The 112081-nt window shown below is 71.7% G+C and carries 109 protein-coding genes, 1 tRNA gene and 1 riboswitch (1 of these 111 cut by a window edge); of the genes, 44 read left to right on the top strand and 66 right to left on the bottom strand.

The features are described 5' to 3' along the window. From HC362_RS18410 to HC362_RS18400, 3 genes are all read right to left on the bottom strand, one after another. A protein-coding gene (locus HC362_RS18410; protein ID WP_243085018.1) for a hypothetical protein crosses the window boundary here: on the bottom strand, positions 1-564 show its 5' portion. It extends 564 nt beyond the left edge of the window; the window shows 564 of its 1128 coding nt (coding positions 1-564); the start codon lies at positions 562-564; the stop codon falls past the left edge of the window. A gap of 93 nt (positions 565-657) precedes the next feature. Then, positions 658-1554: a hypothetical protein gene (locus HC362_RS18405; RefSeq protein WP_243085017.1), complete on the bottom strand. Its 897-nt coding sequence runs from the start codon at positions 1552-1554 to the stop codon at positions 658-660. A gap of 33 nt (positions 1555-1587) precedes the next feature. After that, entirely contained in the window at positions 1588-2121 is a 534-nt protein-coding gene (locus HC362_RS18400; RefSeq protein WP_243085016.1) for a YbhB/YbcL family Raf kinase inhibitor-like protein, read from the bottom strand. 129 nt (positions 2122-2250) lie between these two features. Here HC362_RS18400 and HC362_RS18395 point away from each other — a divergent pair, with 129 nt between their 5' ends. After that, complete coding sequence (locus HC362_RS18395) at positions 2251-2943, top strand: GntR family transcriptional regulator (protein WP_243085015.1); 693 nt, start codon at positions 2251-2253, stop codon at positions 2941-2943. Positions 2944-3090: 147 nt separating this feature from the next. Continuing rightward, positions 3091-5778 carry a helicase-associated domain-containing protein gene (locus HC362_RS18390; protein ID WP_243085014.1) on the top strand — a complete coding sequence of 896 codons (2688 nt, stop codon included), beginning with the start codon at positions 3091-3093 and terminating at the stop codon, positions 5776-5778. A 115-nt stretch (positions 5779-5893) separates the two neighbouring features. On the opposite strand, the gene HC362_RS18385 is transcribed toward HC362_RS18390, so the two are convergent. Together HC362_RS18385 and HC362_RS18380 are read right to left on the bottom strand one after the other, a co-directional pair. After that, complete coding sequence (locus HC362_RS18385) at positions 5894-6538, bottom strand: RloB family protein (protein ID WP_243085013.1); 645 nt, start codon at positions 6536-6538, stop codon at positions 5894-5896. Next, positions 6483-7853: an ATP-binding protein gene (locus HC362_RS18380; protein ID WP_243085012.1), complete on the bottom strand. Its 1371-nt coding sequence runs from the start codon at positions 7851-7853 to the stop codon at positions 6483-6485. The genes HC362_RS18385 and HC362_RS18380 overlap by 56 nt, the downstream gene beginning before the upstream one ends. Before the next feature lie 219 nt (positions 7854-8072). Between HC362_RS18380 and HC362_RS18375 the strand changes: the two genes are divergently transcribed. Further along, complete coding sequence (locus HC362_RS18375) at positions 8073-9752, top strand: DNA repair helicase XPB (RefSeq protein WP_243085011.1); 1680 nt, start codon at positions 8073-8075, stop codon at positions 9750-9752. Between the two features lie 18 nt (positions 9753-9770). On the opposite strand, the gene HC362_RS18370 is transcribed toward HC362_RS18375, so the two are convergent. Further along, positions 9771-11087, bottom strand: a complete 1317-nt coding sequence (locus HC362_RS18370) for an AMP-binding protein (protein WP_243085010.1) — start codon at positions 11085-11087, stop codon at positions 9771-9773. A gap of 876 nt (positions 11088-11963) precedes the next feature. Here HC362_RS18370 and HC362_RS18365 point away from each other — a divergent pair. From HC362_RS18365 to HC362_RS18350, 4 genes are all read left to right on the top strand, one after another. Continuing rightward, positions 11964-14207 carry an AAA family ATPase gene (locus tag HC362_RS18365; RefSeq protein WP_243088680.1) on the top strand — a complete coding sequence of 748 codons (2244 nt, stop codon included), beginning with the start codon at positions 11964-11966 and terminating at the stop codon, positions 14205-14207. A gap of 63 nt (positions 14208-14270) precedes the next feature. Next, positions 14271-15269 carry a serine/threonine dehydratase gene (locus tag HC362_RS18360; RefSeq protein WP_243085009.1) on the top strand — a complete coding sequence of 333 codons (999 nt, stop codon included), beginning with the start codon at positions 14271-14273 and terminating at the stop codon, positions 15267-15269. A 186-nt stretch (positions 15270-15455) separates the two neighbouring features. Then, the gene (locus HC362_RS18355) at positions 15456-16151 is read left to right on the top strand and encodes an alpha/beta hydrolase (RefSeq protein ID WP_243085008.1); all 696 of its coding nucleotides are present in this window, start codon (positions 15456-15458) and stop codon (positions 16149-16151) included. A 26-nt stretch (positions 16152-16177) separates the two neighbouring features. Next, the gene (locus HC362_RS18350) at positions 16178-16525 is read left to right on the top strand and encodes a hypothetical protein (protein WP_243085007.1); all 348 of its coding nucleotides are present in this window, start codon (positions 16178-16180) and stop codon (positions 16523-16525) included. A 16-nt stretch (positions 16526-16541) separates the two neighbouring features. Here the strand turns inward: HC362_RS18350 and HC362_RS18345 are convergent, their stop codons facing one another. Both HC362_RS18345 and HC362_RS18340 read right to left on the bottom strand, forming a co-directional pair. Next, entirely contained in the window at positions 16542-18593 is a 2052-nt protein-coding gene (locus tag HC362_RS18345; protein ID WP_243085006.1) for a bifunctional aldolase/short-chain dehydrogenase, read from the bottom strand. 144 nt (positions 18594-18737) lie between these two features. Then, positions 18738-19121: an ArsR family transcriptional regulator gene (locus HC362_RS18340; RefSeq protein ID WP_243085005.1), complete on the bottom strand. Its 384-nt coding sequence runs from the start codon at positions 19119-19121 to the stop codon at positions 18738-18740. Positions 19122-19267: 146 nt separating this feature from the next. Here HC362_RS18340 and HC362_RS18335 point away from each other — a divergent pair, with 146 nt between their 5' ends. After that, a complete protein-coding gene (locus HC362_RS18335; protein ID WP_243085004.1) occupies positions 19268-20566 on the top strand; it encodes an MFS transporter in 1299 nt (432 codons plus the stop codon). Positions 20567-20750: 184 nt separating this feature from the next. Here HC362_RS18335 and HC362_RS18330 read toward each other — a convergent pair whose 3' ends face one another. Continuing rightward, on the bottom strand, positions 20751-21455 hold the full coding sequence (locus HC362_RS18330; protein WP_243085003.1) for a copper homeostasis protein CutC: 705 nt from the start codon (positions 21453-21455) through the stop codon (positions 20751-20753). Positions 21456-21522: 67 nt separating this feature from the next. Here HC362_RS18330 and HC362_RS18325 point away from each other — a divergent pair, with 67 nt between their 5' ends. Both HC362_RS18325 and HC362_RS18320 read left to right on the top strand, forming a co-directional pair. Then, positions 21523-22308 carry a hypothetical protein gene (locus tag HC362_RS18325; RefSeq protein WP_243085002.1) on the top strand — a complete coding sequence of 262 codons (786 nt, stop codon included), beginning with the start codon at positions 21523-21525 and terminating at the stop codon, positions 22306-22308. A gap of 81 nt (positions 22309-22389) precedes the next feature. Next, positions 22390-23718: a Cmx/CmrA family chloramphenicol efflux MFS transporter gene (locus HC362_RS18320; protein ID WP_243085001.1), complete on the top strand. Its 1329-nt coding sequence runs from the start codon at positions 22390-22392 to the stop codon at positions 23716-23718. 49 nt (positions 23719-23767) lie between these two features. On the opposite strand, the gene HC362_RS18315 is transcribed toward HC362_RS18320, so the two are convergent. Together HC362_RS18315 and HC362_RS18310 are read right to left on the bottom strand one after the other, a co-directional pair. Beyond that, entirely contained in the window at positions 23768-24028 is a 261-nt protein-coding gene (locus tag HC362_RS18315; RefSeq protein WP_243085000.1) for a DUF4031 domain-containing protein, read from the bottom strand. A gap of 28 nt (positions 24029-24056) precedes the next feature. Next, the gene (locus tag HC362_RS18310) at positions 24057-24464 is read right to left on the bottom strand and encodes a hypothetical protein (RefSeq protein WP_243084999.1); all 408 of its coding nucleotides are present in this window, start codon (positions 24462-24464) and stop codon (positions 24057-24059) included. Between the two features lie 109 nt (positions 24465-24573). Here HC362_RS18310 and HC362_RS18305 point away from each other — a divergent pair, with 109 nt between their 5' ends. From HC362_RS18305 to HC362_RS18295, 3 genes are all read left to right on the top strand, one after another. Continuing rightward, complete coding sequence (locus HC362_RS18305) at positions 24574-25587, top strand: MurR/RpiR family transcriptional regulator (protein WP_243084998.1); 1014 nt, start codon at positions 24574-24576, stop codon at positions 25585-25587. Positions 25588-25714: 127 nt separating this feature from the next. After that, on the top strand, positions 25715-26890 hold the full coding sequence (murQ, locus tag HC362_RS18300) for an N-acetylmuramic acid 6-phosphate etherase (protein WP_243084997.1): 1176 nt from the start codon (positions 25715-25717) through the stop codon (positions 26888-26890). 114 nt (positions 26891-27004) lie between these two features. Next, on the top strand, positions 27005-28675 hold the full coding sequence (locus HC362_RS18295; RefSeq protein ID WP_243084996.1) for a PTS transporter subunit EIIC: 1671 nt from the start codon (positions 27005-27007) through the stop codon (positions 28673-28675). Positions 28676-28717: 42 nt separating this feature from the next. Here the strand turns inward: HC362_RS18295 and HC362_RS18290 are convergent, their stop codons facing one another. The 8 genes from HC362_RS18290 to HC362_RS18255 form a co-directional block, all read right to left on the bottom strand. After that, complete coding sequence (locus HC362_RS18290; RefSeq protein WP_243084995.1) at positions 28718-30010, bottom strand: MFS transporter; 1293 nt, start codon at positions 30008-30010, stop codon at positions 28718-28720. Positions 30011-30191: 181 nt separating this feature from the next. Next, a complete protein-coding gene (locus tag HC362_RS18285; protein ID WP_243084994.1) occupies positions 30192-30788 on the bottom strand; it encodes a TetR/AcrR family transcriptional regulator in 597 nt (198 codons plus the stop codon). 19 nt (positions 30789-30807) lie between these two features. Continuing rightward, positions 30808-32514, bottom strand: a complete 1707-nt coding sequence (locus HC362_RS18280) for an isocitrate lyase/phosphoenolpyruvate mutase family protein (protein WP_243084993.1) — start codon at positions 32512-32514, stop codon at positions 30808-30810. Between the two features lie 75 nt (positions 32515-32589). Then, positions 32590-33390, bottom strand: a complete 801-nt coding sequence (locus HC362_RS18275; RefSeq protein WP_243084992.1) for a VOC family protein — start codon at positions 33388-33390, stop codon at positions 32590-32592. A gap of 198 nt (positions 33391-33588) precedes the next feature. Beyond that, complete coding sequence (locus HC362_RS18270) at positions 33589-34191, bottom strand: sensor domain-containing protein (RefSeq protein WP_243084991.1); 603 nt, start codon at positions 34189-34191, stop codon at positions 33589-33591. A 274-nt stretch (positions 34192-34465) separates the two neighbouring features. Further along, positions 34466-34894 (bottom strand): hypothetical protein, encoded by a 429-nt coding sequence (locus HC362_RS18265; RefSeq protein WP_243084990.1) that lies wholly within the window; start codon positions 34892-34894, stop codon positions 34466-34468. A gap of 183 nt (positions 34895-35077) precedes the next feature. Then, a complete protein-coding gene (locus HC362_RS18260) occupies positions 35078-35656 on the bottom strand; it encodes a transglycosylase SLT domain-containing protein (RefSeq protein ID WP_243084989.1) in 579 nt (192 codons plus the stop codon). Between the two features lie 258 nt (positions 35657-35914). Then, the gene (locus HC362_RS18255; protein ID WP_243084988.1) at positions 35915-37045 is read right to left on the bottom strand and encodes an FAD-dependent monooxygenase; all 1131 of its coding nucleotides are present in this window, start codon (positions 37043-37045) and stop codon (positions 35915-35917) included. Between the two features lie 204 nt (positions 37046-37249). Here HC362_RS18255 and HC362_RS18250 point away from each other — a divergent pair, with 204 nt between their 5' ends. From HC362_RS18250 to HC362_RS18240, 3 genes are all read left to right on the top strand, one after another. Further along, entirely contained in the window at positions 37250-38284 is a 1035-nt protein-coding gene (locus HC362_RS18250) for a TetR/AcrR family transcriptional regulator C-terminal domain-containing protein (RefSeq protein WP_243084987.1), read from the top strand. Positions 38285-38334: 50 nt separating this feature from the next. After that, the gene (locus tag HC362_RS18245; protein ID WP_243084986.1) at positions 38335-38988 is read left to right on the top strand and encodes a GNAT family protein; all 654 of its coding nucleotides are present in this window, start codon (positions 38335-38337) and stop codon (positions 38986-38988) included. A gap of 100 nt (positions 38989-39088) precedes the next feature. After that, on the top strand, positions 39089-39424 hold the full coding sequence (locus tag HC362_RS18240) for a DUF427 domain-containing protein (RefSeq protein ID WP_243084985.1): 336 nt from the start codon (positions 39089-39091) through the stop codon (positions 39422-39424). A 103-nt stretch (positions 39425-39527) separates the two neighbouring features. Here HC362_RS18240 and groL read toward each other — a convergent pair whose 3' ends face one another. The 4 genes from groL to thrC form a co-directional block, all read right to left on the bottom strand. Beyond that, positions 39528-41156, bottom strand: a complete 1629-nt coding sequence (groL, locus tag HC362_RS18235; protein WP_243084984.1) for a chaperonin GroEL — start codon at positions 41154-41156, stop codon at positions 39528-39530. A 435-nt stretch (positions 41157-41591) separates the two neighbouring features. After that, on the bottom strand, positions 41592-41795 hold the full coding sequence (locus tag HC362_RS18230) for a cold-shock protein (RefSeq protein ID WP_016472377.1): 204 nt from the start codon (positions 41793-41795) through the stop codon (positions 41592-41594). A gap of 523 nt (positions 41796-42318) precedes the next feature. Beyond that, the gene (locus HC362_RS18225) at positions 42319-42594 is read right to left on the bottom strand and encodes a MoaD/ThiS family protein (protein ID WP_209241468.1); all 276 of its coding nucleotides are present in this window, start codon (positions 42592-42594) and stop codon (positions 42319-42321) included. Between the two features lie 142 nt (positions 42595-42736). Beyond that, on the bottom strand, positions 42737-44071 hold the full coding sequence (thrC, locus tag HC362_RS18220) for a threonine synthase (protein ID WP_243084983.1): 1335 nt from the start codon (positions 44069-44071) through the stop codon (positions 42737-42739). A 17-nt stretch (positions 44072-44088) separates the two neighbouring features. Then, a riboswitch (SAM riboswitch) is annotated at positions 44089-44255 on the bottom strand. A gap of 186 nt (positions 44256-44441) precedes the next feature. Between thrC and HC362_RS18215 the strand changes: the two genes are divergently transcribed. Next, on the top strand, positions 44442-45443 hold the full coding sequence (locus HC362_RS18215; RefSeq protein ID WP_243084982.1) for a glucosyl-3-phosphoglycerate synthase: 1002 nt from the start codon (positions 44442-44444) through the stop codon (positions 45441-45443). Positions 45444-45486: 43 nt separating this feature from the next. Next, entirely contained in the window at positions 45487-46992 is a 1506-nt protein-coding gene (locus tag HC362_RS18210) for a trehalose-6-phosphate synthase (protein ID WP_243084981.1), read from the top strand. A gap of 31 nt (positions 46993-47023) precedes the next feature. Here the strand turns inward: HC362_RS18210 and otsB are convergent, their stop codons facing one another. The 3 genes from otsB to HC362_RS18195 form a co-directional block, all read right to left on the bottom strand. Further along, positions 47024-47866: a trehalose-phosphatase gene (gene otsB / locus HC362_RS18205; protein WP_209266687.1), complete on the bottom strand. Its 843-nt coding sequence runs from the start codon at positions 47864-47866 to the stop codon at positions 47024-47026. A 79-nt stretch (positions 47867-47945) separates the two neighbouring features. Next, positions 47946-48200 carry a DUF3263 domain-containing protein gene (locus HC362_RS18200; RefSeq protein WP_243084980.1) on the bottom strand — a complete coding sequence of 85 codons (255 nt, stop codon included), beginning with the start codon at positions 48198-48200 and terminating at the stop codon, positions 47946-47948. Between the two features lie 25 nt (positions 48201-48225). Further along, positions 48226-49512, bottom strand: coding sequence for an extracellular solute-binding protein (locus HC362_RS18195; protein WP_243084979.1), 1287 nt, complete (start codon positions 49510-49512; stop codon positions 48226-48228). A 241-nt stretch (positions 49513-49753) separates the two neighbouring features. On the opposite strand from HC362_RS18195, the gene HC362_RS18190 reads away from it, so the two are divergent. The 3 genes from HC362_RS18190 (at position 49754) to HC362_RS18180 (ending at position 53173) form a co-directional block, all read left to right on the top strand. Further along, the gene (locus tag HC362_RS18190) at positions 49754-50749 is read left to right on the top strand and encodes an ROK family protein (RefSeq protein WP_279240118.1); all 996 of its coding nucleotides are present in this window, start codon (positions 49754-49756) and stop codon (positions 50747-50749) included. Then, on the top strand, positions 50746-51975 hold the full coding sequence (gene nagA / locus HC362_RS18185) for an N-acetylglucosamine-6-phosphate deacetylase (protein WP_243084978.1): 1230 nt from the start codon (positions 50746-50748) through the stop codon (positions 51973-51975). Before HC362_RS18190 ends, nagA begins: the two co-directional genes overlap by 4 nt. Before the next feature lie 181 nt (positions 51976-52156). Continuing rightward, on the top strand, positions 52157-53173 hold the full coding sequence (locus HC362_RS18180; RefSeq protein WP_243084977.1) for a 1-phosphofructokinase family hexose kinase: 1017 nt from the start codon (positions 52157-52159) through the stop codon (positions 53171-53173). Positions 53174-53236: 63 nt separating this feature from the next. Here HC362_RS18180 and HC362_RS18175 read toward each other — a convergent pair whose 3' ends face one another. Both HC362_RS18175 and cdgB read right to left on the bottom strand, forming a co-directional pair. Beyond that, positions 53237-54244 (bottom strand): hypothetical protein, encoded by a 1008-nt coding sequence (locus HC362_RS18175; RefSeq protein WP_243084976.1) that lies wholly within the window; start codon positions 54242-54244, stop codon positions 53237-53239. A 94-nt stretch (positions 54245-54338) separates the two neighbouring features. Further along, positions 54339-56117 carry a diguanylate cyclase CdgB gene (gene cdgB / locus HC362_RS18170; protein WP_243084975.1) on the bottom strand — a complete coding sequence of 593 codons (1779 nt, stop codon included), beginning with the start codon at positions 56115-56117 and terminating at the stop codon, positions 54339-54341. 496 nt (positions 56118-56613) lie between these two features. Between cdgB and HC362_RS18165 the strand changes: the two genes are divergently transcribed. Then, on the top strand, positions 56614-57132 hold the full coding sequence (locus HC362_RS18165) for a flavin reductase family protein (protein ID WP_243084974.1): 519 nt from the start codon (positions 56614-56616) through the stop codon (positions 57130-57132). A 70-nt stretch (positions 57133-57202) separates the two neighbouring features. On the opposite strand, the gene arfB is transcribed toward HC362_RS18165, so the two are convergent. After that, positions 57203-57643: an alternative ribosome rescue aminoacyl-tRNA hydrolase ArfB gene (gene arfB / locus HC362_RS18160; protein ID WP_243084973.1), complete on the bottom strand. Its 441-nt coding sequence runs from the start codon at positions 57641-57643 to the stop codon at positions 57203-57205. A gap of 254 nt (positions 57644-57897) precedes the next feature. Between arfB and HC362_RS18155 the strand changes: the two genes are divergently transcribed. Continuing rightward, on the top strand, positions 57898-58473 hold the full coding sequence (locus HC362_RS18155) for a TerD family protein (RefSeq protein ID WP_209266695.1): 576 nt from the start codon (positions 57898-57900) through the stop codon (positions 58471-58473). A 165-nt stretch (positions 58474-58638) separates the two neighbouring features. Next, on the top strand, positions 58639-59145 hold the full coding sequence (locus HC362_RS18150) for a hypothetical protein (protein ID WP_243084972.1): 507 nt from the start codon (positions 58639-58641) through the stop codon (positions 59143-59145). A 45-nt stretch (positions 59146-59190) separates the two neighbouring features. Here the strand turns inward: HC362_RS18150 and HC362_RS18145 are convergent, their stop codons facing one another. Further along, entirely contained in the window at positions 59191-59853 is a 663-nt protein-coding gene (locus HC362_RS18145) for a pentapeptide repeat-containing protein (RefSeq protein ID WP_243084971.1), read from the bottom strand. 135 nt (positions 59854-59988) lie between these two features. Between HC362_RS18145 and HC362_RS18140 the strand changes: the two genes are divergently transcribed. The 3 genes from HC362_RS18140 (at position 59989) to HC362_RS18130 (ending at position 62499) form a co-directional block, all read left to right on the top strand. After that, positions 59989-61068 carry a zinc-binding dehydrogenase gene (locus tag HC362_RS18140; RefSeq protein ID WP_243084970.1) on the top strand — a complete coding sequence of 360 codons (1080 nt, stop codon included), beginning with the start codon at positions 59989-59991 and terminating at the stop codon, positions 61066-61068. A 64-nt stretch (positions 61069-61132) separates the two neighbouring features. After that, positions 61133-61924 carry an endolytic transglycosylase MltG gene (gene mltG, locus HC362_RS18135; protein ID WP_243084969.1) on the top strand — a complete coding sequence of 264 codons (792 nt, stop codon included), beginning with the start codon at positions 61133-61135 and terminating at the stop codon, positions 61922-61924. Positions 61925-62178: 254 nt separating this feature from the next. After that, positions 62179-62499 carry a hypothetical protein gene (locus HC362_RS18130; protein WP_243084968.1) on the top strand — a complete coding sequence of 107 codons (321 nt, stop codon included), beginning with the start codon at positions 62179-62181 and terminating at the stop codon, positions 62497-62499. A gap of 131 nt (positions 62500-62630) precedes the next feature. Here HC362_RS18130 and HC362_RS18125 read toward each other — a convergent pair whose 3' ends face one another. Continuing rightward, on the bottom strand, positions 62631-63440 hold the full coding sequence (locus tag HC362_RS18125) for a hypothetical protein (protein ID WP_243084967.1): 810 nt from the start codon (positions 63438-63440) through the stop codon (positions 62631-62633). A 254-nt stretch (positions 63441-63694) separates the two neighbouring features. On the opposite strand from HC362_RS18125, the gene HC362_RS18120 reads away from it, so the two are divergent. The 3 genes from HC362_RS18120 to HC362_RS18110 all read left to right on the top strand — a co-directional run bounded on the left by HC362_RS18120 (position 63695) and on the right by HC362_RS18110 (position 64971). After that, positions 63695-64207, top strand: a complete 513-nt coding sequence (locus tag HC362_RS18120; RefSeq protein WP_243084966.1) for a hypothetical protein — start codon at positions 63695-63697, stop codon at positions 64205-64207. 76 nt (positions 64208-64283) lie between these two features. Continuing rightward, positions 64284-64460 (top strand): hypothetical protein, encoded by a 177-nt coding sequence (locus HC362_RS18115; RefSeq protein ID WP_243084965.1) that lies wholly within the window; start codon positions 64284-64286, stop codon positions 64458-64460. A 130-nt stretch (positions 64461-64590) separates the two neighbouring features. Then, a complete protein-coding gene (locus HC362_RS18110) occupies positions 64591-64971 on the top strand; it encodes a hypothetical protein (RefSeq protein WP_243084964.1) in 381 nt (126 codons plus the stop codon). A gap of 115 nt (positions 64972-65086) precedes the next feature. On the opposite strand, the gene HC362_RS18105 is transcribed toward HC362_RS18110, so the two are convergent. Together HC362_RS18105 and HC362_RS18100 are read right to left on the bottom strand one after the other, a co-directional pair. Continuing rightward, on the bottom strand, positions 65087-65506 hold the full coding sequence (locus HC362_RS18105) for an SLATT domain-containing protein (RefSeq protein ID WP_243084963.1): 420 nt from the start codon (positions 65504-65506) through the stop codon (positions 65087-65089). Between the two features lie 754 nt (positions 65507-66260). After that, a tRNA-Thr gene (locus HC362_RS18100) sits at positions 66261-66334 on the bottom strand. Between the two features lie 165 nt (positions 66335-66499). Between HC362_RS18100 and ugpC the strand changes: the two genes are divergently transcribed. From ugpC to HC362_RS18085, 3 genes are all read left to right on the top strand, one after another. Further along, a complete protein-coding gene (gene ugpC, locus HC362_RS18095; protein ID WP_243084962.1) occupies positions 66500-67624 on the top strand; it encodes a sn-glycerol-3-phosphate ABC transporter ATP-binding protein UgpC in 1125 nt (374 codons plus the stop codon). A gap of 322 nt (positions 67625-67946) precedes the next feature. Beyond that, entirely contained in the window at positions 67947-68384 is a 438-nt protein-coding gene (locus HC362_RS18090) for a hypothetical protein (RefSeq protein WP_243084961.1), read from the top strand. Between the two features lie 88 nt (positions 68385-68472). Next, the gene (locus HC362_RS18085; protein ID WP_243084960.1) at positions 68473-69192 is read left to right on the top strand and encodes a nucleotidyltransferase family protein; all 720 of its coding nucleotides are present in this window, start codon (positions 68473-68475) and stop codon (positions 69190-69192) included. Between the two features lie 199 nt (positions 69193-69391). Here the strand turns inward: HC362_RS18085 and HC362_RS18080 are convergent, their stop codons facing one another. The 7 genes from HC362_RS18080 to HC362_RS18050 form a co-directional block, all read right to left on the bottom strand. Then, entirely contained in the window at positions 69392-71596 is a 2205-nt protein-coding gene (locus HC362_RS18080) for a DoxX family protein (RefSeq protein ID WP_243084959.1), read from the bottom strand. 109 nt (positions 71597-71705) lie between these two features. Next, positions 71706-72617, bottom strand: coding sequence for a 23S rRNA (guanosine(2251)-2'-O)-methyltransferase RlmB (gene rlmB, locus HC362_RS18075; RefSeq protein WP_209266736.1), 912 nt, complete (start codon positions 72615-72617; stop codon positions 71706-71708). 95 nt (positions 72618-72712) lie between these two features. Next, positions 72713-74113: a cysteine--tRNA ligase gene (gene cysS, locus HC362_RS18070; RefSeq protein WP_243084958.1), complete on the bottom strand. Its 1401-nt coding sequence runs from the start codon at positions 74111-74113 to the stop codon at positions 72713-72715. Positions 74114-74272: 159 nt separating this feature from the next. Next, positions 74273-74680, bottom strand: coding sequence for a PPOX class F420-dependent oxidoreductase (locus HC362_RS18065; RefSeq protein ID WP_209266738.1), 408 nt, complete (start codon positions 74678-74680; stop codon positions 74273-74275). A 148-nt stretch (positions 74681-74828) separates the two neighbouring features. Continuing rightward, positions 74829-75359, bottom strand: coding sequence for a 2-C-methyl-D-erythritol 2,4-cyclodiphosphate synthase (gene ispF, locus HC362_RS18060; RefSeq protein ID WP_243084957.1), 531 nt, complete (start codon positions 75357-75359; stop codon positions 74829-74831). Continuing rightward, positions 75349-76128, bottom strand: coding sequence for a 2-C-methyl-D-erythritol 4-phosphate cytidylyltransferase (gene ispD, locus HC362_RS18055; protein WP_243084956.1), 780 nt, complete (start codon positions 76126-76128; stop codon positions 75349-75351). The genes ispF and ispD overlap by 11 nt, the downstream gene beginning before the upstream one ends. A gap of 283 nt (positions 76129-76411) precedes the next feature. After that, positions 76412-76894: a CarD family transcriptional regulator gene (locus tag HC362_RS18050; RefSeq protein ID WP_016472332.1), complete on the bottom strand. Its 483-nt coding sequence runs from the start codon at positions 76892-76894 to the stop codon at positions 76412-76414. Positions 76895-77505: 611 nt separating this feature from the next. Here HC362_RS18050 and HC362_RS18045 point away from each other — a divergent pair. Continuing rightward, on the top strand, positions 77506-78168 hold the full coding sequence (locus HC362_RS18045) for a DUF461 domain-containing protein (RefSeq protein WP_243084955.1): 663 nt from the start codon (positions 77506-77508) through the stop codon (positions 78166-78168). A gap of 230 nt (positions 78169-78398) precedes the next feature. On the opposite strand, the gene HC362_RS18040 is transcribed toward HC362_RS18045, so the two are convergent. Beyond that, a complete protein-coding gene (locus tag HC362_RS18040; protein WP_243084954.1) occupies positions 78399-79079 on the bottom strand; it encodes a response regulator transcription factor in 681 nt (226 codons plus the stop codon). Further along, positions 79076-80377 (bottom strand): ATP-binding protein, encoded by a 1302-nt coding sequence (locus HC362_RS18035; protein WP_243084953.1) that lies wholly within the window; start codon positions 80375-80377, stop codon positions 79076-79078. Before HC362_RS18035 ends, HC362_RS18040 begins: the two co-directional genes overlap by 4 nt. A 222-nt stretch (positions 80378-80599) precedes the next feature. On the opposite strand from HC362_RS18035, the gene phoU reads away from it, so the two are divergent. Continuing rightward, a complete protein-coding gene (gene phoU / locus HC362_RS18030) occupies positions 80600-81352 on the top strand; it encodes a phosphate signaling complex protein PhoU (RefSeq protein ID WP_243084952.1) in 753 nt (250 codons plus the stop codon). Between the two features lie 340 nt (positions 81353-81692). On the opposite strand, the gene HC362_RS18025 is transcribed toward phoU, so the two are convergent. The 4 genes from HC362_RS18025 to HC362_RS18010 form a co-directional block, all read right to left on the bottom strand. Next, the gene (locus HC362_RS18025; RefSeq protein WP_243084951.1) at positions 81693-83018 is read right to left on the bottom strand and encodes a histidine kinase; all 1326 of its coding nucleotides are present in this window, start codon (positions 83016-83018) and stop codon (positions 81693-81695) included. Between the two features lie 60 nt (positions 83019-83078). Next, positions 83079-83501, bottom strand: a complete 423-nt coding sequence (locus tag HC362_RS18020; RefSeq protein ID WP_243084950.1) for a hypothetical protein — start codon at positions 83499-83501, stop codon at positions 83079-83081. Positions 83502-83575: 74 nt separating this feature from the next. Further along, positions 83576-83935 (bottom strand): cupin domain-containing protein, encoded by a 360-nt coding sequence (locus tag HC362_RS18015; RefSeq protein WP_243084949.1) that lies wholly within the window; start codon positions 83933-83935, stop codon positions 83576-83578. Between the two features lie 158 nt (positions 83936-84093). Continuing rightward, positions 84094-84852, bottom strand: a complete 759-nt coding sequence (locus tag HC362_RS18010; RefSeq protein ID WP_243084948.1) for a phosphoglyceromutase — start codon at positions 84850-84852, stop codon at positions 84094-84096. Between the two features lie 126 nt (positions 84853-84978). On the opposite strand from HC362_RS18010, the gene HC362_RS18005 reads away from it, so the two are divergent. After that, positions 84979-86400: an MFS transporter gene (locus HC362_RS18005; protein ID WP_243084947.1), complete on the top strand. Its 1422-nt coding sequence runs from the start codon at positions 84979-84981 to the stop codon at positions 86398-86400. Here HC362_RS18005 and HC362_RS18000 read toward each other — a convergent pair. Further along, positions 86362-88341 (bottom strand): GAF domain-containing protein, encoded by a 1980-nt coding sequence (locus HC362_RS18000; protein WP_243084946.1) that lies wholly within the window; start codon positions 88339-88341, stop codon positions 86362-86364. The two genes, HC362_RS18005 and HC362_RS18000, sit on opposite strands and share 39 nt — an antisense overlap. Positions 88342-88351: 10 nt before the next feature. Then, entirely contained in the window at positions 88352-89176 is an 825-nt protein-coding gene (locus tag HC362_RS17995) for a 3-hydroxybutyrate dehydrogenase (protein ID WP_243084945.1), read from the bottom strand. A 245-nt stretch (positions 89177-89421) separates the two neighbouring features. On the opposite strand from HC362_RS17995, the gene HC362_RS17990 reads away from it, so the two are divergent. Then, positions 89422-90438, top strand: a complete 1017-nt coding sequence (locus HC362_RS17990; protein ID WP_243084944.1) for a PHB depolymerase family esterase — start codon at positions 89422-89424, stop codon at positions 90436-90438. A 26-nt stretch (positions 90439-90464) separates the two neighbouring features. On the opposite strand, the gene HC362_RS17985 is transcribed toward HC362_RS17990, so the two are convergent. Then, positions 90465-92033 carry an oxidoreductase gene (locus HC362_RS17985; RefSeq protein ID WP_243084943.1) on the bottom strand — a complete coding sequence of 523 codons (1569 nt, stop codon included), beginning with the start codon at positions 92031-92033 and terminating at the stop codon, positions 90465-90467. Between the two features lie 199 nt (positions 92034-92232). On the opposite strand from HC362_RS17985, the gene HC362_RS17980 reads away from it, so the two are divergent. Next, positions 92233-93540 carry an MFS transporter gene (locus tag HC362_RS17980; protein WP_243084942.1) on the top strand — a complete coding sequence of 436 codons (1308 nt, stop codon included), beginning with the start codon at positions 92233-92235 and terminating at the stop codon, positions 93538-93540. Positions 93541-93582: 42 nt separating this feature from the next. Here the strand turns inward: HC362_RS17980 and HC362_RS17975 are convergent, their stop codons facing one another. From HC362_RS17975 to HC362_RS17960, 4 genes are all read right to left on the bottom strand, one after another. Continuing rightward, entirely contained in the window at positions 93583-94767 is a 1185-nt protein-coding gene (locus tag HC362_RS17975; protein WP_243084941.1) for a methyltransferase domain-containing protein, read from the bottom strand. Beyond that, a complete protein-coding gene (locus HC362_RS17970) occupies positions 94764-94904 on the bottom strand; it encodes a hypothetical protein (protein WP_243084940.1) in 141 nt (46 codons plus the stop codon). The genes HC362_RS17975 and HC362_RS17970 overlap by 4 nt, the downstream gene beginning before the upstream one ends. Positions 94905-94974: 70 nt before the next feature. Then, on the bottom strand, positions 94975-95154 hold the full coding sequence (locus tag HC362_RS17965) for a hypothetical protein (RefSeq protein WP_243084939.1): 180 nt from the start codon (positions 95152-95154) through the stop codon (positions 94975-94977). Then, positions 95151-95345 carry a hypothetical protein gene (locus HC362_RS17960; RefSeq protein ID WP_243084938.1) on the bottom strand — a complete coding sequence of 65 codons (195 nt, stop codon included), beginning with the start codon at positions 95343-95345 and terminating at the stop codon, positions 95151-95153. Before HC362_RS17960 ends, HC362_RS17965 begins: the two co-directional genes overlap by 4 nt. Before the next feature lie 121 nt (positions 95346-95466). On the opposite strand from HC362_RS17960, the gene HC362_RS17955 reads away from it, so the two are divergent. Both HC362_RS17955 and HC362_RS17950 read left to right on the top strand, forming a co-directional pair. Next, positions 95467-96285 carry a helix-turn-helix transcriptional regulator gene (locus tag HC362_RS17955; RefSeq protein ID WP_243084937.1) on the top strand — a complete coding sequence of 273 codons (819 nt, stop codon included), beginning with the start codon at positions 95467-95469 and terminating at the stop codon, positions 96283-96285. Continuing rightward, positions 96275-96484 (top strand): DUF397 domain-containing protein, encoded by a 210-nt coding sequence (locus HC362_RS17950; protein ID WP_243084936.1) that lies wholly within the window; start codon positions 96275-96277, stop codon positions 96482-96484. The genes HC362_RS17955 and HC362_RS17950 overlap by 11 nt, the downstream gene beginning before the upstream one ends. A gap of 60 nt (positions 96485-96544) precedes the next feature. Here the strand turns inward: HC362_RS17950 and HC362_RS17945 are convergent, their stop codons facing one another. The 3 genes from HC362_RS17945 to HC362_RS17935 all read right to left on the bottom strand — a co-directional run bounded on the left by HC362_RS17945 (position 96545) and on the right by HC362_RS17935 (position 98012). Continuing rightward, entirely contained in the window at positions 96545-96832 is a 288-nt protein-coding gene (locus tag HC362_RS17945; protein WP_243084935.1) for a hypothetical protein, read from the bottom strand. Between the two features lie 4 nt (positions 96833-96836). Further along, positions 96837-97373 carry a hypothetical protein gene (locus HC362_RS17940; RefSeq protein ID WP_243084934.1) on the bottom strand — a complete coding sequence of 179 codons (537 nt, stop codon included), beginning with the start codon at positions 97371-97373 and terminating at the stop codon, positions 96837-96839. A gap of 225 nt (positions 97374-97598) precedes the next feature. Further along, complete coding sequence (locus tag HC362_RS17935; protein ID WP_243084933.1) at positions 97599-98012, bottom strand: hypothetical protein; 414 nt, start codon at positions 98010-98012, stop codon at positions 97599-97601. Positions 98013-98167: 155 nt separating this feature from the next. Between HC362_RS17935 and HC362_RS17930 the strand changes: the two genes are divergently transcribed. The 3 genes from HC362_RS17930 to HC362_RS17920 are packed head-to-tail and all read left to right on the top strand — an operon-like array spanning position 98168 to position 99143. Beyond that, a complete protein-coding gene (locus HC362_RS17930; protein WP_243084932.1) occupies positions 98168-98593 on the top strand; it encodes a phage holin family protein in 426 nt (141 codons plus the stop codon). Beyond that, the gene (locus HC362_RS17925; RefSeq protein ID WP_243084931.1) at positions 98590-98880 is read left to right on the top strand and encodes a DUF3618 domain-containing protein; all 291 of its coding nucleotides are present in this window, start codon (positions 98590-98592) and stop codon (positions 98878-98880) included. The genes HC362_RS17930 and HC362_RS17925 overlap by 4 nt, the downstream gene beginning before the upstream one ends. After that, the gene (locus HC362_RS17920; RefSeq protein WP_243084930.1) at positions 98877-99143 is read left to right on the top strand and encodes a DUF4235 domain-containing protein; all 267 of its coding nucleotides are present in this window, start codon (positions 98877-98879) and stop codon (positions 99141-99143) included. Before HC362_RS17925 ends, HC362_RS17920 begins: the two co-directional genes overlap by 4 nt. Positions 99144-99155: 12 nt before the next feature. On the opposite strand, the gene HC362_RS17915 is transcribed toward HC362_RS17920, so the two are convergent. Together HC362_RS17915 and mshA are read right to left on the bottom strand one after the other, a co-directional pair. Next, complete coding sequence (locus tag HC362_RS17915) at positions 99156-99671, bottom strand: YbjN domain-containing protein (RefSeq protein WP_243084929.1); 516 nt, start codon at positions 99669-99671, stop codon at positions 99156-99158. Further along, complete coding sequence (mshA, locus tag HC362_RS17910) at positions 99664-100980, bottom strand: D-inositol-3-phosphate glycosyltransferase (RefSeq protein WP_243088678.1); 1317 nt, start codon at positions 100978-100980, stop codon at positions 99664-99666. Before mshA ends, HC362_RS17915 begins: the two co-directional genes overlap by 8 nt. A 247-nt stretch (positions 100981-101227) precedes the next feature. On the opposite strand from mshA, the gene HC362_RS17905 reads away from it, so the two are divergent. Further along, positions 101228-102067 (top strand): class I SAM-dependent methyltransferase, encoded by an 840-nt coding sequence (locus HC362_RS17905; RefSeq protein WP_243084928.1) that lies wholly within the window; start codon positions 101228-101230, stop codon positions 102065-102067. Positions 102068-102204: 137 nt separating this feature from the next. Here HC362_RS17905 and HC362_RS17900 read toward each other — a convergent pair whose 3' ends face one another. The 8 genes from HC362_RS17900 to HC362_RS17865 form a co-directional block, all read right to left on the bottom strand. Then, complete coding sequence (locus HC362_RS17900) at positions 102205-103497, bottom strand: CHAD domain-containing protein (protein ID WP_243084927.1); 1293 nt, start codon at positions 103495-103497, stop codon at positions 102205-102207. 43 nt (positions 103498-103540) lie between these two features. Continuing rightward, positions 103541-105745 (bottom strand): RNA degradosome polyphosphate kinase, encoded by a 2205-nt coding sequence (locus HC362_RS17895; RefSeq protein ID WP_243084926.1) that lies wholly within the window; start codon positions 105743-105745, stop codon positions 103541-103543. Positions 105746-105901: 156 nt separating this feature from the next. Continuing rightward, positions 105902-106597 (bottom strand): ester cyclase, encoded by a 696-nt coding sequence (locus HC362_RS17890; RefSeq protein WP_243084925.1) that lies wholly within the window; start codon positions 106595-106597, stop codon positions 105902-105904. Between the two features lie 97 nt (positions 106598-106694). Beyond that, a complete protein-coding gene (mshD, locus tag HC362_RS17885) occupies positions 106695-107594 on the bottom strand; it encodes a mycothiol synthase (protein WP_243084924.1) in 900 nt (299 codons plus the stop codon). A 69-nt stretch (positions 107595-107663) separates the two neighbouring features. Then, entirely contained in the window at positions 107664-109088 is a 1425-nt protein-coding gene (locus HC362_RS17880; RefSeq protein ID WP_243088677.1) for a HAMP domain-containing sensor histidine kinase, read from the bottom strand. A gap of 56 nt (positions 109089-109144) precedes the next feature. Continuing rightward, positions 109145-109873: a response regulator transcription factor gene (locus tag HC362_RS17875; protein WP_243084923.1), complete on the bottom strand. Its 729-nt coding sequence runs from the start codon at positions 109871-109873 to the stop codon at positions 109145-109147. A gap of 37 nt (positions 109874-109910) precedes the next feature. Continuing rightward, a complete protein-coding gene (locus HC362_RS17870) occupies positions 109911-110939 on the bottom strand; it encodes a trypsin-like peptidase domain-containing protein (protein WP_279240117.1) in 1029 nt (342 codons plus the stop codon). Positions 110940-111000: 61 nt separating this feature from the next. Further along, a complete protein-coding gene (locus HC362_RS17865) occupies positions 111001-112050 on the bottom strand; it encodes a LacI family DNA-binding transcriptional regulator (protein WP_209266773.1) in 1050 nt (349 codons plus the stop codon). Positions 112051-112081: the final 31 nt, after the last annotated feature.

The raw sequence follows: 112081 nt of genomic DNA, 5'->3' as shown, positions 1-112081 counted from the left end.
GAATCCCGGCACCGGCTCCCCCGCGGCCACGGCGTTGGTGCCGCCGGGGCCGGTGCCGAAGGGGCTGGGGTCCACGCGCCACCAGTCGGGGTCGGAGTCCTCGTCCCCCAGTTCGTCGAGGCCGGCCAGGTGCGGGGACGAGGCGCCGAAGGCGGCGGTGGGGGTTCCGGTGCCGGTGCGCTGCGCCGGCAGGGTCGGAACCGCGGGCTCGGGCTCCGGTTCGGCGTCGCGCGCCGGGCGCGGTGCCTGCGGGGTGTCGGCGCCCTTCGAGCCCCTGCCGCCTGCGGTCGGGGCCTCTGAAGACGGCATGGGGGCAGCGGGGCGGGGGCTCTCCCCGCCGGTGGCGGACGCCACCACCTCCTCGGGGCGGCCGAGCCGGTCGAGGATCTTCTGCACGGCGGCCTTGGTGACCGCGCCGCCCTCCGCGGCCCGCGCCCGGTCGATCTCGCCGCGCAGGCCGCCGACGAGCCGGGCGCGTTCGGCAGCGGTCATCCGCGTACTGTGCGCCAGGTCCCCGACCCGGCTCAGATAGTCGAAGACAAGCTGATCGCTCTCGATCCCCACCAAGTCCCCGCAGCCCGCTAGCCCTTCAAGCCTCCGCGAAGACCGTACCGCGCGAACGGTCCCGCGAGGGAGTGCCATCCTGGCGGTCGAGCTTTAGGCGGGCTCGGACAGTCCGTGAACGGCCTTGAACGTCCCTGCCGCGGTGAACGCGTCGGTGATCGGCGCGATGAGTGAGGCGAAGCGGCGGGCACCCGCGGTACCGATCGGCGCCCACAGCGCTGTGCAGTGCTCGTCCGTTTCCACTTCGATGCGCTCGCGTGCCGCTCTGCCGGCGCCGGTGACCACGCCGTGGGAGTCGAGCCAGCCGCGCGCGACGAGGCGTGCCGTCGCCGCGGCCCACTCCTCGTCGTCCCACTGGCGGGTCGCTCGCACGAGAGCTGTCGGCAGGCGGCCGGTCGCGGTGTCCAGAACGAGGCAGTCGCACGGCCCGAGGCCGCCTGCGGCGAGTACGACGAGATGGGCGTCACCGCGCCACTCGCGTGCCACCGTGAGCTGCTGCCAGAGTGCGACGAGAGGATCCGAGGGGAGCGCGACCGAGGCGTTCGCGGCAGCGAGCACCTTGCCGGCGTAGTCGGCACCGGCGACGACCGGGTCGATCAGCGAGCGTGCCTCGGCGAGGTGGTCGTCCGTGAGATGTACGTCGACGCGCCGCATCGCCCGCCCGGCGGCCCGGAAGCGGGCAGCCTGCCACCGCTCGGGCGGCGCGGCGTCCCACACGCCCGCCATGGCCCGCACTGCCCGCGGGCTGAAGTTGTAGAAGGCCGCGAGCGTGACCTGCCAAGGGACCGCGCCCATCGCGGCCGACCGGAAGGCCAGATACGCCGGCCCGCGGTCGGTCACACGGAGCCCGGCCGCCTCCGCGGCGCTCTCGGGGGCGAGGTAGATGAACAGGTGGGCGGCGCTGACGGCGCGGCTGACGTCACGGACGGCGTCGAGGTCCACCGGGCCGTCACCGGTGCGGGCGGGATCGGACAGGCCGTCGAGGTGCATGGCGGTGGTGTCTCCGGGAGTCGGGCGGCGCGGTCAGGCGGGTGTTTCGGCGGTGGCGATCAAAACCGCGCGTCCGAGGGTGTGCCCGGCCATGGTGAAGCCGAGGACGGCCGGTGTGGTGTCGGCCGGGACGCCTGTGGCGGGGATGTCGAGGGCGTGCACCACCACGAAGTAACGGTGCGGGCCGTCTCCGGCCGGCGGAGCGGCGCCGATGTAGCGGGCCACGCGGGTGTCGTTGGGCAACTGGTAGGCGCCCTCCGGCAGTTGCGAGCCGGTGTCGTCGCCGGCGCCCTCGGGGAGCTCGGTGACGGTGGCGGGGATGTCGGCGACCGCCCAATGCCAGAACCCGGACCCGGTGGGGGCGTCGGGGTCGTAGACGGTGACGGCATAGCTCTTGGTGCCGTCCGGGGCGCCGCTCCAGGACAGCTGCGGGGATATGTCCTTCCCGCCGGGCACGCCGGAGGAGTGCTGCTCGGGTGGCCACGCGGCGCCGTCGATGACGGTGGTGCTGGTGACGGTGAACGAGGCCGCCTGGGGGAGGCGGGCGAAGGGGTCGTTGGAAGACACAGCGGTCGTTCCTTTCCGGACGAGGGCGACCTGAGCGCCCACTGAAGCGACCTGAGCGGCCACGGACCGGCCGCTGAATCGACCGTAACACAGAAAATCGATTATCTGAGGATCGTCTACGATGACCTCATGAGTCAGACGGTGCCCTCCTCTGCCCCGCCGGGGAAGCAGATGCTTTCCGAGCAGGTCTACGCACACCTGCGGGACGCGATCATGCGCGGGGACCACCGCCCCGGTGCCCCCCTCAAACCGCAGGCTCTTGCCGAGGAGCAGGGCGTGAGCCTGGCCGTGGTGCGCGAGGCACTCCTGCGGGCGGTCGGCGAAGGGCTCGCCGACCGGCTGCCCAACCGCGGTTTCGCGGTCCCGTCCTTCTCCGACCGCCGTTGGCAGGAGATCGCGGAGGCCCGCCGGACCGTCGAACCGGTCCTCCTGCGCATGTCCATCGAGCGCGGGGACGTCGACTGGGAGGCCCGCGTGCGGGCCGCCCACCATCGTCTGGTGCGGACCCGGGCGTACGAGCCGGCGGAGGGCGAGTACTACACCAGCGCTTGGGCCGAGGCTCACCGGGCCTTCCACCGCACGTTGCTGGAGGGGTGCGGCAATCGCGCGCTGCTGGAGACCTTCGACCGGTTGTGGACCGCGAGTGAGCTGGCCCGCCGTTGGTCGGCGCACCGCAACCCCGACCGGGACGGCGCCGAGGAACACCGCAGACTGGAGGAGGCGGCGCTGGCCCGCGACGCCGACGCCGCAGCAGCGGTCCTGGTCCAGCACCTCACCTTGACCGCGGCTGGACTGACCGGCGATTCAGGACAGCCCACCTAGGCTCGCGCCACCACAGCGACGTCGGGTTGGGAACACACGTCCAGCCCGCATCAGCGCGTCAACGGCACCCCGGGGAGGGTGGCGGAGGAGGGCCGGGTACGCATCGCAGCCGGTGGTGCGGGCCGGGCGCCCGCTACCGTTGGGTGGATGAGCAGTGAGCAGAACGGGGGCTCTCCCTCTCAGCCGGACGCCGCCCAGCGGCCCGGGCCCGGGCCCGGGTCCGGGCCGGGTTCCGGGTCCAGGCCGGGTTCCGGGTCCGGCCCCCGCACTCTCGCGGAGGACCTCCGCGCCCGGGACGACAGCGCGCTCGCCGCGCTGCTGCGGGCGCGCGCCGACCTCCTCTCCCCCGTTCCCGGCGACCTCACCCAGCTCGCCACCCGTGCGGGGACCCGCGCGTCCGTCGTACGGGCGCTGGAGCATCTGGACCAGTTCACGCTCCAGACCGCCGAGGCGCTGGCCGTCGCACCCGGCGCCCCGCCCGCCTCCGGCGCCGGGCCGCAGGAGAGCGCTCCGGCCGGCAGGGAAGCCCTCAGCGGGCTGCTGCCCGACGAGGAGGCCGCCGAGCGGCTGCCGCGGGCGCTCGCCGAGCTGCGCGCGCGTGCCCTGGTGTGGGGCCCTGAGGAGCAGCCGCGGCTGGTGCGTACTGCGCGTGAGCTGCTCACCTCGCCCTCGCCCACCGGCCTGGGCCCCACCCTTGTGGAGGCGGTGGCGGCGGCCGGGCCGGCCAAGCCCTCGCCCTCGCAGTTGCAGGAGACGCTGGCCCGGGTGGGGCTGCCCGGCACCCACGACCCGGTCAGTGCGCTGTCCGCGCTGACGTCCCTGTTCAACGACCCCGAGCGGATGGCGGCGCTGCTCGCGGAGGCGCCGGAGGGTGCCGAGGCGGTGCTGCGGAAGCTGGAGTGGGGGCCGCCCTACGGCACCGTCGGTCTGGAGGCACCCTCGCCGCAGGTGGCGTGGCTGCTGGACCGTGCGCTGCTGGTCCCCACCGGCGGCGACACTCCGGGTGGCCCCGGCGCGCCCGGCAGCGTCGTACTGCCCCGCGAGGTCGCTCTGCACCTGCGTGGCGGCCGCGCGCACCGGATGCTGGAGCCGAGCGCCCCGCCGGTCGCCGTCGCCCGGACGCACCCGGCCGGGACGGTCGACGCCACGGCGGCCGGGCAGGCGATGACGGCGGTGGCGACCGTCGAAGAGCTGCTGAGCCACTGGGAGACGGAGCCGCCACCGGTGCTGCGTGCGGGCGGGCTGGGCGTACGCGACCTCAAGCGGACCGCCGTAGCGCTGGACCTGCCGGAGCCCGCCGCCGCCTACTGGATCGAACTCGCCTACGTCGCGGGCTTGGTGGCCTCCGACGGCGAGGTGGACGAGGCGTACGCACCGACCCCCGCATACGACGAGTGGCTGCGTGCCGCACCGGCCGAGCGGTGGGCGAAGCTGGCCGTGGCCTGGTTCGGGGCGACCCGTACGGCCGGACTGGTGGGCGAACAGGACGGGCGGGGCCGCGGCCTGGCGCCGCTGGGGCCCGGACTCGACCGCAGCCCGGCCCCCGAGGTGCGGCAGCGCGCCCTCGGCCTCCTGGCCGCACTGCCGCCCGGATCCGCGCCCGACCGCGACACCCTGCGCGAGCGGCTGCGCTGGGAGCGGCCGCTGCTGGGCAACCGGGCGGCGGCCCGTACAGCGGCGGCGGGTCAGGGCGAGACCGGCGGGGGCCGGGGGCTGCGGGCCCGGCTCCTCGACTGGGCGCTGGACGAGGCGGAGACGCTGGGCTTCACCGGCAGAGGCGCGCTCGCCTCCTTCGTGCGGCCCCTCCTCGAAGCGGGCGCCGGGGAATCCGCCACTTCGCCCGATCCCCGCACGGCCGATGCCGCCGCCGCGGCCGACACCGACGCCGATGCCGCCGTCGCCGCCGTCGCCGAAGCGCTGGCCCCGCACCTCCCCGAACCCCTCTCCGAGGTGCTGCTCCAGGCCGACCTCACCGCCGTGGCCCCCGGCCCCCTGCAACGCGACCTGGCCGCCTTCCTCGCCGTACTGGCCGACGTGGAGTCCAAGGGCGGCGCGACCGTCTACCGCTTCACGCCCGGCTCCGTACGCCGCGCCCTTGACACCGGCCGTACCGCCGCCGACCTGCACGCCTTCCTCGCCGCGCACTCCAGCACGCCGGTGCCGCAGCCGCTGACGTACCTGATCGACGACGTGGCGCGCAGGCACGGGCAGGTACGGGTGGGCGCCGCCTCCTCCTACGTACGCTGCGACGACGACGCGCTGCTCGCCGAGATCCTCGCCGACCGCCGCTCGGCACCGCTGCGACTGCGCAAGCTCGCCCCCACGGTGCTGGCCTCTGCGGCGCCGCCCGACCAGCTGCTGGCCCGGCTGCGGGAGATGGGACACGCGCCCGCTGCCGAGTCCGCCGAGGGAGACGTACTGCTGACCCGCCCCGACGCGCACCGCACACCGCCGCGCACCGCGCCCGAGCCGGTGCCGGAGGGGCCGCCCGCCCCGGACGCCGCCCTGCTGACGGCCGCCGTCCGCGCGATCCGCGCCGGCGACCACGCCGCCGTCGTCCCCCACAAACCCAAGCCCCCCACGGCACCGCCGCCCCAGGGCGGCCTCCCGCGCACGGTCATGGCCGAGACCCTCGCCACGATGCAGTCCGCCACCCTCTCCGGCGCCCCGGTGTGGATCGGCTACGTCAACGCCGACGGCGCCGCCTCCCAGCGCGTGATCGCCCCCGTCAAGGTGGAGGGCGGCTTCGTCACCGCCTACGACCACACAGCGGAAGAGGTCCGCACCTACCCCCTGCACCGCATCACGGGCGTGGCCGAGGTCTCGGAGGACTGAGCGGCCCCGGGGAGGGGGCGGACGAGCGGGCGGGACAGAGAGAAGAGCTGCGTCCGGAACGCGGGCAGGAGCAGCAACCGGGGGCTCTTCTCTCCACTCCCCCGGGCCTCCTCACTCACCCCCGGGCCCGGCGCCGCTGAGCCAGCAGCCCTTCGACCAGTACGTCCACGTCCGTCCACGGGTTGACCTGATGCCCGGCTCGGCCCGGCGGCGCGGCGGCGCGCAGTGCCGCGGCCCGCTCGACAGCCTGTGGATGCAGCGGCTTCAGCGGCGCGTATCTGAGGTGTTTGCGGTCCGCGTGGTACCCACAGGCGGCGTGCCTTTCAAGGAGTTTCTGTGCTGCCTCAGAAGTCCGGTAGCCGCGGAGCTCCTGGAAATGGAGCAGCAGCCATAATTCGAAGCACGGGTTGCTCAGGGCGACACTCAGTCCTTCGCCGCGCGCCATGCGCAGCGCCCTGTCCAGGTCGGGATGGGCAGCTGGTGCCTCGACGTCCATCACACACCACACCTCGTCGTACGGCGTGAAGCGGTCCTCCCGGCTGCGTGGGGCGCGCTCCTTGTGCTTGGCGGCGGCACGTACGAGTTCCGTGGGCACGCCGTGCCGGGGGCCCAGCTCCACCTGCACCGGAAGCCCTCGCAGATCGCCCTTCAGGCCGCGAAAGTACTGGTCCTCGGTGCACTCGCCTTCACAGTAGATGAGGACTCTACGCAGCTCCGGCCGCTTGGGACCGCCCCGCTTCAACGGCTTGCCCCGCCCCACTGTCGCCTCCACCCGCAATCTCGTCGGCCATCCGCCGGAGCAGTTCGTCGTCGAGGAACGGTAGCGCGCCGTAACGCCCCGACAAGTAGCGCTTCTCCAGGTTTTCCTTGGCGTCCCCGGAGTCCCGTACGTAGAAGTCGGTGATCGGGAAAATCCGTGTCGCCAGGGTGTCCGGGTCCTTCTCCGTGAACCAGATCTCGTCACGGAAGAGGTGGGTGCGCGCGTTGTTGCCGAGCAGCGATGCCTCGTGCGTGGTGAAGAGCAGCTGGGCTCCCTTCCTGTTGATGTCCGGCGACTGGAACATACCCACCAGCGCGTCGGCGAGGTAAGGATGCAGCCGGGCGTCCAGTTCGTCGACGACGAGCGTTCCGCCCGCCCCCAGCGTGTGGAGCACCGGACCGAGCATCCCGATCCAGGTGCGGGTGCCGCTGGACTCCTCCTCAAGTTCAAGGGCGAAGGTGCGGCCCTCGGCGCGGTGCTGAACCCGTACGTGGTAGTCGGGTACATTCACGCGGAAGGACACTCCCAGGTCACTCAGGGCCGCTTCGATCCGCTTGGTCTCGTCCAGCAGACGCTCGTCCGGGTCGCTGAATTCCAGCTCGGTGACGCCGAGGTCGGAGAAGCGCAGCAGATCGATCAGGGCGTCCTGGTTTCGCCCGTCCCTGCTGTGCAGCAGACCGACCGTGTAGTTGAGGCGGGCCTGGTAGTTGCGATCGCTGGCGATGCGCAGGCCGTCGCGGAACCAGCGGTGCAGACGCCCGAGGAGTTCATGGTTCTGCGCTGCGGCGACCGACAGATAGAGAGCGTTGGGACGCAGCAGCTCCGAGATGGTCTTGCGCCGGCCGGTCAGGGACCGCCCGAACGTCAGTGAGTCCGGCCCGCTGCCGGTCCGCGCGTACAGTTTGCGCCGCTTGCCCTCGGGAAAGTACGAGAGCCACTCCTCACAGACACTCTCGTCGTCCACAGTGAACCCGAACTCGTACCGGACGCCGTCGACAGCGAGGTCCAGTTCGTACGTACTGGGGTGAGCGCCCGGGTCCGGGCGGAGCCGGAACGGTTTGCGCGGGACGCCTCCCGCAGGGTCCCAGTGCCGGAAGGAGTCGAGGACTGCGGCGCGCATCCAGGCCAGGGCGGACACGACATTGGACTTGCCGGAGGCGTTCGCCCCGTATACGGCCGCGACCGGAACTGCTGAGAACCGGGTGCCCGGTACAGGCTGCTGTGCCCGCTGCGGCCGGTCGTCCCCGGCGATGAACGAAATCTCCTGTTCGTCCCGGAGAGAGGCGTGATTGGTCACCTGGAAGCGCAGCAGCACGGTAGCCTCCCCAGGATGCGGCTGAAGATGTCGTTGCAGGGCTCTTTTCGTCGTACTGCGACGATAACGGCCCGCATACGACACACACCAGACCGTCAGCCGATCGTGTTACCGGCTCTCGCCCGTCGACTGCGGCGCGGGATGACCCCGGACTCGAACACCGCCCGGTGCGGCACACTGGACGTTTGGTCCCGGTACCGAACGTCGGAAGGGTGACGCGTGAACGGTGGCCCCCTGATCGTGCAGAGCGACAAGACGCTGCTGCTCGAGGTTGATCACGAGCTGGCCGAGGCGTGCCGGAGGGCCATCGCGCCGTTCGCGGAGCTGGAGCGGGCTCCGGAGCACATGCACACCTATCGGGTGACACCGCTGGGGCTGTGGAACGCGCGGGCCGCCGGGCACGACGCGGAGCAGGTGGTCGACGCGCTGGTGGAGTACGCGCGGTATCCGGTGCCGCACGCGCTGCTGGTGGACATCGCGGAGACGATGGCGCGCTACGGGCGTCTCACGCTCAGCAAGCACCCCACACACGGGCTGGTGCTGGAGTCCACCGACCGGCCGGTGCTGGAAGAGGTGCTGCGGTCGAAGAAGATCCAGCCGCTGGTGGGCGAGCGGATCGACCCGGACACCGTGGCCGTGCACCCCTCCGAGCGCGGTCAGATCAAGCAGGTGCTGCTGAAGCTGGGCTGGCCGGCCGAGGATCTGGCCGGGTATGTGGACGGCGAGGCGCACCGCATCGCGCTGGAGGAGGACAGCTGGGCGCTGCGCCCGTACCAGCAGCAGGCCGTCGAGGGGTTCTGGCACGGCGGCTCGGGTGTCGTCGTCCTGCCCTGCGGCGCCGGGAAGACGCTGGTGGGCGCCGGCGCGATGGCCAGGGCGCAGGCGACCACGCTGATCCTGGTCACCAACACCGTCTCGGCCCGCCAGTGGAAGCACGAGCTGGTGCGCCGCACCTCGCTGACCGAGGACGAGATCGGCGAGTACAGCGGGACGAAGAAGGAGATCCGCCCCGTCACCATCGCCACCTACCAGGTGATCACGACGAAGCGGAAGGGCGTCTACCCGCACCTGGAACTGTTCGACTCCCGTGACTGGGGCCTGATCGTCTACGACGAGGTGCATCTGCTGCCGGCCCCCGTCTTCAAGTTCACCGCCGATCTGCAGGCCCGCCGCCGGCTCGGGCTGACGGCGACCCTGGTGCGGGAGGACGGACGCGAGTCCGATGTGTTCTCCCTCATCGGCCCCAAGCGGTTCGACGCGCCCTGGAAGGAGATCGAGAACCAGGGCTACATCGCGCCCGCGGACTGCGTCGAGGTCCGGGTCAGCCTCACCGACTCCGAGCGGCTCGCCTATGCGACGGCCGAACCGGAGGAGAAGTACCGCTTCTGTGCGACCACCGACAGCAAGCGGCGGGTCACCGAGGCGCTGGTGCGCCGCCACGCGGGCGAGCAGACGCTGGTCATCGGCCAGTACATCGACCAGCTCGACGAACTGGGCGAGCACATCGGGGCACCGGTCATCAAGGGCGACACCAGCAACGCGCAGCGCGAGAAGTTGTTCGACGCTTTTCGGGCGGGCGAGCTGACCTGTCTGGTCGTCTCCAAGGTGGCCAACTTCTCGATCGATCTGCCGGAGGCCACTGTGGCGATACAGGTGTCGGGAACCTTCGGTTCCCGACAGGAGGAGGCCCAGCGCCTCGGGCGGGTGTTGCGGCCCAAGGCCGACGGCCACGAGGCGCGGTTCTACTCCGTTGTGGCGCGGGACACCATTGATCAGGATTTCGCGGCGCACCGGCAGCGGTTCCTCGCGGAGCAGGGGTACGCGTATCGGATCGTGGATTCGGTGGATTTGTTGGCAGAGCGGCCGGACGTCGCCGATGCGGAGCCCGACGAGGTGTAGTGCCCTGCCGGGTACGCCTCAGTGGCCCTCCCTCCAGGTGGAGGTCTTCGGGGGTTTCATGGCGACGCGGCCGTCCGGGGTGATGGTCGCGGTTTCGCCGGTGCGCAGCCAGCCCTCGTGGAGGGGGGCCTCGTCCTCCACGTACGAGGCGGTGATCCACGGCCCGCGCAGCAGCAGCTCGCCCTGGGACTGGCCGTCCCAGGGCAGCGGCGTCAGGTCGGGGCCGGTGACGCCGTACTCGACCGAGGCGGGGAAGCGGTAGTGCCCGGACTCGGGGCGGGCCACACACGCCGGGGAGAGGGTCTCGGGCGCGCCCCAGGCCGCCGCCGTGCTGATGCCGTGCCGTGAGCCCAGTTCCTGGGCCAGCAGCGGGCCCCCGGGCTCCTCGCCCGGCCCGCCCACCACGACGGCCTCCCGGAGCGAGGACAGGTCACGCGGGTGGGCCGCCAGCTCCTCCAGCAGACCGTCCCATACGGCCGGGTCGGCGACGGCGAGGGTGGGGCGCTCCCGTTCGGCCATCTCGGCGAGCGGGGCCGGCTGGTCGTAGGTGCCGGGCAGCAGCAGTGAGGCGCCGCCCGCGAACGCGGCGTAGGGCAGGCCCCAGGCGAGCATCCGCGACATCGGTACGACGGGCAGTACGAGGTCGTCCTCGCCGATGCCGTACGCCTGCGGGGTCTGCGCCTGCAGCGCGTGCAGGTAGAGGGCGCGGTGGCTGTAGGCGACCCCGCGCGGGGCCGTGCCGTCGTCGGAGGCGGCGTGGCAGAGCACCGCCGCGTCGCGCTCGTCGAGCTCCGGCCAGTCGTAGCGTTTGCGGCGGTCGGTGATCAGCTCCTCGTAGTCGTGCACCTCGGCGCCGTACGCCGTGCCGCCGCTGACGACGGCGGCTGAGTCGCTGCCGCCGGCGACGATCACATGCCGCAGATGGCCGAGCCGGGGCAGTACGGAGGCGAGGGGGGCGAGCCCCGTGGGGTCGGTGATCAGGACCTGCGCCCCGCCGCGCACCGTCGCCGCGACGAGCTGGTCGGCCGGCAGCCACGGGTCGAGGGTGTGCAGGACGGCGCCCATCGAGGGAACGGCCAGATACGCCTCCAGGTGGTCGGCGGTGTTGGCCATCAGGGTGGCGACGGTGTCACCGGCCGTCACCCCGAACTCGTCATGGAGGGCGCCGGCGAGCTGGATGGCGCGGACGCCCGTGTCGAAGAACGTACGGCGGTCGGGTTCGGCTCCGCCTGCGGTCCCCGCCCAGGTGGTCACCTGGGACGTTCCGTGCGCGAGCGCCCCGTGCACGAGGAGCCGGGTCACGGTCAGCGGGATGTCCTGCATTGTGCTTCGCACACCGGCCTCCTCGGGCCTCTTCACACTCTGGTCGGCGGCCGTCCTGACGCCGTTCGGCGGACCCGTGGCCGGCGGGTGCCGGCCGGCGGGGCGCCCCTCGGCGGGATCGGCCGGGTGGGTAGCCGGATTGTCGACCTGGTCGTCCCTGTTGATTCTTGCCCGGAGAGCGCGCGGTGTCAGCGGGACGTGGCGGCGCGGCGGGGGCGCGTATGCCGAGGGCGTGCCGTCGGCAGGGGGGCTCACGAGACGGGGACCCGTGGTGTGGGGCGCGCTCGCGGGGTGGCGTCGGGGCGGGGTGTGGGGCGGCGTGTGAGGCGGGCGCGTGGCTGGTGGGGGGCGGGTTCGGGGCGTGCGCGGGTCCGGGGAGCTCGGCGCCGCTGCCAGTCACCCGTGCCGCCTCCTCGTCACCGGGAGGGCGGACCGTCCCGGATCGCCGTTGATTGCCGCCGGGCGACGACCTTAATCCAGTCACCGCCCCGACATCGAAACGGCACCGGCCCGAAGCGGCCCCTGGTCCGTCCCCGGAGAACCCCGGAAGGGGCTGTGACGGCCCTGAAAAGGGGTCGCCGACCTCCCAGGAGCTGGCTACAATCCCCCACTTGCCCCCTCGCCGCCCCCGCTCGGAGCGAGGCGCCCGCCGCACGGAAACCGGCCGGGCTCGTTCGTAGGCCGGTACGTAGATCTGCGTAGGCCTGCGTAGACCTGTCCATCTGTACGCCTGCACCCGTGTGCTGCGCCTGCGCCGCGTATCCGCCGCCTGCCCCGACGGCGGCGTGCCAGCGTGCGCGCACCCGCACGCGGCGCGCGGTCGCGTGCTCGTGCCCTCCCGGAGGCAGCCTGGTGACCACTCGACCAGCAACCGAACCGATCGACCCCATCGACCCGACCGGACCGACCGGACCGACCGGCCAGTCCTCCCCCGACGGCGATCCACTCGGGAGCGAACGCGCCCACCTCGCGGCCTCGCGTGCCGCGCTGCGGGCCATGCGGGCCGACGCGGAGGCCCTCGACATCCGCGATGTGACCGCCAACTGGGTCAATGCCGAGGTGCTGGCCTCCGGCATCGAGGCCCGTATCGCGTCACTGGCCGATCTCGCGCACGCACCGCTGTTCTTCGGCCGACTGGACTACCAGCGTGCGCTCGGGGACGTCGGCGACGGTACCCCGGACGGTGACGACGGGCGGAGGTTCTACATCGGACGGCGGCACGTCCACGACGCGGACGGCGACCCGATGGTCGTCGACTGGCGTGCCCCGGTCTCACAGCCGTTCTACCGCGCGTCACCGAAGGATCCGCAGGGAGTGGCGCTGCGTCGCCGGTTCGGGTACACGGGCGGCGAGCTGACCGCGTACGAGGACGAGCGCCTGACCGGCCCCGGCACCATCGGCGAAGCCGGGGACTCCGGGGGCGCCGCGCGGCGCACCAGTGCGCTGCTCCAGGCCGAGATCGAGCGACCGCGCGTCGGCCCCATGCGGGACATCGTCGCCACGATCCAGCCCGAACAGGACGAGATCGTGCGCGCCGGGATCGAGGGCACCGTGTGCGTGCAGGGCGCGCCGGGCACGGGGAAGACCGCCGTCGGCCTGCACCGGGTGGCGTATCTGCTGTACGCGCACCGGGAGCGGCTGACCCGTACGGGCACGCTCGTCATCGGCCCGAACGACTCCTTCCTCCGCTACATCGAGCAAGTGCTGCCCGCGCTGGGCGAGGTGGCGGTACGGCAGACGACCGTGGAGGGGCTGGTGGCACGGCCCGAGCTGCCCGTGCGGGCGGTGGACGAAGCGGAGGCGGCACGGATCAAGGGCGATGCGCGGATGGCGGAGGTGCTGCGCCGTGCCGTGCACGCCGGGGTGCGCCCGCTGCCCGCCGAGCCGTGCGTGGTGGTACGCGGCTCGCGGCGCTGGCGGGTTCCCGCGTACGAGATCGACGAGCTGGTCCGGGAGTTGCTGGCCCGGGACATGCGGTACGGGGCCGCGCGCGCGGCGCTGCCGCAGCGGATCGCCCATGCCGTGCTGGTGCGGATGGAGCAGGCGGGCGAGGCGCCGGACGACCGGGTACAGGACGCCGTGGCCAGGAACGCCGCCGTCAAGGCCGTGGTGCGCGAGGTGTGGCCGGCCGTCGATCCGGCGAAGCTGGTGCTGCGGCTGCTGTCCGATCCGGAGTTCCTGGCCGAGCAGGCGGACGGGGTGCTCAGCCCGCAGGAACAGCGGGCGATCCTGTGGGAGAAGCCGGCGCGCGGGGTCAGGAGTGCAAGGTGGTCGGCCGCCGATGTGGTGCTGGTGGACGAGGCCGCCGACCTGGTGGAGCGCACCCCCTCGCTGGGGCATGTGGTGCTGGACGAGGCGCAGGACCTCTCCGCGATGCAGTACCGGGCCGTGGGGCGGCGCTGTTCGACGGGATCGGCGACGGTGCTGGGCGACCTGGCGCAGGGGACGACTCCGTGGGCCACCGAGAGCTGGGAGGCCGCGCTGGAGCATCTGGGCAAGCCGAGCGCCGTGGTGGAGGAGTTGACGGAGGGCTTCCGGGTGCCGCGCGAAGTGATCGCGTACGCCTCACGGCTGCTGCCGGACATCGCGCCGGGGCTGCGGCCGGCGACATCGGTACGGGAGTCGCCGGGGGACTTCGAGGTGCGGCGGGTTCCGGGTGGCGGTGCGGAGTCCGGTCCAGGGGACGGTGGTGGGTTCCCGGTGGCGGCCGGTGCGGCGCTCGATCGGCTGGTGGTCGACGCCTGTCGGGACGCCCTGGAACGGGAGGGCTCGGTGGGGCTGATCGCCGCAGACTCGCGGGTGCCCGCGCTGCGGGGCGCGCTGGAGGCGGCGGGGCTCGGCTGGCTGTCGCCCGGCGAGGAGACCAGTGCCGACGCGCGGTTGACGCTCGTACCGGCCACGCTGGCGAAGGGTCTTGAGTACGACTACGTGGTGCTGGACGAGCCGGCCGCGATCGTGGCCGGGGAGCCCGACCGGCGGACCGGGCTGCGGCGGTTGTACGTCTCGCTGACCCGAGCGGTCTCCGGGCTCGTGGTGGTGCACGCGGCGCCTCTGCCGGGGGCGCTGGCGGGTGGCGGCACCGACGGGGCGTTGACGGAGCGACGGGGCGGTCGGTGTGAGGCCGTAACGTAGCCGTAACGTAGATGTTTGTCCCTTCACATCCGAGCACGTCCGAGCACGTCCAGGAGTCGCGCCGTGCACCATCTTTCGTACGGAGATGTCAAGACCGCCGCCGACCGGGTAGCCGGCGGCGTTCGCCCTGTCGCGGTTGCGCGCGCGGACGCCGGTGCGGCCCCAGGCGCCGCTCCGGAGTACGAGCTGTACTTCGCGCTGGAGTTCATGCAGCACACCGGGAGCTTCAAGGCCCGGGGCGCGCTCAACTTCCTGCTCGCGCACCGGGAGAGCGGTGAGCTGCCCGACACGGGTGTCACCATCGCCTCCGGCGGCAACGCGGGGCTCGCGTGCGCGTGGGCCGCGCGGGGGCTGGGTGTGCCCGCGACGGTCTTCCTGCCTGAGACCGCGCCGGAGGTGAAGGTCGACCGGTTGCGCTCGTACGGGGCCGAGGTGCGGCTGGTCGGTGCGGAGTACGCCGAGGCCGCCGCGGCGTGTGAGGCGTTCGCGGAGGACACCGGGGCGCTGCGGTCGCACGCGTACGACCACCCGCTGATCGCCGCCGGGGCCGGGACGTTGGTGGAGGAGATCCGGTCGCAGGTGCCGCTGGTGGACACCGTGGTGGTGTCGGTGGGAGGCGGCGGGCTGTTCGCGGGGGTCGCGGCAGCCGCGCAGCACCATGGAATCCGGGTGGTGGCGGTGGAGCCGGAGCGGTGCCGTGCCTTGAACGCCGCGTTGGAGGCGGGGCGCGTGGTGGATGTGGCGGTCGACTCCGTGGCCGCCGACTCGTTGGGCGCGCGGCGGGCCTCTCCGATGGCGCTTGCGGCGGCTGGTCATCGGAATGTGCGGTCGGTGCTGGTGAGGGATGAGGCCGTGGTGGCGGCGCGGCGGGAGTTGTGGGAGGGGTATCGGTTGGCGGTGGAGAACGCGGCGGCTACGGCGGTGGCTGCGGTGGCGTCGGGGGCGACAGGGGCGGGGGAGGGTGCTCGGGAGGGTGCGCCTTATGTGCCTTCCGTTGGGGAGAGGGTTGTTGTGGTGCTGTGCGGGGGGAATGCCGATCCGGGGGACGTCATTGCTTCTTGACAGCTCCGGCCTCGGGCCGGGGAGGGGTGAGGCGGGGTTCCGCAGGATGCGCAAATTGGGCGTTTGTTGCCGGGTTTGCGGTTCGTTTTCTCGCTCCGCTCGTGGCACGCCGGCGGGGGCGGGTTGTTTTTTGGTTACCTGCTGAACCGGTGACGTTTTTGGACCCTTGTCGGGGGAGGGGGCTGGATGAAGCTGAACGTTCATGAACGGGGCAGCGGGGACAGGGTTGCGCTGCTGGTGCACGGGGGCATGGCCGACCATCGCACCTGGCACGCCGTGGAGGACCACCTGGTGGGCCTGGGGTACCGGGTGATCGCGCCCGACCTGCGGGGGCACGGGCGGAGTCCGCGCGGCGAGTACGGCCGGCCCGAGTTGTTGGCGGACGACCTGGTGGAGAATCTGCCGACGGGTGCCGAGGTGGCGGTGGGGCACTCGCTCGGTGGGCTGGCGTTGGCACTGGCGGTCGATCGGCTGCGGCCGGGCAGGGTCGTGTACTCGGATCCGGGGTTCTCGCTGCGGAACGTTCCGGCTGCGGCGACGGCGGCGATGCGGGAGATGGTCGGGTCGTCGACGGTTGAGAGCATACGGGCGCGGAATCCGCGCTGGTCGGAGGAGGATGTGGCGGCGGAGGCGGCTGGGTTCGGGCTGTTCGACGTCGCTTTTCTGGATGGGGTGGCCGAATTCGACGGCGCCTACCTGCCGGAGCGCGCCGGGGTTCCCTCGCTGGTGCAGTTGGCCGATCCGAGCCTGTGTGTGGACGCGGAGGGTGCGGCGCTCTTGCGGGAGCGTGGCTTCGAGGTGCGGGTGGTGCCGGGGACGGGGCACTGCATTCACAGGGACGATCTGGAAGGGTTTTTGCGGTCCCTGGAGGGGTGGGTCTGACTGCGGACCGTCGGTATGGTGCCAGGGTGAGAGCACCGGGCAGCAACGAGTACGAGCGGCTTCAGCAGGACGCGCTGCGGATGCGCACGTCGTCCCCGGAGGAGCGGAGGGCTTTCCTCCGGCCGCAGCGGACCTCCCCGGCCAACGCGCGGAAGGCCATGATGGCCGTCGCCGTGGTGTATCTGGTCGGTGCGATCATCGAGACGGTCAAGGCGATCCTCGGGGGTGAGTCGGCGCCGTTGATCGCCGTGCTGGTGGCCGCCATCGCTCTGGCGGGTGCCATGTTCGAGCTGGGGCGGAGGGGTCGTACGAGGATCGGTTTCACCGTCTTCGTCGTCGGTCTGGTCGGGCTCTCGCTGGTGCAGACTCTCTGAGGTCGCCACGCGGGGTTCAGCGGAGGAAGGCGGCGGGTACGCCGGCGTCCACCGGGATGTGGAGGCCGGTCGTGTGGGTCAGGTCGCCGCCGGTGAGGGCGAAGACGGCGGCGGCGACGTGTTCCGGCCGGACCTCGCGTTTGAGCAGGGTGCGCTGGGCGTAGAACTCGCCGAGTTCCTCCTCTTCCACGCCGTAGACGGCGGCGCGCTGGGCGCCCCAGCCGCCGGCGAAGATGCCGGAGCCGCGTACGACGCCGTCGGGGTTGACGCCGTTGACGCGGATGCCGTGTGCGCCCAGTTCGGCGGCGAGGAGGCGGACCTGGTGCGCCTGGTCGGCCTTGGTGGCGGAGTAGGCGATGTTCTCGGGACCGGCGAAGACGGCGTTCTTGGAGGCGATGTAGACGATGTCGCCGCCCAGCTGCTGGGCCTGCAACTGCCGGGCTGCTTCGCGGGAGACGAGGAAGGAGCCGCGGGCCATGACGTCGTGCTGGAGGTCCCAGTCGGCGGCCGTGGTCTCCAGCAGGGGTTTGGAGAGGGAGAGGCCGGCGTTGTTGACGACGAGGTCGACGCCGCCGAAGGCGCGGGCCGCGGTGGCGAAGGCGGCTTCGATCTGCTTCTCGTCGGTGACGTCCACGGTGACGGGGACGGCCTTGTCCGGCCCGCCCAACTCCTCGGCGACGGCTGCCGCCTCGGGCCCGGCACGGTCGGCGACCACCAGGCAGGCGCCCTCCGCGGACAGCCGCCAGGCGATGGCCTTGCCGATACCGGAGGCGGCCCCGGTGACCAGCGCGGTCCGGGCGGCCAGCGGCTTGGGGCGGGGCATGCGCCGCAGCTTGGCCTCCTCCAGCTCCCAGTACTCGATGCGGAACTTCTCCGACTCCTCGATGGGCGCGTAGGAGGAGACGGCCTCGGCGCCCCGCATCACGTTGACGGCGTTGAGGTAGAACTCGCCCGCTACGCGCGCGGTCTGCTTGTCCTTGCCGAAGGAGAACATCCCGACGCCGGGTACCAGGACGATCGCGGGGTCGGCGCCGCGCATCGGGGGCGTGTCGGCGGTGGCGTGCCGGGCGTAGTAGGCGGCGTACTCCTCGCGGTAGACGGCGTGCAGTTCGCGCAGCCGGTCGACGGTCCGGCCCAGGGGCGCTGTGGCGGGCAGGTCGAGGAGGAGGGGGCGGACCTTGGTGCGCAGGAAGTGGTCGGGGCAGGAGGTGCCGAGCGCGGCGAGCCCGGGGTGCTCGGCGCGGGAGAGGAAGTCGAGCACGGGCCCGGCGTCGGTGAAGTGGCCGACCTGGCGCAGGTCGGTGGAGACGAGCCCGCGCAGTACGGGCGCCAACGCGGCGGCACGCGCCCGTCGTTCGGGTCCGGGCAGCGGTTCGTAGCCGTCGCCCAGGCGCGGGCCGAAGGGTTCGGGGGTACCGCGTCGGGCCAGGAACTCCTCCGCTGTCCTGATCATCCACAGGGAGTTGCGCTCGCACTCCTGTGAGGTGTCGCCCCAGGCGGTGATGCCGTGGCCGCCCAGTACGACGCCGACTGCCTGCGGGTTGGCCTCCTTGACGGCGGCGATGTCCAGCCCGAGCTGGAATCCGGGGCGCCGCCAGGGCACCCAGACGACGGCGTCGCCGAAGCACTCGCCGGTCAGCTTCTCGCCGTCGGCGGCGCAGGCGAGGGCTATGCCGGAGTCGGGGTGCAGATGGTCGACATGTGCCGCGTCCAGCAGGCCGTGCATGGCCGTGTCGATGGACGGTGCGGCGCCGCCCCTGCCGTGCAGGCAGTAGTCGAACGCGCCGACCATCTCGTCCTCGCGCTCTACGCCGGGGTAGGTGGCGGTGAGCGCGCGCAGCCGGTCCAGGCGGAGCACGGCCAGCCCGTCTTCGGTGAGGGTGCCCAGGTCGCCGCCCGATCCTTTGACCCACATCAGCTCGACGGACTGCCCGGTGACCGGGTCGGTCGCGCTGCCCTTGGCCGAGGCGTTGCCGCCCGCGTAGTTGGTGTTGCGCGGGTCGGCGCCAAGGGTGTGCGCGCGGTCGAGGAGTGCGGCCACGGCGGGGTGTCGGGACGAGGAGTGCATGCGCTTCCTTCGGTGGCGGGCGGCGACGGAACAACCTCGTGCAACGGTTCGTGAAGTTCGGTTCGTGAAGTTCGGTTCGTGAAACGATTCAAACAGCAAGCAGCAAGCTAGAGGGGGGCGTTGAGGACTGTCAACGGCTCCGGGCTACTCGGCGGCCGGGGTCCAGTCGGCGATCAGCGCGAGGAGGCCGGGGAAGCGGGCCTGCAGGTCCTCGATGCGGACCTGGTTGCGCCGGGAGGGGCCGTACTGCCGCTGCCGGATGAGGCCGGCCTCGCGCAGGGTGCGGAAGTGGTGGGTGAGCGAGGACTTGGGGCGGTCCAGCTCGAACCAGGTACAGGTGTGGTCGAAGTCGACCGACTCCAGCAGAAGCTTGCGCACCACACCGATCCGCAGGGGATCGCTGAGCGCCGCCATGACCGCCTCCAGCCGGATCTCCTCCCGCGCGGGCTCGGGCAGCGGCTCGGGGAGCTCCGCGCCGGGCGGGGGCGGCGGGACACGGAAGTCCCGGGCGAGGGCCGTGTCACTCATGGGGCCTCCTTCGGTGGCGACGGCGCTTCCTGGAGAAGTACGAGTTGCATCGTACTACCTCTGCTGGTACGAATTCTCTCGTACTACTTGTACGAGTCTACTCGTACACCCTCCTTCCCTGTCCTCCCCTGCCCAGGAGCGCACGCATGCCCACGCCCCCGCCGCCACCCGCCCCGTCCGCCGTACCCGGCCGGCGCTGGATGTGGCTGGCCGCCTGGCCCGTCGTCGCCGTACTGGCCCTCTCCAACGAACCCGCGCCGCTCTACGTCCTGTGGCAGGACCGGATCGGCTTCTCAGCCGCCACACTGACCGCGGTCTACGCCTTCTACATCGCCGGACTCCTGGGCACCCTCACCGTCGCGGGCACTCTCTCCGACCGGTTCGGACGCAAGCCGGTGCTGCTGCCCGGGCTGGCGCTCGGACTGCTGGCCTCCGCGCTGTTCGCGGCCGCGCACTCGGTTCCCGCACTCGTCGTCGCGCGGCTGCTGAGCGGGGTCGCGGTCGGAGCGTTCCTCTCCGCCGGGATGGCCGCGGTTTCCGACCTCGCGGACCGTACGCAGAAGCGAACCGCCGGGCTGATCGCCTCGTCCTCGATGGTGGGCGGCGCCGCCGTCGGCCCGCTGCTGGCCGGACTGCTGTCCGAACTGGTGCCCGGACCCTCGGTCACCGTCTTCGTGGTCCAGTTCGCGCTGCTGCTGGCCGCGCTCGTGGTCGTACTCCGGATGCCGCTGCCGCGCCGGACACCGGACGGTGCGACAGCGCGCCCCCGGCGGCTGGTCCGTGTCCCCTCGGCGCCGCGCGCCAACCGGCGCCAGCTCCTGCTCGGCCTCGCCGTGTTCGCACCGGCGATCGCCGCCACCGGTTTCGTGCTGTCGCTCGGGCCGACCCTGCTCGCCGAACTGCTGCACACCAGCAGCCGGATCGTCTCCGGCGCGACCATCTTCGTACTGTTCGCCGCCGCGACCGGCATTCAGTTCGCCGCGCGGCGGCTGCGGGTGCGGACGGACCTGCTGACGGGCGCCGGGCTGACCGTGGCAAGCATGGCCACACTCGTCCTGGCCGTGCGCACCACCTCGGTCCTCGCCCTCGTCGCCTCCGCCGTGCTCGCCGGACTCGGCCAAGGGCTGACCCAGCTCGGCGCCCTGACCATGCTCAGCTCCAACGTCCCGGCCGCCCGCCTCGCCGAGGCCAACGCGGCACTGACCGCGGGCGGCTACCTGCTCGCCGGCGCCCTCCCGGTGGCCGCGGGCGCACTCAGCGACCTCACCTCGCTGAACACGGCCACTGCGGTGTTCGGCGCCACCGTCGCCGCGCTGTCCCTGGCGGGGGCGACGGCGGTGGTGCTCCGCGAGGGAGCGGGCGAGGGGGAGAGCGGAAACGGGGACGGCCCGGGCGGGGTCGTCGTCCGGGCCCGGCGGGTGCGGGTGCCTTCGGCGATTCGCTGAGGGTGGGCCGGTACGCAAAGGTCGCGGGCAACCCACAGGGGGCGCGGGGCTGTGCCTGATATGCGGCTCCGCCGCGTGGGCGCGAGAAACCACAACACAGCCGCAGCCCGCGAGAAGGCAGCAAGGGGCTGCCTCTCCCCGAGACGGGAAGAGGCAGCTGCGCGTGAGGGGCCGAAGGCGCGTGTCAGGGCTGATCGACGGCCCGGCGCCACGTCCGCACCGCCGCGGGGTCGACCGGACCGCTCCAGCCCCGGGGGCGCGCCGCGCCCCCGATGTGGAACCCGTCGATCCCCGCCCGGCACAGCTCGGGCACCTGGCCCAGGGACAGGCCGCCGCCGACCAGCAGCCGGGGGCCGTAACCCGGCTCGCCGGCCGCGGTGCGCTCCGCCTCGGCGAGCAGCGTCCGGTACCCCTCGGCCACGCCGTGCGGGGAGCCCGCGGTGAGGAAGGTGTCCAGGCCGGGCATGTCGGCGAGTTGCTTGCGCAGCGCGTCGCGGTCGGCGGCACGGTCCAGTGCCCGGTGGAACGTCCAGCGGCAGCCCGGGACGGCGGCCGTGACGGCCTCGATCGCCGGCAGGTCCGCCTGCCCGGTGTCGTCGAGGAAGCCGAGGACGAACTCCTCGGCGCCTGCCGCGCGCAGCGCCTCGGCCCTGGCACACAGTTCCCCGATCCCGGCGGCGCCCCCGGCGCTGAACCCGTCGGCGAGCCGCAGCATCACCCGAAGGGGGATGCTCACGGCGTCCCGGACGGCGGTGAAGGTCTCCACGGAAGGGGTGAGCCCGTCGGCGGCCATGTCGGTGACCACCTCAAGGCGGTCCGCTCCTCCGGCCTGCGCGGCAGCAGCGTCTTCCGCGCTGAGCGCGACCACCTCGAGAATTGGTCTAGACATGCGCAACAGAGTGCCATACGGCGAAGAGCGCTGGAAGACGGCGCTCCCCTCGGACCACAATTGCCCGATGTCGACAACAGAGCCACCCGAGGGCCGGCACCCGGGCAGCGGAACGGGCGCAGAGGGGAGCGCCGGAGCGGGCGCGGGAGCGGGCGCCGGGGCAGGCGCCGGAGCGGGCGCCGGGACTGCGGACGGTCCGCACCGGGCCCTGCTCGCACGCTGGAACACGCTGCTGATCAGCGCCCGCGGCGGCCCCGGAGGACCCGATCCGGCCCCGTACGGCGAGGATCTGCTGCGCCGCTGGTCCGAACCGCACCGCCGCTACCACGCCACCGGCCATCTGCACGCCGTACTCGACCGCGTCGACGAACTCGCCGCACACCCGCCCACCGCGCAGCCGGAGGCCGACCTCGACGCCGTGCGGCTCGCCGCCTGGTTCCACGACGCCGTCTACCGTCCGGACCGCAGCGAGAACGAGGAGCGCAGCGCCCGGCTCGCCGAACGCGCCCTGCCCGAGGCGGGGGTGCCGCAGGCGCGTACCGACGAGGTCGCCCGCCTCGTCCGGCTGACCGTCACGCACGATCCGGCGCCCGGCGACCTGAACGGGGAACTGCTGTGCGACGCCGACCTCGCCGTGCTGGCCGGCTCCCCGGAGAGCTACGCCCACTACGCCGCCGAGATCCGCCAGGAGTACGCCTTCGTCCCGGACGCCGCCTTCCAAGAGGGCCGCGCGACCGTACTGCACCAACTCCTCGGCCTCCCCCACCTCTTCCGCACCCCCTACGCCCGCACCCACTGGGAACCCACGGCCCGCCACAACCTGACGACGGAACTACGGCTGCTGAACGCCTGAACGTCTGGGCGCCTGACGCCTGACGCCAACAGTCGGCCGCCCGGCGGGAATGCGGGCACCGGTGCACGGGTTGGAGAGGGCATGCCTGGCGATCCCGTGGACGAAGCGCGCTCCGACACCCGTATCCCGTTCTCCGTCTACGTGCTGGGACTCTCCGTCTTCGCGCTGGGGACCTCGGAGTTCATGCTCTCGGGGATCCTCCAGCCGCTGGCCCGCGACCTGGGGGTGTCGATCCCGCAGGCGGGGCTGCTGGTGTCGGCGTTCGCGGTGGGCATGGTGGTGGGGGCACCGGTGCTGGCCGCCGCGACGCTGCGGCTGCCGCGCCGGACGACGCTGATCGCGCTGCTCGCGGCCTTCGCGCTGGGGCATGTCGTGGGTGCGCTGGCGCCCACGTACGAGGTGCTGTTCGTCTCGCGGATCGTCAGCGCGCTGGCGTGTGCCGGGTTCTGGGCGGTGGGTTCGGCGGTCGCCGTCTCGCTGGTACCGGGGAACGCGCGGGCCCGCGCCATGGCGATCATGGTGGGCGGGCTGAGCGTCGCCAATATCGCCGGGGTGCCTGCGGGCTCGTTCCTGGGACAGCAGGCCGGGTGGCGCGCGGCGTTCTGGGCGGTCGCGGTGCTGGCGGCCCTCGCGGTGGCCGGAGTGCTGGCGTCCGTGCCCGACACCCCCGTACCGACGGGTGCCCAGGCGCCCGACCTCCGGCGGGAGCTACGCATCTACCGCGACAAGCAGGTGTGGCTCGCGCTGGTGACGATCGCGCTGAACGCGGGTGCCGTCTTCGCGTTCTTCTCCTACCTCGCGCCGCTGCTCACCGAGGTGGCGGGCGTGCCCGAGAGCTGGGTGCCCAGCGTGCTCGCGCTGTTCGGGCTCGGTGGGCTGATCGGTACGGTGATCGGCGGACGGATCGCGGACGCTCACCTGTTCGGCACGATGTACGGCGGTATCGCCGCGTCCGCCACCGTGCTGACCCTGCTGGCGCTGCTCGCCGAGTACCGGTGGGCGGCGATCGCGCTGGCGCTGGTGCTCGGTGTCACGGCCTTCACCACGGGTCCCGCGCTCAACGCCCGGATGTTCAACGCGGCCGAGGCGGCACCGACCCTTGCGGGGGCCACCGCCACCGCCTCGTTCAACATCGGCAACACGGTGGGGCCCTGGGTGGGCGGCCTGGCCATCTCCGCCGGGTGGGGGTACGCGGCGGTCGCCTGGGTCGGCACCGCGATGGCGGCCTCCGCCGTACTGACCACGGCCATCTCCTCGCGGGTTCGGAGCCGCGCCCTGCCCCGGCGGGGCCTTCCCCCCTTCCCGTCGCAACGGCGCGCACCACACGAGACTTGCCCGGCGGTGCCGGTCCCGGCGAAACCCGCCGCGGATGCTGATGCCGTACGGCGACCGCGACACCTCGGTGGCTGAGCACGCACACGCGGCGGAGCCGCACATCAACGCAGCCCGGGGCGCCCCGTCAGCGGCCCTTCGGGGTGCGGAGGCCGGCGGCCGTCAGTCGGTGGAGGAGTTCCTTGGAGCCGACCGGGACGGCGCCGGCGCTCACCGCCGCGTCGTACAGCGAAGCCGGCACGTCGTAGTGATCGCCGTCGAACGCGCGCGGCGGGCATCCGAGGCCGGCGGCAAAGGTGTGGAGTTCCTCGTAGGAGACGTCGCTCACCAGGTGGGACCACATGCGGCCGTGCCCGGGCCAGATCGGCGGGTCGATGTAGAGCGTCACCAGGCGGGCCCCCGGCTCCGGCTCCGGCTCACAGCTTGCCGCCCAGGTAGCCCACCCGGGCCACCACTGTGGAGGTCTTGCCGCACACCCAGTGGGGTTCCTCGCCCAGTTCGGGCTCGACATCGAGCGCGTGCGGGTCCGAGCCGACGCACACGGGGCAGACCGGCCAGCGTCCGTACCGTTCGAGCAGCGCGTCCTGCACGTCCTGCGCCACCAGCCCGTCCACGAAGGCCACGCCCTCCGGCCACTGGCCGACCCACCAGCGGCGGTGCGTGACCGCCTCCTCGACCAGCGAGACGATGTCGGCGCGCGCCACGTCACTGGCCTCCAGGTCGGCGAGGATCAGCGCGCGGGCCGCGTGCAGCGCCCGCTCCAGCGCGTCCTGGGGGCCGTGTTCCGGCGGGCCCGGCTCCGGTGCGGGTTCCTTCGGTTCCATACCTCCATTGCACCACTGCGGGCGAACGCACCAGTGCGAACGGGGCGGGATCACAGCTCACGCCGCGTCGGGCATTGACGGTGGACCGATATGAAAATATCTTCCACCCGTGAGCAGTGACCTGAAGGAAAATTTCGCCTTCCGTCCGGGACGCCGCCCGGCAGGGCCCGGCACCCAGCCCCCGGCCCCCCGCGCGGCTGCCGAGTCCGGCGGCAGCTCGCCCGCGCGGACCACCAACCGCCCCGGCCCCACCGCGCTCGCGGCGAAAGTCCGCACCATGGCGCCCTCGATGACGCGTTCGATGCAGCGCGTGGCCGAGGCCGTCGCCAGCGACCCGGCGGGATGCGCCCAGCTCACCGTCACGGGCCTGGCCGAGCGCACGGGCACCAGCGAGGCCACCGTGGTGCGCACCTCCCGGCTGTTGGGCTACCCCGGCTACCGCGACCTGCGGCTCGCCCTCGCCGGGCTCGCTGCGCAGCAGGAGTCCGGCGCGGCCCCCGCCGTCACCGCCGACATCGTCGTCGACGACCCGATCGCCGACGTCGTGGCCAAGCTGGCGCTCGACGAGCAGCAGACCCTCGCGGACACCGCGGCCGGGCTCGACGTCGCGCAGGTGGAGGCGGCCGTCGCGGCGATGGCCACAGCGCGGCGTATCGACGTATACGGCGTCGGCGCCTCCGGCCTCGTCAGCCAGGACCTGGCGCAGAAGCTGCTGCGCATCGGCATGGTGGCGCACAGCCATGCGGACCCGCACCTGGCCGTCACCAACGCCGTCCAGCTGCGCGCCGGCGATGTCGCCGTCGCCATCACCCATTCGGGGCGGACGGTGGACGTCATCGAGCCGCTGCGGGTCGCCTTCGACCAGGGCGCCACCACCATCGCGATCACCGGCCGCCCCGACGGCGAGGTCGCCCAGTACGCCGACCACGTGCTGACGACCTCCACAGCGCGCGAGAGCGAGCTGCGCCCGGCGGCGATGTCGAGCAGGACCAGCCAACTGCTCGTGGTGGACTGCCTGTTCATAGGGGTGGCCCAGCGTACGTACGAGACGGCGGCGCCCGCGCTGTCCGCCTCCTACGAGGCGCTGGCACACCGCCACTCCCCCAGGCCACGCACCCGCTGAGGCCCCCACCGCCCGCGCACCTGCTGAAGGCCCCGCCGAAACGCGTCGCCCGTGCGACCCCCACCGGCCGCACGCGCCGCGCCGCGGCCCACCGGACTCCGCCCTGAGCCACAGAAAGCGCGCCCTCATGACCACCTCACAGTCCACCACCTCACAGCCCGGCGCCGCCCGACCCGCCACCGCACAGCCCGGCACGCCGCAGCCGAACGGCGCCCCGCAGCCCGGCACGTCGCAGCGCGGCCCGTCGCAGCCCGGCGCCCCGCAGCCGGGCGGCGCCGCGCGTTCCAGCGAGCGCGCCGACGCCGACGGGCTCGGTACCGACGGCTCAGGTACCGACGGCCCAGGCGCCGACGCCGGGCGCTCGCGCTACGGCGACCTGCGCCGGGAGCTGGACACGCTCACCACCGAGGCGTTCCGCAGCGAGCTGGCCGAGATCGACCAGCTCCCCACGCTGGAGATCGCCCGCATCATGAACGGCGAGGACAGCACGGTGCCCGCGGCCGTCGCCGCGCAGCTGCCCGAGATCGCCGCCGCCATCGACGCCGTCGCCGAGCGGATGGCACGCGGCGGCCGCCTCCTCTACGCGGGCGCCGGCACGGCGGGCCGGATGGGCGTGCTGGACGCCAGCGAGTGCCCGCCGACCTTCAACACGGAACCTGGCCAGGTCGCAGGATTGATCGCGGGCGGTCCCGGCGCGATGGTGGACTCGGTGGAGGGCGCCGAGGACAGCGCCGAGGCGGCGGCAGCCGATCTGGCGGCGCTCGGCGTGACGGCGGACGACACGGTGGTCGGCATCTCCGCGTCGGGCCGTACGCCCTTCGCCGTCGGCGCCGTCGAGTACGCGCGCTCCCTTGGCGCGCTCACGGTGGGGCTGGCCTGCAACGAGGGCTCGGTTCTCGGCACAGCGGCCGAGCACCGCATCGAGGTCGTCGTCGGGCCCGAGCTGCTGACCGGCTCCACCCGGCTCAAGGCGGGTACGGCGCAGAAGCTCGTGCTCAACATGCTCTCCACCATCACCATGATCCGGCTCGGCAAGACCTACGGAAACCTGATGGTGGACCTGCGCGCCTCCAACGAGAAGCTGCGGGCGCGCTCCCGGCGCATCGTGGCGCTGGCTACCGGCGCGCCGGACGAGGAGATCGAGGCGGCGCTGGCGGCCACGGACGGCGAGGTCAAGGCCGCGATCCTCACCCTGCTCGGCGACGTCGACGGATCCACGGCCCAGCGGCTGCTCACCGCCTCGCACGGGCATCTGCGCGCGGCACTCTCGGCGGCGACCGGCGCCGACGACGGCCAGGCCTGACCCCGCACCTGCCCGCACTCCCCCGCCCCCGGGGCACCCCCTGCACCACCCGTCCCACCCGCTTCACCCGCGAAGTCCGCACCATGGCACCACTCAAAGAAGAGCGACCGCACCATGAGCACTGACGGCACCAAAGACAGCCCTGAGACCAACCCGAACAAGCAGCTCGCCGAGGCGATTCTCCCGCTCGTCGGAGGCGCGGCGAACGTCACCTCCGTCACCCATTGCATGACCCGGATGCGGCTCGGCCTCGCCGACCGTTCCCTCGTACGGGACGAGCCACTCAAGGCGCTCCCCGACGTGATGGGCGTGGTCGAGGACGACACGTACCAGATCGTGCTGGGCCCCGGGAAGGTCGCCCGGGTGACGCCGGAGTTCGAGGCGCTGGTCCGGTCGGCGCCCGCACCGGCATCGGCATCGGCATCCGCGTCGGAAGCGACAGGGGCAGCGGCAGCGGAGTCCGCGTCGGCGTCCGGCCCGGCGCCGTCCGGTCACCCGGGCACCAGGACGGCCGAGGACCTGGCAGCCGAGGGGGCGGCGATCCGCGCGGCCCGCAAGGAGAAGAACGCGACGCCGGTGAAGCTGATACTGCGCCGGATCGCCAATATCTTCGTCCCCCTCATCCCCGCGCTGATCGGCTGCGGCATCGTCGCGGGCATCAACGGGCTGCTGGCCAACGCGGGCTGGCTGCCGTCGCTCACCCCGGCACTGGCGGCGATCGCCAGCGGCTTCATGTCGCTGATCGCGGTCTTCGTCGGGCTGAACACCGCACGGGAGTTCGGTGGTACGCCGGTGCTCGGCGGCGCCGCGGCGGCGGTCATCGTCTTCCCCGGGGTCGCCGACGTCTCGGCGTTCGGCCAGAAGCTGGCCCCGGGGCAGGGCGGCGTACTCGGCGCGTTGTTCGCGGCGCTGCTGGCGGTGTACGTGGAGAAGGCGTGCCGCCGCCTCGTACCGTCCGCCGTGGACGTCCTGGTCACGCCCACCGTGACGGTGCTGATCGCGGGACTGGTCACACTGTTCGGACTGATGTACGTATGCGGCGAGATCGCCACCGGCATCGGGCACGTCGCCGACTGGCTCCTCCAGCACGGCGGTGCAGCGGCCGGATTCGTCCTGGGCGGTCTGTTCCTGCCGCTGGTGATGCTGGGGCTGCACCAGGCGCTCATCCCCATCCACACCACACTGATCGAGCAGAGCGGCTACACCGTGCTGCTGCCCATCCTCGCGATGGCGGGCGCCGGCCAGGTCGGCGCGGCAGTCGCCATCTACCTGCGGCTGCGCCGCAACACCTCGATCCGCAAGACCATCCGCTCCGCCCTCCCCGCCGGCTTCCTCGGCGTGGGCGAGCCGCTGATCTACGGCGTCTCGCTGCCGCTGGGCCGTCCGTTCATCACGGCGTGTGTGGGCGGTGCCTTCGGCGGCGGCATCGTCGGCCTGTTCTACCAACTGGGCACCTCGGTCGGCTCCACCGCCATCGGCCCCTCCGGCTGGGCCCTCTTCCCACTGCTGAAGGGCAACCACGGCCTGGGCGCCATCGCCGCGATCTACGGGCTGGGGCTCGCGGCCGGCTACCTGGTCGGGTTCGGGGCGACGTACTTCTTCGGCTTCAGCAAGCAGATGCTGAGCGAGCTGAATGCTCCTTCGGAGGCGGAAGCGGAAGCGGAGACGCCCGATCCCGAAGGCGGTCCTTCGGCCGAGGGGCCCTCGGCGGAAGGACCGCAGCCGGGCAGCCCGAACCCCAGCCCGGCCCCGGCTCCCACCGGCGGCAGCGGCTCACTCGTCTGAATCCGGGCGGAGCCGACCGGGGGAGCCGCCCGGCGCGTGGCCTCAGCCGACCTTGGTCGCGGCGGCCGGGTCGGCGGCCGTACCCGGCTCAACGGCCGCGCCGGGACCCACGGCCGTACCGGGGTCGGCCGTCGCACCCGGGTGGGCGGCGGCCACCCGCGAAGCGCGGCGGCTCTCCCGGCCGACGCCGCGCAGGTCCGGGAGCAGGGTGAGGACACCCAGCGCGGCCATGCCCACACCGATCCACACCGGGGAGACCAGCCCGAAGCGGGGAATCGCGAGGCCGCCCAGAGCGGAGCCGATGATGATGCCGAGGGTGATGAAGGACGAGTGGACGGTGTTGACCAGCGGCCCGGTGTTGCCCGCGCGCTGGACGCGGGTGGCCATGGCGGGGTTCATGGTGACGCCCACCAGGCCGATGGCCAGCATGAAGACCACGGCCCCTGCGGGCACTTCGGCCAGCAGCGCGAAGGCGGCGAGGAAGACGCCGAGGCTGATCAGACCGGTCAGCAGCACCGCGACGGTGTAGCGGTCGGCGAGGCGGCCGACGATCGCGTTGCCCACCAGGTTGGCGGCACCGTAGGCGACGAGCAGCAACGGCACGCTGCCGGTGGAGAACCCGGAGACCTCGGTGAGGATCGGGTTGAAGTAGCTGAACGCCGAGAAGGTCGCACCGATCACCAGCGTGCTCGTCGACAGCACCAGCCACAGCCTCGGTGCACGGAAGACCCCCAGCTCCCCGCGCAGCCCGCCGCCCGCGCCGCTGCCGCCGCCGCTGCTCTCCTGCCGTTCCACCCGGGGCGCCCACACCAGCGTGGCCACGGCGGCCAGGACGGTCATCACCGTGACGGCCCAGAACGCGCTGCGCCAGCCGTACCGTTCGCCGATGAATGTGGACAGCGGCAGCCCGAGCAGGGTGCCGAGCATCAGCCCGTTGAGCGCCACGGAGACGGCGCGTCCGGCCAGCCGGGGTTCGACGAGCCGTACGCTGAGCGAGATCGCCGCGCCCAGGAACGCGGCGGAGGCGGTGCCGCTGACGATCCGCGCGGCGAGCATCACGGCGTAACCGGAGGCGAGGGCGGCCAGGACGTTGCCGGCCAGAAAGATCCCGAACAGCAGCAGCAGCGCTTGCTTGGGCCGCAGCCGCAGCACTCCGGCGGCGAGGAAGGGCCCGCCGACGGTCATCGCGGCGGCGAACGCGGTCACGAGGTAGCCGACCTGTGAGACGGAGACGTCCAGTCCGTCCCCGATCTGCGGCATCAGCCCCGCGACCAGGAACTCGCTGGTGACCATGGAGAAGATCCCCGCGGCCATGAGATAGACGGTCAGTGGCATCCGCGTGCTCCCGAGTGTGTGCGGTGGGTCGACCACCGTCGTTGTGTACCGATCAGTTCAAAATTTGCCCAGGGTGAGCCGCCTCCGCGCAGGCGTGAACCACGGGGGGCTTCGGCACCCGCAAGGGGGACTCAGGGGCCGGATGCCGGCGCAGGCCCCCCGCGAGCGGGACCAGCCGGCGTCAGCGTTTGAGCGCGTCCAGCGCCGTGGCGGCGATCCCCTCCAGCGCCGTGCGGTCCGCACCGCCCTGCGCGGAGACCCGCATGCCGCCGATGACGGCGTTGACGAAGCGGGCGAGCGTCTCCGGGTCGCGGTCGGCCACGATCTCACCGGCCCGCTGCCCCGCCTCGACGGTGGCCCGCAGCGCGTCGAGACGCACCCGCAGATCCCGGGCCAGCACCCGGTCGATCTCCGGGTCCCTGGCCGCCGACTCGACCGTGGTGTTGACGGACAGACAGCCGATGCTCCGGCCTTCCGGTCGCTGCGTGAACTCCTGGTCCACGATCCGTTCGAGCAGCGCCGCGATCCGCTCCAGCGCCGGGCGCCCGGCGTCCTCCAGGATCTCCAGCTGGAGCGCACTCATGGTGTCCACGTAACGGCTCAACGCGCGCTGGAAGAGGTCGTGTTTGCTGCTGAAGGTGTTGTAGATGCTGCTGCGCCCCAGACCGGTCGCCGCACACAGATCCTGGGTCGAGGTGGCTTCGTACCCCTTCTCCCAGAACGCGCGCATCGCCGCGCCCAGGGCCCGCTCCTCGTCGAACAGTCTCGGCCGGGCCATGCGCAGCACTGTAGCATGGTTATGTACTCATCGTTCCAATACCTTCCAGCGTGCCCGCATCAGAACAGAGGACCTGCACCTGGGCGTACGACGGGACACCACCCGTCGCAGGCGTGGGGTCCCGGCCCTCCCGAACGGCTCGCGCCGCCGACACCGCCGCACCCAGCGCCGTGCGGTACAGCAACGAGCCCAGACTCACCCGGCGCACACCCAGCGCCGCCAGCTCGGCCACGGTCGGCCCTGCGGGGGTGTAGAGAATGTTCAGCGGTACCTCCAGGCAAGCGGCCAGCGCCCCGATCCGCTCCGGGTCCGACAGCCCGGGGACGAACACCCCGTCGGCCCCCGCCTCCTGATACGCCAGCAGCCGGTCCGCCGTCTCGTCCTGCCGACAGCCCGACCAGTACGTATCGGTACGGGCGTTGACGAACAGCTCCGGCACGGCCGCCTTGATCGCCTCGACCTTCGCCACGTGCGCCTCCACGGGGGCCAAGGTGCCGTCCTCGCGCCCGTCCTCCAGATTGATCCCGGCGGCACCCGCCGCCCACAGCCGACGCGCCAGCTCGGCGACCTGGGCGGGATCGTCACTGAAACCCGACTCGGCGTCGACGGTGAACAGGAAACCGGCCCGGCCAAGTTGCCGCGCCAGCTCCACCGTGGAATCGGCGGTGGCAGCCGAACCGTCCGGCAGCCCGGCCGCAGCGGCGACTCCCAGACTGGTGGTGCCCACCACCTCGAACCCCTCGGCCGCCAGAGCCGCCGCCGAGGCGTGATCCCACGCGTTGGGCAGAAGCAGCGGCACCTCCCGGTGGTGCAACCCGGCAAAGCGCGTACGCCGCACGGGCCTCAGGAGACCGGCGGCCAACGCCAGCGCGTGCTCCCGGCCGGGGCACTCCCTGGGCTGAGCCCCGAAGGCAAGCGGCACCGTGGCCTCACGGAACCCGGCGGAGCCACCCCCGTGCGCGGCCCCACCCCTGCCCCCACCCTCATCCCCGCCCGCACCCTCTTCCCGGCTCGCCGTTGCCACGTCCAGGAGCACCACATCCCCCTCGGCGACCTCCCGCCCCGCCACCCGGGTGGCGCGAGCAGCCACCCTGCGCAGCTCCCGCACCGGCGGGTCCCGACGCAGCGTCTCCGCCAGCAGTTCCTCCACCGGCCGAGCACCGTCATCAGCGGCTGCCGCGTGCCGCACCAGCGACGCCGTGGCCTCGCACGCCTGCACAAGCAGACAGATCCGCGCCGCAGCCACCTCCAACCCGCCTCCGCCCCGGGACGGCTCGTGCTCCCCCGGCGGCGCGTCGCCCAGCAACTCCACCAGCTGCGCCACCGCCGCGTCCGCCCCGGCATCCTCCCCACCGAAGTAGACCCCGGCCACCACACTGACGGCCTCGGCCACGGCCCCCGGCTCCCGCAGCCCCAACTCCCCGGCCAGAGCACACACCACCTGCTTCCGCACGTCCTGGCCGGATGCCCCTGACTCCTCGGCCATGGCCACCGCCCGCCGCAGCGCCGCCGGATCGACACGCCGCAGCTCGGCCTCCACGAGCGCCCTGCGCCGCGCATGCGCCTGTCCCGAACTGAACCGGGAGACCGAGGCCCGCAGCCAGGCCATCGAAGCGCCCTCCCCCCGCCCCTCGGCCGCAGGCGGCAGCTCGGGCACCAGGTGCGGGTCGGCCAGAGCTGCCCGCACGTCCTCATATCGGTCGAACTCGTGCACGGTTCGTGTCATGGCTTGGACGCTAGGGCAGGAACACTTCGCCCCTGCCCGAAGCGTCGCCCGACCAGGGGCGCCAGCTGTCGGCTGTCAGCCCATGTTCGGGTCTCCCTTGATCAGGGCGAACGGCGCACCCGCCGGGTCCTTGAGCATCGCGAGCCGTCCCACCCCCGGTGCGTCCGTCGGCGGGATCAGCACCTTCGCCCCGGCACCCGTCGCCCGGGTGCACGTGGCGTCGCAGTCCTCCGTGGCGAAGTACGGATGCCACTCCGAGGTCGATCCGGCGTTCAGATTCTCCTGCGGGAGCTGCATGATCCCGCCTTGCCCGGTGTCGCCCTCCGTACCGCCACCGGGCGACGAGACCACGGTGTACACCAGGTCGTCACCCATCGACATGTCCTCGTACGTCCACGAGAACACCGCCGTGTAGAAGCCCTTGGCCGCCGCAGCGTCGGTGGTGTAGAGCTCCGTCCAGCACAGCGTCTCCGGTTCCATCACCACTTCCAGGCCGCCTGTGTCCCTCGGCTGCCACACGGCGAAGTCGGCACCGGTCGGGTCCGTGAACTGCGCCAGGCGGCCCGCCGTGAACACATCCATCGGCTCGACCCGCACGGTGCCGCCCGCACGCTCCACCTGGGCACGTGTGCCGTCCGCGTCCTGGGTGTGGAAGTACGTCGTCCACGAGGAGGTCGCCCCCTCCTCCATCAGCGGGCCGACGGCGGCGACCGTCTTGCCGCCGCGCTGGAAGAACCCGTATCCCCCGGCTTCCGGGCCCGCCGACTGGAACTGCCAGTCGAAGACGCTGGTGTAGAAAGCGACCGCCGCGTCCACATCGGGAGCGCCGAGATCGAGCCAGTTGGGAGTGCCGGGAACGAAGTCGGTCGTCAGCATACGGATCCTCCGGCAGACGGGGCTGTGTACTGCTGCTCTGTGCTGCTGCTGGGTGTCCAAGGCTGGGGGGCGTCTCCGCCCGTCGCAGCTTCCCGCCGCCTCAGGATGGCAGCAGTTCGGCCGTCTCGCCCCTTGAGAGGCCGCTTCCGGCTGAGACCGGCAGGCAGAGGGTCGGCGAGCGACCGGCAGCGGGCCGCTTCATACCTGGGCACGGCGCAGCAGCACCCGGCCCAGGCTCGCCTGCGCAACCGTGAGGCCGCGCACCACCGGCACCGCCGTGACCAGCAGGAACACTCCCAGTGCGGTATTGAAGGCGATGTCCGGACCGCGCCCGGAGATACCGAAGGCCAGGTCCATCACGCCGTCGTTGTCGCCGCGGGGTATCGACCACGACCACAGTCCGTAGGTGAGTCCACCGAGCCCGCCCACCAGCCAGACCAGCGAGAGGGCGAAGGTCGCCACCCGCACCGGGAAGGAGAGCACCGCGTGTGCCAGGTCCCGCCATGCCTGCGGATCGCGCACCGCCTTCCACCGCCCGCCGCCGCTCCCGGCCCCGGCCCCGGCCTCGGCCTCGGCCTCGCGCCATGCCGGGTCCTCCCAGCGCTCGGGGAGCGGGCGGCCCGTGACGACAGCTATGTGGTCCGCCTCCACCCGGGCCAGATACCGGGCCATGGCCAGCGTGCCGGCCAGCACCGGCAGGCCGATGACGAGGACGAGCGTGGAGACCCCGAGCGCGAACCCCACGATCATCAGGGTGAACGCGGCTATCCCCAGCGGCAGGCCGGAGAGGAGATAACCCACCTCCCTGCCGAACCGACCCCCGCGAGGGCGACCGGAGGCCGTCGGGGCCGGGACCGGGGCCGGGGCCGGGCGCGGGTGGGAGTCCCGGAGGGAGGGGGAGCCCGGCTGTGCGTGCGGCGTCGTCGTTGTCATGCCTCCACTCTCCCCGGGGCAGCGGCCCGGTCCCATACGACTGGGGCCCGAACCCGGGGTGTACCTAGCACTACCCCAAGTCCGGGCCCCAGCAGGACCTACAGCAGCGGCGGCGCAAGCCGCCGGCGCGCGACGGCAGCCGTCAGCGGACCGTCACCGTCACCGGGTTGGACGGCTGGCCCGCGATCACCGTCCGGACCTGGTTCACACCCTTGATACCGAGCTTCACGCGCATCGAGTAGTCCAGCGAGCGATTGACCACCGACGTGCCCGGCAGCGTCTTCCACGTGCCGTGCTGCTTCTGCTGGAGGTGCACGGTCGTCCCCGCCTTGATGCCGGTCACCTTCCCGTGCAGCCGGAACTCCTCCCACTGCTTCACCTGTTGCCGATCGGCCGTGACGGTGTTGGTCCTGGCCGCGGATTCGGTCGGCGCCTCGACAGACGTCGGCACGGAAGTCGGCACGGAAGTCGACGTGGACGCCGACGCTGTCGCCGTCGCGGCGGCCGCACCGATCAGCCCGACGGCCATGACACCAGCAACGACGTTACGGAGACGGAAGGTTGCGACCATGGTGTGCGTCCTCTTCTCGTGAGAGCGGTGTCCTCCGCCCGCAACTGCCAATCGGTGGCGGGCATTTCAGGCATCCCCGCCCGATGAGTCGAATACTCCACAGAACAGGAAGGAGCGGGTGGGAGGTGTTTCTCCCACCCGCTCCTTTTCGCATGCGGGGTGCTGTTTGAGCTCGATGGTGGCTCAGTAGGCGGAGTTGACGTTGTCCATGGAGCCGTAGCGGTCGGCTGCGTAGTTGCAGGCGGCGACGATGTTGGCGACGGGGTCGGTGAGCTTGTCGGGGGTTCCTTCGACGTGGTAGCGGTCGAAGGTGGGCTGGATCACCTGGAGCAGGCCCTTGGAGGGGGTGCCCTTCTGGGCGTTGATGTCCCAGTCGTTGACCGCGCCCGGGTCACCGGCCGACTCGCGGATGATGTTGCGCTTGATGCCGTCGTAGGAGCCGGGGATCCCGTGCTTCTTCATGATCGCGCGGGCCTCACGGATCCACCCGTCCAGATTGTCCGCGTACTCCTCACCGCCGGCCTGCTTGCTGTCGGCCTTGGCGTGGGCCTGCTCGGCCTTGGCGTGGGCGGCCTGGGCGGTCAGGTGCTGGGCGGTGGAGGCGGCACTGGCGATCGCGGGCTTGGCCTCGTGCTTGCCGGCGCCGGCGGCGTGGGCGGTGCCGGCCAGGGCGGTGGTGGCGATACCGGCGGTGCCCACGGCGGTCACAGCGGCAGCGGCCAGGCGGCGGGTGGGCTTGAGGGAACGCAGAGCAGTACGCATGCGAGCGGAGAGCCTTCCAGTGGGGGGACGTTCCGGCCGCGTCCGTCCCAGGGGCGCCCGTCGGGGGCGTGCATCCCGGTCTCATCGCGACCTGGCACCCACCCTGGGAACCGGCTCCCCCACCCGACAACTATGTGACCTACGACCCCTTTTCGTACCGAATGCCCGAAACGGTGCACCAACGGCCCGGAACCCCCAGTCCCGGCAGCCCGGACCTACGAAGCCGCCACGTAAGTGATCTGGACCCTATGGGCGGCCTCACACGCCTTCGCCTCCGCCGTCACCCAGGGTGAGGGCATTCTTCGCCCTGGTGAGGGACTCCTCGGAGGCACCCTTGCCAGGGTTCTCGGTGGCGAGGGCCTGATTGAGGGCGGCATAGGGGCGCATGCGCTCCTCGTAGCGGGGCAGCGCGATCGCCGGGTCGGCGGACCGGCCCAGTTCGTCCGCGAGGACGTACGCACCCACCAGGGCGAGACTCGTCCCCTGGCCGGAGAGCGGCGAGGGGCAATAGCCCGCATCGCCGACCAGCGCGACGCGGCCGCGCGTCCAGCCGTCCATATGGACCTGCGCCATGGCGTCGAAGTAGAAGTCGGGCGCCGTGCGCATGGCCTCCAGCAGCTTGGGGGTGTCGGCGCCGAGAGAGGACATGTTCGCCGCGAGGAGCCTCTTCTGCTGCTCGATGTCCCGGTAGTCGTGATCGAGCGACTGCGACATGAAGCCGAGGGTCGCGCGGAGCTCGGTGTTGTCGCGTACGGGATACAGGCAATAGCTGGCAGTCTCGCCCTGCACCCACACCTGCCAATTGTCGAGGCCCAGGAAGTTGTCCGTGCTGAAGACGGCCAGGTGGGAGCCGAGATGGCGGAGATGGTCGGCCTCGGGGCCGAAGACGAGGCGGCGCACTCCGGAGTGCAGGCCGTCCGCGCCCACTACGTAGTCGAACGTGCGCCGGGCTCCGCTCGCGAACGTGACATGGACACCATCCTCCGTCTGCCGGAGCGCCGAGATCGAGTCGCCGAACAGGAACTCCGCCTCGTTCCCGGCCTGGACGCGCCGATACAGGAGCGTCGTCAGGTCCTCCCGCAGCAGCTCTATGTCGTCGCTGTCCAGCCGGCCGCTGCTGTAGGTCATCTCGGCGGAGCGCCACAGTTCGTTGCCGTCGCTGTCGTGCATCGACATGCCACGCATCCGGGTACGGACCTCACGCGCCTCCTCGAGCAGGTCCATCCGGTCGAGTACCTCGAGCGCGACGCCCCGTACGTCGATGGCGTGGCCGCCGGTCCGCACGGAGGGCGCCCGTTCCACGACTGTGGGCGCGTAGCCACGGCGCCGCAGCCAGTGGGCGAGAGTGAGCCCGGCGACACTGGCGCCGGAGACGAGGACGGTCTGCATGGGGTCTCCCTTGGTACGGCGTACGCAACATCGGGTCGCGCACTGTCACCGTGCGACCCGCGACTGAATGTACGCCGTACACACCCCCCTCCCAACCGCTCCCAGCTGGCAGAAACTCACAGCTGAGCTAGGACAGCAGCAACCACGAGCTCCCTTCGCGCTGCTAGCCTCTGTTCTAGTACAGCCAACAAGAGGGGACCGACTGTGGCGCACTTCACACCGCCGTACGCGCGCATCGCGGCCGAGCTTCGGCGGCGTATCGCGGACGGCGAGCTCGCGCCCGGGGACCGGGTGCCCTCCACCCGGCAGATCGCCCGCGAGTGGAACGTCGCGCTGGCCACCGCGACCAAAGTGCTGGCCACGCTGCGTCAGGACGGGCTGGTCGAGGCCCGGCCCCGGGTGGGAACCGTGGTCGCACCCAGACGCCAGCGCCCCACCCCAGTCGGCACGAGAACCGGAACCCCGGCCGCGATCGAAACCCAGACCGCGACCGGAACCGGGGCCGAACGGGAGCTGACCCGGGAGCGGATCGTCCGCGTCGCCATCGGGATCGCGGACGCCGAGGGACTCGCCGCCCTGTCGATGCGGGGCGTCGCGGCCCGGCTGGGCGCGGCGACCATGGCGGCCTACCGCTATGTGAACAGCAAGGACGAGCTGGTCCTGCTGATGGCCGACACCGTTCTCGGCGAGCTCCAACTACCGCCGGACACCCCGGCCCACCCCCCGGCCACCCCGGATGCCCCGTACACCCCCGACACCCCGGCCAAAGCCCCCGCAGACTGGCGAACCCGGTTGGAACTGGGCGCCCGTTCCCTGTGGCAGCTGCACCGCGCGCACCCCTGGCTGGCCCAGATCGGTCCGCTCACCCGGCCGCTGCTGCTGCCCAACCTGCTGGCGTACTCGGAGTGGATGCTCAGCGCGCTGGACGGCCACGGTCTGCCCCCGGCGACCGTGCTCAACCTGAACGTACTGCTCTACAGCCACATCCAGGGGCTGGCCATCCAGTGGGAGCGGGAGACGGCGGCCGAGAGCAGCACCGGCCTTACGGAGGACGCCTGGATGGCGCAGCAGGAGGAGACCCTCGCGTCGCTGACCGCGTCCGGCGCCTATCCGACGTTCACCCGTCTGGTCGGCTCGCTCGGCACGGACGGCTACGACCTGCACCTGGACGAACTGTTCGAGATCGGCCTCGCCTCCGTACTCGACAGCCTGGAGCGGCGCATCGGCCGGCGGCCGTGAGCGACCGTAATTCGTTCGCCTGCGCACTCCCTCTTCGGCAAGCTCCCGTCATGGAGACCACGGAAGCCGGCGTATGGCCCTTGTACGGGCTGCGCCTGACGACTCCTCGACTGGAACTGTGCCTTCCGGATGCGCGTACGCTCGTCGAACTGGCGGAGCTGGCCGCCGGCAAGGTGCACGGCGACGCCGAGATGCCGTTCAGCATCCCGTGGACCGCCGCGAACCCCGAGGAACGCAAGCGCGGCTGCTTCCAGCACGTGCTGAGCACCATCGCGAACTGGCGCCCCGGGGAGTGGACGCTGAGCCTCGCCGTGCTGCACGAGGGACGGGTGATCGGGCGTCAGGATGTGAGCAGTACCGACTTCGCGGTCGTACGGGAAGCGGAGACCGGCTCCTGGCTCGGCGCGGCGCACCAGAACAAGGGCTTCGGCACCGAGATGCGGGCGGCCGTGCTGCAGCTGGCCTTCGAAGGGCTCGGCGCACGCGGCATGACGTCCGCCGCGATGACGGACAACCCGCGCTCGCGACGGGTGTCGGAGAAGCTGGGCTACCGGCCGGACGGTCTGCAGACGGTCGCCGTGCAGGGCAGGGCCCGCACCTTGGAACGGCTACGGCTCAGCCGTGCCGACTGGGAGACGCACCGCCCGGTACCGGTGAAGATGACGGGACTGGAAACCTCGGCCCTGGCACTCTTCGGGGCCTGAGGCCGAATCCGGGCACCGAGTCCGTACCCGGGCACCAAGGACGAGTTCAGCATCGAGGCCCAGCCCGGGCTCCGACAACCTCCGAAGGAAGGACCGCGCCATGGCCGCACAGGGGCATACGATCACCATCGAGGAAGGCAGCGAGCGCGTGCGCGTGGTCGCGCGTGACGGCCGGGTGCTGGCGGAGAGCAACCGGCCGCTGCTGCTGAGCGAGACCGGCTACCCGGTGCGGTACTACCTGCCGCCCGAGGACGTACGCACCGAGCTGCTGGCCGTCTCCGACACCCACACCCGCTGCCCCTTCAAGGGCACCGCCGACTACTGGTCGCTGGCCGACGGCAGCGCCCACGACATCGCCTGGTCCTACCCGGACCCCTACGACCAGGTGTCCGAGATCAAGGGGTACCTCTGCTTCGCGGACGTGGAGGTCGGCTGATCCCGGGGCCGTGCCCCCGAAGTCCCACCGGACAAGCGAAGGGCGGGCACCCCGTAGGGTGCCCGCCCCAGGCGGTGGGCAGCCGATCAGACGGCGAGCTTCCTCAGAAGTCCATGCCGCCCATGCCACCGCCGGCAGCCGCGTCGGCGCCCGCGGCGGCCTTCTCCGGCTTGTCGGCGATGACGGCCTCGGTGGTGAGGAACAGCGCCGCGATGGAGGCGGCGTTCTGCAGCGCGGAGCGCGTCACCTTGGCCGGGTCGAGGATGCCCTCGGCGATCATGTCGACGTACTCGCCGGTGGCCGCGTTCAGACCGTGGCCCGGGGTCAGGTTGCGCACCTTCTCCACGATGACGCCGCCCTCGAGGCCGGCGTTGACCGCGATCTGCTTGAGCGGGGCCTCCAGGGCCAGCTTGACGGCGGCGGCACCGGTGGCCTCGTCGCCCTCCAGCTCCAGCTTCTCGAAGACCGAGGAAGCCTGCAGCAGGGCCACGCCACCGCCGGCGACGATGCCCTCCTCGACGGCCGCCTTCGCGTTGCGGACGGCGTCCTCGATGCGGTGCTTGCGCTCCTTGAGCTCGACCTCGGTGGCGGCACCGGCCTTGATGACGGCCACGCCGCCGGCCAGCTTCGCCAGGCGCTCCTGGAGCTTCTCGCGGTCGTAGTCCGAGTCGCTGTTCTCGATCTCGGCGCGGATCTGGTTGACCCGGCCCTGGACCTGCTCGCTGTCGCCCGCACCGTCGACGATGGTGGTCTCGTCCTTGGTGATCTGGACCTTGCGCGCACGGCCCAGCAGGTCGAGGGTGGCGTTCTCCAGCTTGAGGCCGACCTCCTCGGAGATGACCTGGCCGCCGGTGAGGATGGCGATGTCGTTCAGCATCGCCTTGCGGCGGTCACCGAAGCCCGGAGCCTTGACGGCGACGGACTTGAAGGTGCCACGGATCTTGTTGACGACCAGCGTGGACAGGGCCTCGCCCTCGACGTCCTCCGCGATGATCAGCAGCGGCTTGCCCGACTGCATGACCTTCTCCAGCAGCGGAAGGAGGTCCTTCACGTTGCTGATCTTGGAGTTGACGATGAGGATGTACGGGTCCTCGAGCTCCGCCTCCATGCGCTCCATGTCGGTGGCGAAGTACGCGGAGATGTAGCCCTTGTCGAAGCGCATGCCCTCGGTGAGCTCGAGCTCGAGCCCGAAGGTCTGCGACTCCTCGACGGTGATGACGCCTTCCTTGCCGACCTTGTCCATGGCCTCGGCGATCAGCTCACCGATCTGGGTGTCGGCCGCGGAGATGGAGGCGGTCGAAGCGATCTGCTCCTTGGTCTCCACGTCCTTCGCCTGCTCCAGCAGAGCGGCGGAGACGGCCTCGGTGGCCTGCTCGATGCCGCGCTTGAGAGCCATCGGGTTGGCGCCCGCGGCAACGTTGCGCAGGCCCTCCCGTACGAGCGCCTGGGCCAGCACGGTGGCGGTCGTCGTGCCGTCACCGGCGACGTCGTCCGTCTTCTTCGCGACCTCCTTGACCAGCTCCGCGCCGATCTTCTCGTAGGAGTCCTCGAGCTCGATCTCCTTGGCGATGGAGACACCGTCGTTGGTGATCGTGGGGGCGCCCCACTTCTTCTCCAGAACGACGTTGCGGCCCTTGGGGCCGAGCGTGACCTTGACGGCGTCGGCAAGCTGGTTCATGCCACGCTCAAGACCGCGCCGCGCCTCCTCGTCAAAGGCGATGATCTTGGCCATGTGGGTTGGTCCTCCCTGGATTCCCCCATGCGCCGAGCGCAAGGGGAGGGTTGGATTTCTCCGGACCGCGTGGCGCCCGCGACGGACGGCCTGCGACCCGGCGGTTCCTTCCCCACCCGGCCTGCGGCCTCACCGACCCGGTCCTTCTCTGTCACTCTCACTCGCAGAGTGCTAACCCAATGATTAGCACTCGGGCATGGAGAGTGCAAGCGACGCCGAAGGCGTCTCCTTGAAGGGTGGTGGTCGGTGGGGGCACCTCCCGGCCGGAGGCTGGGGGAGGCCGGGAGGTGCCCCCAGGTCGCTCGCGCAGTTCCCCGCGCCCCTTCGGGGCACTCGCGCCGTTCCCCGCGCCCCTTCGGGGCGCAGAAGAGGGGCCGCACCCTGTGGGTGCGGCCCCTCTCTGCTGTGTCCAGCTCTCGCGCAGTCCGGCGGCACTCAGCCGGTCACGCGGACCATGTCCGCCTGCGGCCCCTTCTGACCCTGCGAGATCTCGAACTCGACCCGCTGCCCTTCGTCCAGGGTGCGGTAACCGTCCATCTGGATCGCGCTGTAGTGGACGAACACGTCCGCACCACCGTCGACCGCGATGAAGCCGTACCCCTTCTCCGCGTTGAACCACTTGACGGTGCCCTGAGCCATTCCTAACTCCCCTATTACTGGCCCTTGCACGAGCCCGCACTTCGCGAACCCGGGTCAGACCTCACCCCCACCGGCAAGCGGGGGCGTGCGCCGGAACGCGTCGACCGCCGCTGAATGTATCTGCACGGACGCCCTCTGCAACAGGTCAATCGGACGAGAATTCTGGGCACGACTGATCGGAAATATGCCTCAACTGCGGCCGGAGCAGGGCAAGTCGGGCCAGACATACGGAGCCTTCGCGACAATTGCCACTCGGTTTCCAACGGCAACTTGGCCCGTTGTTGTCGTGGCGCTGTCGCTTCCTCATCGCGCACACCGCTGCGTTCGACGCACGGCGGGAGAGGGAACTTCCGTCACTCTACCGCCTTCCGAACCACCTCTCGTCACATGGAATCGCCCCCTCCGGTTTTCCCCGGAAGGGGCGATCACCAGGTCGAACCGCAGGTGGCGACGGTCCGACAGCACCGAGCAGAGCCCGACAGGCCCGGACAGGACCCAACGGCTCCGAACGGCTCCGAACGGGTCAGCCGCCGGCCACCGCCGGGATGATGGAGACACCCGCGCCATCCGGGGTGGGCGTCTCCAGACCCTGCTCGAAGCGGACGTCGTCGTCGTTGACGTAGACGTTGACGAAGCGGCGGAGCTTGCCCGCGTCGTCCAGCACCCGTGCGCTGATGCCCGTGTGGTTCTTCTCCAGGTCCGCCAGCACCTCGGCGAGGGTGCCGCCCTCCGCGGTGACCTCGGCCTGACCGCCCGTGTAGGTGCGGAGGATGGTCGGAATCCGGACGTTGACGCTCATGTCGATCTTCCTAACGTAAGGGGAAAAGCACCCCGGGGTCGCGCTCCGGCCCCGCTGCCGCTTAAACACCGGGGGGCGGATTTCAGCCGTCCGGTGCTCGCCGGGGCCGGCCGGGCTGCCGGGAGGGCCGGCCGGGCGGCGGTCAGGCCAGGCCGGCCTCGCGGAAAGCGGCCAGGTTGGGGCTGATCACGGCGGTGGGCCGGGCCGTCGGAGCCACGGCGTCCAGGGTCTTGAGGCCGTCACCGGTGTTCAGGACGACGGTCGTGAGGCTCGGGTCGATGGCGCCGGACTCGATCAGCTTGCGCGTGACACCCAGCGTGACGCCCCCGGCCGTCTCGGCGAAGACGCCCTCGGTCCGCGCGAGCAGCTTCATCGCGTCGACGATCTGCTCGTCGTTCACGTCCTCGACGGCGCCGCCGGTGCGCTTGCAGATGTCGATCACATAAGGGCCGTCCGCCGGGTCGCCGATGGCCAGCGACTTGGCGATGGTGTCGGGCTTCTTGACCGGCCGGACGGCGGTGGTGCCGTCCTTGTACGCGCGGGACACCGGCGAGCAGCCCTCCGCCTGCGCGGCGAAGATCCGGAACGGCTTGTCCTCGACCAGGCCGAGCTGGATCAGCTCCCGCAGCCCCTTGTCGATCTTCACCAGCTGGCAGCCGGAGGCGACGGGGATGACGAGCTGGTCGGGCAGCCGCCAGCCGAGCTGCTCGCAGATCTCGTACGCCAGGGACTTCGAGCCCTCGGCGTAGAACGGCCGCAGGTTGACGTTGGTGAAGCCCCAGCCCTCGCCCAGCGGGTCGCCGATCAGCTCGGAGCAGAAGCGGTTCACATCGTCGTAGGTGCCGTCGATCGCGACGAGGTCGCCGCCGTAGATCGCGGCCATCACCACCTTGGACTGCTCGAGACCGTCCGGGATGAACACGCACGAGCGCAGCCCCGCACGGGAGGCGGCGGCACCCACGGCGCCGGCCAGGTTGCCGGTCGAGGAGCAGGAGAGGGTGGTGAACCCGAAGGCACGTGCGGCCTCCAGGGCGATGGCGACCGGGCGGTCCTTGAAGGAGTGGGTGGGGTTGCCGGAGTCGTCCTTGACGTAGAGGCCCCCGGTCACGCCGAGCTCGGCGGCCAGCCGGTCGGCCTTGACCAACTGGGTGAAGCCGGGGTTCAGGTTCGGCTTCTCGGCGACGTCGGCGGGGACGGGCAGCAGCGGCGCGTAGCGCCACATCGAGGCGGGTCCGGCCTCGATGCGCCTGCGCAGGCCCTCCGGGTCACCGGTGGGCAGCTCGTAGGCGACTTCCAGCGGGCCGAAACACTCCAGACACACGAAGCTGGGCCCCAGCTCGGTGCGGGTACCGCACTCGCGGCAGGAGAGGGCCACTGCGGCACCGAGGTCGTGGGAGGTGTTCCCGGACGGGGCGCCGGAGGTCCCGGCGTCGTCGGAGGAAGTGGTGCTGTTCGCTGCAACTGTCTGCACAGCCATGGAGGCGAGGCCCTTTCTCCTCATCTTCCCCGTGGCGTATCTCGTCACGGGCCGGAATTGGCACCGTCCCCACGAGGCGGTCTCGCCTTTGAGGTCCGCGTACACGGACGTCCGCGTACACGCGGATCGCGGGATGGTTGCCGGGGCTTCAACGGGCCGTTCCCTCTGCCCCTCTGGATGAGCTGCACTATGGCGCCGGACGGCAGGGAGCCGCTCGGGCGTTTGTCACGGCGACCCCGAGATGCGGAGGTCACCTGCGTTGTTCAAGACTGTAACGGACGGCGGTCACGCTTGAGAGGGACGTCCGAACCGCGAGATGGATCACCGCCGCCCCATGGATCACCCCCACCGACTACAGGAAGGCGCGCACGTGCTCGATGAAGTGGGCCAATGGCTGCGGCGCCGCTCCTGGCGCGTCGCTGACCGGCCGCTGGAGGCGCTCCTGGCGGCCAAGCGCCGCACCGGCACCACCGTCAGCGTGGTGCTGCCCGCGCTCAACGAGGAGGCCACCGTCGGTGACATCGTCTCGACGATCCGCAGCGAGCTGGCCTCGCCCCGCCGCGATGCCGCAACGCCGCTGGTGGACGAGCTGGTCGTGATGAACTCGGGCTCGACCGACCGTACGGCCGAGGTCGCGGCGGCGGCCGGGGCCGAGGTGATCCACCGGGACGAGGTGCTGCCCAGGCTGCCGACCCGGCCCGGCAAGGGCGAGGTGCTGTGGCGCTCGCTCCTTGCGACCAGCGGTGACATCGTCTGCTTCGTCGACGCGGACCTGCGCGAGTTCTCGCCGGACTTCGTCACCGGCATCGTCGGGCCGCTGCTGACGGAGCCGGATGTGCACCTGGTCAAGGCGATGTACGACCGGCCGCTGTCCGGCAGCCCGGCCGGCGGCGGGCGGGTCACCGAGCTGGTTGCGCGCCCCCTGCTCAACCTGCACTGGCCGCGGCTGGCCGGGCTGGTCCAGCCGCTGGGCGGCGAGTACGCGGCACGCCGTTCGCTGCTGGAACGGCTGCCCTTCCCGGTCGGCTACGGGGTGGAGCTGGCGATCCTGGTCGACACGCTGGAGCTGGTGGGTCTCGACGCGCTGGCCCAGGTCGACGTGGGCGTGCGGCTGCACCGCAACCAGGACGGACAGGCACTCGGCCGGATGGCCACCGCCATCTACGCGGCGGCCGAGCGCCGTATCGGCAGGGGCGGCCCACCGGCATACGAGGCGCTCAGCAGGTTCGAGGGCCGGTCCGGCGGAACGGAGCTGACCCAGTTCGAGCGGGACACGACCGGCTGTTTCGTTCCCCGCGGCCACCTGGTGGACGCCGAGGAGCGGCCACCGATGTGCACGGTGCCCGAATATGGGCAGCGGGTGGCGGCCTGAGGGTGCCCTTTTGAGCGGTTTCGGCGGCAGTTAGGCTCGCCGCATGGTCGCTGGAGCAACATCATCACAGGGAGCACCGGGACCGGAGGAGGCGGCGGCACAGGTCCTCGTCGCCTCGAACCGCGGGCCCGTGTCCTACACGCTGGACGACGACGGCACGCTCACCGCGAGGCGCGGGGGCGGCGGCCTGGTCTCCGGGCTGTCGGCCATCGGGCCCGAGGCGGACGCGGTATGGGTGTGCGCGGCGCTCGGTGCGGGCGACCGCGAGGCGGCCCGGCGCTCGGGAGGTCACCTGGACGGCGGCGACACCGGCGGCCAGTCCGTACGGATGCTCGACATCCCGGCCGACACCTTCGAGGCGGCCTACCACGGCATCGCCAACTCCGTGCTGTGGTTCACCCACCACATGCTGTACCAGACGCCGCTGGAGCCCGTCTTCGACCAGGAATTCGACCGCCAGTGGACGGCGTACGAGCAGTACAACGCCGCCTTCGCGGACGCGCTCGCCCAGGAGGCCGGGCAGGGCGCCACCGTGCTGGTGCAGGACTACCACCTCACGCTCGTCCCCGGCCTGCTCCGCGAGCGCCGTCCCGACCTGCGGATCGGCCACTTCTCGCACACCCCCTGGGCGCCCGCCGACTACTTCCGGCTGCTGCCCGACGAGGTCGCGGCGAAGGTGCTGCGGGGCATGCTCGGCGCCGACCGCACCGCGTTCCTGACCGCACGCTGGGCCCGGCTGTTCACCGAGTGCTGCCGTGGGGTACTGGGGGCCACGGTCACCGAAGGTGAGGACGGCACCCTCTCGGTGACGTCCGAGGGCCGTACGACGCGGATCGGGGTGCACCCGCTGGGCGCGGACGGTGACTTCCTGCGCGAGCGGGCGCACCGTGACGACGTGACCGAGCGGATGGCACAGCTGCGCGAGCAGGTGGGCGCGGGCCCGGACGGCAGCCCCAGGCGGACCATCGTGCGGGTGGACCGCACCGAGCTGTCCAAGAACATCGTCCGCGGCCTGTACGCGTACCGGCGGCTGCTGGCCGAGCACCCCGAGTGGCGCGAGCGCGTCGTCCATCTCGCCTTCGCCTACCCCTCGCGGCAGGACCTGGCCGTCTACCGCGACTACACCGCCGAGGTCGGCCGGGTCGCCGACGCGGTCAACGAGGAGTTCGGCACCGACGGCTGGACACCGGTCGTCCTGCACGTCAAGGACGACTTCGCCCGGTCGCTGGCCGCCTACCGGATGGCGGACGTGGCGCTGGTGAACCCCATCCGCGACGGGATGAACCTCGTGGCCAAGGAGATCCCCGTGGTCTCCGACGAGGGCTGCGCGCTGGTGCTCTCCCGGGAGGCGGGAGCGTACGAGGAACTGGCGTCCGAAGCGCTCGCGGTGAACCCCTTCGACGTGCGGGAGACGGCCGAAGTGCTGCGGACCGCGCTGGAGCTGGACGCCGCCACCCGCACGGAGCGGACCCGGCGTCTGGCCGGGATCGCCACTTCACGGCCGCCGGCCAGCTGGCTCCTCGACCAGCTGGAAGCACTCAGGGCCTGACCGGTCGTGGCGGCCGCAGCACAGCCGCGGTCTACAGCTCGTCCGCCAGGGCCTCCAGCCAGGCCGCCAGCCCGGCCGGGCCCGTGACGCGGAGGTCGGCGCCGGTACGGAGCTCCTCCACCGACTCGGTGGCCGTCTCCGGCGCGCTGTAGATCAGCAGCCCGGGAACGCCCTCCCGGCGCAGCGCCTCGACGGCGTCGTACGCGGGGACGTCGCCCAGGTCGTCACCCGCGTAGGCGACGGCGGTTGCGGCCCTTTCGTGGACGTAGCCGGTCAGGGCCGCGCCCTTGTCGGCGCCGGGCGGGCGGAGTTCGAGCACCATGCGCCCGGGCTCGACCACGAGTCCGTGCCGCTCGGCGAGGGCGTACAGCGGGGCGCGCAGCCGGTCGAGCGCCTCGTCGGGGGTTGCCGCGCGCCGGGTGTGCACGGCGAGCGCCCGTCCCTTGTCCTCCGTCCAGGTGCCCTGCGGCGCCGCCGACGCGGCGAGTACGGCCGGGAGTTCGGCCCGTACGTCCGCGACCCCGGCGGGCGGTTCGGGCGCGCGTACGACCGGGTCGGCGGCGTCCCACCGTTCGGCCCCGTACGCGCCCAGCACCGTCAGGCCCTCCAGTCCGGCGACGCTCTCGAAGCCGCCGAACCGTACGGCGTCCGCGGCGGGCCGGCCGGTGATGACGGCGACGCCGGCCAGCCGCGGGGCCAGCCGCGCCAGCGCGTGCACCGCTTCGGGGCGGGCCCGCGCGTCCTGCGGGTCGGTGACGATGGGCGCGAGCGTCCCGTCGAAGTCGAGCGCGAGGACGGCTCGCGCCGGGTCGGCGAGGATGGCGGCGAGTCCGGCACGCCCTGCGGCCGTCTCCGGCATTGAGGGAAGCGACATGATCGCACCATAACCAGTGCGGGTTACCAGCACCGGTACCCGGCAAGCGCGGAGGGGTACCCCCATCAGGGGCGAGGGGTTAGTGGGTCCGGTCCCGGTTCTCCTGGCGGAGCCGCCGCAACCGATTGACCGTCACCGGGTCGAAAGCCAGCGCCCTCTCATCATCAAGCAGCGCATTCAGCTGCTGGTAATACCGCACCGGCGACATCCCGAGCCGCTCCCGGATGGCCCGCTCCTTCTCGCCGGGCGAGGCCCACCCGCGGGCGGCGAAGGCCAGCACGGCCCGGTCCTCGTCGGACAGCCCCGCACGGGCCTCTTCTTCCGCTCCGTCCACCCCTCCACCGTACGCGGCGGGTCCGTCAGGACGGTGCCGCCTTGTCCTCGGCCTCCGCCTTGCGCTGGAGGCTGGTCAGTACGCCCTTGGGGTCGCCGTCCTTCATGGCCGCCTTGCCGATGGTCTTCTTGATGACCGCGCTGGTGTCCGCCCAGGAGACCTTGCCCACCGGGTAGAACTCGGCGCCCGTGAGCTGGTCGAGGAAGGGCCAGAGCTTCTTCTGGTCCTTGTCCTTGCGCATCCGCCGGGAGGCGCTGGTGGTGACGGGCAGCAGCCCGTACTGCGAGGTGAAGGCGTAGTGGTTCTTCTCCTGGAAGACGAATTCGAGGAACTTGCCGCACGCCTCGCGGTGTCCGTGCTTGCGGAACGCCATCATCCAGTCGGCGACGCCCAGGGTGCCCTCGGCGGGGCCCTTGCTGCCGGGCAGCTTTCCGGTGCCGTAGGAGATGTGTTTCTTGTCGGCCTGCTGCATCAGGGTGGGGTGGCCGTTGAGGATGCCCACCTCACCCCTGGTGAACGCTTCGAAGAGCTGCTGCCGGTTGACGCGCTGCGGGCCGGGTTCGGTGTAGCCGGGGCCGACGAGGTTGTCGCGCAGCCACTGGAACGTCTCGATGTTCTCGGGGGAGTTGATGGTGTAGTTGCCGACGCTGTCGACATAGGCGCCGCCGTTGCCGAGCATCCACATCAGGGATTCGCCCTGTGCTTCCTCGGGGCCGAGCGGCAGCCCGTAGGGGATCTTGACCCCGGCGGCCTTGAGGGCGCGGGCAGCGGACTTGATCTCCTGCCAGCTCTCCGGCGGCTTGTCGGGGTCGAGTCCGGCCTTCTTGAAGAGGTCCTTGTTGTAGAAGAGCACCCGGGTGCTGGCGACGAACGGCAGCCCGTACTGGACGCGGCGCACCTCACCGGCCTCGGCGAGGGAGACGAGGAACTCGGCCTGCGCGGGTATCGGAAGGAGTTCGCTGACCTTGTAGAGCTTTCCCTCGGCCGCCCAGTCGGCGTACGAGTCGACCTGGGCGATGTCCGGGGGATTGCCCGAGTCGACCATGTCGGTGAGCTTCTTGCCGATGTCGTTCCAGCTGTAGACGGTGACATCGATGCGGATGTCGGGGTTCTTCTTGGTGAACCTGTCGGCGAGTTCGCGCCAGTAGGTCTTCGAGCTGTTGTCCGCTCCGGGGTTCCCGTAGTCGGCGGCGACCAGCTTCAGCGTCACCTCTCCCGATCCCGGGCCGCCGGCACAGCCGGACAGCGCGGTCATTCCGGCCGCTCCGGCCACTCCTGTGGCGGCCATACCCAGGAATCGACGCCGTTCCATCTTCTCCATACCCCTCAGCCCTGCGAACCTCAGAACGTGGCGCGAGCCACTCGGTGCCCACCTTCCCCCCTGGCACCACCAACCTCGGCCCGTCAGCGGGGAGTCTCCCCCAAGAGGCCCCGAGCGTCCAGCGAAACCGGATACCGGTACGAAATCGGCTTGGCGTCCATTCGATGATCCGGAGGCATGGACTCCTGGAGTGGACTAGACCTTTTCAGTCCTCTCGCGGAGACTGTTCCGCGTGAGTACCCGCGACGAGGCCCCCAGTACCTCTGCCCCGAGCTACGTCATCGCCCTGGACGTCGGCGGCACCGGAATGAAGGCCGCGCTCATCGGCGACGGCAACGAACTGCTGTACGAGGCGCGCAGGGCGACCGAGCGCCGGCGCGGCCCCGAGGCGGTCGTGTCCGGAATCCTCGACTTCGCCGCCGAACTGCGCGCCGTGGGGCTGCGCCAGTACGGCACCGAGCCGTCCGCAGCGGGGGTCGCCGTCCCCGGCACCGTCGACGAGGAGCACGGCATCGCCGTCTTCTCCGCCAACCTCGGCTGGCGCGACGTACCCCTGCGCACTCTGCTGAGCGAGCGCCTCGGCCGGGAGCGGGACGAGCACCTGCCGCCGCTGCCAGTGGCGCTCGGCCACGATGTGCGCACCGGCGGACTCGCCGAGGGCCGCATCGGCGCAGGCGAAGGCGTCGACCGCTACCTCTTCCTGCCCCTGGGCACCGGCATCGCGGGCGCCATCGGCATCGGCGACCGGGTCGAGGCGGGGGCACACGGCAGCGCGGGCGAGATCGGCCACATAGTCGTACGGCCTCAAGGACCGCCCTGCGGCTGCGGGCAGCGCGGCTGTCTGGAACGGCTCGCCTCGGCCTCGGCGATCGGCGCGGCCTGGGCCGCGGTCTGCGGCGACCCGGAGGCGACGGCGGCCGACGCCGCCGAGGCCGTCGCCGCGGGCGACCCCCGCGCCCAGAAGGTGTGGGCCGACGCCATCGACGCGCTGGCCACCGGCCTGGTCACGGGACTCACCCTGCTCGACCCCCGCACACTGATCATCGGCGGCGGTCTCGCCGAGGCGGGCGACACCCTCTTCGTTCCGCTCCGGGAGGCGGTGCGCGAGAAGGTCACCTTTCAGCCACTCCCGGCCATCGTGCCCGCGGCACTGGGAGACGCCGCGGGCTGCCTGGGCGCAGGGCTCCTGGCCTGGGACCTACTCTCCGCGGAGGTTACGAGCCGATGAGCAAGCGAACGGTGCTGACCGGGGCCCGGGTGGTGGTGCCCGAAGGGGTGCGCGAGAACGGCAGACTGACGGTGGAGGGCCGCACTCTCGCCGCCGTCGGCTCCACGCGGACGCCGGACTCCGCTCCGGCGCCGGAGCTGACGGGGCAGCAGACGCTCGATCCGACGGAGCGGGAGACGCTCGATCCGACGGAGCAGGAGACGCTCGATCTGACGGGGCACTGGATCGTGCCCGGCTTCGTCGACATCCATGTGCACGGCGGCGGGGGCGCCTCCTTCTCCGCCGGCAGCCACGAGGAGTCGCTGCGAGCCGTTGAGACCCACCGCAGACACGGCACCACCACCATGGTGGCCTCCACCGTCTCCGGCGACCTGGACGAGCTGTCCCGGCAGGCCGGCTCGCTCAGCGAGCTGGTCGAGCAGGGCGATCTGGCGGGCATTCACTTCGAGGGTCCGTTCATCTCCTGTCAGCGGCGCGGCGCGCACGAGGAGTCGCTGCTGCGCGACCCGGACCCCGGTGATGTGCGCAAGCTGCTGGACGGGGCGCGCGGCCGGGCCGTGATGATGACGCTCGCGCCCGAACGTCCCGGCGGGCTGGACTCGGTACGGCTGCTGGCCGACAGCGGCGTGATCGCCGCCGTCGGTCACACGGACGGCGGCTACGAGGGCACCCGGGAGGCCATCGACGCCGGAGCGACCGTCGCCACGCACCTGTTCAACGCGATGCCGCCGCTGGGCCACCGGCAGCCGGGCCCTGTCGCGGCGCTGCTGGAGGACGAGCGCGTCACCGTCGAGCTGATCAACGACGGTACCCATCTGCACCCTGCCGTCCTCCGCCTGGCGTTCGAGTCGGCGGGCGCGGGCCGGGTCGCCTTCATCACCGACGCGATGGGCGCGGCGGGCATGGGCGACGGCCGCTACCCGCTGGGCAATCTGGAGGTCGAGGTTCGCGAAGGGGTGGCCCGGCTGGTCGAGGGCGGCTCCATCGCCGGCTCCACGCTGACACTCGATCAGGCGTTCAAGCGCGCCGTCACCATCGACGGGCTGCCGGTCCCCGACGCGGTCGCCGCGCTGTCCGCCAACCCGGCGCGGCTGCTGGGCATGGCCGGGAGCGTGGGCTCCCTGGAGCCCGGAAAACTGGCCGACCTGGTGGTGCTGGACGAGGAGTTCACGCTGGTCGGCGTCATGCGGCAGGGCAGCTGGGAGGTGCGTCCGCACCCCCGCTGAGCCGGTCGGCGAGGCCGCGGGGCACGGGTACCGGCGGACACCTCCCGGCCGTAGGGTGGGGAGGCATGATCGCTCGCGCGGTCGCGTTCCATCGCAGTGTCGTTCGTCGTGGGTTGTATGTCATGAGCCGTCGGTTGTATGCCGTGAACCGTCGTGAGACGGGTGAGGGTGGTGCGCGCAGATGATCCTGACCGTCACGCTCAATGCCGCCCTCGACCTCACCTACCGGGTGCCCCATCTGGTCCCGCACGCCTCGCACCGGGTGCGGGAGGTGACCGAACGCCCCGGCGGCAAGGGCCTGAACGTCGCCCGGGTGCTCGGCGCGCTCGGCTTCAAGACGACCGTCACCGGCTTCGTCGGCGGCGAGACGGGCCGCGTCCTGCGGGCCCTGCTGGCCGCCGACGCCGCGCCGGACGCCGCGGACACCTCGCAGGACACCGCCGACGCCGCGCAGGGCACCGCGGGGAGCGGCACCGCGGGCGGTGCCACCGCGTCCGTGACCGACGCGCTGTTCCAGGTCGCCGGACGCACCCGACGCACCGTCGGCGTCGTCGACGAGACCACCGGCGACACCACCCAGCTCAACGAGCCGGGACCGCACATCACCCCCGAGGAGTGGGACGGCTTCCTGGCCGCCTACCGCGACCTGCTGGACCAGGGCCCCGACGCCGTCGCGCTGTGCGGCAGCCTGCCGCCGGGCGTGCCCGTCGGCGCGTACGCCACGCTCGTCCGCGAGACCCGCACCGCCCGGATTCCCGTACTGCTGGACACCAGCGGTGAGCCGCTCCGCCGCGGGCTGGCGGCCCGGCCCGACATCGTCAAGCCCAACGCGGAGGAGATCGCCCAGATCACCGGCACCGCCGAACCGCTGCGCGCCGCCCGCGCGGCCCAGCGGCGCGGGGCGCACGCGGTGGCCGCCTCGCTGGGCGCCGACGGGATGCTGCTGGTCACCCGGGACGGCGCCTGGAGCGCGGCCGTACCCGAGCGGCTGGCCGGGAACCCGACCGGCGCGGGCGACTCCGCCGTCGCCGGCCTGCTCTCCGGGCTCGCGGAGGACCTGCCCTGGCCGGACCGGCTGGCCCGCGCGGTCGCCCTGTCGGCTGCGACGGTGCGCTCACCGGTGGCCGGGGAGTTCGACGAGCCGACCTATGAGCTGATGCTCCCCTCGGTCCGGGTCCGCAGGGCCGAGGCCCCGTAAGGGGCTCAGCCCGCCCGGCGGCCCGGGCTCACCCGCCTGACGGCCCGGCCCGGAGGGCTGGGGCTAGCCCCAGCCCTTGGTGAGCCAGACCTGGTCCAGGTTGGCCTCGCACCCGGAGTCGCAGGAGATCTTGACCGAGTTCTGGCCCTTGTCGAGCTGAAGGTAGGAGTAGGAGTTCGTCCAGCCCTTCTCCCAGTCGCCTTCTTCGGCGTGCGAGAAGTTCTTCAGCCGCAGCGGCCGGCTCTCCGGCTTCCCGTTGACGGCCAGCGAGGCGTCCGAGTCCTTGCCCGGCACGGTGTAGCGCACATGCAGGGTGTACTTCCCGGCCGCGGGTATGCCCTTGAGCTCCCAGGTCGCCGCGGCACCGGGGTGGTTCATGTCGACGTACGCGCCGCCGCGCGACTTGGCGCCCGGCACCTGTTTGCCGACGGTGGCGCCGTCCAGGTTGAGGCTGGCCGCGTCCTCCTTGGGCAGCTTGTCCGAGACGGGCTGCTGCTTCTTGTCCTTGTCGTCTTTCGGGTTGTCGCTCGGGTCCTGCTCGTCCTGCTGGGAGCTGCCCGTCTCCTTGGCCTGCGGCTCGTCACCGCCGTCGTCGTTGAAGACGATGGCCGCGCCGATACCGATCACCACTGCGGCGACCACCGCTATCGCCCCCACCAGGAGGCCGGTCCTGCTCCGGCCGCCGCGGCCGTTGCCCGGGGCGCCCTGCTGCCGTGCGGCCGCCCGCCCGCCGGGCATCGTCTCCGGCGCGGCGTAGTGCGGGCTGGGCTGGTGTTCGGGCGGCGGAGGCTGCTGCGGGTAGCCGTAGCCGGACTGCTGCTGGGAGTAGCCGGACCCCTGCTGCGGATAGCCGTAGCCGCTGCGCTGCTGTTGCTGCGGATAGCCGTAGCCGTACTGGCGCTCGCCGACGGCACGGACCTGGTTGAAGGAGCGACGGGGGACGCCGGGCTGCTGCTGCCGGCCGGGCGCGTCCGACTGCTGGGCACCGCCCTCCTGCCGGTACAGATACGCGAACGGGTCCTCGTCGCCCCCTTCCGGCGCAGCCCCCGTGCCGTTGTTCTCGGCGGTCATCCCCTCACTCCCTACTGCGTCAGGTATCCGGGCGAGCCTACCTCTCCTGGGTGAACCCTCCGGCACGTTCGGCGGCCGAGCGGCCGGGGCGGTGTCAGCCCGCCCGGCGCTGCCCCTTGGACCGGGAGCGCTTCTCCACATACATGCGCTGGTCAGCGGATTGCAGGACCTCTTCGGCTGTCATTCCGCAGCTCGCCCAGCCGATGCCGAAGCTGGCGCCTACCCGCACCGCGCGCCCGTCAACCTGAATCGGGGGAATGATCGCGTTCCGCAGCCGTACGGCCAGATCCTGGGCCTCTGCCGGGCCCAGGCCGTCGGCCAGCACCACGAACTCGTCGCCGCCCAGCCGGGCGACCGTGTCGTCGTCCCGCACCCCGGCCTCCAGCCGGCGGGCGACCGCGATGAGGACCGCGTCGCCACAGTGGTGGCCGTAGCGGTCGTTGATGGACTTGAAGCCGTCCAGATCGCAGAAGAGAACCGCGAGCCCCTTCTCGCCGGGCCCCTCGCCCTTGGGCGGCACCGCGTGCACATGGTGCGGGTCGGTGCCGCTGTCGGCGCCGAACCCGGCGAAGCCCCCGTAGCCGGCGCCTCCCGGCGCGTCGGCAGGACGGCCGGGCGCGGGACCGCGCGGCACAGCACCGCCGGCCCCCTGCCCGGCGTCGGGTATCCCGCCCAGGCCCTCCAGGTCCCAGAAATCACCCCCGTACCCGGCTGGCCCGCCGCCCGCGTACCCGGCGGAGGGGTCGACGGACACCACCCCCGGTACGGCTCCGGCCGGTGCCACCGGACGGTCGTCGGGCCGCGCGCACAGCCGGCTGCCCAGCCGTGCCCGCAGCTCCGCGCTGTTGGGCAGCCCGGTCAGCGAGTCGTGACTGGCGCGGTGCGCGAGCTGCAGCTCGTGCCGCTTGCGCTCCTCGATGTCCTCGACGTGGGTGAGCAGATAGCGCGGCCCGTCGGCGGTGTCGGCCACCACGGAGTTGCGCAGCGAGACCCAGACGTAGCTGCCGTCCCGCCGCGCCAGCCGCAGCTCGGCCCGCCCGCCCTCGGCCGAGGTGCGCAGCAGCGTCCCGATGTCGTCGGGGTGCACCAGGTCGGAGAAGGAGTAGCGGCGCATCGCAGCGGCGGGCCGGCCCAGCAGGCGGCACAGCGCGTCGTTGATCCGCAGCAGCCGCCCGTGATGGTCCCCGCCCATCTCCGCGACAGCCATCCCGCTGGGCGCGTACTCGAACGCCTGCCGGAAGCTCTCCTCGCTGGCCCGCAGCGCCTGCTGCTCGCGCTCCAGCCGCACCAGTGCACGCTGCATGTTCGAGCGCAGCCGGGCGTTGCTGATGGCGATGGCGGCCTGGGACGCGTACATCTGCAGCGCCTCGCAGCCCCAGGCGCCGGGACGGCGGCCGTTGCGGGGCCGGTCGACGGACAGGACGCCCAGCAGCTCGCCGTCGGAGGCGCACAACGGCGCGAAGAGCCGGTCCATCGGGTGCCAGGCGTCCGGTGCGTCCCGTACCGGGGAGGGGGCGTGCCACTGCGGCACCTCGTCGTCGTCCAGCACCCAGCCCTCGGTGTACGGGATGAAGTGGAGCGCCCCCCACTGCTCGCCCATCGACAGCCGCCGCTCCCAGGCGGTACGGGGGCCGACCCGGCCCGCCATCATCGACTCGGCCGCCGCGCTGCCGGCGACGGCGGCCACCACCAGATCCCCGTCGGCCTGCACCAGGTGCACTGCCGATATCTCGAAGCCGAGGCCCTCGACCACCCCGTCGGCGACCGTCTGCAGAGTGTCGGCAAGGCTGCGGGCGGTGTTCAGTTTCGCCACTACGCGGTGCAACTGACGCAGACTGGCGAGGCGGACATAGGGCTCCGACTCGGTTTCCATAGCCCTCCCCCTGAGCCTTGTTCGTCAACTCCAGGTGCTCGTGGCGTCGCTTCCGGGCCTCACTGCCTCAGCGTCTCGGCTGCGTTTTCGGCTGCCACGGCCACTGAATCACAGCGAGCTGTTCACCCGGTACACAGGGTCAACAATTAATGCCCTCTGTGACTCAAGTCACAACAGTGCGCGATTAGTTGATTGCGCAACGTATCCCCTGGAGTGCCTGCGTACACCGTGGGTGCATGTCTGGGCATGCCGTGCGTGCACGTCCGAGCATGCAGTGTGCGCCCGTCCCGCGCATGCGGCGCGGGTGCCTCCGGCACAGCCGTGGAAACGCCCCCGATGCGGGCCGGTGCCGTCGGACGCGGGCCGGTGCCGTCGATGGTCCTAGGCCCCTTCTGGTCCCCGAGCCCGATGCGGGGGCCGAAAGGCGGCGGCTAGCGTAGCCGACGTGTCCTACGCAGTGCAGCAGCAAACGACCCCCGTGCCCCACACCCCTTCGATGCCCCATCCTGATGGAGTGAGTGACGAGGAGTTCCGCGCCGCCATGGCGCGGCTGGCGGCCGGCGTAGTGCTTGTCACCGCGCACGACCCGGAGGAAGGAGCGCGCGGCGAGGACGTCGGCATGACGGCCACCGCGTTCATGTCCGTCTCGCTGGACCCGCCGCTGGTTCTGGTCAGCGTGCGCGAGGAATCCCGGATGGACGAGCTGCTCGCACGCCAGGACCGCTGGGCGGTCTCCCTGCTCACGGAGGCCCAGACCAAGACCGCCGGTCGCTTCGCAATGAAGGCGCGGCTCAGCGACCGGCTCCTCTTCCAGGAGCTCCCCCACACCCGCGGCACCGTCAGCGGCGCCCCCCTGGTGGACGGCGCGCTGGCGGCCGTCGAATGCCGCACGGAGCAGCGGGTGACGGCGGGCGACCACACCCTGGTCATCGGGCGCGTACTGGCCACGCGAGTCACCCATGCCGAGGGTGGGCCACTGCTGTACTACAGCGGGCGGTACCGGTCGCTGAGGTGACCCCTCGCGGGAGCCGGTGAAGAAGTGCCCCTACGCGTCGTCGAGGGCTGCTTGCGGGGAACCGGGACCGTCAGTCCCAGCCGCGCCCCGTGCGGCCCCGCTTCAGTTCGCTGCGCTGCTTCTTCTGGCGCAGCCTGCGCTCATTGATCCCGCGCGGGACCTTCTTCTTGCGCCGCGGCGGTGGCGGGGGCGCCGTCGCCTCGGCGAGCAGTGAGGCCATGCGCACCGCCGCCGTCTCCCGGTTGCGCCACTGCGACCTGTGCTCACTCGCCCGTACGACCAGCACGGTGCCGTCCACCAGGCGGTTGGCCAGCCGCTCCAGCGCGCGGCTCTTCCACACCTCGGGCAGCGCCTGGGTGCCGCCCACGTCGAAGCGGAGCTCGACCTGGCTGTCGCTGGTGTTCACATGCTGGCCGCCCGGCCCCGACGAGCGCGTGAAGCGCCACGTCAGCTCGGCCTCGGGCAGGGCGACCGCGCCTCGGATGTAGTAGGGACCGGACATGGGTTCCATGGTCAGGGCTCAGGGCGCGGACGTCATCCGCTTTTCGCCCGGCTGGTTTCGTCCGGCTGGTTTCGCCCAGCTGGTCCCGCCGCGAAGGTAAAGAAAGCAAAGTCGGCCCGGAAAGCTGGAACCCGCCCGTCCCCCCGCTGCGTTGTGCAGGGTGTGAGGCGTGCGGCCGCGGACCCCGGCGAGGTTCCGTTCCGACGCCGGTGATTTCCTCGGGGATCACCACAAGAGCCAGACACGACAGAAGGGCACACCCCATGGCTGTAAGCCTGTCCAAAGGCGGCAACGTCTCGCTCACCAAGGAGGCACCGGGCCTGAGCGCCGTCACGGTCGGCCTCGGCTGGGACGTGCGCACCACCACCGGCACGGACTTCGACCTCGACGCGAGCGCCATCGCGGTGACCGCCGAGGGCAAGGTCTACTCCGACCAGCACTTCATCTTCTTCAACAACAAGGCGACGCCGGACCAGTCCATCGTGCACACCGGTGACAACCTCACCGGTGAGGGCGAGGGCGACGACGAGCAGATCAACGTCAACCTGGCCGCGCTGCCCGCCGAGATCGACAAGATCGTCTTCCCGGTCTCGATCTACGACGCGGAGACCCGCAGCCAGAACTTCGGCCAGGTGCGGAACGCCTTCATCCGCATCATCAACCAGGCCGGCGGCACCGAGATCGCCCGCTACGACCTGAGCGAGGACGCCGCGACCGAGACCGCCATGGTCTTCGGCGAGCTGTACCGCAACGGCGCCGAGTGGAAGTTCCGCGCCGTCGGCCAGGGCTACGCCTCCGGCCTGGTGGGCATCGCCCAGGACTTCGGCGTCAACGTCTGAGAGCCGCTCCGAAGCCCTGCCCGGCCGGCTCGCTGGACGGACTCGAGGCCGCGCGGCCCTGAGGGTGGCGCTCCCCACCGAGGGAGCGCCACCCGACGGCCCGCCGCCGGCCACCAGCCGCCCGCCCCGCGTCCAGCGCTCGCGCGGGCGTGACACCATCGCGGCGTGCTCGACATCGGCTACGCCCTCTCCCGCCGCTTCCCCGACCCGCCCCAGACGGACTACCGCAGCGCCGACGTGCACGCCCTGCGGCACGATCTCTTCTGCGGCGACATCTATCTCGCCGACACGGCCACCGACCGCGAGCTGTCCACAGCCTGGGGATGGGTGCCGGTGCTCGACTTCGCCTGGGCGCTGTGCGACACCGTCGAAGAACTGGACAGCGACCCGCGCGGCAGCCGGTCCCCGGGGCCGCACCGCGCCACCCTGGACTTCACCGAGTCGGCCGAACTGCTGCGCTTCACCCGCCGCTTCGGCTGGGTGGAGATCACCGCCGACTGGGCGCCCGACGACGAGGGCCCGCTCTCCTTCTCGCACGACGAGCTGCGCCGCGAGGCCCGGGACTTCCTGCACGACCTCGTGGCCGACCTCTCCGACATGCACGAGGGCCTTGAGGCCAACCCGGCCGTGTGGTCGCTGACGGCCCGCTTTCCCAGGGTCCCGGTGCCGTGAGACCGGCCCGTGAGGGGTCGCACGCCGTGAGGGCTCGCGCGGCCCTCATGGCTCCACCCGCACCCCGATCTGTGCCGCGAACGCCGGGGCGAGCTCCATCAGTTGGCCAGGGCTGATGACGGCGCCGGCCAGCCGGTCCACCCCCGTGGCCAGTTCGAGCTCCGTCACCCCGCGCAGGTCCACGTCCGTGAGGCGTACGAGGTGGAACTCGGCCCGGCGCAGCACGCAGTCGCGGAACCCCACCCGTTCGAGCGAAGCACCCGAGAAGTCGGGCTCGTGCAGCACACAGCCCTCGAAGGTGACATCGGTCAGCTCGGCCTGCCGGAGATTCAGGAAGTCGATCTTCCCGCCCCGCACCAGCACCCGGTTCAGCCGCGCTCCGTGCAGCTGCACGCCGCCCAGCCGGGCGTCCCGCAGCTCCACATCGCGCAGCTCGGCGCCCGCGAGCTGGGTGCCGACACCCCAGACCCCCTCCAGCACGGAGTCGATCACCCGAAGCCGCCCCAGCCGGGCCTCGTCCAGCGCGCATCTGTACATCCCCACGTCCAGGAACGTGGCACCGCTCCCGTCGGCCCCGCTCAGATCGAGCCCCTCGAACCGCACTCCGTCGTAATCCCCGTCGGGCTCCAGGCCGCGCCCAGCGAAGGGCCGCAGCTCGGGCAGGGAGATCTCCGGGCGCCGTGCTTCACGTACTGCCGATGTCGCCATGTGAGCCATGCTGCCCCCGGCCACTGACAACGGCGGCTTCAAGCCCGCGGTTGACTTCAACCACACTTCAAGTCGGAGCCTTGGTGCGAGCGAGCCGGACATCCGGTCCGGCTCGTCCCAGAAGGAGCGACGCCCATGCACGCCGTACGCCTGCACGCCTTCGGTCCCGCCGAGAACCTGACGTACGAGGAGGTGCCCGACCCCCTCCCCGGCCCCGGCCAGGTCCGGATAGCCGTACGCGCCGCTGGCGTTCACCTGCTGGACGCCACCCTGCGCGCCGGTGTCGGACAGGGCCCGCTCCCCCTCCCCGAACTGCCCACCATCCCCGGCCGCGAGGTCGCCGGAACGGTCGAGGCGCTGGGCGAGGGCACGCCCGAACACTGGCTCGGCCAGCAGGTCACCGTGCACCTCGGCCGGGCGCCAGGCGGCTACGCCGAGCTCGCCGTCGCCGACGCGACCGCGCTCCAGCCCGTTCCCGAGGCGCTCTCCGCCGCGCAGGCGGTCGCCATGATCGGCACCGGGCGCACCGTCATGGGCGTACTCCGCGGGACCGACATCCGCGCCGAGCACACCGTGCTGGTCCTGAGCGCCGCCGGAGGTATGGGCGCCCTGCTGACGCAGTACGCCAAGCACCAGGGCGCCCGCGTGATCGGCGCCGCGGGCGGCCCGGCCAAGACGGCGACCGTCCGCGAACTGGGCGCCGACCTCGCCGTCGACTACTCGCGCCCGGACTGGGCCGACCGCATCCGAGCGGCGTACGGCGAACGTCCCGTACACCACCTGTTCGACGGCCCCGGCGGCACCCTCTCCCGTACGGCGCTCGGGCTGCTCGCACATGGCAGCACGCACTACGCCTACGGCGGCTCGTCCTCACTGCTGAGCGGCACCGGCGGGCGGCAGGAGGAACCGGGGCAGCGGGCACAGGCGGGACAGCAGGGAGAGCCAGGGCAGCAGGGGTCAGGGGAAGCACCAGGGGAAGACCTCCCCTCAGCGGAATCTGCCGAAGAGAAGGCCGCCCGGGGCATCACCGTCCGTCCCCTGGAGGGCGGCTTCATGCTGGAGCACAAGCGCGAGTTGGAGACCGAGGCGCTGGAGCTGGCCGGCAAGGGGGTGCTCACACCCCTCGTGCACACGTTCCCGCTCGCCGAGGCGGGCGCCGCGCATCGGGCGCTGGAGACCCGCGGCACGACGGGAAAGGTGGTATTGGTCCCATAACCAGCCCCTCCCATAACCACCTTCCGTGCCCGGTGAGTCGGCGTGCTGTCCTACCGTTCTCCCCATGACCACCAGGACCGGGAACCGGAGGCGCCTGCTCGTCGCGCTGACGCTGCTGTGTGCCGTCGCCGTGGCGACAGCAGGCGTACTGCTGTTCCGCCACTACCAACGGGAGTGGCAGACCACATACCTCCACGTACAGGAGGGCTGGCGTGCCTCCCAGGTGTACGAGGCTGCCGACCGGGCGCTCTCCGTACCCGAAGGGACGACGGAGAAGGCCGCGAAGCGCGCCGGCCGCAAGGGCAAGCTCGAGCTGCCGGCGGCGGCGAAGGGCAACCCGGAGGGATACCTCTACCCCTCCACGTATGTCGTACGGCCGGAGACGTCCCCGACCTCACTGGTCAAGTCCATGGTCAAGAAGGCCCGTACGCGGCACACCACGGCCGGCGCCCCGGACTACGACACGCTCGTCGCCGCCAGCGTCATCCAGGCCGAGGCGAACACCCCTCAGGACATGGCCAAGGTCTCCCGCGTCATACAGAACCGCCTCAAGCGCGATATGCCGCTCCAGATGGATTCGACCATCAATTACGCCCTCAAGCGCTCCACCCTCAACACCAGCCACTCGGACACCCGCCTCAACTCCCCCTACAACACCTACCGCCACAAGGGCCTGCCCCCGTCCCCGATCGGGAACCCGGGCCCCGACGCCATCAAGGCCGCCCAGCACCCCGCTCCGGGCGACTGGCTCTACTTCGTCACCGTCAAACCGGGCGACACGCGCTTCACGGACGACTACGAGCAGCACAAGAAGTGGGTCGAGGAATTCAACCAGGAACAGGGAAACGGGACATAGCGGACCCGACGCACCTCTAGCGACCTCGTCCGACCTGACGGACCACCGAGTGGCTGAAATGCGACGCCAGGCCGGACGGGTGCTGTACCGAATGGTGCGACACGGCTAAAGTGCAAAGCTCACACCTTCTACGGAGAAGGAGAGGAGGAAGACCGTGCTGATTCGCATGTACCACTGGGCGACTGCGAGCCCCCCTGTGGGCAAAAGCCTCGCCATGGGCGCAAACCCTGCATACGCCGGGACGCGAGCCGTAAGTGGCCGAGAAGCTGCTGGAAGGGCCGGTTCCTTCATCTTCTCCGCCCCAGGAATCAATTTCCTGTCAGTGTGACCTCTGGAATGCGCGCCCGGCCCGTGCGCGGGAAGCGAGCGCCATGTTCCTCGATACCCTTGAAGCCCTCGGTACATTCTTCGGCGGTCTCGGTGCTCTCATCGCGGCCACCACTCAGCTCTTGACCTTCCTCCAGAAGAAGCAGGAAGAGGACGACAGGGCACCGGGGAGCCACATCGCCGACGACGAGTCGGTGCCGTGGATGAAAGTCCCGGGTCCGGTCGCGTATCTCGCCACAGCCGCGTGACGGCTCCACCTGCCTGACAGGAGTCGACCGGCGCGGGGAGGGGCACCGGACCCCTCCCCGCCCCCGCAGTTTCGTCCGCTAACTTCGCTTCGCTTCGCTTCACCGATACAGAAATAACGCTCAAATACGGCTCAGGACTTGCCGAGCTTGGCGGCCTGCGCGTCGATCACGGCGGTGGGCTGCTCATACGCCTCACCCCGGGTGACGGACGCGATGTTGAAGGACGAGAACCCGGCGAGCGTGGTGCCCTTACGGAAAACCACGACCTTGGTGTCGGCAGCGGTGCCGTCCTGCTTCGTACCGACCGTCCAGGCGACAGCCTCCTCGCCGACGGACATCTTCTCCTGGCTGATTTTGGTGACCTGCTGCTTTTCCCCGTCGGCAGTCATCATGAAGCCCCCGGCGCACTTCTTGCCGGCCTTTCGCAAAGTGGCGAGAGTCTGGTGCGCACCATCGGCGTCATAGGACCACAGAGAGGTCTGGGTCTTGGTGATGTCCAGCGAGTCGATCGTCGCGTCCTCGACTTCCTGTTCCGTCATGTCAGCCAGCTCGTCCACCGGGGGGATACCCTTCCCGGCCTTTTCCGACTTGTGGACGACGAGCCGCTGAGCGGTCGCGGCCGGCTTGCCCGCCGGCAGCGCGGACAGCACCTGGGCAACGGGCTTGCACGCGGCCTTTTCGACCGTGACGTCCCCGGCTTGAAAAGCGTCGTCCTTGCCCGGCTTCTTGACCTCTCGCCCCTTGACGTCGCCCTGCGCGATCACGAGCTTCTCCAGCTCCTTGGCGCTGAGCGCCTTCGCCGCCGGCTTGGCCGACTTCCCCCCGGACTTCGCCTCCTTGCCGCCGGTCTCCTTGTCACCACCCCCGCAGGCGGTGGTCCCCAACGCGACGACGACCGCGGACACGGCCAGGACGGTACGGCGTACGGCAGCGACTCGCACTGTGCTTCTCCCTGTGCTCCCAGCGCCCTGCGCCCAGGTACCGCGCAGAACTCGTTGCAGGCAAGACCCGCACACCCGGGCCGGGGTTGCACATAAATCGAACACGATTCAGTCACGACAACCTCACCAACCCCAGCAGACCCCCTTGCATCACCCTCGGTTACAGAATCATCACTTCTCCCGCGCACCCCCTCACACCTTCACTCCCCAGAGCACTACGGTCCCTCCACCAAATTCGCCCCTGGGGGGACAAGATGACCAATCCGTACACCGCTCCCATACCTCCGACACCGCCCCCACCCCCACCCGGCGGCCGTCCGCTCCACAAACGCGTACTCGTCTGGCTCGGAGGCGCGGCCCTGCTCATAGCGGGCGTGGCCATCGGTTCCACCGGGGACGACGGAAAGCAGCCGGTCGACACCAAGGCCAAACCCACGACGACCATCACAGCGACCACCGCGGCCACCCCTGGGCCGGCCCCGACGGTCACCGAAACCATCAAAGCAAAACCCCGCCCCACGGTCACCGTCACCAAGACCACCCCCGCCAAGGCCGCCGACGGCGGAAGCGGCAACAGCGACAGCGACAGCAGCAGCAACAACCAGGACAACTCCGGCACATGCTCAATCGTCTCGAGCGCCGGAAACTGCTACTCAGCAGGCCAGTTCTGCCGCAACAGCGACCACGGAGCCACCACCTCCACCGAAAGCGGCCGGAAGATCAAGTGCTCCTACGGCTCCAACGCCTGGCGCTGGACGTACCTGTGACGCGCGCAATTCAACGGCGTATCGTGGCAACAGAATTGGCAGCCGGGAGCCAGGGACCCGGAAGAAGGAGAAAACCATGGTCGTGCTCGTCCTAGCGTTATGTCTGGCGCTCGTCGGCGCGGTGGTCTTCATCGCCCACCGCCGAGGCGTCGGCTCCACCGGAAACCTGACCCTGGAAGAGCGAGAACGCGGCCTCGCCGCCGAGGAAAAGGCCCGCACCATCCACCAGCAAACCCACTGGCGCCGCCTGTGACCCGGTCTCCGGCCAATGGCGCCAACACTCCCCCGCGTCCATCCCCGCGTCGCGCGCCCGTATGACAACCGGCGCCGCGCCTCCGCCGGGGGTGTGCCCAAAAGAGTGCGCACAACTGAGGGATAGCACCATGCCCAGTGCCAGGTTCTTCTTTGACGCGGGATCGGGCGGCGTTCTGTGGGCCATGACTCCGGAAGACCGCGACGCGTGGGGATACCCGGTTGATCTGGATCGACTGCCGATCAGTCCGACTCTCCGCGACGAATTGGAGAGCCTGGTGGCACTGTACGACACGTCGTTGAACTGGAGTTGCCCTCCGGACCCGGGACCGTGGCGTGAAGCGGAGTGTCGTCAGTTCAACGTGGCGGTACGCCAAACCGTTGGCCGTCTCCGCACCGAACTCGGACCGTCATGGCAGATTTATGACGAGTTCTTCGAACTCCACGAAGACCCGGACCTCGATCGTTACCTGGCCAACCCTGCCAAGTTTCGTCGCACCATCCCTCGCTGAACGGATCACGCAGCCGACTCCCGGCTCCCGACTCGCGGCCCTGGTGCCGAGCCTCTTCCAACCTCAGGTCCGGGCAGGTCGGGCTCGACCTCCTCAGAATGAGGTTGCACAAGGCTCACCGGCTCGACGGCGCGGCTTCCCGACGATGTTCCAGCCAGGTACGGCTCAGATCATCCCAGATCGCCTGATACCGCCCGAAGATCTCATTGAGCTGATCGAAAGTGAGCTCATCGGCCGCCGTCGAAGCAATGCGGTATTCGAGGTCATCGGCAAGCCGCTGGAACCGATACTGCGCTTCCTCCATCAGGACCCACCGGGAGCGCCAGTTGAAGAACGGCTCGATGGCTCCCAGCAACGTCACCAGCGCCACACATGCCATGGCCGTACCAGCCCACGCGTTGAGATTCTGCAGGCCCAGGATGACGGTGGACGCGGCGGACAGTGCGAGCATCGCCACCTTGACGACGGAGGCACTTCGACTGAACCGCTCCTTCCTACTGCGGGCGTAGCCGTTCCCCTGACGAATCTTGTCCAACAGAAAAGCGGCCGCTTCCCCGGGGCTGGGCCCGACGTCTGGGCCGCTGTCCGACTGCACTCCGCCCCCCAAGCACTCTCGCCGCCCTTGCAGCGCGCTCCCCGACAGTCGCTGCCCCGGCATCACACGGCTCTCCGACATCACCCACGATAGCCCTGCCCTGCTACGGGAGGTGATCAAGGCTGTCTGGGCACGGCCCGGCGGGCGGATACGAGGTGGAGCCGACTCGAACCGCGCCTGTCGGAGTCAGGGCGACTCAGCAGCCGGAGGACCGATCTTGCACAGGCCCCGGTCGGAAGCTCGCCACCTTCCCGATCGGATGTCGGATCGGTGATAGCCGTCACCGCGGTCTCAGTCCGGTAGCTCGGTCGCCGGCCTGGCGACCAGCGCGCCTCAGCTGCTCCTGCAGAGCACGACGCACCACACACCGGTCAGGCCCCGAGGCAGTAGGCGCAACGGCGCCACCAACGTCAAGTGAGACTGACACCACCCTTTCGGCCAGCCATCTGAAGGGCGCCCGGACGCCACTCGGACACCGAAGACTCAACGACATGGAGGTGCACCCGAGCTTGCACAGCGGATCCTGCGGCGTTCCGAATTCACGAGGGCCTGCGAGGTGTGCTCGTGTGATGCGGGAGCGAGCGGCGTTCCTGCCCGCGTCCGACCTTTCCCGTGGACGGTCGATGTCAAAACTGCCGTCATCGACACCGCAGAGGCCCCGCATCGATCATGATGCGGGGCCTCTGACCTGCGGAGCCGCCTGTCGGATTCGAACCGACGACCTTCTGTTTACAAGACAGATGCTCTAACCAGCTGAGCTAAGGCGGCGGGTGTCGTCGCTCGTGCAGTGTACCCGGGGAGTCGGATCGTGATGTCCAGGGCTACTGACAAAAGCGCGGGGAGGGGCTAGCGTCACGCCAGGTCCACGCGGTGGACCACCTCCCTTTACGACGGATCGTCCGGCACGTACCTGCCGGTGAAGGAGAAGAGAACATGGCCACGGTCACCTACGACCAGGCGACCCGGGTGTACCCCGGCGCCGAGACCCCCGCCGTCGACAAGCTCGACATCGAGATCGCGGACGGGGAGTTCCTCGTTCTCGTCGGTCCCTCTGGTTGCGGAAAGTCCACCTCGCTGCGGATGCTCGCGGGGCTGGAGGACGTCAACGAGGGCCACATACGCATCGGTGACCGGGATGTGACCCACCTTCCCCCGAAGGACCGGGACATCGCGATGGTCTTCCAGAACTACGCGCTGTACCCGCACATGACCGTGGCCGACAACATGGGCTTCGCGCTCAAGATCGCGGGTGTGCCGAAGACCGAGATCCGCAAGAAGGTCGAGGACGCGGCGAAGATCCTCGACCTGACCAAGTACCTGGACCGCAAGCCCAAGGCGCTCTCCGGCGGTCAGCGGCAGCGGGTCGCGATGGGCCGGGCCATCGTCCGTGAGCCGCAGGTCTTCCTGATGGACGAGCCGCTCTCCAACCTGGACGCCAAGCTCCGCGTCCAGACCCGTACCGAGATCGCCAGCCTGCAGCGCCGGCTCGGCATCACGACCGTGTACGTCACCCACGACCAGGTCGAGGCCCTGACGATGGGCGACCGCGTGGCCGTGCTCAAGGACGGGCTGCTCCAGCAGGTCGACAGCCCCCGCAACATGTACGACCGCCCCGCCAACCTCTTCGTCGCCGGCTTCATCGGCTCCCCGGCCATGAACCTGGTCGAGGTCCCGATCACCGACGGCGGCGTCAAGTTCGGCAACAGCGTGGTGCCGGTCGAGCGCGAGGCCCTCACCGCCGCCTCGGACAAGGGTGACAAGACCGTCACGGTCGGTGTCCGCCCCGAGCACTTCGACCTGGTGAACGGCGACGGCAACGGCAAGGCCCTGTCCAAGGACGAGAAGGCCGGCGTCCCCGTCACCGTGAACGTCGTCGAGGAGCTGGGCGCCGACGGCTACGTCTACGGCACAGCCGAGATCGGCGGCGAGACGTGTGACCTGGTGGTCCGCGTTCCCGGCCGCAGCGTCCCGGAGAAGGGCAGCACCATCCACGTGGTGCCGCAGGGCGGCGAGAGCCACGTCTTCTCCACCTCCTCGGGCGAGCGCCTCAGCGACTGAGCGGAGCGCAGCGAGTGAGCTGAGCGGGTTCCGCACGTTTGCGGAATTTCTGAGTTCTGCGGGTTCTGCGGATTTCGCGGATTTCGCGGATTTCGCGGTTCCCGGGCGAAGGGCCGTGACGGTTCCCCCGTCGCGGCCCTTCGCCGTCGCGGCCCTTCGCCGTCACGGCCCTTCCACGTCGCGGGCCGCCCCTGGCGCCGGCCCCGTAGCGCGCGCCCCGTTACCCCTTCCGTGCGATCCCCCTCGAACAACCCTCTTTTCCCGTCGCTCGATGTGGTGACCAAATGTCGCCATATCACTACCGGTCGCTACCATCACGGTCGTGAACCACGCAGCCCGCCGTATCGGCCGATCCCTCGCCCTCGTACTCCCGGTCGTGCTCGTCCTGTCCGGGACCCTCGCCGTCACGCACGTCCCGTGGGCGCCAGCGCCCGCGGACTCACCGGTTCTCGCCTCCTCGGCGCACAAGGCGTCGGCGCGTACCGCCTCGACGCCCGCCGGGCCGACGGCGCACCGGGCCCCGGAGGACGTGCTCCGCGACCGGCTCATCGCCGAACTCCAGGAGCAGGACCCGGGAGTGGCGCTGAGCAGTCTGCAACGTGCCATCACCCGGAAGCCGTCGCTGGCCCGCCACTGCGTCGCGATCGCGCGGGCGCTCGGCAAGGCCGCCGTCCACAAGTACGGTTCCCAGCGCGCCCAGCGGTTCTCGCGGCCCGTCTGCGACACGTCCTTCGCCTCCGGCGTCGCCCAACTGAGCTGAGACAGCCGAGAGAGCCGGGACAGCCGAGAGAGCCGGGATCAGGGGGTGTGCCGCCCAGGATGCGCTCCGCGCGCATAGGCTGCGGCACATGACCCAGCACCCGACCCAGGCCGTGATCCTTGCCGGTGGACAGGGATCACGGCTGCGGCCGTACACCGACGACCGTCCCAAGCCGATGGTGGAGATCCCGGGTACCGGCGTACCGATCATCGGCCACCAGTTGGCCTGGCTCGCGGACGAGGGCGTCACCGACGCCGTCGTCTCCTGTGGTCACCTCGCCGAGGTGCTCGAGGAGTGGCTCGCCAAGGCCGAACTCCCCTGCCGCGTCACCACGGTGATCGAGCGCGAACCGCTGGGGCGCGGCGGCGGACTGAAGTTCGCGGCGCGCTCCCTGCCGCGTCCGGACGAGCCCTGGTACGCGACGAACGGCGACATCTGGACCCGCTTCTCGCTGCGCGAGATGGCCGCCTTCCACGGCGAGCGCGACGCCACCGCCACGCTGGCGCTGGCCCGTCCGCGCATCCCGTGGGGCGTGGTGGAGACCGACGAGTTCGGTCACGTCCTCGACTTCATCGAGGCCCCGCCGTCGCCGTATCTGATCAACGCGGGCGTCTATGTCTTCTCGCCCCGGTTCGCCGGGCTGCTGCCGGAACGCGGTGACCACGAGCGCACCACGTTCCCGCGCCTCGCCCGCGAGCGCGCCCTGGCCGGCTTCCCGCTCCCGCAGGGCTCCTACTGGCGGGCCATCGACACCGCCAAGGACCTGCGCGAGGCCGCCAAGGAGCTCGCGGACGGCAACCCGCGCTGAGGCGCCGGACGGCAGCCCACCTGAGGCGCCGGACGGCAGCCCGCACGCTGAGGCGTCGGACAGCAAGCCGAGCTGAGGCCGCCACGCGATACGTACGTACGCGGCACCGCCAACCGCGACCGCCCCTACGGCGAAGGGCCTTCGACTCCCGAGGAGTCGAAGGCCCTTCGCCGGTGCCTTGCGCGCGCGACGGCCGCGCTCAGCGCCCCAGCAGTCCGCCCAGCGCGCCGCGGCCGCCGCTGCTGCCGCCGGAGGACGTGCCGCCGCCGGAGCCCGTCGACGAGCTGTCGCCCGTGGAGGAGGACTCGCTGGACACGCCGGTGCGGGAGCCGCTGCTGCCGGTGGTGGCCTGCGGCCCGGGCTGCTGCTGGGCCGGGGGTGCCGTGGTGCCCTGCTGCTGGCCGGGCGTCGTGTTGCCCTGCGGGCCGCCCTGGTCGGCGCCCTGCGTCCGGCCCTGGCTGGGGGTGGACTCGGGGCCGCTGCTGGCCCGCCGCTCGCCCGGCCCGGTCTCCTTCGACGAGGGGTGACCGTCCTTGTCGCGGCGGTCGGCGTCGCCGCGTCGGCCGTCGGCACCGGCCGGGCCCTGTGTCGCCTGGCCGGCGTCGGCGCGGCCCGAGTTCTGCGGCATCGGGGAGCCGGGCAGCCGGTTGGTGGGCGTCTTGCCGCGCTCGGGAGCCGTGGCCGGCTGCGAGGAGCGGACGGCGCTGCCCAGCAGCGAGCCGATGAGCAGGGAGAGGCCGACGATGACGGCGGCGATGACGGCGCCCCTGCGCAGCACCCGGCGGCGCAGGTCGCGTACCTCCACGCGGGGGCCGAGTTTGCGCCAGGCCTCGCTCGCCAGTCGTCCGTCGACGGAGTAGACCGGGGCACCCGCGATGATCAGCGGGCTCCAGGCGGCGAGGTAGATGATGTCAGGCGCGTCGTAGGCGGGGACGCTGCTCCAGCTGACGGTCATCAGCAGCGCCGCCGACAGCAGTGCGCCGACGCCCGCCGCGACCCGCTGCCACAGCCCGAACATGGTCAGCACGCCGACGACGACCTGGAGGAAGGCCACCGTCAGTCCGGAGCCGACCGGGTGGGCGAGGGCGAAGTCCCGCAGCGGCGAGGCGATCGTCCACGGGTCGAGGGAGCGGAGCCAGGTGACCATGGAGCCGCGCTCGCCGCCGTCGAAGTAGACGGGGTCGCACAGCTTGCCCATGCCGGCGTAGACGGAGATGAAGCCCAGGAAGAGCCGCAGCGGGAGGAGGACGACTCCCAGGTTCATCCGGCGCCCGGGGTAGTAGGCGTGCCGCACCGCCTCGCGGCGGCGCCGGCTCTCGCTGTCGTACGGGCCTGCCTCGTCCGCGTACTCCTCGAAACCGTCGCGGTCCTCGTAAGCGTCGGGATGGGCGTAGGGCTCGCGGCCCTCATACGCGTCGGGGTCCGGGTAACCGGCGTAGCGGCCGCCGCGCCGGTAGGAGCCGTCGCCCCGGTAGGAGACGGTGGTGAGCTCTCCGGTGTCCGGGTCGACCGCTTCGAGCTCTCCGGTGTCCTCGTCGAACGCGCTCCGCGCCGGGCGTACGCCCTTCAGCAGCGGTTCGGTGTGCGGGGCCTCGGGCTGGTGGGGCACCGAGGGCCCGCCGCTCTCGGACGGCTGCGGGCCACGGGGCGGGCCGACGACGGTGGCGGGGCCGCTCCCGGTGATCCCCGTACCGGCGCGTCCGGAGCCGCCGGGCCCGCCAGCGCCGCCGGGGCCACCGGCCGGCCCGCCCGGGTTCTTGACGCGGGGGAGGGTCTGGGTGGCCGAGGGGTCGGACTCGGCGGTGGCGGTGCCGCTTTCGAGGCCGACGAGACCGGCCGTGCGGGCGGCCTGGATCAGTTTCGTGGCGCCTGTGTCGTCCGGTTCCCGGCCGCCGCTCCACACCACGGGCGCGCGGCGCCCGGCGCGCGCGGAACCGGCAGCGCCAGCCGAACCGGCGATGCCGGCCGAGCCGGCGGCACCTGCCGAACCGGTTCGCCTGCTCGCGGCCGACGCGCCGCCTGCGACCGGGATGGGCTCGGTGTCCTCGAACGCCGCACGCGCGCGCTCGGCGGACGCCGACGGCCACGCGGCCGTCGGCGGGGCGGCACTGGCCGCCGGTGTCAGGGCGCCATGCGCGCTCACTGGCGAGGAGGCGGCGGACGGTGCGGACGGCGAGGCCGTCATGGCCGCGGCTGGCGGCGTGGCCGTAGCGCCGGACGCCGCACCGAGCCGTACTCGGAAACTCGCGTGATTGACGACCACCTCAGCGGGGTCGGACGGGACCTTGACCGTGCTCAGCACCGGTTCGTCGTCGAAGAAACCGCGTGGGCTTCCCCCTGGGCTGTGCCCGGAGCCGCGGCCCGAAGCGCCGGGTGCGCGGGGTGTTCTGGTGTCCACACTCATCTAACCGAGTGACGGACGGTTAGGACACTGCCTTGACCGCGCCCATCTGTCGGAGGCCCGTCAAGTGATCACCCCGCGGCGCGCGCCGACGGCGGCTGCGGAGAACGCCTCAGGCGCGCCGCCTCGCCGCCTCGTAGAGTACGACGCCCGCCGCGACGCCCGCGTTCAACGACTCGGCGCCGCCGGGCATCGGGATGCGGACCCTCAGGTCGCACGTCTCGCCGACCAGCCGCGACAACCCCTTGCCCTCGCTGCCGACGACGACCACGAGCGGTCCGTCGAGCGCGGCGACGTCGCCGAGTTCCACCTCGCCGTCCGCCGCGAGCCCGATCACCGTCAGGCCCGCCTTCTGGTAGCCCTCCAGCGCACGGGTGAGGTTGGTGGCGCGCGCGACCGGCGTGCGCGCCGCCGTACCGGCCGACGTCTTCCACGCGCCCGCGGTCATCCCGGCCGCACGCCGCTCGGGTACGACCACGCCGTGCCCGCCGAACGCGGAGGCGGAGCGGACGACGGCGCCCAGGTTCCGCGGGTCGGTCACCCCGTCGAGCGCGACGATCAGCGGGTCCTCGCCACGGTCGAAGGCGGCGGCCGCGAGGTCCTCGGGGTGCGCGTACTCGTACGGCGGGACCTGCAGGACGACGCCCTGGTGGTTGAGGCCGTTGGTCATCCGGTCCAGCTCGGGCTTGGGTGCCTCGACCAGCCGGATGCCGCCGCGGTCACCCGCGACCCGGACGGCCTCGCGGACCCGCTCGTCGTTGTCGATGAACTGCTGCACGTACAGCGCGTTGGCCGGGACGCCCTCGCGCAGGGCCTCCACGACGGAGTTGCGGCCCACCACCAGCTCCGAGGTGCCCTTGCCGCGCTGCGGACGGCCCTGGGCGCGGCGCGCCTTGGCCTGCGCGGCGCGCTGCTTGGCGTGGCCCTTGCGCATCTCGGCGGGCGGCGTCGGACCCTTGCCCGCCAGGCCACGGCGGCGGTAGCCACCGCTGCCTACCTGCGGCCCCTTCTTCTTCCCGGGCATGCTGGGCCACCTACCTTGCTCTCTGCGGCTTGCGCGCGGGGCGCGCGCTCGGACGTACGTACGGCTTTACAACGGTACCGGTACCGGAGGGGCGCTCACTCCCCGCCGAGCTCCCAGCGGGGGCCGCTGGGGGTGTCCTCGATGGTGAGGCCCGCGCGTCCCAGCTCGTCGCGGATGGCGTCGGCCGTCGCGTAGTCCTTGCGCGCCCGCGCCGCCTGCCGCTGCTCCAGCACCAGACCGACCAGCGAGTCCACCACCGAGTGCAGGTCCGCCGCGGCAGCCGGCGCTGCGGCGGTCCAGGGGGCGTCCAGGGGGTCCATCCCCAGGACGCCGAGCATGGCACGGACCTCGGCGACCGCGGTCGCCACGGCGGTCTTGTCACCCTCGCCCAGCGCGGCGTTGCCCTGCCGCACCGTCGTATGCACGACGGCCAGCGCCTGCGGCACCCCGAAGTCGTCGTCCATGGCTTCCGCGAAGGCTTCCGGTACCCGCTCGGCGGGCGCCGTCTGCCCCACGAGCTCGACGCCGCGCTGCAGGAAGCCCTCGATCCGGCCGAACGCGGACTCCGCCTCGTGCAGCGACTCGGTGCTGTACTCGATGGTGGAGCGGTAGTGCGGGTTGCCCAGGTAGTAGCGCAGGACCAGCGGGCGCCACTGCTTGACCATCTCGCTGACGAGTACCGAGTTGCCCAGCGACTTGCTCATCTTCTCGCCGCTCATGGTGACCCAGGCGTTGTGGGCCCAGTAGCGGGCGAAGCCGTCGCCGAAGGCGCGGGACTGGGCGATCTCGTTCTCGTGGTGCGGGAAGACGAGGTCGACGCCGCCGCCGTGGATGTCGAAGACGCGGCCGAGATACTTGTGCGCCATCGCGGAGCACTCCAGGTGCCAGCCGGGACGGCCGGGACCGAACGGGGTCTCCCAGAACGGCTCGCCGGGCTTGGCGGCCTTCCACATCGCGAAGTCGCGCGGGTCCCGCTTGCCGGTCTCGCCCTCGCCGGCGGGCTGGAGGAGGTTGTCGAGCTCCTGGTTGGAGAGGGAGAGGTAGTCGCCGAAGGAGCGGACGTCGAAGTAGACGTTGCCGTCCGCCGCGTAGGCGTGACCGCGGTCGATCAGCACCCGCATCATCTCGACCATCTCGGGGATGTGTCCTGTGGCGCGCGGTTCGTAGGTGGGCGGCAGGCAACCGAGCGCGTCATAGGCGGCGTTGAAGGCGCGCTCGTTCTCGTAGCCGATCGCCCACCAGGGGCGGCCCTGCTCGGCCGACTTGGTGATGATCTTGTCGTCGATGTCGGTGACGTTGCGGACGAACGTCACGTCGTAGCCCCGGTAGGTGAACCAGCGGCGCATGATGTCGAAGTTCAGGCCGGAGCGGATGTGCCCGATGTGCGGGGGTGCCTGCACGGTGGCGCCGCACAGGTAGATCGAGACACAGCCGGGTTCGAGCGGGCTGAAATCGCGGATCTGCCGGGCGCTGGTGTCGTACAGGCGAAGAGTCACGGGGCCAAGGGTAGTAGCCCGCCGCGCCCCGCCACGCCCTGGCCGGAGGGTTTACGGCGGAAGGGGCCGTGCGCCGGAGCGGGGCCCGGACCGTGCGCCGGGCCCCTGGCCGGTTCAGAGGCGGCCGTTTCAGAGGCGGCCGTTTCAGAGGCGGCCGTTTCAGAGGCGGCCGACGACCTTGTCGACCTTGACCCGGACGACCACCCGCTCGGCGTCCTGGCCCGCGGCCGGGTTGAACTCGGCGTAGCTCTTTCCGGTGTACTTCTGCGCCAGCTCGTCGATCAGCTCCTGCCCGCCCTCGGTGGTCAGGGAGGCGGTGCCGCGCAGCTCGGCGTAGGTGTATGGCTCGTCGGCCGGCTGCACCATGACGGTCACCCGCGGGTCGCGCCGCATGTTCTTCGTCTTGCGGCGGTCCACGGTGGTGGAGATGAGCAGGTCCTCACCGTCACGCTTCACCCAGACCGGCGACACCTGCGGGCTGCCGTCGGGCTGGATGGTGGCGACGGCGACGAACACCTTGCCGTCGAGGACCTTCTTGAGTTGGTCGGAGAGCACCTGGTCTGCCACGGAAGCGGCTCCTCTCGTCTCGTCCCGATGCCTACGTCGGGTCTCGCCTGCCCCGGACGGTATCCCACACACCGGCCGCGGACCGGAGCGAGCCCGCTTGTGAGCGAGTCGGCTCGGGAGCGGGCCGGCGCGGGAGCGGGCCCGTACGTCAGCGCGGGGGAAGCACCAGTGCGGTCGCCACGGCTGCCAGGCCCTCGCCGCGCCCTGTCAGGCCCAGGCCGTCGGTGGTGGTGCCCGAGAGCGAGACGGGGGCGCCGACGGCGTCGGACAGCGCCTTCATCGCCTCGGCGCGCCGCTTGCCGATCTTGGGCCGGACGCCGATGACCTGGACGGCGACATTGCCGATCCCGTACCCGGCCCCGCGCACGATGCGAGCCGACTCGGTCAGCAGCGCGACGCCCGAGGCGCCGGACCACTCCGGGCGGTCCGTGCCGAAGTGGGCGCCGAGGTCCCCGAGTCCGGCGGCGGAGAACAGCGCGTCGCAGGCCGCGTGTGCCGCCACGTCACCGTCGGAGTGCCCGGCCAGTCCGTACCGTTCGCCCTCCCACAGCAGTCCGCCGCACCACAGCTCGCGCCCCTCCTCGAACGCGTGCACATCGGTACCGATGCCGACCAGAGGAAGGGCCGCGCTCTCAGCAGGCCTCTCAGAAGGCGTCTCAGAAGGCGTCTCAGAAGGCATCGTGCGCCCTCCTCCTGGCCAGTACCGCCTCCGCGAGTACGAGGTCGAGCGGGCGGGTCACCTTGAACGCCTCCTCGTGACCGGGGACGACGACCACCTCGACGCCGAGCCGCTCGACCATGCCCGCGTCGTCCGTGGCGCCCTCGCCCTGCGGCGCCAGCCGGGTGTGCGCCTCGGCGAGCACCTTGCGGGCGAAGCCCTGCGGGGTCTGCACGGCACGCAGCCGGGCGCGGTCGGGGGTGCCGGTGACCGGCTCGGGCTCGCCGTCGGTGCGCGGCTCCACCTGCTTGACGGTGTCGGTGACCGGCAGCGCGGGCACCACAGCGGACGCGCCCTCGCGGACCGCGCGCGCCACCGCGTCCACCGTCTCGTCCGGGACGAGCGGCCGCGCCGCGTCGTGGACCAGCACCGTCTCGATGGTGGCGGGGAGCGCCGCCAGCCCCAGGCGTACGGAGTCCTGGCGCGTCCGGCCGCCGGGGACGACGACGACCTCGGGCAGCCCGTGCTCGTCCAGCAGCGTGCGGACGGCGGGCGCACCGTCGGGCGGGGCGACCACGACGACGAGCTCGACGGCGCGCGCCCGCGCGGTGGCCCGTACGGCGTGTACGAGCATCGGCGTACCGCCCAGCTCGCGCAGCGCCTTGGGCGCTCCGGGACCGAGCCGTACGCCCTTGCCGGCCGCCGGGATGACGACGGCGGTGCGCGGGCCGGCCTCGTCCGAGGACCGCCGGTCCCCGGATGGAGCGAAGTCTGTGGAATCGATTGACATCGGTAGCGCGTTCAGGGTTTGTGTCCTCAGCCGGGGTGGGTATGGCCTGGGGGTACCCCCGGCCATAGGTTGGGGGGAGTGCCGGGCGCAACCACTCGATCGAGCCCTTCCGTGACCATCGGTCGAGTCGGCTGCCCTGGCCCTGTGGGCGTGCGCGCACGACCGGGCGCTCCCGCGAGGGGGCTACTTCGGCTGTCGCCGAGAATGCCGCAGCGCCCGGTGACGACTGCTGTCATCCGGGCACCGCGGCATCGTGGGGCAGATATCGAGTGTCAAACGAGCGTCAGGAGGCGAGAACCTCGTCGAGCAGCGCTTCGGCCTTGTCCTCGTTGGTGTTCTCCGCCAGAGCCAGTTCGCTCACCAGGATCTGACGGGCCTTGGCCAGCATCCGCTTCTCACCGGCGGACAGGCCGCGCTCACGCTCACGGCGCCACAGGTCACGCACGACCTCGGCCACCTTGATAACGTCGCCGGACGCGAGCTTCTCGAGGTTTGCCTTGTAGCGGCGGGACCAGTTGGTCGGCTCTTCGGCGTACGGCGCGCGGAGCACCTCGAAGACCCTGTCCAGCCCGTCCGAACCAACGACGTCGCGCACGCCTACGAACTCCGCATTGTCCGCGGGCACGCGAACGGTCAAATCGCCCTGCGCGACCTTCAGAACCAAGTAGGTCTTGTCCACGCCTTTGATCTGGCGAGTTTCGATAGCCTCGATCAGCGCGGCCCCGTGATGGGGATAGACCACGGTGTCGCCAACCTTGAACGTCATGTGTCAGGTACCCCTTCCGTGGCTATCCAGGGTAACACGGGAACGACGTCTTCTGAATGGCGTTTTCGCAGGTCAGGGCATATCTCGGGGCTTGACAAGCAGCCCTCTATCGTGCATCGACCAGCCAATGCAAGCGGGTATTCGCAGGTGAGAGCGGTTCTGCGCACCCGTGGAAACGCACCAGGAGAGCCCACGGAAGAGGCTCGCGACACGTCCAGTATGACCGATTTGTCCGACTGTAGGGAGTGACATCTTCGCCACCCCTTCCGGCTTTCCGAAGAATTGATCAATGCACCTGTAAGGGCCTGTTGATCAATTCTTCATGAACCTCTCGCATTCCCGCGGAATCGCCCGTACGGAGGGCAGCCGCACTACGGGCGTCGCTATTCGACAGCGTACGGGCGGACGTCGGCGCGGATGCCTGCGCCTCGCCCGGGGCGACCTGCGCTTTGCCGGGGGCAGCCGTCGGCGGCCGGGGCCGGAGGGTCGGGTGCAGGGCCTCCACACGCTGTCGGTAACCTGAGCGCGCACGCGAAAGCCCATCCGTACGCGACCGGCACGCGCTCGAGGAGCGTGCCGCCGCCATAGCTCGCCTAGGAGTTGCCGCCGCCGTGAGCAGCAGCCTTCGTCGCGGCACCCTCGCCGCCACCACCCTCGCGCTCGCCGCCGTCTCGCTGACCGCCTGCGGCGCCGGAAACGACGCGCAGACGCTGGAGGTCAGGCCCGACAACGCGGCGACGCAGGTCGGGGTCATCAAGGTCCAGAACGCCAACCTCGTCACCGACACCACGGGCTCGGGCGAGGCGGCCGTGACGGTACGGATCTTCAACGACGGTGCGAAGGACCAGATCCTCAAGGGCGTCCACGTCAAGGGCGCCCGCGCCGAACTGAGCCCCGCCAAGGGCGAGAAGAAGCTCGTCGTACCGGCCGGCGGCTCGCTGGAGCTGGGCGGCAAGGGCAACCCGTCCGCGCTGTTCACCCACGCGGAGAAGGCGGGCATCAAGGACGGCAACGCGCAGCCGCTCACCTTCGACCTCAGCAGGACCGGCCCCATCAAGCTGCGCGCGACCGTGGTGCCGGCGGACGGCGCGTTCAAGACGGTCGGCCCCAGCTCGTCGCCCTCGCCGTCCCGCCGGGCTCCCGAGCCGGGTGCCTCCGGCTCCGCCTCGCCCTCCGACTCGCCCTCGGCCTCCGAGGCCGCGAAGCCGGGTGAGGCCGACTCGTCCTCGCCGGCCGGCACGCCGGGCGCCCAGGAGGAGCACGCCGGGCACTGAGCGCCCCGCAGGGGCGCGGGGAACTGCGCGCTCAGCCACAACGCTTCCGCACCGGGCCCAGCATGCCGGCCCCTACGGCGAGAGGCCGCTCACCCGCGCGGGGTGCGGCCTCTCGTCGTAGGGGCTGATGACCGTAGGGGCTGATGACGGAGTCCCGGGTGCGACCTGGTGGTGGTCGCTCGCGCAGTTCCCCGCGCCCCTTACGGGGCGCCGTCCCCTTCAGGGGCGGTTCACGGCTCGAACTTGTAGCCCAGGCCCCGGACCGTCACCAGATAGCGCGGGGCACCGGGGTCCGGCTCGATCTTGGCGCGCAGGCGCTTGACGTGGACGTCGAGCGTCTTGGTGTCGCCCACATAGTCCGCGCCCCAGACGCGGTCGATCAGTTGCATACGGGTCAGCACCCGCCCCGCGTTCCGCAGCAGCATCTCCAGCAGGTCGAACTCCTTGAGCGGGAGATCCACCTTGTCGCCGTCGACGGTGACCACGTGCCGGTCCACGTCCATCCGGACCGGGCCGGCCTCCAGCGCGGCGGGCACGACCTCCTCCGGCTCGCCGCGGCGGCGCAGCACCGCGCGGACGCGGGCGACCAGCTCGCGGGAGGAGAAGGGCTTGGTGACGTAGTCGTCCGCGCCTATCTCCAGGCCGACGACCTTGTCGATCTCGCTGTCCTTGGCCGTCACCATGATCACGGGGACGTTGGAGCGGCCGCGCAGCTGGCGGCACACCTCCGTGCCGGGCAACCCCGGCAGCATCAGGTCGAGCAGCACCAGATCGGCGCCGTTGCGTTCGAACTCGTCGAGCCCGTCGGGACCCGTGGCCGCGACGGCGACCTCGAAGCCTTCCTTACGGAGCATGTACGACAGTGCGTCGCTGAACGATTCCTCGTCCTCGACGACGAGCACTCGGGTCACGGGAGGACCTCCGGGGCGGAAAGTTGTTCATCAGCCTGATCGACATACGGCCGCTCCTCCTCGTCGAAGGCGGCCGGTTCCTGCAGTGCGCCCGACAGGCCGTTCCGGCCGAGCCGGTCGGCCTTGTCCAGCGCGGCCTGCTCCCGCGCGCTGCCCGCCTCGGGCAGCCGCAGGGTGAAGGTGGAGCCCTGTCCCTCGGCGCTCCATACGGTGACCTCCCCGCCGTGCGAGGCGGCCACGTGCTTGACGATGGACAGGCCGAGTCCGGTGCCTCCGGTGGCCCGGGACCTGGCCGGATCGACGCGGTAGAAGCGCTCGAAGATGCGCTCCTTGTCGCGGTCGGAGATACCGATGCCCTGGTCGGTGACGGCGATCTCTATCAGGTCGCCGCCCGGGGACTGGGTGCGGCGGCCCGCGACCTTGACGCGGGTACGGGCCGGTGAGTAGTTGACGGCGTTCTCGACGAGGTTGCCCAGGGCAGCGGCGAGCTGGCCCCGGTTGCCCCAGACGTGCAGCCCCTCGGTACCGCCGGCCAGGAGGGTGATCTGCTTGTTGTCGGCGCTCTGCCGGCTGCGCTCTATGGCCTCGGTCACCAGTTCGTCCACCTGGACCGACTCCGAGTCCTCCAGCGGGTCGTCGTTCTGCACCCGGGAGAGGTCGATCAGCTCCTGGACGAGGTTGGTCAGCCGGGTGGCCTCGTTCTGCATGCGGCCGGCGAAGCGCTCCACCGCCTCCGGGTCGTCGGAGGCGTCCAGGACGGCTTCCGAGAGCAGGGAGAGCGCGCCGACCGGGGTCTTGAGCTCATGGCTGACGTTGGCGACGAAGTCCCGCCGCACCGCCTCGATCCTGCGGGCCTCCGTCAGGTCCTCCACCAGCAGGAGGACCAGCCGGGAGCCGAGCGGAGCCACCCGCGCGGAGACCGCGAGGGCATCACCCCGTCCCGTGCCGCGCCGGGGCAGGTCCAGCTCGACCTGCCGTATCTCCCCGTCACGTCTGGTGTCCCTCGCCATCTGGAGCATAGGCTCCACCGCGAGCTTGCCGCCGCGCACCAGACCCAGCGCGTAGGCGGCTGAGCTCGCCTTGACGACGGCATCGCTCTCGTCCAGCACCACGGCTGAGGAGCGGAGCACCGACAGGACGGTGTCGACGCCCGGGGGCAGCCCCGGCTCGGTGTGCAGTGAGGTGCGGGTGGGGCGGGCCTGCTCCCGCTCGCTCCACCGGAACGCCAGCATCGCGATCACGCCGGTGCACACACCGGCGATCGCGGCTGCCGCGGCGACCGCCGCATTAACGTCCATACAGCCAGGTTATGCGCCTCGTACGACAGTGCCCCAGTCCTGGAGGGGGAGGTCGAAAGAGCTGTCGCCCAGTGTTAACCCTCAAGGTGCCTTCGGTTCACCGAGGGGGGCCGAACCGGTCGCATTTCGGGCGCATCGTTGAGAGCGTAGGGGCCCGAGCGGCTCCGTGAGAACGGCCGGGGCAAGCGCCCCGGGGAACATTCGTGCGAGGGAAGGACAGCCATGCGGGACGCGTACCACGAGGAGCTGGACTCGATCGGGGACAGCCTGGTCGAGATGGCCAGGCTCGTCGGCTCCGCGATCGGGCGCGCCACCACGGCGATGCTGGACGCGGACCTGAAGCTCGCCGAGAGCGTCATCGCCGCGGACGAGAAGGTCGACGACCTCCAGCGCGATCTGGAGACCAGGGCGATACAGCTGCTCGCCCGGCAACAGCCCGTCGCCACCGATCTGCGGATCGTCGTCACCTCGCTGAGGATGAGCGCCGACCTGGAGCGCTCGGGCGACCTGGCGCAGCACGTGGCGAAGGTCGCCAGGCTGCGCTTCCCCGAGTCGGCCGTCCCCCAGGACCTCCAGGCGACGCTGCTGGAGATGGGGCAGCTCGCCCAGCGGCTGATGGCGAAGGCGGCCGAGGTCATCATCACCAAGGACGTCGACCTGGCGATGCAGCTGGAGCAGGACGACGACGCCATGGACCTGCTGCACCGCACCCTCTTCCAGCACCTGATGGACGACCGCTGGAAGCACGGCATCGAGACCGCCGTGGACGTCACCCTGCTGGGCCGCTACTACGAGCGGTTCGCCGACCACGCCGTTTCGGTGGCCCGCCGCGTCGTCTACCTGGTGACAGGCGACTACGCGGACGAGATCGACCCCGCGCTGGCCGCCGCTACGGAGTCCTCGCAGGGTGGGGCCGGCTCCGGTGGGCAGACCGGGTCCGGCACCGGCTCCCGTTCCGGCTCCGGCGAGGGCTGACATCGGGGCGTGCAACCACGCGCCCTTGATGCGCCCGCGCCCGTCGGGCATGCAATGGGGCTGTGTCATGCCTGTCCATGACTGTCCCTGCCGAGGAGGGCACGATGGCTGACCCCCGCGAAACGCCCCGTACCACGGCCGAGCAGCAGCCGGCCGCACCCCAGGACGCCCGGCACCTGCCCTTGGTCGGAGCCTGCGGATGCGGGCCCGGCTGCGGATGCGGCTGCCAGTCGGGCGGCCCCTGCAGTTGCGGAGGCTCCTGCGGCTGAGCCCCTGCGGGGCCCTGACCGGTTCGACGGGTCAGGGCCCCGCGTCATGTCCGGGGCGGTCCTTCCCGGACTCAGGGGAGGGGCCAGGGCAGCCGCACGAGCAGCGTGAACCTGCCGTCCTCCGGGCCGTAGGCGAGGGTGCCGCCCTCGATCTCCAGCCGCTCCCGCAGCCCCGTCAGCCCCGCACCGGCGCCCGGGATGGGCGTGCCCGTCTCGGCTGCCGTCCGGTGCCCGGTCGGCAGCGGGTTGCTGACCCGTACCGTCAGCTCCTCGCCCACGGCGCCCGCGACCCGCACCTCCACCGGCTGCCCCGGCGCGTGCTTGCGCGCGTTGGTGAGCCCCTCCTGGACCGCGCGGTAGGCGGTGCGCTGCAGCTGGGGGCGGAGCGGATAGCCGCCCTCGCCGTCGGCGGGCTCGGGCAGCTCCTGGTCGAAGTGGACGGTCTGACCCGCGGCGCGTGCCTCGTCGACCAGCTCACCCAGCCGCGTCAGATCCGGCTGCGGCCGCGCGCCGTCCGGCTCTCCCGGCACCCCCGTACCGCCGAGGGGCGCCGCTTCCTCCTCGTCCTCGCGCAGCACATGCAGCACATCGCGCAGCTCCTCCAACGCCTGGTGCGCGTTGTCGCGGATCACGGTGGCGCTCTCGGCGATCTCCGAGTCGTCCAGCGCCGCGCCCTCACCGGCCGCCGTGCGCTGGGTGCGGTAGGCGAGCGCGCCCGCGTGCACGGACAGCAGCGAGACCCGGTGCGCGAGCACGTCGTGCATCTCGCGCGCGATCGCCCGCCGCTCCGCCCTGCGGACATCGGCCAGCCGCCGCTCGTGGTCCGCCTGGGCTCGCACCGCGTCCTCGCGCAGCTTGAGCACCAGCTGCCGCCGGGCCCGGGTCGCGCTGCCCCAGGTGAAGAAGAGCAGGTAGAAGACCAGCACGAAGGCGGCGATCGTCCAGCGCTCGTCGTGCGGGACCCCGTAGAAGAGCACGTACGGCAGCGTGGCCGCCAGGTGCAGCAGCAGCACCAGCGCGGCCGTACGCGGCGGGGTGCGCAGCGCCAGGTTGAAGATGATGACGGCGAGCGCGCCGATGACGGTGTCCGTCAGCGCCGCCGCCGGTACCGCGGCCAGTGCCACGCCCAGCGGCCAGCGCCGCCGCAGCCACAGCGACAGACAGGCGAGGGCGCCCAGCGGCGGATCGAGGGCCACCAGCCAGCCGGGCAGATACGGCTTCGCCTCGGCCTGCTGGAACAGCGCCGCCCAGCACGCCACCGCGAAGACGAACAGCAGGACGTCCACGACCCAGTCCCGCGCACTGCGCCGCACCCGCCCCCCGCGCGGGGGCAGACCGGCGGTCAGCTCCCCTGGAAGCAGCCGCCGGGCCAGCGCGGAGGTGGGATGAGTGGTCATGTTCCGAGCGTATGCGGCACCACGGACAGCGCCTCCCGGAGTCTCGGCCGCCCGCTCTCCTCACGGTGGCCGCCGGAGCCACCAGGGGTCGTCGGGCGAATCGGCGCGGATGACCTTCGCCTTGGCCAGGATGCGCTCGTCCAGCCGCCGCACCAGCGGGCGCAGCTCGCGGGCGTACGCCTTGGGGAGCGCGCACAGCGCCGTTTCGAGGAGCCCACGGAAGTGCGCCGGGTCGCAGCCGCACTCGGGGACACCGCAGCTGTTCCACGCGTACCGGTCGGTGATCTGCCGGACGGTCCCGTGCGCCAGTGCCGACCAGTGCCAGAACGCCTCGGCCGTCGCCTCCGGCCAGAAGCGTCTGCGGTCGAGCCGCCGCATCGCGGCCTGGCAGGCGCCGGAGACCCCGTTCACGGGCGGGTATCTGCGTCTGCTGATCCGTACGGGGATCTCGCCCCGCACCACGGAGGGCCGCTTACGCGGCATCGTCCTTTCGGGTGTCGGTCATGCCCGTAAGGTACCGGCCCCGCACCGCGGACGGGAGGGGCCCGGCGCGGGACTCAGCGCTTGGCGTAGCCCTCGTGGCTTCCCCAGTCGATCATGACGCAGGGTTCCGGGCCGACCACCCAGGCGTCGTGGCCCGGCTGAACGTCGACGATGTCGCCGGGGCCGACCTCGTCCTCCTCGCCGTCGTCCATGACGATCTTCATTCGGCCGGAGACGATGTAGCCGGTGTGGGCCGCCTGGCAGCTCTCGGTCTGGGCCATCGGCTTGACGTGCTTGGACCACTGCCAGCCGGGCTGGAAGGTGGCTCTGCCCAGTTCCCCGCCGAGATCGACGACCTCCATCTGCCCGGTGCCCCCTTCGAAGGGCCGGACTTCATCGGGTGAGGCGAAGCTCTTGTGCACAAGTCCAGCCATCGGACACTCTCCCTGCTTCTCGTCGGCCGTGCGTTCCCTCATCGTCCGGCGGGCGCGCGGTGATCGCATCCGGGGACGGCCCGGGGCCGGTTCGCGGGCAGAGTGAAGCCCCCTGCTCGCGGAAAACGCGGGCAGGGGGCTTACGGCGTGCTCTCGTGCTACTTCTTGCCCTGGTTCTTGACGGCCTCGATGGCGGCCTTGGCCGCGTCCGGGTCAAGGTAGGTGCCGCCCTTCTTGACCGGGTGGAAGTCGGCGTCCAGGTCGTAGGAGAGCGGGATGCCGGTGGGGATGTTCAGACCGGCGATGTCCTCGTCGGAGATCCCGTCCAGGTGCTTGACCAGGGCGCGCAGCGAGTTGCCGTGCGCGGCGACCAGCACGGTGTGGCCCGCCATCAGGTCCGGGATGATGCCGTCGAACCAGTAGGGCAGCATCCGCTCGACGACGTCCTTGAGGCACTCGGTGCGGGGCCGCAGCTCGCTGGGGACGCCCGCGTAGCGTGGGTCGTCGCTCTGCGAGAACTCGGCGCCGTCCTCCAGGACCGGCGGCGGGGTGTCGTAGGAGCGGCGCCAGAGCATGAACTGCTCCTCGCCGAACTCGTCACGGATCTGCGCCTTGTCCTTGCCCTGGAGCGCCCCGTAGTGGCGCTCGTTCAGCCGCCAGGAGCGGCGGACGGGAATCCACAGGCGGTCAGCGGACTCCAGTGCGAGCTGCGCGGTGCGGATGGCGCGCTTCTGCACGGAGGTGTGCAGTACGTCGGGGAGCAGGCCGGCGTCCTTGAGCAGCTCGCCGCCGCGGACCGCCTCCTTCTCGCCCTTCTCGGTGAGGTTGACGTCCACCCAGCCGGTGAACAGGTTCTTGGCGTTCCACTCGCTCTCGCCATGGCGGAGCAGGATCAGCTTGTACGGTGCGTCGGCCATACCCGAGAGCCTAGCCGCCCCGGTTGTGGCCCGGCGCCGGGTGGGGTCGGGCCGCACAGTGGGGCGGTGAAGTGTGGGGTGTCACCACATGGGGGGCGGGGGCGGGTTTCCCTAGCGTGCGACGGCATGGTCTCCCCTTCTTCGTCCCCAGAGTCGGCCGGCGGCGGGTCCGCCGCCGGTACCCGGTCGCTGCGCCGCATCGTCGCCGCCAGCCTGGTCGGTACCACCATCGAGTGGTACGACTTCTTCCTCTACGGCTCGGCGGCCGCGCTCGTCTTCAACAAGCTGTTCTTCCCCGACTCGGATCCCCTGGTCGGCACGCTGCTTGCCTTCCTCACCTACGCGGTCGGCTTCGCGGCCCGCCCCGTCGGCGCGCTGGTCTTCGGCCACTACGGCGACCGCGTCGGCCGGAAGAAGCTGCTGGTCATCAGCTTGCTGATGATGGGCGGCGCCACGTTCGCCATCGGGCTGCTGCCCACCCACGCGACGGTGGGCGCTTTCGCTCCCGTCCTGCTGACGACACTGCGGCTGGTGCAGGGGTTCGCGCTGGGCGGCGAGTGGGGCGGCGCGGTGCTGCTGGTCTCCGAGCACGGGGACCCGCGGCGGCGCGGCTTCTGGGCCTCCTGGCCGCAGACCGGGGCGCCCGCGGGTCAGCTGCTGGCGACGGGTGTGCTGGCGGCGCTGACGGCGCTGCTGTCGGACGGCGCGTTCGAGAGCTGGGGCTGGCGGGTGCCGTTCCTGCTCTCCGGGCTGCTGGTGGTGGTCGGCCTGTGGGTGCGGCTGGCTGTGGACGAGTCGCCGGTCTTCAAGGAGGCCCGCGCCCGCGCCGAGGCACGCAAGGGCCCAGGCAGCGCTGCGGAGGAGCTGCCGCTGCTCGCCGTGCTGCGGCACCACTGGCGTGACGTGCTGGTGGCGATGGGTGCCCGGATGGCGGAGAACATCAGTTTCTACGTACTGACGGCGTTCCTGCTGGTCTACCTCACCGACCATCTGGACCTGTCGAAGCAGACCGGGCTGAACGCCGTACTGATCGCCTCCGCCGTGCACTTCGCCGTCATCCCGCTGTGGGGCGCGCTGTCCGACAAGGTGGGGCGGCGGCCCGTCTACATCCTGGGCGCAGTCGGCGTCGGGGCGTGGATCTTCCCGTTCTTCGCGCTGCTGGACACCGGCGAGTTCGGGCTGATCGCGCTCGCGGTGACGGTCGGGCTGGTGCTGCACGGGGCGATGTACGCGCCGCAGGCGGCGTTCTTCTCGGAGCTGTTCGCCACCCGTATGCGGTACTCGGGAGCCTCGATCGGGGCGCAGTTCTCGTCGGTCGCGGCCGGTGCGCCCGCGCCGATGATCGCCACGGCGCTGCTGGCCGAGTACGACGGGTCGGCGATGGTGTCGGTGTATGTGATCGCGGCGGCGCTGCTGACCGTGGTGGCGCTGGCCTGTGCGAGCGAGACGCGGGAGCGGGACCTGGCGACGGTGGGCGAGCCCGCAGCGCGCCTGGGCGAGGCGGCACCCTCACCCGCCGAGAGCTCCCGTCAGCCGGTGGAGCCGTAGCGCGAGCTGGATCTCCAGCGCGCGGTGCGGTGCCTGCCAGTCGTCGCCCAGCAGCCGGGCCACCCGCTCGAGCCGCTGGGCGACGGTGTTGACGTGGACGTGCAGCGCGTCCTTGGCGCGTACGGGGCTCATACCGCTGGCGAAGTACGCGTCCAGGGTGGCCACCAGCTCGGTGCCGCGCCGCTCGTCGTAGTCGAGCGCGGGGCCCAGGGTCCGGCGTACGAAGCCGGTGACGTCCCGGCTGTCGGTCAGCAGCAGCCCGAGGAAGCCCAGGTCTCCGGCTGCCGCGCCCTCGCCGCGCCGGCCCAGCAGGGTGAGCGCCTCCAGACAGCGGCGGGCCTCCGGATAGGCGGCCGCGACGGAACCGGGGTGGGCGGCAGGGGGCGGTACGGGCGCGGACGCGCCGACGGTGACAGGTCCGCCGACGGCGCGGCCCAGCTCGGCGGCGACCTGGCGTGCCGCGTACGAGACCGCGCCCTCGCTGTCGTCCGGCGTGCTCTGCAGGGGCAGCAGCAGGACGGGGCCGCCGTCGCGGGTCGCGGCCAGGCCGTGCCGGGTGGCTGCCAGGTGGGTCGCCGCCGACCAGAGGCGCTGCCGGTCGGCCTCGTCAGGGGGCCCCTCGGCCGGTCCTCGCGAGGCGTCGAGGCGGGCGGCCAGCACGGTGTGCGGTACGTCCAGGTCCGCGCCCACCCGCGCCGCACGGTCGTGCAGCAGGTGGGGATCGCGGTGTGCGGCGTCCAGCAGATCGTCCAGCAGTTCGCCGCGTACCCGCTGTTCGGCCTCGCCCGCCGAGCGGCGGGCGAGCTGCAGCAGCGAGGTCACCATGGCGGCGCGCTCCAGGGTGCGCTGGTCCACCGGGTCGAGCTCCGGGTGCCCGTGCAGCAGCAGCGCGCCCAGCAGTTCGCCGCCCGCGGTGACGGCGGCCACCCAGGCGTCGCCCTGGCGTACGGCGTGTCCGTCGCGGCGGGACCGCTCCACGGCGGACGCCAGGGCGGCCTCCGCCGTCTCCGCGCCGGCGCGGGTGCCGGGGCCGATGCCGGTGCCGGCTTCGGGCCGCCCGGCCCGCTCGGTGAACTCGACCCGGTGGCCCAGCACTTCCGTCAGCACCCGGGTGACCTCGTCCACGCCGCCGCCGCGCAGCACCAGTTCGGTCAGCCGGTCGTGGACGTCGGAGGCACGGCGGATGGTCTCGTTGACCGCGCGGAGCCCGGCCAGCGCCTGGGTGGTCTCGGTCAGCAGCCGGGTGTTGTCGAGGGCCACGGCGGCGTGGGCGGCGAACGAGCGCAGCAGGGCGATCTGTTCGGGTTCGAAGACGCGCTCGCGCCGGTCGGCGGCGTACAGCACGCCGATGACCTCGCGCCCGCCGAGCAGCAGCGGCACCCCGAGAATGGCGATCAGCCCCTCCTCGCCGACACCCCGGTCGATGGCGTCGGTGTGCTGGAAGCGGGCGTCGCGGGGGTAGTCCTGGGTCGCGTAGGGGCGCGCGGTCTGCGCCACGAGCCCGCCCAGTCCCTCCCCCATGCCCAGTCGCAGCTGCTGGAAGCGGGCCGAGACGGAGCCCTCGGTGACCCGCATATAGGTGTCGCCGCGCGCGGGGTCGTTGAGGGTCATATAGGCGACCTCGGTGCCCAGCAGGCGGCGGGCCCGCTGCACGATCGCCTGGAGGACGTCGTCCAGGTCGCGCAGTCCGGCCAGGTCGTGCACCGTCTCGAACAGCGCTGTCAGCTCGGCCTCCCGGCGCCGCCTGGCCTCCAGTTCGGCGCGGATGCGCAGGGCGAGCTGTTTGCCGCGCTCGGCTGAGGGGCCGGCTCCCGCGGACGGCCGCGGGTCGTCGTACGCCTCGGCCGGGGCGCCCCTGGTCAGCAGTTCGAGGTAACCGAGGCAGGCGGTCTCGGTGCCGCTGTCCGGGGGCTCAGGGCTGGTGTCGGTGGTGCTGTGCATGGCCACAGGGTCAGTGAGCTGTCCATGCGCCGTCGAGGGGCAGAGCGGAACCGGTGACGAAAGCCGCGGCGGGAGTGCACAGATAGGCGACCGCCTCGGCCACCTCAGCCGGCTCGATCAGCCGCTTGAGCGCCGAGTCCGCCAGCATGATGTCGGTGACGACCCGCTCGGCCGGGATGCCGTGCGCCTCGGCCTGGTCCGCGATCTGCCGCTCCACCAGTGGCGTGCGCACATACGCGGGGTTGACGCAGTTGCAGGTCACCCCGTGCTCGGCCGCCTCCAGCGCCGTCGTCTTGGACAGCCCCTCCAGCCCGTGCTTGGCCGCCACGTACGCCGATTTGTACGCGGAGGCCCGCAGCCCGTGCACGGAGGAGATGTGGACGATACGGCCCCAGCCCCGCGCGTACATCCCGGGCAGCGCGCCCCGCGTCGTGCGGAACGGCGCCTCCAGCATGAGGGTCAGCATCCGGCGGAACACCTCGGGCGGGAACTTCTCGATCGGGCGCACGAGCTGGATGCCGGCCGCGTTGACGAGCACATCGACGCCGTCCGCCGCGCGCTCGGCAGCGTCCAGCCCCGCCGGGGCCGTCAGATCGAGGGGGTGGATCTCGACGGGCTCCGCGCCCACGGGTGACCGGGCCGCCTCCTGCGCCAGCGACTTGAGCCCCTCCGGGTCCAGGTCCACCGCGCGGAGCCGCGCCCCCGCGGCGGCCAGCCGCAGCGCGCAGGCCCGCCCGATACCGCCGGCCGCGCCGGTGACCAGGGCTGTGCGGCCGGAGAGGTCCAGTGCGACGGATGAGGACTCTGCGGGGGTGGACCCGGGGCGAGGCGTCATGGCGGCAGCCTAGGCGTGGGTTCCGGCCGGCCGGATGTGGCGCCCGCCCGCACTTCGCGGAGGCCATATGTGCCGGGCGCACACCCGGGTCGGTGCGGCACCGGCTATGTGGCTCTCACACAGGGGCGCTGTCCCGGGGCTGGCGGGCGCACACGTTCGCACCGCCGTGGCCCGCGCTCTACGTTGCCGCTCATCGGGCCGCCCCGTGCCCGAATCCCCCACGAGCACCACGGAAGGAACCCCTCATGCGAACCTCCGTGCGCACCTCGGCGGCGCTGCTGGCCGCGCTCGCCCTCGCGGCGTTGGGCGTCTCGAACACGTCCGCGGCCGCCGATGCCGCCGCCGACGCCGACGCCCACGGGCAGCAGCGCCTCAGCACCACCGCCGCCCTCGAAAAGGTCACCGGCTTCGGCTCCAACCCCGGCAACCTGTCCATGTACCGCTACACACCCGACGGCCTCGGCGCCGGGCGCCCCGTGGTCGTCGTACTGCACGGCTGCACCCAGAACGCGGCCGCCTACTTCGACGGGGCGGGCTGGAAGCGGGCCGCCGACGAGCACGGTTTCACCGTCGTCGCGCCGCAGCAGGAGACGGCCAACAACGCCAACCGGTGCTTCAACTGGTTCCAGTCCGCCGACACCAGGCGGGGCAGCGGCGAGGCGCTGTCCGTCCGGCAGATGGTGGACCGCACGGTCGAGGACCTGGACGCGGACTCCTCCCGGGTGTACGTCACCGGGCTGTCGGCCGGCGGCGGGATGACCTCCGCGCTGCTCGCCGCCTACCCCGACACCTTCGCGGGCGGCGGTGTCGTCGCCGGACTGCCGCACGGCTGTGCGACCTCCCTGATCGGCGCCTTCACCTGCATGAACCCGGGCGTCGACAAGACGCCTCGGCAGTGGGGCGACCTGGTGCGCGCCGCGTACCCCGGCTACACCGGTCCCCGCCCGAAGGTCTCGGTCTGGCACGGCACGGCCGACTACACCGTCGCACCGCGCAACGCCACCGAGTCCGTCGAGCAGTGGACCGACGTCCTGGGCGCCGACCAGACCGCGGACGCCACCCACCAACTGCCCGGCGGGACCACCCGGTCCGACTACCAGGACGGTACCGGCCAGGTCGTCGTACGCCGCTACCTGGTGTCCGGCATGGGCCACGGAACGCCCGTCAAGCCGAGCGAGGGCTGCGGAAAGGCGGGCGCCTACTTCCTGGACACCGTCTGCTCGACGGACCACCTGCTGCGGGACTGGGAACTGGGCGACTGATCCGCGCTCCTGCCCCTCAACTCCGCTCAGTTCCGGCGCAGGATGACGGCAGCGGCCCCCGCGGTCACGATCGTGGCCAGCAGCCAGCCGAGGATGACCAGGACGAGGGCTATCCACTGCGAGGCCCCCGTCGTCCGCCAGGCCGCCTCCTGCCCGAGGTCGAGCACGGGGAGCAGCAGATCGAGCGTATAGATGAACGGCGACCACTGCGGTGCCTCGTCGGGCTTGAGGGCGGGCGGCGGATTCTTCGCGAACCACATCGAGCCTGCCGTCAGCAGCAGGGTGAGCCACAGCACGGCGCGGCCGGGGCGGTAGCCGTAGCCCAGGGCGAGGTCCTGGATGTAGTCCCATACGCGCAGCGGCAGCGGCAGCATTCCCCTGCGCCGCCGGAGCTTGGCGAGGAGGACGGTGTGCGCGTCGGCCTCCTCGCCACCGGCCTGTAGACAGGCGGCGAGACGGTCGTACGGCTCCGGCGCGAACTCCGGGGTGGCCGCGTGCACCCACTCCAGTCGGCGGGCCAGCGGGAAGGGGCCCCTGGGGACCAGGGTCTCGTAGGTGAAGCCGCGCAACTGCAACCGGCCGGGCCCCGGCCAGCTCTCGGCCTTGTCGCTCAGGTGGCTCACGACGGCGTCCTGGAGCACGACCCTGCCGCGCTCCGGGGGCTCCGGGGTGAACGTCAACTGCGTGGCCTGCACACCGCGCAGTGAGAACTCCTGCTCGTCCGTCATCTCCAGCCGGGCCCGCTCCAGGTCCACGGTTCCCCCGAAGGTCGAGCTGTCGAGGTGCACGTCCCCTTGGAGAACGGCGGGCCGCAACCGGGCGAGACGCGTCGTGGAGCCGGAGCCGGTGTCCGGGAGCGCCGCGAAGGGGGTCAGCAGGAAGTTCTCCTCGACGGTGAGCCTGGACGCTGTGAGCACCGACCTTCCGCCCGGGTGGCTCAGCCGGCAGCCGCGCAGGGACACCGTGCCGCCCACCCGGGCACCCCGCAGTGACAACTCACCGCTGGCCTCCAGCAGATCGGCGTTCACGTCCTGACCGACGTTCAGCCCGTCGGCGTCCAGCGCCTTCTCATGCCGGTCGCCACCCAACTGCAGGCCCTCCAGGGAGAGATCCGTGCCGATGTTGGCCTGCGCGAGGGCCATGCCACGGGACAACTCGCTCCTGGTCAGCCGCAGGTCGCCCTCGACGGTGAGGCGCGTCGCTTCCACTCGCGGCGCCCAGCACCGGTCCAGGATCACCAGGCCCGCCCGGCAGTCGACGAGCAGCAACGAGGACTCCAGCCGGCATTCCTGGAGCTCGACAGGGACGGAGATCTCCGAGTTGGACAGGTTGAGATGACCGGTGATGTAGCAGCCCCTGAGCTTCAGCGCGGGCGCCCTGCCGGGCAGCGGAGGCGGTCCGTCGAGCAGCACCCGCGCGACGATCCGGGCCCGTACGGTGCGTTCGGGCCTCCAGGGGACAGCGCCGAACGGGTCGTCGTCCCGGGCGTCCCCCGTACGGAGGTCGTAGGTGCTGCCGTTCCGGTACGCCTGCCACAGCCCCGCTTCTGCCGCTGTCAGATCGTCCGGCGGTCTCCCGTGGTCACGCTCGGCCACCCCGCTGCCCTCCCCGTCCCGGCCCGTGCCTCTGCGACGGAAGTTTCCCAGAAGGTTCCCAGAAGGCCGCCGCCCGCGCTCGATTGACGGGAGCCGTCAATTCGCTGGCGGCTCCACAACAGCGCCGGGTAACGTGCGCCGTGCTGGTATGCCACTTACATCCAGACGGGGTGTGCGGGCTTTCAAAGGGGGAGCGGCCATGGGCTCAGGTGTCTCGTCCGGCAGACTCGGGCAGGCCGTGGCCAGGAGCGTCGGCGGCCTCCCCCGCCAGTTCTGGTGGCTGTGGACCGGGACGCTGGTCAACCGGCTCGGCGCCTTCGTGGCGACGTTCCTCGCGCTGTATCTGACCGTCGAGCGCGGCTACTCGGCCTCGTACGCGGGTCTGGTCGGCGCCCTGTACGGACTCGGCGGTGTCGTCTCCTCCATCGGTGCGGGCGTACTGACCGACCGCATCGGCCGACGGCCCACCCTGCTGGTCGCCCAGGTGTCGACCGCCGTGTCGGTCGCCTCGCTCGGACTGGTCAGCCACCCGGTGGCGATCGCCGCCGTCGCGGGCCTCGTCGGCATGGCCACCAACGCCTCCCGGCCCGCCGTGCAGGCGATGATGGCCGACATCGTCCGCCCGGAGGACCGGGTACGGGCGTTCTCGCTCAACTACTGGGCCATCAACCTGGGTTTCGCGGTCTCCTCCGCCGGCGCGGGACTGATCGCCCAGTACAGCTACCACCTGCTGTTCTTCGGCGAGGCCGCGATGGTGCTGGCCACCGCGCTGATCACCTTCTGGAAGCTGGCGGAGTCCAGGCCGCAGTCCGCCGCACCCGAACGGGGGCCCGTACCCTCCGGTGGCGAGGCCGACATCTCCATGTGGACGGTGCTGCGGGACACCCGCTTCATGGTCGTCGTCGCCCTCAACCTGCTGCTGGCCACCCTCATCCAGCAGGCGTTCGTCTCGCTCCCCATCACCATGGGCCAACAGGGACTGAGCAGCACCGACTTCGGCACCGTGATCGCCGTCAACGGCGTGCTGATCGTGCTGCTCCAGCTTCCCCTCACCCGCTTCATCGAACACCGCGACCCCGCCAAACTGCTGATCGTCTCGGCCCTGCTGACGGGCTACGGGTTCGGGCTCAACGCGTTCGCCGGCGGCTCGGCGGCGTTCTACGCGCTCGCCGTGGTGGTGTGGACGCTGGGCGAAATGATCAACTCCCCCACCCAGATGGGCCTGGTCGTCCGCCTCTCCCCCACCCACGGCCGCGGCCGCTACCAGGGCATGTACACCCTCTCCTGGTCCGTCGCCAACCTCGGCGCCCCCCTGCTCGGCGGCGCCGTCATCGACCACCTCGGCTCCCGGACCCTCTGGGCCGCCAGCGCGGCTGTGGGCACCCTCGCAGCCCTGGGCTACGCCCTGCTGCTGCGCACGATGCGGAACGAGGAGGCGAAAGAGCCCCCGCCCACGCCGGATCCGGAACCCATGTCGCCCACACCCGAACGGGAGCGGACGGGCTGAGGGCACCGGGCCGGGGGGCTCTTGTGCCGGTGCGGGGACGGTCTACCGCCCCCGCACCGGCACGGGATTGTCCGGGTGCCCGAGCCACACCCGTTGGGCCTGGGGAGTGACCGTCAGCCCGTACTGCTCGAACCGGGGCTCGCCCTGGCCCCGCCACCACTCCATGACGGCCTCGGCCTCGGACCACAGCCGACGCGGTCCGGACTCGACGACCTCGTATGCGGTGCGGCCGTGCTCGTAGTCGGCCGTCGCCCATGACTGCCCGGACATCTCCAGCAGCCACAGCCGGTACGCGCCGCCCTGCCGCCACTCCACGCGGCAGAACAGGTCGGGCACCTGCACGCCCAGCGTGAACATGTGATGCCAGTCGCCCATGTCGTCGGGGGAGAGCCCCGTCGTGCGCCGCTGCCCGTCGCCCGGCCAGTCGGCAGCGCCTGGGAACGAGGCGGTGGCGGGGAACCGGTCACGCTGGTCGCGTAGGCGCATGAACGCCGACGACATCACGAACGGCCCCGAGGCGACACCGTCCTCGCCGACCTTGAGCCGCGCAACGGCCTGCCCGCCGTAGGGCGGGCCCCATGGCGCCACGATCAGGCCACCGATCCGGGTCTGCTCAACCCACGCGTACGGCACCCGGGAGATACCACACGTGGCGATGATCCGGTCATAGGGCGCCGCCTGGGGGTGGCCACGAGCGCCGTCGCCGATGACGGACAGCGGGGTGAGGCCGGTCGCGGCGAACCGGCGCCGGGCCTCCGCCGCGACGGCCGGGTCCACTTCGACCGTCACCACGTTGTCCGAGCCGAGCCGGTACGCGAGGAGCGCGGCGTTCCAGCCCGTGCCCGTGCCGACCTCCAGCACGCGGTCACCGCGCTCCACGCTCAGCGCTTCGAGCATGGCGAACACCATCTTCGGCATGGAGTTGGACGAGGTCGGGATGCGGCCCTTGCCGCTACCGGTGTGCGCCCCGTCGTCCCACTGCGTGGTGAGAGGTACGTCGCTGTAGACCTTCGCCCACCACAGCGCCGGGTCCGTGTTCCGGTCGATGACCTCGCCTTGCCGGTTGCCGCCCGCAGTCCCCGGCCACAGCCGGTCGGGAACGAACGCGTCGCGCGGCACCGCCTTGTACGCGGGCAGCCAGTCCGAGGTCAGGACTCCTTTTTCCAGCAGCACAGAGGCCAGCCCTTCCGGGCCGGCCCCCTTCGTGCTCGGTTCCGCCTCGGTCACTGGCCGTCCGCCGGGCCCTGGCCGTCGCTGGTGTTGCCACCCTCGTCGGAGCCGCCGCCCCCGTGCTTGTTGCCGGAGTCGCTGTCATCCTGCGGGTTGCCACCGTCGGCCCGCGTGATCCACGGCAGAGACTTCATCGTGTACCTCCTTGGTGTTGGTTGTGCTCCTGTGGTGCTTCGGAAACCCGGCGGAGCCTGCCGGTGGGGATCAGAGATAGAGCTGCACACCGCACACAGCGCAATACGTGACGCCGCCGCGCCGTTCGGTCTCCGGGTGCGGGCACCCTTGCGGGTCCGGGAACCGGACAACGACGTCCATCGGGATACCGACAAAACCCGTCTCCTCGTCCCGGACGAGGGCGCCCCGGCAACTGTCGAGGGAGTTCACCTGGCCGCTCCCCGCCGGATGACCTCCGCCAGCGCCTTTGCCGTCGCCGGAGCGATCTCCCCGAGAGCGATGAGTCCGTACGTGGACCTCCGCTGCACGTCCATCGCCGGGAACTGGACCCCGGCGGCCTTGAGCGCCGCCGACAACTCCAGCCTGGCGCCGGTCGCTTCACTGATCCGCTTCCGCGTCACGTCTCCCTCACCTGTCCCCTTACCTCTGTGTGCTGTTCCGCTTACAGCGTGCGTTCAGGATCGCTACGCTTTCCAGTGCCGAGGGGTTGACAACTCCCCCATCAAAGCTGGGAGTTCCGGGATGACGGAGCGCGTCCACAAGACACCACGACAGAAGTACGGCGAGGAACTGCGGCGCCGCCGCATCGCCGCCGAGATGACGCAGCAGCAACTGGCCGAACTGGTGGTGTGCTCCCACACTCTGATCAGCCACATCGAGGCGGGGCGGAAGCTTCCACAGCCGGATGACGCGCGGCGCATCGACCAGGCGCTGGGTACCGACGGGTGGTTCGAGCGGTGGTTGCAGGATCTGGAACACCGCTATGCGGACCACTTCACCGAGGCGGCGGAGCTGGAGCAACAGGCAATTGAGATCAAGGAGTACGCAGCGACCTTGATCCCTGGCGTCTTCCAGACCGAGGCGTACGCGCGAGCCGTCTTCCGCGCCTTCAGCCCCAACTACCGTGCGGAAGACCTTGAACAGCGCGTCGTCAACCGGATCTCGCGTTCACGCATCCTGGACAACCCCCTTTCACCCACCGTGTGGACCATGATGTGTGAAGGGGTGCTACGCCGACGAGTAGGGGGCGGAGCCGTCATGGCCGAGCAACTGCACAAAGTGGGCGACCTCGCTGAGGCGGGCCGTATCCGCCTGCACGTGATCCCCTTTTCCGGCGGGGAACACGCGCTGATGGAGAGCATGCTCTCGCTCATGGCCTTCGTCGACATGGCGCCGGTGGGTTACGTTGAGGGCGTGCTGACCGGGCAACTCATGGACGATCCCGCGCGGGTGCGTGACTGCCGGGCGGCCTACAACCTCGCCCTCGGCGACGCCTTGCCACACAAGCAATCTCTGGCCCTGCTGAGGGCCGCAGCAGAGGAGCACAGCAATGCTCAGTGAGCACAGCATTCCGGACGCCTCGGCGCTGGGCCATTGGCGCAAGTCCAGCTACAGCGGCGGCAGTAACGGTAGCTGCCTCGAAGTCTCCGACACCCACCCGGTCGGTGTCCCGGTCCGCGACTCCAAGAACCCCCACGGCCCGGCCCTCCTCTTCGGCGCCCCCGCATGGGAGGCGTTCGTACGCCGCATCAAGGAGTAGGGGCAGCACGGAACCGGGGCCCCTGGGTGGGGCCCCGGCCGGTGGGGTGGGTGTGGCTGCCTAGGCTCGTTCGATCTGGGCCTCGTGCAGTGGGCCCACCGGGATTTGGGAGTCCGCGGCGGCCTCCCGCAGCAGGCACACCGCCTCGTCAAGGGCCTGGCCGGGGGTGGCTGCGGGGAGGGTGAAATTGGCCCCCACCGTCTCGGCGTCGCCCTTGTCGGTGACGGTCAGTTGCGGGAGGGCCGCCACATCTTGTGCCGCGAACCACTGGGCGAGGTGCGCGGACAGGACGTCGGGGTCGAGCCCCGCGTGCGGGGCTTCGAGCTCCACTCGGACTTCCCAGTTCATGTGCTCACTTTCCCGGGGTGTTCACCTTGACGGCCTTGGAGGACGCCGTCCCCTTGGTGCCCGGGAACGGAGAGGTGATCTGCACGGTGATCTTCCCCTTGTAGGTGCCGTCCAGCGTCGCTTTCCTGCCGCTGGGCCTCGGGGTGTAGTAGGTCGAGACCTTCCCGTTCGTCGCCTTGACCTTGGTCTCCTTGGACCCGGCGACGGCGTGCCACTTGGAGCCGCTCTTGCGGTACAGCTTGCCGGTCACCTTCACATGCACTGTTGCGATGTTCCCCGTGCAGGCCACGCGGGTCTTGAAGATGACGGACTTGGCCCCCCTCGACCAGTGCGGGTTGTTGACCTGGGCTGTGCAGCTCGCCCAGCGGGTCGCGGCGAGGCCCTTGCCGGAGCCCTCCCCGTCGCCGGCCGTCACCCGGGTGGTGCCGGACGTCCCCGCGCCGGTTTGCTGCGCCGCGTAGCCGGAGGTGGCCCCTCCCGTCACGAGTGCCGCGCTGATGAGCGCGACAGCTGCCATCCGGCGCGATGTGTTGGTCCCCATCGAAACATTCCCCCGTTCGATCGGTGGTACCTGACGCTGAGTGACGCTACCGCAACGCACCGGCGAGGCGCACCGGGAAACGCCTGTTCTCACGTACTCATGACGCTCCCAAGACGCCCTGAAGACAGTGGAGTTGGGGGTTCCGTCCGCCCGTAAGGGGGTGGGCGGGAGGCCGGAGGCGGTAGCGCCTCGCCGGGCCACGGCTCAAGCGCCGGGGCCCCCGCGTCAGGCGGTGATCCCGCCCAGGAGTTGTTCGGTCAGCAGGAGCAGCAGGAGGGCGCCCAGACCGATGGCGCCCGCGCGGGCACCCCGGCGGGAGGTGAAGAGGGCGATCAGCGAGCCGAGAGTCGCCAACGGGACCGCGTAGAAGGCGACGGCGAGCAGGGCCCCCTCGAACTTCAGGGGGCCGCGGACGCCGTCCTGGCAGTCGGTGCAGGAGATGGCCAGCAGGGGACCGAACACGTAGACGAAGGCGCCGAAGAGCAGCACCAAGCCCGCCAGGCAGATCAAGCCCAGCCACTCGGCGGACGTGCGCCGGTGCTCGGCGATCGGGTCGTTCCCGTTCTCCGATACGCCAGGGCCGTCCAGGTTCTCGCCGGTCAGGGACTCAGAGGGCGGTTCGGGGCTGGTGGTCTCCATGGCAGGGAACCTACGGACCGTGCTCCGCCGCAGGCCATCCGTACTCGTACTCATCCAGGGAGCGGTCGCATAAGCCGACAGGGTGGGGGTACCGACGGGGACCGGGTGACCCACGAGAGACGGCGTACAGACGTACCAGTCGAATGGAGTCGGCCATGACCACGACACATGAGGCCCCGCCTCGCAGGGAGGCGGCCCATGACGAGTCGGTGAGCCACCTGGTGCAGCAGGCTTCGGGGCAGCTCTCCCAGCTCGTACGGCAGGAGCTGCGCCTGGCGCAGATCGAGATGCAGCAGAAGGGCAAGCGCTTCGGCATCGGCGGCGGCATGTTCGGCGGTGCCGGACTGATGGGCTTCATCGCTCTTCAGGCGCTCGCCGCCACCGCCATCGTGGCGCTGGACATCGTGCTGCCGCTGTGGCTGTCGGCCCTGGTGGTGACCGGTGTACTGGCCGTGGTGGCCGGTGCGCTGGCCGCGCTCGGCAAGAGCCAGATCGGCAAGGCCACTCCACCCACACCGGAGCGGACCGTCGAGAGCCTGAAGGCCGATATGGCCGAGGTGAAGGAGAGGTCGCACCGATGACGCACAGCACCCACACCAACGGCCACGGGCCCGCGCCGGGCCCGGAGGAGCTGCGGGCTCAGGTGGAGGAGACCCGCCGGGAGCTCGGCGAGACCGTCGAGGCGCTGGCGGCGCGCGCCGACCTCAAGGCGCAGGGGCGGCAGAAGGCCGCCGAGCTCAGGAACAGGGCGCAGCACGCGGCGGAGACGACGCGTGGCAATCCGGCCGCCGCGGCCGTGCCGGTTGCCGCGGGCTGCGCGCTGTTCGTGGTGATCCTCTTCCTCGCGCGGCACAGGAGGCATGGATGAACGCGGTCAAGATCGCCTACAAGCCGGTCGGCATGCTGCTGGGCGCTGGGGGCGGCGCGTTGGCCGGCGCGGCGTTCAAGAAGGTGTGGCGGGCCACCGGACACGAGGAGGAGGCGCCCGGCGCGACGGATCGGGAGCACGGCTGGCGGGAGATTCTGCTGGCCGCGACCTTGCAGGGGGCGATCTTCGCCGCGGTGAAGGCCGCGGTGGACCGTGGTGGGGCCACCACGGTCCATCGGTTGACCGGTACCTGGCCCAGTTGAGGCCCGACTGCGTCAGTGCTTGCGCTCCGTCAGGTGGGTGAAGGCGTCCAGGTTGCGGGTGGACTCGCCGCGGGACGTGCGCCAGGCGTACTCCTTGCGGATGGCGGTGGCGAAGCCCATCTCCAGCAGGGTGTTGAAGGAGCCGTCGGCGTTCTCCAGGACGCTGCCCAGCAGCCGGTCGACCTCTTCCGGGGTGACGGCGGCCAGGGGAAGGCGTCCCACCAGGTAGATGTCGCCGTGCTGGTCGGCGGCGTAGGCGACGCCGTACAGCTTGGTGTTGCGCTCCAAGAGCCAGCGGTGCACGGCGGCGTGGTTCTCGTCCGGGTTGCGGACGACGAAGGCGTTCACGGAGAGGGAGTGGGCACCGACGGCGAGGGAGCAGGTGGTCTGCAGTTTGCGGGTGCCCGGGAGCGTGACGACGTACGTGCCGTCCGCCGGGCTCTCCCACTCCAGCTCGGCGTCCCTCAGTGCCTGCTCGATCGCCGCGCGCGCCGCGCCGGCAGCGTCCTCAGCGTCTACGTCACCCATGCGGCGATCGTAGGCGACGACGCCGTTCCTGCAACGCGGCGGCGTACACGTCGGCGGTGGAGTGCGCCGCGGCGTCCCAGCCGAAGCCCTGGGCGTGCCGGGCCGCCGCGCTGCCCAGCTGCTGCGGCAGTCCCGGGTCGGCGGCGAAGCGGCGCAGCGCGCGGGCGTACTCGGCGGGGTCGTGCCCGGCGACCAGGTAGCCGCTGGTGCCGTCCCGTACGGCCACGGGCAGCCCGCCCACGGCGGCGGCCACCACGGGGGTGCCACAGGCCTGTGCCTCGACGGCGACCAGCCCGAAGGACTCGCTGTAGGACGGCATGACCAGCACGGAGGCGGCCCGGTACCAGTCGGCGAGCTGGTCCTGGCCGACCGGGGGCCGGAAGAGGACGAGGTCGGCTATGCCGAGCCTGGCGGCGAGCTTCTGCAGCCGCTCCGGCTTGGCCAGGCCGCTGCCGCTGGGCCCGCCCACCACGGGGACGACCATCCGGTGGCGCAGCGACGGGTCCTCGTCGACCAGCAGGGCGACGGCGCGCAGCAGCACGTCGGGGGCCTTCAGCGGCTGGATGCGGCCGGCGAACAGCGGGATGAGCGCCTCCTGGGGCAGGCCGAGGCGGGCGCGGGCCGCGGCCCGGCCGTCACCCGGCCGGAAGCGGCCGAGGTTGACGCCGGGGTGGACGACGGCGGTCCGGTCGGCGGGTGCCTCGTAGTGGTGGACGAGCTCGCCCGCCTCCTCGGCCGTGTTGGCGATCAGCCGGTCGGCGGCGCGCACGATCTGCTGCTCGCCGATGACGCGGGCCGCCGGCTCGGGGGTGTCCCCGGCGGCGAGCGCCGCGTTCTTGACCTTGGCCATGGTGTGCATGGCGTGCACCAGCGGGACGCCCCAGCGCTGTGCGGCGAGCCAGCCGACGTGCCCGGACAGCCAGTAGTGGGAGTGCACGAGGTCGTAGTAGCCGGGCCGGTGCCCGGCCCACACCTGCATCACCCCGTGGGTGAAGGCGCACAGCTGTGCGGGCAGCTCTTCCTTGGACAGGCCCTCGTAGGGCCCCGCGTCGATGTGCCGTACGAGGACGCCGGGGGCCAGCTCGACGGTGGGTTCGAGAGCGCCGGTGGTGGCCCGGGTGAAGATCTCCACCTCGGTGCCCTGCGCGGCCAGCTGCCGCGCCAGTTCGACGATGTAGACGTTCATGCCGCCCGCGTCGCCCGTGCCCGGCTGGTGGAGCGGGGAGGTGTGCACGCTCAGCATCGCGACCCGGCGCGCCCGGCGGGGTCCTGACAGGCGCAGCAACGGGGTCCTGGGCTGGTACGGCAGCGCGGAGCGGCCGCCGCGCCGCTGACCGAGCCGGGACGCGTGGTGGCTCACGGTTCCGATGCCTCCTCCGTTGCGGACGGTGCGGTCCGGGACACGGTGCGAATACGGGACCTGTGGTGCGGGGCCGTGTCGGGTGCGGCCCTCGACGGGGAACAGCGGAAAGGTTGCCTCGTCTTCCCGATTCGCCCAGCACTTTGCCGAACTGTGACAATCCGATTACCGGCGCCCCGCTCGTATCCTCGGCTCCATGCCGTCGTCCCTGCCGTCGTGTCCGCCGTCGTCCCCGCCGCGTGTCCCCGCACCGTCCCGCCCGGTCGGAACGGTCACGCGCGGTACGACGAACCCCAACCGGCTGCGGCGGATGGACCGCTGGATCGCCGCCGCGCTCGGCCCGGCGCTCCGCCGCTCCCCCGCCCCGCCGACCGCCGTCGACCTCGGCTACGGCGCAGCCCCATGGACCGCCGTCGAACTGCTGGAGAGGCTGGGCAAGGTGCGCGCGGACGCGCGGGTGTACGGCGTCGAGATAGACCCGGAGCGGGTGGCGGCTGCCCGCCCGTACGAGCGCGCCGGACTCACGTTCGTACGCGGCGGCTTCGAGCTGCCGGTGGGTGGGCGTCAGGGATTGACGTTGATACGGGCCGCGAATGTGCTGCGCCAGTATCCGGAGGCCGAGGTCGGGCCCGCTTGGCAGCAGCTGTGTTCCCGGCTGGCGCCGGAAGGGCTGCTCGTCGAGGGGACCTGCGACGAGATCGGGCGCCGTCATGTGTGGGTGGCGCTCGGCCCCGAGGGGCCCAGAACGGTCACCTTCGCGGCCCGGCTCGCCACCCTGGCCGCGCCTTCCGACTTGGCCGAGCGGTTGCCGAAGGCGCTCATACACCGGAATGTGCCCGGTGAGCCGGTACATGCGTTTCTCAGGGATTTCGACCGGGCGTGGGCGACGGCCGCCCCTTATGGCGCCCTCAGCGCGCGGCAGCGCTGGATACGGGCCGTACGCGCGCTGTCGGCGGACTGGCCGCTGGCCGATGGGCCGCGCCGGTGGCGCCAGGGCGAGGTGACGGTGCGGTGGCCTGCGGTGGCGCCCCGGTGAGGGGTGCCCCGCTGAGGGGGTGCCCCTTGCGGTGGTCTGCGGACTGCGGGCACGTTGTGGCTGTGGGGGCACCTCCCGGCCGAAGGTTGGGGGAGCAGTTCCCCGCGCCCCTGACGGGGCTCGTCTCCCAGCGCCGACTAGGTCCAATGGTGGCCGAAGGTGAAGCGGGCGGCTTCCACCTCGTGCCGCTGGTCGGCGTGGAGCACGCCGAGCGCATACGCGGTGGCCGGCGCAATCCGCGGGGTCGCGGCGGCCGATGCCGCAGCCGCAGCCGCCGCAGCAGCCTCATGGTGCCGCTCCAGCGCCTCACCCGCGGGGCGCAGCCGCGGGTCGGCCTCGGCGTGCGGGCCCAGCACCTCCTGGGCGTAGCGGTGCAGCCGCAACAGCACCCGCACCTGGTCCCAGGCCGCGTCCTGCCTGGCCTCGCTGGCCAGCGACCGGGCGAGCGCGTCCGCGTTGTACGGGGCTCCGGCGCGGGAGAGGGGCAGCGCGGCGACGGCCTCGGTGAGCTGGCGGCGCGCCTGTTCGGCCAGGGGAGGGAGTACGGCCGCGGCGGGCCGCCCCGCACCCTCGCCGCCCGGGCGGAACGGCGCCTCGGAGGCGAGCAGCGCGACCGCGTCGGCGACGGCGTGGAAGCGCGCTGAGCCCAGCGCCTGGAGCGCCGCCGAGTGTGCGCGGGTACGGGAGAGCGTCAGCTGGCGTTCCAGGAGGGCACCGGCGCGGGCTGCGCCCACCGGGAGGGCGCCCCGCTCGCGCGTGGCGGCCCCGCCGCTCCGGCCCCCGGCCGGCCCGGCCGCCTGGCGGGCGCCGCTGGGCGCGGGGACGGACGTGCCCACGGCGCGGACCCCGGTCTCGGAGCCCTCGCGGCCGCTGCCCGCGCCGCTGGCCAGCCGGTGCAGGGCGCTCAGCAGCCGCTCCAGGCGGGCCGCGTAGGCGTACTCGCGGGCCAGTGCGCCCGCCAGCCAGCTCAGTTCGGTGCGCAGGTTGTCGGCCCAGGCCGGGTCGAGCAGCGAGCGGTAGGTGACCAGCGCCCCGTTCAGCCGACGGGCGGCGCAGCGGAGGGTCTCGACGGAGGAGGCGGCGCGGGCGGGGTCCGCCGCACCGGCAGCGCCGCCTTGGCCGCCCCCCACGGTCGTTCCGCCCGGGGCACCCGTGCTCTGCGCGTGGGCGCGCAGGCCGCGCAGGAACTCGGCGGCACGCTCGTGCAGATAGCCGCCCAGCACCTCGGCGGCCGAGCCGGTGAGCGTCCCGGCGGACGCGTCCGTCGCCGTGCCGGCAGGCGCTTCCGTCGCCGTACCGGCGCGCGCGTCCGTCGCCGTGCCCGGGGACGGTTGTGTCGCCGTACCCCCTGCCGTGCCCGTGCCGGCGGGCTGCGCGGGCTCCCCCGTGCCGCGCCCCGGACCGGCCACCGCGTCCCGGCTCCGTCCCATCACGTCCCCTTCCGCGCGCCGCGCGCGTCGGTCGCCCCGTGCGTCACGTCGCCGCCGGACCGCGCTTGCGCCGCCGCCCCTCGATCAGCATTTCCTGGACGTTGGGCAGCCGTTGCCCGTTCTCGTCGTGTGCGTGCCGGGTCCACTCGCCGTCCGGGCCCAGGTGCCAGGAGGCCGTGGTGTCCGACATCCCCGTGACCAGCAGCCGGTTGAGGGAGGCGCGGTGCGCGGGGTCGGTGACCCGCACCAGCGCCTCGATCCGCCGGTCGAGGTTGCGGTGCATCATGTCGGCGCTGCCCAGCCACACTTCCGGCTCGCCTCCGTTGCCGAAGCAGAAGACCCGCGAGTGCTCCAGGAACCGGCCGAGCACGCTGCGCACTCTGATGTTCTCGCTCAGCTCCGGAACCCCGGGGCGCAGCGCGCAGATGCCGCGTACCCACACCTCCACCGGTACGCCGGCCATGGAGGCGTGGTACAGGGCGTCGCACACGGTCTCGTCCACGATGGAGTTGACCTTGATCCGGATGTACGCCTCGCGTCCGGCCCGGTGGTGGGTGATCTCCCGCTGGATACGGGAGACCAGCCCGTCCCGCAGCGAGCGGGGGGCGACCAGCAGTCGGCGGTAGGTCTCCCGCCGTGAGTACCCCGACAGCCGGTTGAACAGGTCGGACAGGTCGGCGCCGACCTGCTGGTCGGCGGTGAGCAGCCCCAGGTCCTCGTACAGCCGCGCCGTCTTGGGGTGGTAGTTGCCGGTGCCCACGTGCGCGTACCGGCGCAGCACCTCGCCCTCCTGCCGCACCACCAGCGACAGCTTGCAGTGCGTCTTGAGCCCGACCAGCCCGTAGACGACGTGGCAGCCCGCCTCTTCCAGCTTCCGCGCCCATTTGATGTTGGCCTGCTCGTCGAACCGTGCCTTGATCTCGACCAGGACGAGCACCTGCTTGCCGGACTCGGCGGCGTCGATCAGCGCGTCCACGATCGGGGAGTCGCCCGAGGTGCGGTACAGCGTCTGCTTGATCGCCAGCACGTCCGGATCGCCGGCGGCCTGCTCCAGGAACGCCTGCACGGAGGTGGAGAACGAGTCGTAGGGGTGGTGCAGCAGTACGTCACGCTGGCGCAGCGCCGCGAAGATGTCCGGCGGCGAGGCCGACTCGACCTCGGCGAGGTCCCGGTGGGTGCCGGCCACATACTTCGGGTACTTCAGCTCGGGCCGGTCCATGGCCGAGGCGATCCCGGACAGCCCGGTCAGATCGAGCGGCCCCGGCAGCGGGCAGACCTCGGCCTCGCTCACCTTCAGCTCGCGGACCAGCAGGTCGAGGACGTACGGGTCGATGGACTCCTCCACCTCCAGCCGCACGGGCGGGCCGAAGCGGCGCCGCATCAGCTCCTTCTCCAGGGCCTGGAGCAGGTTCTCCGCGTCGTCCTCCTCGACCTCCAGGTCCTCGTTCCGCGTCACCCGGAACATGTGGTGCGCCAGCACCTCCATCCCCGGGAAGAGCTCCTCCAGGTGCGCGGCGATCACGTCCTCGAGCGGGACGTAGCGGTGCGGCGACGCCTCCAGGAAGCGCGGCAGCAGCGGCGGCACCTTCACCCGTGCGAAGTGGTTGTGCCCACTGACGGGGTTGCGGACGACCACGGCGAGGTTGAGCGACAGCCCGGAGATGTACGGGAAGGGGTGCGCCGGGTCGACGGCGAGCGGGGTGAGGACCGGGTAGATCTGCCGCCTGAAGAGGGTGAACAGCCGGGCCTGTTCCGCCTCGGTCAGCTCCGCCCAGCGGATCAGGTGCAGCCCTTCGGCGGCCAGCGCCGGGGCGATCTCCCGCTGGTAGCAGGCGGCGTGCCGGGCCATGAGCTCCCGTGAACGGTTCCAGATGCCCTCCAGCACCTCGCGCGGCTGGAGCCCCGAGGCGCTGCGGGTCGCCACACCGGTCGCTATCCGGCGCTTGAGGCCCGCGACGCGGACCATGAAGAACTCGTCCAGGTTGCCGGCGAAGATCGCGAGGAAGTTCGCGCGTTCGAGCAGTGGCGTCTCGGGGTCCTCGGCGAGTTCGAGCACGCGCTCGTTGAACGCCAGCCAGCTCTGTTCCCGGTCCAGGAAGCGGTCGTCGGGCAGGTCTGCGGCCACCGTGCCGCCCGGGAGATCCCGGCCGCCCTCGTACACATCGGCGTCGGAGTCGAGGTCCGGGTCCAGGCCCAGGTCTGGGCTCGCCCCGAGGACGTTGCTGGTGACTTTGCCGGGGTCGGTCATACCGCCATTGTCGATGCTCTGCGCTGGGAGGCTCTCTGCCAGGGAGGACCGGGCCATTCCGCGAGGCTCGCACGAGAGTTTGAATCAACGGTTACGTCGACATGGCATCGCGGGGTGCCCCGGGTGGCCTGCCGGTGGGCCGCCACCCTGGGCTGTTCAGATCTCCAGGGCCCCCAGCTGGCGCAGCAGGCCGAGGTCGTCCCAGTTCCACCAGCTTTCGGCGATCTTGCCGCCCCGGCAGTGGAATGTGGCGTGCATGGTGCCGCTGACGTCCTGGCCGGTGGGCTCCAGACCCTGGTAGGTGCCGGTGTGACGGCCCCGGTAGGTCATCCGGCAGGCCACCAGCTCGCCCTCGGCGATCATGCTCTCCACCGTGACCGTGGGGTTGAAGGCGCCCATGATCTCGGCGTTCTCCCGTTTGGCCTGGGCGAGGTCCAGGTCGTAGGAGGAGAGGGTGGGGTCGTGCTCCTGGTAGTCGTCGGTGCACAGTGCGTCGGCGGCGTCCGGGTCGCCCGCGTTGACGACCTCTTCGAAGAAGCGGCTGACGACGAGCTTGTTGAGCTGGTCGTCCCGTACGACGTCGAGGTCCGTGAAGGTGGGCGCCTCGTCGCAGGCGGCGACCAGTTCCTGGAAGATGCGGTTGGTCTCGGGCAGCTGGGAGTTCTTCATCGCCTCCTCGTAGGACGGGAACTCCACGATCTCGACGACATGGGTGGAATCCGAGCGGTCCCGCCCGACCATCGAGTGCGTGGCGGTCCGCTTGCCCTGGGTCGCCTCGACCCAGTCGTCCATCAGCCTGTCGAGTTGATCGACATTGCCGGTCTTGCAGTCGATGAACTGGACGAACGTCATGAGTGCCTCCGGAGCGAGGAACGGCACAAAGCGGGATGAACTTCTCTGATTTCAGGGTAGGCGTCGGCCTTCGCCCTCGCTCCTTCGGCCGCAGCCCTCACGTCTCCGTGCGGTACATCAGGTCCGTCTCATGGGTGCGGAAGCCGAGGCCCTCGTAGACGCGGACGGCGGCGGTGTTGTCGGCGTCGACGTAGAGCATGGCGGTCGGCAGTCCGCGCTCCTCGGCGAGGTACCGCAGGCCGATGGCGGTGAGAGCCTTGCCGAGGCCGCTGCCCTGGGCTTCGGGGCTGACCCCGAGAACGTAGACCTCGCCCAGTTCCTCGGCCGAGTGCACCTTCGTCCAGTGGAAGCCGATCAGGCGCCCGTCCCGCTCGGCGAGGAAGAAGCCGACCGGGTCGAACCAGGGCTCGGCCTTGCGGTCCTCCAGATCGCGCTGGGTCAGATTGCCCTGCTCGGGGTGGTGCGCGAAGGCGGCGGCGTTGAGGGCCAGCCAGGCGGCGTCGTCCTCCCCGGGACGGAAGGCCCGAATCGTCACCCCCTCGGGCAGTGACGGTTCGGGCAGGTCGAGCCCGGCGAGCGGGCGCCGCAGCTGCCGCAACTCGCGGAAGAGGGTCATGCCCAGGCTCTGCGCCAGGTGCCGGGCCGCCGGGTGACCGCCGTGCGCCCAGACCCGCAGCCGCCGCCCGGACTGCTCCAGGAGCACCTGTCCGAGCCGCCTGCCGAAGCCGTTGCCGCGGCGCGTGGGTGCGACGACGAGCTCCCCGGCGGGTGCCTCCACCGGGTCGGTGTCCTCCAGTTGCGCGTAACCGGCCAGGACCCCGTCGCCGTCGCGCAGCAGCAGATGGCGTACGCCCGGGCGCGCGCCGCCGCGCAGTTGGAGCCGGCCCTGCTCGGAGACGGCGGGCTGGCCGTCCTCCCGTGCGGCTGCGTCGATCAGCGCCTGGACCTCTCGTACGCCCTCCGCGGACACCTCGTCCACAACATCCACGTCACTCATGGGAACGACCCTACGGCCGAACGCGCGCGAACGGACCGCCCGTCCCCCCATCCCGCCCGTCCCGTGAACTCAGCCGGGCGCCCCGGTGGGCGGCGGGGTGGGGGCTCCGGGCAGCCGCAGTACCGCCTCGGTCCCCGGGCCGCCGTCCGCGGGCTGCTGGAGCCGCACTTCGCCGCCGCTCTGCCGCACGGTGCGGGCGACGATCGACAGGCCGAGGCCCGATCCTGGCAGGCTCCGCGCCGAGGGGGAGCGCCAGAAGCGGTCGAAGACGTGCGGGAGTTCGTCGGCGGGCACCCCCGGGCCCTGGTCCCGTACGGTCAGTACGCCGTCGCGCAGCCGGGTGTGCACGGTGCCGCCCTCGGGGCTGAACTTGATCGCGTTGTCCAGCAGATTGACCACGGACCGCTCCAGAGCCGCCGGTTCGGCTCGTACGTACCAGGGATCAAGGTCCGTCGTCAGCGTCAGCCGCGGGCCGCGCGGGCGGACCCGCTCCACGGCGCGCTCGGCGATCTCGTGCAGCCCGACGACCTCCGTGCGGGCGGGAGCGCCCGGCTCCTGGACGCTCCCCTCGGCCTCGGGCCCCGCCTCGGGCGCGGCCTGCGGACGCGACAGCTCCTGCAAGTCGCCGATGAGGTCCGCCAGCTCGGCCATCTGCGCCTGCACTGACGTCAGCAGCTCCCTGCGGTCCTCCTCGGGAAGCGCCCGCCCGGTCTCCTCGCTGCGCACCAGCAGATCGATATTGGTGCGCAGCGACGTCAGCGGGGTGCGCAGCTCGTGGCCCGCGTCCGCGATCAACTGCTGCTGCAGCTCGCGCGAGGAGGCCAGCGCCTCGGTCATGGCGTTGAAGGAGCGGGAGAGCCGGGCGATCTCGTCGTGGCCGTCCGTCGGGATGCGCACTGCCAGGTCCTCGGTGCGGGCGATGTGCTCGACGGCCTCGGTGAGCCGGTCGACGGGCCGCAGCCCTGCGCGGGCCAGTGCGACGCCGGCGCCCGCCGCACCCAGCACACCCGCGCCGCCGACCAGGGAGAGGATCAGCGCGAGGTTGCGCAGCGACTCGTCGATCTCGGCCATCGGCCGGGCCACCGAAACAGCGAGGTTGGTGCCCGCCACGGGGGTGGTGCGCACCCGGTACTCGGTGCCGTTGGTGGCGCGCGCCGTGTGCAGCGACTCGCGCCGGCCCCGCTCGGCCACCCGCACATCCGCGTCGGTCACATCCAGCTTCCGCCCGACGATCACGCAGCTGCCGCCGGAGGTGTCCACCACCTGCACGGTGGCACCGAAGGGGTTGGGCGCGGGCCGGTCGGGCGGGGTGCACTGCCCGGACTGCACCCGGTCGACGACGGTGGCGGGCGAGACGGAGGTGTCACGCAGCGAGTCGTCCAGGGAGTCCAGCAGCTGCGCGCGTACCAGGAACCAGCAGGCCAGCGCGCAGGCGGCGACCGCCAGCGCGACCGTGGTGGCGGCCAGCAGCGCCAGGCGTCCGCGCAGCGGCATGGAGACGGCCCGCGCGCTCCGCCGCCGCAGCCGGAACAGCGCGCTGCGCGGAGAGCTCACGCCTCGTCCCGCAGCACATAGCCCACGCCGCGCACCGTGTGCACCAGGCGCGGCTCGCCGCCCGCCTCGGTCTTGCGCCGCAGGTACATCACATACACATCCAGCGAGTTGGACGACGGCTCGAAGTCGAAGCCCCAGACGGCCTTGAGGATCTGCTCCCTGGTGAGCACCTGACGCGGGTGGGCCAGGAACATCTCCAGCAGCGTGTACTCGGTACGCGTCAGCTCCACAGGCCGCTCGCCCCGGGTGACCTCCCGGGTGAGCAGGTCCATCCGCAGGTCGGCGAAGGTCAGCGTCTCCGGCTCCTGGGCCGCCTCGGCCTGCGCCTGGGCGCGCGCGTAGGAGCTGCGCCGCAGCAAGGCGCGGACGCGGGCGAGGAGTTCGTCCAGTTCGAACGGTTTGACGAGGTAGTCGTCGGCCCCCGCGTCCAGCCCGGTGACGCGGTCGCCGACGGTGTCGCGCGCTGTCAGCATCAGTACGGGCACCCGCACCCCGGTGGCCCGCAGCCTGCGCGCGGCCGTCAGCCCGTCCATCCGGGGCATCAGCACATCGAGCACGATCAGATCGGGCTGGTGCTCGGCCACCTTCTCCAGGGCCTCGGCTCCGTCGGCGGCCAGCAGTGTCTCGTACCCCTCGAAGCTCAGGCTGCGGCGGAGCGCGTCACGGACGGCGGGCTCGTCGTCCACGACGAGGATGGTCTGTTTCGTCTGCGTCTCGGCGGGCATGGTCACCAGCTTGGCACCGCCCTCACCAGCGGGAGCGTCATGCACCGCCGTTCCGCAGCGAGTCCAGGTCCTGCTTCACGTCGTCGACCGGGATGGCGAAGCCGAGCCCGACGCTGCCCGCACTGGCCTGGGACGCCTGTCCGCCGCCCGAACCGGACGAGAAGATGGCCGAGTTGATGCCGATGACCTGCCCGGCCATGTTGAACAGCGGGCCACCGGAGTTGCCCGGGTTGAGGGAGGCGTCGGTCTGAATGGCCTTGTAGGTGGTGGTCTCCCCCTGGACGCCGCCGTTGTACTGGCCGCCGCCGAACTCGAACGGCCACCCGTCGCCGTCCCCCCGGCCGCCCTGCGGCTCGTTCTGGTCGCCGTCCGACTTGGGGACCTTCACCTCGCGGTCCTTGGCGGAGACGATGCCGCTGGTCACGGTGTTCGACAGGCCCTCGGGCGAGCCGATGGCGACCACCTGGTCCCCGACGCCGACCGCGTCGGAGTCGCCGAGCGCGGCGGGCTCGAGATCGCTCTGCCCGTCCACCTCGAGCAGCGCCAGGTCCTTGTCGGCGTCGGTGCCCCTCACCTTCGCCTCCGCGCTCTTGCCGTTGCTGAAGGTGACCTTCACGGAGTCGGCGCCGGAGACGACATGGTTGTTGGTGACGATCTGGCCGTCCTTGGTGATGATGACGCCCGAGCCGGTCGACTGCCCCGAGCCGCTGGTCGCCTTGATCTCCACCACGCTGTCCTTGACGCTCTCCACCACCTGGGAGACCTTGCCCTGCGCTGTCGCGTTGCTGCCGCTGGCGGTGGGCGCCGCCACGCTCGTCCCGCCGTCGCCGCCCAGCAGCTGCTCCATGCCGTACGCGGTGCCTCCGCCGATCACCGCTGCGGCCAGCGCCACGGCGCTCAGCAGCGCGGCGGGCCGCCGCATCCGGCGCCGCCGCGGGCGGCCGCCCTCCTGCGTGGGGAACGCGGCGTACGGAGGCTCGGCCGGTGGCGGCGGCACGGCGCCGAAGGAGGCTGTGCCCTGCGGGTGCTGCGCGTGCTGCGGGTTCTCCCGCTCGAAGTTCTCCATGCCCCTGAGGGTGGCTCCGCAAGATGAGAGCTCCCTGAAGAGGCCCTGAGAAACCCCCGAGTTATGCCGGGTCGCAGCCGCAGGAGCGGCGGATGACGAGCCCGGACGGAAACTGCCGCACCCGGCCCTTGCTGCCGGGAACCCCGCCGTTGCGGGTACCGGGAATCCGCAGCGACTCGTCCAGCACCAGGTCGACGGCCGCCTTCGCCATCGCCTCGCGGTCCGAGCCGACGGTGGTCAGCGGGGGATCGGTCAGCCCCGCCTCCTTCACGTCGTCGAACCCGGCGACCGCCAGCTCGCCGGGCACGTCGATGCCCAGCTCACGCGCCGCGCGCAGCACGCCGATGGCCTGGTCGTCGGTGGCGCAGAACAGCGCGGTGGGCCGGTCCGGGCCGCGCAGCAGATCCAGCGCGACCCGGTAGGTGTCGTACCGGTTGTACGGGGCCTGGAAGAGGCGGCCCTCGACGGACTTGCCCGCCTCCCTCATCGCCCGGCTCCAGCCCTCGACGTGGTCGGTGACCGGGTCCCCGTGCTTCGGCGTGGACTCCATCCCGCCGAGGCAGGCCACGTAGTCGTGCCCGTGCTCCAGCAGGTGCCGGGTGGCCAGTTGGGCGCCGCCCATGTCGTCGAGGACGACGGCGACGTCGTCGATGGCCTCGGGCCGCCGGTGCATCAGTACGACGCGGGCGTCCCACGCGTCGATCTCCGTGGCCGCGTGCTCGCTGGGCCCGGCGCTGATCAGGATGAGCCCCGAGACGCGCATACCGAGGAAAGCGCGCAGATAGTGCACCTCGCGCTCGTCCAGGTAGTCCGAGTTGCCGACCAGCACCATCTTGCCGCGCTCGGCCGCCGCGCGTTCGACGGCGTGCGCCATCTCCGCGAAGAACGGCTGGCGGGCGTCCGGGACGACCAGCCCTATGAGGTCGGTACGCCGCGACGCCATGGCCTGCGCCACCCGGTCGGGGCGGTATCCCAACTCCTTGATCGCGGCGAGCACCCGCTCGCGGGTCGCCGGCGCGACCGGACGGGGACCGTTGTTGATCACATAACTGACAACGGCTGTCGAGGTCCCCGCCACCCTCGCCACGTCGTCCCGCGTCACCTTGGCCACGCCGAGAGTCTACGCGGGATGAGCCACCCTC

The organism is Streptomyces sp. 891-h, from assembly GCF_022760275.1.
GTDB classification, from domain to species: domain Bacteria; phylum Actinomycetota; class Actinomycetes; order Streptomycetales; family Streptomycetaceae; genus Streptomyces; species Streptomyces spirodelae.
This window is presented reverse-complemented; position numbering and strand designations above follow the sequence as displayed.

Coding starts and splice junctions, on each gene's coding strand:
- HC362_RS18405 (WP_243085017.1), bottom strand. CDS start 1,554: ATGCACCTCGACGGCCTGTCCGATCCCGCCCGCACCGGTGACGGCCCG.
- HC362_RS18395 (WP_243085015.1), top strand. CDS start 2,251: ATGAGTCAGACGGTGCCCTCCTCTGCCCCGCCGGGGAAGCAGATGCTT.
- HC362_RS18390 (WP_243085014.1), top strand. CDS start 3,091: ATGAGCAGTGAGCAGAACGGGGGCTCTCCCTCTCAGCCGGACGCCGCC.
- HC362_RS18355 (WP_243085008.1), top strand. CDS start 15,456: ATGAAGCTGAACGTTCATGAACGGGGCAGCGGGGACAGGGTTGCGCTG.
- HC362_RS18345 (WP_243085006.1), bottom strand. CDS start 18,593: ATGCACTCCTCGTCCCGACACCCCGCCGTGGCCGCACTCCTCGACCGC.
- HC362_RS18340 (WP_243085005.1), bottom strand. CDS start 19,121: ATGAGTGACACGGCCCTCGCCCGGGACTTCCGTGTCCCGCCGCCCCCG.
- HC362_RS18335 (WP_243085004.1), top strand. CDS start 19,268: ATGCCCACGCCCCCGCCGCCACCCGCCCCGTCCGCCGTACCCGGCCGG.
- HC362_RS18330 (WP_243085003.1), bottom strand. CDS start 21,455: ATGTCTAGACCAATTCTCGAGGTGGTCGCGCTCAGCGCGGAAGACGCT.
- HC362_RS18325 (WP_243085002.1), top strand. CDS start 21,523: ATGTCGACAACAGAGCCACCCGAGGGCCGGCACCCGGGCAGCGGAACG.
- HC362_RS18320 (WP_243085001.1), top strand. CDS start 22,390: ATGCCTGGCGATCCCGTGGACGAAGCGCGCTCCGACACCCGTATCCCG.
- HC362_RS18310 (WP_243084999.1), bottom strand. CDS start 24,464: ATGGAACCGAAGGAACCCGCACCGGAGCCGGGCCCGCCGGAACACGGC.
- murQ (WP_243084997.1), top strand. CDS start 25,715: ATGACCACCTCACAGTCCACCACCTCACAGCCCGGCGCCGCCCGACCC.
- HC362_RS18295 (WP_243084996.1), top strand. CDS start 27,005: ATGAGCACTGACGGCACCAAAGACAGCCCTGAGACCAACCCGAACAAG.
- HC362_RS18290 (WP_243084995.1), bottom strand. CDS start 30,010: ATGCCACTGACCGTCTATCTCATGGCCGCGGGGATCTTCTCCATGGTC.
- HC362_RS18285 (WP_243084994.1), bottom strand. CDS start 30,788: ATGGCCCGGCCGAGACTGTTCGACGAGGAGCGGGCCCTGGGCGCGGCG.
- HC362_RS18280 (WP_243084993.1), bottom strand. CDS start 32,514: ATGACACGAACCGTGCACGAGTTCGACCGATATGAGGACGTGCGGGCA.
- HC362_RS18275 (WP_243084992.1), bottom strand. CDS start 33,390: ATGCTGACGACCGACTTCGTTCCCGGCACTCCCAACTGGCTCGATCTC.
- HC362_RS18265 (WP_243084990.1), bottom strand. CDS start 34,894: ATGGTCGCAACCTTCCGTCTCCGTAACGTCGTTGCTGGTGTCATGGCC.
- HC362_RS18260 (WP_243084989.1), bottom strand. CDS start 35,656: ATGCGTACTGCTCTGCGTTCCCTCAAGCCCACCCGCCGCCTGGCCGCT.
- HC362_RS18255 (WP_243084988.1), bottom strand. CDS start 37,045: ATGCAGACCGTCCTCGTCTCCGGCGCCAGTGTCGCCGGGCTCACTCTC.
- HC362_RS18245 (WP_243084986.1), top strand. CDS start 38,335: ATGGAGACCACGGAAGCCGGCGTATGGCCCTTGTACGGGCTGCGCCTG.
- HC362_RS18240 (WP_243084985.1), top strand. CDS start 39,089: ATGGCCGCACAGGGGCATACGATCACCATCGAGGAAGGCAGCGAGCGC.
- groL (WP_243084984.1), bottom strand. CDS start 41,156: ATGGCCAAGATCATCGCCTTTGACGAGGAGGCGCGGCGCGGTCTTGAG.
- HC362_RS18230 (WP_016472377.1), bottom strand. CDS start 41,795: ATGGCTCAGGGCACCGTCAAGTGGTTCAACGCGGAGAAGGGGTACGGC.
- HC362_RS18225 (WP_209241468.1), bottom strand. CDS start 42,594: ATGAGCGTCAACGTCCGGATTCCGACCATCCTCCGCACCTACACGGGC.
- thrC (WP_243084983.1), bottom strand. CDS start 44,071: ATGGCTGTGCAGACAGTTGCAGCGAACAGCACCACTTCCTCCGACGAC.
- HC362_RS18210 (WP_243084981.1), top strand. CDS start 45,487: ATGGTCGCTGGAGCAACATCATCACAGGGAGCACCGGGACCGGAGGAG.
- otsB (WP_209266687.1), bottom strand. CDS start 47,866: ATGTCGCTTCCCTCAATGCCGGAGACGGCCGCAGGGCGTGCCGGACTC.
- HC362_RS18195 (WP_243084979.1), bottom strand. CDS start 49,512: ATGGAACGGCGTCGATTCCTGGGTATGGCCGCCACAGGAGTGGCCGGA.
- nagA (WP_243084978.1), top strand. CDS start 50,746: ATGAGCAAGCGAACGGTGCTGACCGGGGCCCGGGTGGTGGTGCCCGAA.
- HC362_RS18180 (WP_243084977.1), top strand. CDS start 52,157: ATGATCCTGACCGTCACGCTCAATGCCGCCCTCGACCTCACCTACCGG.
- HC362_RS18175 (WP_243084976.1), bottom strand. CDS start 54,244: ATGACCGCCGAGAACAACGGCACGGGGGCTGCGCCGGAAGGGGGCGAC.
- cdgB (WP_243084975.1), bottom strand. CDS start 56,117: ATGGAAACCGAGTCGGAGCCCTATGTCCGCCTCGCCAGTCTGCGTCAG.
- HC362_RS18165 (WP_243084974.1), top strand. CDS start 56,614: ATGCCCCATCCTGATGGAGTGAGTGACGAGGAGTTCCGCGCCGCCATG.
- arfB (WP_243084973.1), bottom strand. CDS start 57,643: ATGGAACCCATGTCCGGTCCCTACTACATCCGAGGCGCGGTCGCCCTG.
- HC362_RS18155 (WP_209266695.1), top strand. CDS start 57,898: ATGGCTGTAAGCCTGTCCAAAGGCGGCAACGTCTCGCTCACCAAGGAG.
- HC362_RS18145 (WP_243084971.1), bottom strand. CDS start 59,853: ATGGCGACATCGGCAGTACGTGAAGCACGGCGCCCGGAGATCTCCCTG.
- HC362_RS18140 (WP_243084970.1), top strand. CDS start 59,989: ATGCACGCCGTACGCCTGCACGCCTTCGGTCCCGCCGAGAACCTGACG.
- mltG (WP_243084969.1), top strand. CDS start 61,133: ATGACCACCAGGACCGGGAACCGGAGGCGCCTGCTCGTCGCGCTGACG.
- HC362_RS18120 (WP_243084966.1), top strand. CDS start 63,695: ATGACCAATCCGTACACCGCTCCCATACCTCCGACACCGCCCCCACCC.
- HC362_RS18115 (WP_243084965.1), top strand. CDS start 64,284: ATGGTCGTGCTCGTCCTAGCGTTATGTCTGGCGCTCGTCGGCGCGGTG.
- HC362_RS18110 (WP_243084964.1), top strand. CDS start 64,591: ATGCCCAGTGCCAGGTTCTTCTTTGACGCGGGATCGGGCGGCGTTCTG.
- ugpC (WP_243084962.1), top strand. CDS start 66,500: ATGGCCACGGTCACCTACGACCAGGCGACCCGGGTGTACCCCGGCGCC.
- HC362_RS18085 (WP_243084960.1), top strand. CDS start 68,473: ATGACCCAGCACCCGACCCAGGCCGTGATCCTTGCCGGTGGACAGGGA.
- HC362_RS18080 (WP_243084959.1), bottom strand. CDS start 71,596: ATGAGTGTGGACACCAGAACACCCCGCGCACCCGGCGCTTCGGGCCGC.
- rlmB (WP_209266736.1), bottom strand. CDS start 72,617: ATGCCCGGGAAGAAGAAGGGGCCGCAGGTAGGCAGCGGTGGCTACCGC.
- ispF (WP_243084957.1), bottom strand. CDS start 75,359: ATGCCTTCTGAGACGCCTTCTGAGACGCCTTCTGAGAGGCCTGCTGAG.
- ispD (WP_243084956.1), bottom strand. CDS start 76,128: ATGTCAATCGATTCCACAGACTTCGCTCCATCCGGGGACCGGCGGTCC.
- HC362_RS18050 (WP_016472332.1), bottom strand. CDS start 76,894: ATGACGTTCAAGGTTGGCGACACCGTGGTCTATCCCCATCACGGGGCC.
- HC362_RS18035 (WP_243084953.1), bottom strand. CDS start 80,377: ATGGACGTTAATGCGGCGGTCGCCGCGGCAGCCGCGATCGCCGGTGTG.
- phoU (WP_243084952.1), top strand. CDS start 80,600: ATGCGGGACGCGTACCACGAGGAGCTGGACTCGATCGGGGACAGCCTG.
- HC362_RS18025 (WP_243084951.1), bottom strand. CDS start 83,018: ATGACCACTCATCCCACCTCCGCGCTGGCCCGGCGGCTGCTTCCAGGG.
- HC362_RS18020 (WP_243084950.1), bottom strand. CDS start 83,501: ATGCCGCGTAAGCGGCCCTCCGTGGTGCGGGGCGAGATCCCCGTACGG.
- HC362_RS18015 (WP_243084949.1), bottom strand. CDS start 83,935: ATGGCTGGACTTGTGCACAAGAGCTTCGCCTCACCCGATGAAGTCCGG.
- HC362_RS18010 (WP_243084948.1), bottom strand. CDS start 84,852: ATGGCCGACGCACCGTACAAGCTGATCCTGCTCCGCCATGGCGAGAGC.
- HC362_RS18005 (WP_243084947.1), top strand. CDS start 84,979: ATGGTCTCCCCTTCTTCGTCCCCAGAGTCGGCCGGCGGCGGGTCCGCC.
- HC362_RS18000 (WP_243084946.1), bottom strand. CDS start 88,341: ATGCACAGCACCACCGACACCAGCCCTGAGCCCCCGGACAGCGGCACC.
- HC362_RS17995 (WP_243084945.1), bottom strand. CDS start 89,176: ATGACGCCTCGCCCCGGGTCCACCCCCGCAGAGTCCTCATCCGTCGCA.
- HC362_RS17990 (WP_243084944.1), top strand. CDS start 89,422: ATGCGAACCTCCGTGCGCACCTCGGCGGCGCTGCTGGCCGCGCTCGCC.
- HC362_RS17980 (WP_243084942.1), top strand. CDS start 92,233: ATGGGCTCAGGTGTCTCGTCCGGCAGACTCGGGCAGGCCGTGGCCAGG.
- HC362_RS17970 (WP_243084940.1), bottom strand. CDS start 94,904: ATGAAGTCTCTGCCGTGGATCACGCGGGCCGACGGTGGCAACCCGCAG.
- HC362_RS17955 (WP_243084937.1), top strand. CDS start 95,467: ATGACGGAGCGCGTCCACAAGACACCACGACAGAAGTACGGCGAGGAA.
- HC362_RS17950 (WP_243084936.1), top strand. CDS start 96,275: ATGCTCAGTGAGCACAGCATTCCGGACGCCTCGGCGCTGGGCCATTGG.
- HC362_RS17945 (WP_243084935.1), bottom strand. CDS start 96,832: ATGAACTGGGAAGTCCGAGTGGAGCTCGAAGCCCCGCACGCGGGGCTC.
- HC362_RS17940 (WP_243084934.1), bottom strand. CDS start 97,373: ATGGGGACCAACACATCGCGCCGGATGGCAGCTGTCGCGCTCATCAGC.
- HC362_RS17935 (WP_243084933.1), bottom strand. CDS start 98,012: ATGGAGACCACCAGCCCCGAACCGCCCTCTGAGTCCCTGACCGGCGAG.
- HC362_RS17930 (WP_243084932.1), top strand. CDS start 98,168: ATGACCACGACACATGAGGCCCCGCCTCGCAGGGAGGCGGCCCATGAC.
- HC362_RS17925 (WP_243084931.1), top strand. CDS start 98,590: ATGACGCACAGCACCCACACCAACGGCCACGGGCCCGCGCCGGGCCCG.
- HC362_RS17920 (WP_243084930.1), top strand. CDS start 98,877: ATGAACGCGGTCAAGATCGCCTACAAGCCGGTCGGCATGCTGCTGGGC.
- HC362_RS17915 (WP_243084929.1), bottom strand. CDS start 99,671: ATGGGTGACGTAGACGCTGAGGACGCTGCCGGCGCGGCGCGCGCGGCG.
- HC362_RS17905 (WP_243084928.1), top strand. CDS start 101,228: ATGCCGTCGTCCCTGCCGTCGTGTCCGCCGTCGTCCCCGCCGCGTGTC.
- HC362_RS17900 (WP_243084927.1), bottom strand. CDS start 103,497: ATGGGACGGAGCCGGGACGCGGTGGCCGGTCCGGGGCGCGGCACGGGG.
- HC362_RS17895 (WP_243084926.1), bottom strand. CDS start 105,745: ATGACCGACCCCGGCAAAGTCACCAGCAACGTCCTCGGGGCGAGCCCA.
- HC362_RS17890 (WP_243084925.1), bottom strand. CDS start 106,597: ATGACGTTCGTCCAGTTCATCGACTGCAAGACCGGCAATGTCGATCAA.
- mshD (WP_243084924.1), bottom strand. CDS start 107,594: ATGAGTGACGTGGATGTTGTGGACGAGGTGTCCGCGGAGGGCGTACGA.
- HC362_RS17880 (WP_243088677.1), bottom strand. CDS start 109,088: ATGCCGCTGCGCGGACGCCTGGCGCTGCTGGCCGCCACCACGGTCGCG.
- HC362_RS17875 (WP_243084923.1), bottom strand. CDS start 109,873: ATGCCCGCCGAGACGCAGACGAAACAGACCATCCTCGTCGTGGACGAC.
- HC362_RS17870 (WP_279240117.1), bottom strand. CDS start 110,939: ATGGAGAACTTCGAGCGGGAGAACCCGCAGCACGCGCAGCACCCGCAG.